At 61.1% G+C, this 111,687-nt stretch carries 107 protein-coding genes, 6 tRNA genes and 1 pseudogene (1 of these 114 only partly in view); 81 read left to right on the top strand and 33 right to left on the bottom strand.

Translation table 11 applies throughout. The features are described 5' to 3' along the window. A protein-coding gene (locus AC3WRD_RS16990) for a ribonucleoside-diphosphate reductase subunit alpha (protein WP_102621012.1) crosses the window boundary here: on the bottom strand, window positions 1-657 show its 5' portion. Its footprint begins 2,238 nt before the window's first position; 657 of the gene's 2,895 nt are visible here — the first part of the coding sequence; its start codon is at window positions 655-657; the stop codon falls past the left edge of the window. A 734-nt stretch (window positions 658-1,391) separates the two neighbouring features. Here AC3WRD_RS16990 and AC3WRD_RS16985 point away from each other — a divergent pair. Together AC3WRD_RS16985 and AC3WRD_RS16980 are read left to right on the top strand one after the other, a co-directional pair. Then, entirely contained in the window at window positions 1,392-2,114 is a 723-nt protein-coding gene (locus AC3WRD_RS16985) for a response regulator (protein ID WP_096818051.1), read from the top strand. Beyond that, on the top strand, window positions 2,111-3,721 hold the full coding sequence (locus tag AC3WRD_RS16980) for an ATP-binding protein (protein WP_102621011.1): 1,611 nt from the start codon (window positions 2,111-2,113) through the stop codon (window positions 3,719-3,721). Before AC3WRD_RS16985 ends, AC3WRD_RS16980 begins: the two co-directional genes overlap by 4 nt. 6 nt (window positions 3,722-3,727) lie before the next feature. Here AC3WRD_RS16980 and AC3WRD_RS16975 read toward each other — a convergent pair whose 3' ends face one another. Then, window positions 3,728-4,453: a 4'-phosphopantetheinyl transferase family protein gene (locus tag AC3WRD_RS16975; protein ID WP_102621063.1), complete on the bottom strand. Its 726-nt coding sequence runs from the start codon at window positions 4,451-4,453 to the stop codon at window positions 3,728-3,730. Between the two features lie 93 nt (window positions 4,454-4,546). Next, a complete protein-coding gene (locus tag AC3WRD_RS16970) occupies window positions 4,547-5,338 on the bottom strand; it encodes a dienelactone hydrolase family protein (protein WP_096818048.1) in 792 nt (263 codons plus the stop codon). Between the two features lie 206 nt (window positions 5,339-5,544). Here AC3WRD_RS16970 and AC3WRD_RS16965 point away from each other — a divergent pair, with 206 nt between their 5' ends. Together AC3WRD_RS16965 and AC3WRD_RS16960 are read left to right on the top strand one after the other, a co-directional pair. Further along, the gene (locus tag AC3WRD_RS16965; RefSeq protein ID WP_096818046.1) at window positions 5,545-6,222 is read left to right on the top strand and encodes a response regulator transcription factor; all 678 of its coding nucleotides are present in this window, start codon (window positions 5,545-5,547) and stop codon (window positions 6,220-6,222) included. Further along, window positions 6,219-7,565: an ATP-binding protein gene (locus AC3WRD_RS16960; RefSeq protein ID WP_102621010.1), complete on the top strand. Its 1,347-nt coding sequence runs from the start codon at window positions 6,219-6,221 to the stop codon at window positions 7,563-7,565. Before AC3WRD_RS16965 ends, AC3WRD_RS16960 begins: the two co-directional genes overlap by 4 nt. A 4-nt stretch (window positions 7,566-7,569) precedes the next feature. Here AC3WRD_RS16960 and AC3WRD_RS16955 read toward each other — a convergent pair whose 3' ends face one another. After that, window positions 7,570-8,568, bottom strand: a complete 999-nt coding sequence (locus AC3WRD_RS16955) for an AraC family transcriptional regulator (RefSeq protein WP_102621009.1) — start codon at window positions 8,566-8,568, stop codon at window positions 7,570-7,572. A 352-nt stretch (window positions 8,569-8,920) separates the two neighbouring features. Between AC3WRD_RS16955 and AC3WRD_RS16950 the strand changes: the two genes are divergently transcribed. Beyond that, complete coding sequence (locus AC3WRD_RS16950; protein WP_096818039.1) at window positions 8,921-10,255, top strand: dicarboxylate/amino acid:cation symporter; 1,335 nt, start codon at window positions 8,921-8,923, stop codon at window positions 10,253-10,255. A gap of 158 nt (window positions 10,256-10,413) precedes the next feature. Beyond that, a complete protein-coding gene (locus AC3WRD_RS16945; RefSeq protein ID WP_102621008.1) occupies window positions 10,414-11,595 on the top strand; it encodes a CaiB/BaiF CoA transferase family protein in 1,182 nt (393 codons plus the stop codon). A 131-nt stretch (window positions 11,596-11,726) separates the two neighbouring features. Here AC3WRD_RS16945 and AC3WRD_RS16940 read toward each other — a convergent pair whose 3' ends face one another. Continuing rightward, entirely contained in the window at window positions 11,727-12,221 is a 495-nt protein-coding gene (locus AC3WRD_RS16940) for a SprT family zinc-dependent metalloprotease (protein WP_096818035.1), read from the bottom strand. Window positions 12,222-12,381: 160 nt separating this feature from the next. After that, entirely contained in the window at window positions 12,382-12,984 is a 603-nt protein-coding gene (locus tag AC3WRD_RS16935; protein ID WP_053122787.1) for a Yip1 family protein, read from the bottom strand. Between the two features lie 289 nt (window positions 12,985-13,273). Between AC3WRD_RS16935 and ttcA the strand changes: the two genes are divergently transcribed. After that, window positions 13,274-14,098 carry a tRNA 2-thiocytidine(32) synthetase TtcA gene (gene ttcA, locus AC3WRD_RS16930; RefSeq protein WP_096818033.1) on the top strand — a complete coding sequence of 275 codons (825 nt, stop codon included), beginning with the start codon at window positions 13,274-13,276 and terminating at the stop codon, window positions 14,096-14,098. 68 nt (window positions 14,099-14,166) lie between these two features. Beyond that, complete coding sequence (locus tag AC3WRD_RS16925) at window positions 14,167-14,841, top strand: DNA-3-methyladenine glycosylase I (protein WP_102621007.1); 675 nt, start codon at window positions 14,167-14,169, stop codon at window positions 14,839-14,841. A gap of 51 nt (window positions 14,842-14,892) precedes the next feature. Here AC3WRD_RS16925 and AC3WRD_RS16920 read toward each other — a convergent pair whose 3' ends face one another. The 3 genes from AC3WRD_RS16920 to arsC are packed head-to-tail and all read right to left on the bottom strand — an operon-like array spanning window position 14,893 to window position 16,266. Next, complete coding sequence (locus AC3WRD_RS16920; RefSeq protein ID WP_102621006.1) at window positions 14,893-15,318, bottom strand: DUF2069 domain-containing protein; 426 nt, start codon at window positions 15,316-15,318, stop codon at window positions 14,893-14,895. A 1-nt stretch (window position 15,319) separates the two neighbouring features. After that, window positions 15,320-15,916, bottom strand: coding sequence for an NAD(P)H:quinone oxidoreductase (wrbA, locus tag AC3WRD_RS16915; RefSeq protein ID WP_096818028.1), 597 nt, complete (start codon window positions 15,914-15,916; stop codon window positions 15,320-15,322). Next, window positions 15,913-16,266, bottom strand: coding sequence for an arsenate reductase (glutaredoxin) (gene arsC / locus AC3WRD_RS16910; RefSeq protein WP_011335489.1), 354 nt, complete (start codon window positions 16,264-16,266; stop codon window positions 15,913-15,915). The genes wrbA and arsC overlap by 4 nt, the downstream gene beginning before the upstream one ends. A gap of 114 nt (window positions 16,267-16,380) precedes the next feature. Between arsC and AC3WRD_RS16905 the strand changes: the two genes are divergently transcribed. Beyond that, window positions 16,381-16,848 carry a TlpA disulfide reductase family protein gene (locus tag AC3WRD_RS16905; RefSeq protein WP_096818026.1) on the top strand — a complete coding sequence of 156 codons (468 nt, stop codon included), beginning with the start codon at window positions 16,381-16,383 and terminating at the stop codon, window positions 16,846-16,848. A gap of 39 nt (window positions 16,849-16,887) precedes the next feature. Here AC3WRD_RS16905 and AC3WRD_RS16900 read toward each other — a convergent pair whose 3' ends face one another. Beyond that, the gene (locus AC3WRD_RS16900) at window positions 16,888-17,292 is read right to left on the bottom strand and encodes an META domain-containing protein (protein ID WP_096818024.1); all 405 of its coding nucleotides are present in this window, start codon (window positions 17,290-17,292) and stop codon (window positions 16,888-16,890) included. Next, window positions 17,292-17,726 (bottom strand): hypothetical protein, encoded by a 435-nt coding sequence (locus AC3WRD_RS16895; RefSeq protein WP_096818023.1) that lies wholly within the window; start codon window positions 17,724-17,726, stop codon window positions 17,292-17,294. The genes AC3WRD_RS16900 and AC3WRD_RS16895 overlap by 1 nt, the downstream gene beginning before the upstream one ends. A gap of 133 nt (window positions 17,727-17,859) precedes the next feature. Between AC3WRD_RS16895 and AC3WRD_RS16890 the strand changes: the two genes are divergently transcribed. Further along, window positions 17,860-18,330: a hypothetical protein gene (locus AC3WRD_RS16890; protein ID WP_102621005.1), complete on the top strand. Its 471-nt coding sequence runs from the start codon at window positions 17,860-17,862 to the stop codon at window positions 18,328-18,330. 10 nt (window positions 18,331-18,340) lie between these two features. Here the strand turns inward: AC3WRD_RS16890 and AC3WRD_RS16885 are convergent, their stop codons facing one another. After that, window positions 18,341-19,330, bottom strand: coding sequence for a 2-hydroxyacid dehydrogenase (locus tag AC3WRD_RS16885; protein WP_102621004.1), 990 nt, complete (start codon window positions 19,328-19,330; stop codon window positions 18,341-18,343). An 83-nt stretch (window positions 19,331-19,413) separates the two neighbouring features. Continuing rightward, entirely contained in the window at window positions 19,414-22,167 is a 2,754-nt protein-coding gene (locus AC3WRD_RS16880) for a response regulator (protein WP_102650856.1), read from the bottom strand. Between the two features lie 216 nt (window positions 22,168-22,383). Here AC3WRD_RS16880 and AC3WRD_RS16875 point away from each other — a divergent pair, with 216 nt between their 5' ends. The 7 genes from AC3WRD_RS16875 to AC3WRD_RS16845 all read left to right on the top strand — a co-directional run bounded on the left by AC3WRD_RS16875 (window position 22,384) and on the right by AC3WRD_RS16845 (window position 30,718). After that, window positions 22,384-23,106, top strand: coding sequence for a response regulator transcription factor (locus tag AC3WRD_RS16875; protein WP_096818016.1), 723 nt, complete (start codon window positions 22,384-22,386; stop codon window positions 23,104-23,106). Continuing rightward, the gene (locus tag AC3WRD_RS16870; RefSeq protein WP_102621003.1) at window positions 23,093-24,517 is read left to right on the top strand and encodes a sensor histidine kinase; all 1,425 of its coding nucleotides are present in this window, start codon (window positions 23,093-23,095) and stop codon (window positions 24,515-24,517) included. Before AC3WRD_RS16875 ends, AC3WRD_RS16870 begins: the two co-directional genes overlap by 14 nt. Window positions 24,518-24,687: 170 nt before the next feature. Beyond that, a complete protein-coding gene (cysM, locus tag AC3WRD_RS16865) occupies window positions 24,688-25,590 on the top strand; it encodes a cysteine synthase CysM (protein ID WP_102621002.1) in 903 nt (300 codons plus the stop codon). Beyond that, entirely contained in the window at window positions 25,590-26,942 is a 1,353-nt protein-coding gene (rlmD, locus tag AC3WRD_RS16860) for a 23S rRNA (uracil(1939)-C(5))-methyltransferase RlmD (protein ID WP_102621001.1), read from the top strand. Before cysM ends, rlmD begins: the two co-directional genes overlap by 1 nt. A gap of 124 nt (window positions 26,943-27,066) precedes the next feature. After that, window positions 27,067-29,310 (top strand): GTP diphosphokinase, encoded by a 2,244-nt coding sequence (relA, locus tag AC3WRD_RS16855; RefSeq protein ID WP_096818008.1) that lies wholly within the window; start codon window positions 27,067-27,069, stop codon window positions 29,308-29,310. After that, window positions 29,307-30,149 carry a nucleoside triphosphate pyrophosphohydrolase gene (mazG, locus tag AC3WRD_RS16850; protein ID WP_102621000.1) on the top strand — a complete coding sequence of 281 codons (843 nt, stop codon included), beginning with the start codon at window positions 29,307-29,309 and terminating at the stop codon, window positions 30,147-30,149. The genes relA and mazG overlap by 4 nt, the downstream gene beginning before the upstream one ends. Before the next feature lie 26 nt (window positions 30,150-30,175). Then, window positions 30,176-30,718: a DUF2058 domain-containing protein gene (locus AC3WRD_RS16845; protein WP_007957793.1), complete on the top strand. Its 543-nt coding sequence runs from the start codon at window positions 30,176-30,178 to the stop codon at window positions 30,716-30,718. Between the two features lie 96 nt (window positions 30,719-30,814). Here the strand turns inward: AC3WRD_RS16845 and AC3WRD_RS16840 are convergent, their stop codons facing one another. From AC3WRD_RS16840 to AC3WRD_RS16815, 6 genes are all read right to left on the bottom strand, one after another. After that, window positions 30,815-31,003: a hypothetical protein gene (locus AC3WRD_RS16840; protein ID WP_096818006.1), complete on the bottom strand. Its 189-nt coding sequence runs from the start codon at window positions 31,001-31,003 to the stop codon at window positions 30,815-30,817. 277 nt (window positions 31,004-31,280) lie between these two features. Further along, the gene (gene fabB / locus AC3WRD_RS16835) at window positions 31,281-32,501 is read right to left on the bottom strand and encodes a beta-ketoacyl-ACP synthase I (protein ID WP_096818004.1); all 1,221 of its coding nucleotides are present in this window, start codon (window positions 32,499-32,501) and stop codon (window positions 31,281-31,283) included. Window positions 32,502-32,512: 11 nt separating this feature from the next. After that, window positions 32,513-33,028 carry a 3-hydroxyacyl-[acyl-carrier-protein] dehydratase FabA gene (gene fabA, locus AC3WRD_RS16830; RefSeq protein ID WP_003227150.1) on the bottom strand — a complete coding sequence of 172 codons (516 nt, stop codon included), beginning with the start codon at window positions 33,026-33,028 and terminating at the stop codon, window positions 32,513-32,515. A gap of 247 nt (window positions 33,029-33,275) precedes the next feature. Further along, window positions 33,276-35,177: an ATP-binding protein gene (locus AC3WRD_RS16825; protein ID WP_102620998.1), complete on the bottom strand. Its 1,902-nt coding sequence runs from the start codon at window positions 35,175-35,177 to the stop codon at window positions 33,276-33,278. Beyond that, window positions 35,174-36,106, bottom strand: a complete 933-nt coding sequence (locus AC3WRD_RS16820; RefSeq protein ID WP_102620997.1) for an ABC transporter substrate-binding protein — start codon at window positions 36,104-36,106, stop codon at window positions 35,174-35,176. Before AC3WRD_RS16820 ends, AC3WRD_RS16825 begins: the two co-directional genes overlap by 4 nt. Then, on the bottom strand, window positions 36,107-38,170 hold the full coding sequence (locus tag AC3WRD_RS16815; RefSeq protein WP_219737131.1) for a TonB-dependent receptor plug domain-containing protein: 2,064 nt from the start codon (window positions 38,168-38,170) through the stop codon (window positions 36,107-36,109). It lies immediately after the preceding gene. Between the two features lie 256 nt (window positions 38,171-38,426). Between AC3WRD_RS16815 and AC3WRD_RS16810 the strand changes: the two genes are divergently transcribed. The 9 genes from AC3WRD_RS16810 (at window position 38,427) to AC3WRD_RS16770 (ending at window position 46,323) form a co-directional block, all read left to right on the top strand. Further along, entirely contained in the window at window positions 38,427-39,452 is a 1,026-nt protein-coding gene (locus AC3WRD_RS16810; RefSeq protein ID WP_096817996.1) for an NAD(P)H-dependent glycerol-3-phosphate dehydrogenase, read from the top strand. 32 nt (window positions 39,453-39,484) lie between these two features. Then, window positions 39,485-39,832, top strand: coding sequence for a DUF4389 domain-containing protein (locus tag AC3WRD_RS16805; RefSeq protein WP_096817994.1), 348 nt, complete (start codon window positions 39,485-39,487; stop codon window positions 39,830-39,832). Continuing rightward, window positions 39,829-40,281: a phosphohistidine phosphatase SixA gene (sixA, locus tag AC3WRD_RS16800; RefSeq protein ID WP_085710970.1), complete on the top strand. Its 453-nt coding sequence runs from the start codon at window positions 39,829-39,831 to the stop codon at window positions 40,279-40,281. Before AC3WRD_RS16805 ends, sixA begins: the two co-directional genes overlap by 4 nt. A gap of 82 nt (window positions 40,282-40,363) precedes the next feature. Next, window positions 40,364-42,019, top strand: a complete 1,656-nt coding sequence (locus tag AC3WRD_RS16795) for an AMP-binding protein (protein WP_102620995.1) — start codon at window positions 40,364-40,366, stop codon at window positions 42,017-42,019. 31 nt (window positions 42,020-42,050) lie between these two features. Then, window positions 42,051-42,494, top strand: coding sequence for a hotdog fold thioesterase (locus AC3WRD_RS16790; protein ID WP_007957810.1), 444 nt, complete (start codon window positions 42,051-42,053; stop codon window positions 42,492-42,494). Window positions 42,495-42,609: 115 nt separating this feature from the next. Further along, window positions 42,610-43,416, top strand: coding sequence for an alpha/beta fold hydrolase (locus AC3WRD_RS16785; protein ID WP_102620994.1), 807 nt, complete (start codon window positions 42,610-42,612; stop codon window positions 43,414-43,416). Further along, the gene (locus tag AC3WRD_RS16780) at window positions 43,413-44,267 is read left to right on the top strand and encodes an alpha/beta hydrolase (protein ID WP_102620993.1); all 855 of its coding nucleotides are present in this window, start codon (window positions 43,413-43,415) and stop codon (window positions 44,265-44,267) included. Before AC3WRD_RS16785 ends, AC3WRD_RS16780 begins: the two co-directional genes overlap by 4 nt. A gap of 127 nt (window positions 44,268-44,394) precedes the next feature. Next, on the top strand, window positions 44,395-45,201 hold the full coding sequence (locus tag AC3WRD_RS16775) for a DUF4892 domain-containing protein (protein ID WP_096817986.1): 807 nt from the start codon (window positions 44,395-44,397) through the stop codon (window positions 45,199-45,201). Window positions 45,202-45,270: 69 nt separating this feature from the next. After that, window positions 45,271-46,323: an AI-2E family transporter gene (locus tag AC3WRD_RS16770; protein WP_096817984.1), complete on the top strand. Its 1,053-nt coding sequence runs from the start codon at window positions 45,271-45,273 to the stop codon at window positions 46,321-46,323. A gap of 351 nt (window positions 46,324-46,674) precedes the next feature. On the opposite strand, the gene xopAW is transcribed toward AC3WRD_RS16770, so the two are convergent. The 3 genes from xopAW to AC3WRD_RS16755 all read right to left on the bottom strand — a co-directional run bounded on the left by xopAW (window position 46,675) and on the right by AC3WRD_RS16755 (window position 49,441). Then, window positions 46,675-47,532, bottom strand: a complete 858-nt coding sequence (gene xopAW, locus AC3WRD_RS16765; protein WP_102620992.1) for an EF-hand domain-containing protein — start codon at window positions 47,530-47,532, stop codon at window positions 46,675-46,677. A 110-nt stretch (window positions 47,533-47,642) separates the two neighbouring features. After that, window positions 47,643-48,692 (bottom strand): sensor histidine kinase, encoded by a 1,050-nt coding sequence (locus AC3WRD_RS16760; RefSeq protein ID WP_102620991.1) that lies wholly within the window; start codon window positions 48,690-48,692, stop codon window positions 47,643-47,645. Further along, entirely contained in the window at window positions 48,692-49,441 is a 750-nt protein-coding gene (locus AC3WRD_RS16755; protein WP_085710962.1) for a response regulator, read from the bottom strand. Before AC3WRD_RS16755 ends, AC3WRD_RS16760 begins: the two co-directional genes overlap by 1 nt. A 295-nt stretch (window positions 49,442-49,736) precedes the next feature. Here AC3WRD_RS16755 and pyrF point away from each other — a divergent pair, with 295 nt between their 5' ends. Further along, the gene (gene pyrF / locus AC3WRD_RS16750; protein WP_007960372.1) at window positions 49,737-50,435 is read left to right on the top strand and encodes an orotidine-5'-phosphate decarboxylase; all 699 of its coding nucleotides are present in this window, start codon (window positions 49,737-49,739) and stop codon (window positions 50,433-50,435) included. A gap of 52 nt (window positions 50,436-50,487) precedes the next feature. Here the strand turns inward: pyrF and AC3WRD_RS16745 are convergent, their stop codons facing one another. Next, on the bottom strand, window positions 50,488-51,492 hold the full coding sequence (locus AC3WRD_RS16745) for an NADP-dependent oxidoreductase (RefSeq protein ID WP_102620990.1): 1,005 nt from the start codon (window positions 51,490-51,492) through the stop codon (window positions 50,488-50,490). Between the two features lie 225 nt (window positions 51,493-51,717). On the opposite strand from AC3WRD_RS16745, the gene AC3WRD_RS16740 reads away from it, so the two are divergent. From AC3WRD_RS16740 to AC3WRD_RS16725, 4 genes and pseudogenes are all read left to right on the top strand, one after another. After that, on the top strand, window positions 51,718-52,479 hold the full coding sequence (locus AC3WRD_RS16740; protein ID WP_102620989.1) for an SDR family oxidoreductase: 762 nt from the start codon (window positions 51,718-51,720) through the stop codon (window positions 52,477-52,479). A gap of 193 nt (window positions 52,480-52,672) precedes the next feature. Continuing rightward, entirely contained in the window at window positions 52,673-54,073 is a 1,401-nt protein-coding gene (locus AC3WRD_RS16735; RefSeq protein WP_096817975.1) for an aminotransferase-like domain-containing protein, read from the top strand. Between the two features lie 108 nt (window positions 54,074-54,181). Further along, window positions 54,182-55,282 (top strand): annotated as a pseudogene (locus AC3WRD_RS16730) (HAMP domain-containing protein); the annotation flags it as partial. Beyond that, window positions 55,262-56,143 carry a methyl-accepting chemotaxis protein gene (locus AC3WRD_RS16725; protein WP_371858316.1) on the top strand — a complete coding sequence of 294 codons (882 nt, stop codon included), beginning with the start codon at window positions 55,262-55,264 and terminating at the stop codon, window positions 56,141-56,143. The pseudogene AC3WRD_RS16730 and the gene AC3WRD_RS16725, both read left to right, overlap by 21 nt. A gap of 687 nt (window positions 56,144-56,830) precedes the next feature. Here the strand turns inward: AC3WRD_RS16725 and AC3WRD_RS16720 are convergent. Then, window positions 56,831-57,589, bottom strand: coding sequence for a hypothetical protein (locus AC3WRD_RS16720; RefSeq protein ID WP_065261849.1), 759 nt, complete (start codon window positions 57,587-57,589; stop codon window positions 56,831-56,833). A gap of 387 nt (window positions 57,590-57,976) precedes the next feature. Here AC3WRD_RS16720 and AC3WRD_RS16715 point away from each other — a divergent pair. The 7 genes from AC3WRD_RS16715 (at window position 57,977) to AC3WRD_RS16685 (ending at window position 60,214) form a co-directional block, all read left to right on the top strand. Then, window positions 57,977-58,052, top strand: a tRNA-Glu gene (locus AC3WRD_RS16715). Between the two features lie 2 nt (window positions 58,053-58,054). Then, window positions 58,055-58,130: transfer RNA gene (locus AC3WRD_RS16710), tRNA-Gly, on the top strand. A 104-nt stretch (window positions 58,131-58,234) separates the two neighbouring features. Next, window positions 58,235-58,310 (top strand) — tRNA-Glu (locus AC3WRD_RS16705). Window positions 58,311-58,312: 2 nt separating this feature from the next. Further along, window positions 58,313-58,388: transfer RNA gene (locus AC3WRD_RS16700), tRNA-Gly, on the top strand. 104 nt (window positions 58,389-58,492) lie between these two features. Further along, window positions 58,493-58,568 (top strand) — tRNA-Glu (locus AC3WRD_RS16695). 2 nt (window positions 58,569-58,570) lie between these two features. Then, a tRNA-Gly gene (locus AC3WRD_RS16690) sits at window positions 58,571-58,646 on the top strand. 206 nt (window positions 58,647-58,852) lie between these two features. Next, complete coding sequence (locus AC3WRD_RS16685) at window positions 58,853-60,214, top strand: MATE family efflux transporter (protein ID WP_102622549.1); 1,362 nt, start codon at window positions 58,853-58,855, stop codon at window positions 60,212-60,214. A gap of 63 nt (window positions 60,215-60,277) precedes the next feature. Here the strand turns inward: AC3WRD_RS16685 and AC3WRD_RS16680 are convergent, their stop codons facing one another. From AC3WRD_RS16680 to AC3WRD_RS16665, 4 genes are all read right to left on the bottom strand, one after another. Next, complete coding sequence (locus AC3WRD_RS16680; protein ID WP_102622518.1) at window positions 60,278-62,017, bottom strand: dipeptidase; 1,740 nt, start codon at window positions 62,015-62,017, stop codon at window positions 60,278-60,280. Between the two features lie 195 nt (window positions 62,018-62,212). Beyond that, window positions 62,213-62,851, bottom strand: coding sequence for a LysE family translocator (locus AC3WRD_RS16675; protein ID WP_102622519.1), 639 nt, complete (start codon window positions 62,849-62,851; stop codon window positions 62,213-62,215). 1 nt (window position 62,852) lies between these two features. Beyond that, complete coding sequence (locus AC3WRD_RS16670; protein ID WP_102622520.1) at window positions 62,853-63,623, bottom strand: 2OG-Fe(II) oxygenase; 771 nt, start codon at window positions 63,621-63,623, stop codon at window positions 62,853-62,855. Window positions 63,624-63,713: 90 nt separating this feature from the next. Continuing rightward, a complete protein-coding gene (locus AC3WRD_RS16665; RefSeq protein ID WP_102622521.1) occupies window positions 63,714-64,340 on the bottom strand; it encodes an alanyl-tRNA editing protein in 627 nt (208 codons plus the stop codon). A gap of 90 nt (window positions 64,341-64,430) precedes the next feature. Between AC3WRD_RS16665 and AC3WRD_RS16660 the strand changes: the two genes are divergently transcribed. Further along, window positions 64,431-65,426 carry a LysR family transcriptional regulator gene (locus AC3WRD_RS16660; protein WP_102622522.1) on the top strand — a complete coding sequence of 332 codons (996 nt, stop codon included), beginning with the start codon at window positions 64,431-64,433 and terminating at the stop codon, window positions 65,424-65,426. A gap of 59 nt (window positions 65,427-65,485) precedes the next feature. On the opposite strand, the gene AC3WRD_RS16655 is transcribed toward AC3WRD_RS16660, so the two are convergent. Both AC3WRD_RS16655 and AC3WRD_RS16650 read right to left on the bottom strand, forming a co-directional pair. Further along, window positions 65,486-65,893, bottom strand: a complete 408-nt coding sequence (locus AC3WRD_RS16655) for a PA2817 family protein (RefSeq protein ID WP_007950758.1) — start codon at window positions 65,891-65,893, stop codon at window positions 65,486-65,488. 74 nt (window positions 65,894-65,967) lie between these two features. Next, on the bottom strand, window positions 65,968-68,415 hold the full coding sequence (locus tag AC3WRD_RS16650) for an acyl-CoA dehydrogenase (protein WP_102622523.1): 2,448 nt from the start codon (window positions 68,413-68,415) through the stop codon (window positions 65,968-65,970). A 247-nt stretch (window positions 68,416-68,662) separates the two neighbouring features. Here AC3WRD_RS16650 and AC3WRD_RS16645 point away from each other — a divergent pair, with 247 nt between their 5' ends. The 4 genes from AC3WRD_RS16645 to AC3WRD_RS16630 all read left to right on the top strand — a co-directional run bounded on the left by AC3WRD_RS16645 (window position 68,663) and on the right by AC3WRD_RS16630 (window position 71,829). Continuing rightward, complete coding sequence (locus AC3WRD_RS16645; protein ID WP_102622524.1) at window positions 68,663-69,322, top strand: transglutaminase-like domain-containing protein; 660 nt, start codon at window positions 68,663-68,665, stop codon at window positions 69,320-69,322. Between the two features lie 43 nt (window positions 69,323-69,365). Continuing rightward, a complete protein-coding gene (locus AC3WRD_RS16640) occupies window positions 69,366-69,989 on the top strand; it encodes a glutathione S-transferase family protein (protein ID WP_102622525.1) in 624 nt (207 codons plus the stop codon). Between the two features lie 131 nt (window positions 69,990-70,120). Beyond that, the gene (locus AC3WRD_RS16635) at window positions 70,121-71,053 is read left to right on the top strand and encodes an ABC transporter ATP-binding protein (RefSeq protein ID WP_085612257.1); all 933 of its coding nucleotides are present in this window, start codon (window positions 70,121-70,123) and stop codon (window positions 71,051-71,053) included. Next, a complete protein-coding gene (locus AC3WRD_RS16630; RefSeq protein ID WP_102622526.1) occupies window positions 71,050-71,829 on the top strand; it encodes an ABC transporter permease in 780 nt (259 codons plus the stop codon). The genes AC3WRD_RS16635 and AC3WRD_RS16630 overlap by 4 nt, the downstream gene beginning before the upstream one ends. Window positions 71,830-71,884: 55 nt before the next feature. On the opposite strand, the gene AC3WRD_RS16625 is transcribed toward AC3WRD_RS16630, so the two are convergent. Further along, on the bottom strand, window positions 71,885-72,403 hold the full coding sequence (locus AC3WRD_RS16625) for a DUF2062 domain-containing protein (protein ID WP_096820943.1): 519 nt from the start codon (window positions 72,401-72,403) through the stop codon (window positions 71,885-71,887). 154 nt (window positions 72,404-72,557) lie between these two features. Here AC3WRD_RS16625 and AC3WRD_RS16620 point away from each other — a divergent pair, with 154 nt between their 5' ends. The 12 genes from AC3WRD_RS16620 (at window position 72,558) to AC3WRD_RS16565 (ending at window position 84,006) form a co-directional block, all read left to right on the top strand. Then, complete coding sequence (locus tag AC3WRD_RS16620; RefSeq protein ID WP_102622527.1) at window positions 72,558-74,801, top strand: DNA internalization-related competence protein ComEC/Rec2; 2,244 nt, start codon at window positions 72,558-72,560, stop codon at window positions 74,799-74,801. Between the two features lie 78 nt (window positions 74,802-74,879). Beyond that, window positions 74,880-75,515 carry a MotA/TolQ/ExbB proton channel family protein gene (locus tag AC3WRD_RS16615; protein ID WP_162803506.1) on the top strand — a complete coding sequence of 212 codons (636 nt, stop codon included), beginning with the start codon at window positions 74,880-74,882 and terminating at the stop codon, window positions 75,513-75,515. Then, on the top strand, window positions 75,512-75,940 hold the full coding sequence (locus tag AC3WRD_RS16610) for an ExbD/TolR family protein (protein ID WP_007950767.1): 429 nt from the start codon (window positions 75,512-75,514) through the stop codon (window positions 75,938-75,940). Before AC3WRD_RS16615 ends, AC3WRD_RS16610 begins: the two co-directional genes overlap by 4 nt. Further along, window positions 75,940-76,950 carry a tetraacyldisaccharide 4'-kinase gene (lpxK, locus tag AC3WRD_RS16605; RefSeq protein WP_096820945.1) on the top strand — a complete coding sequence of 337 codons (1,011 nt, stop codon included), beginning with the start codon at window positions 75,940-75,942 and terminating at the stop codon, window positions 76,948-76,950. Before AC3WRD_RS16610 ends, lpxK begins: the two co-directional genes overlap by 1 nt. Before the next feature lie 24 nt (window positions 76,951-76,974). Next, entirely contained in the window at window positions 76,975-77,160 is a 186-nt protein-coding gene (locus AC3WRD_RS16600; protein ID WP_003174668.1) for a Trm112 family protein, read from the top strand. After that, window positions 77,157-77,921, top strand: coding sequence for a 3-deoxy-manno-octulosonate cytidylyltransferase (gene kdsB, locus AC3WRD_RS16595; protein ID WP_096820946.1), 765 nt, complete (start codon window positions 77,157-77,159; stop codon window positions 77,919-77,921). Before AC3WRD_RS16600 ends, kdsB begins: the two co-directional genes overlap by 4 nt. Next, entirely contained in the window at window positions 77,921-78,385 is a 465-nt protein-coding gene (locus tag AC3WRD_RS16590) for a low molecular weight protein-tyrosine-phosphatase (protein ID WP_102622528.1), read from the top strand. The genes kdsB and AC3WRD_RS16590 overlap by 1 nt, the downstream gene beginning before the upstream one ends. Then, window positions 78,382-79,401 carry a UDP-N-acetylmuramate dehydrogenase gene (murB, locus tag AC3WRD_RS16585; RefSeq protein ID WP_102622529.1) on the top strand — a complete coding sequence of 340 codons (1,020 nt, stop codon included), beginning with the start codon at window positions 78,382-78,384 and terminating at the stop codon, window positions 79,399-79,401. The genes AC3WRD_RS16590 and murB overlap by 4 nt, the downstream gene beginning before the upstream one ends. Before the next feature lie 246 nt (window positions 79,402-79,647). Then, window positions 79,648-80,118 carry a (2Fe-2S)-binding protein gene (locus AC3WRD_RS16580; protein ID WP_096820949.1) on the top strand — a complete coding sequence of 157 codons (471 nt, stop codon included), beginning with the start codon at window positions 79,648-79,650 and terminating at the stop codon, window positions 80,116-80,118. Continuing rightward, a complete protein-coding gene (locus AC3WRD_RS16575; protein WP_102622530.1) occupies window positions 80,115-82,436 on the top strand; it encodes a xanthine dehydrogenase family protein molybdopterin-binding subunit in 2,322 nt (773 codons plus the stop codon). The genes AC3WRD_RS16580 and AC3WRD_RS16575 overlap by 4 nt, the downstream gene beginning before the upstream one ends. After that, window positions 82,436-83,413 carry an XdhC family protein gene (locus AC3WRD_RS16570; protein WP_102622531.1) on the top strand — a complete coding sequence of 326 codons (978 nt, stop codon included), beginning with the start codon at window positions 82,436-82,438 and terminating at the stop codon, window positions 83,411-83,413. Before AC3WRD_RS16575 ends, AC3WRD_RS16570 begins: the two co-directional genes overlap by 1 nt. Further along, window positions 83,410-84,006, top strand: coding sequence for a nucleotidyltransferase family protein (locus AC3WRD_RS16565; RefSeq protein WP_102622532.1), 597 nt, complete (start codon window positions 83,410-83,412; stop codon window positions 84,004-84,006). Before AC3WRD_RS16570 ends, AC3WRD_RS16565 begins: the two co-directional genes overlap by 4 nt. A gap of 68 nt (window positions 84,007-84,074) precedes the next feature. On the opposite strand, the gene rne is transcribed toward AC3WRD_RS16565, so the two are convergent. Then, window positions 84,075-87,302, bottom strand: a complete 3,228-nt coding sequence (rne, locus tag AC3WRD_RS16560) for a ribonuclease E (protein WP_102622533.1) — start codon at window positions 87,300-87,302, stop codon at window positions 84,075-84,077. 697 nt (window positions 87,303-87,999) lie between these two features. Here rne and rluC point away from each other — a divergent pair. Genes rluC through sppA form a run of 3 tightly spaced genes read left to right on the top strand, consistent with a single transcriptional unit; the run spans window position 88,000 to window position 90,625 of the window. Further along, the gene (gene rluC, locus AC3WRD_RS16555; protein ID WP_102622534.1) at window positions 88,000-88,962 is read left to right on the top strand and encodes a 23S rRNA pseudouridine(955/2504/2580) synthase RluC; all 963 of its coding nucleotides are present in this window, start codon (window positions 88,000-88,002) and stop codon (window positions 88,960-88,962) included. Further along, window positions 88,949-89,611 carry an HAD-IA family hydrolase gene (locus tag AC3WRD_RS16550; RefSeq protein ID WP_096820954.1) on the top strand — a complete coding sequence of 221 codons (663 nt, stop codon included), beginning with the start codon at window positions 88,949-88,951 and terminating at the stop codon, window positions 89,609-89,611. Before rluC ends, AC3WRD_RS16550 begins: the two co-directional genes overlap by 14 nt. Before the next feature lie 24 nt (window positions 89,612-89,635). Continuing rightward, window positions 89,636-90,625: a signal peptide peptidase SppA gene (gene sppA / locus AC3WRD_RS16545; protein WP_102622535.1), complete on the top strand. Its 990-nt coding sequence runs from the start codon at window positions 89,636-89,638 to the stop codon at window positions 90,623-90,625. Window positions 90,626-90,673: 48 nt separating this feature from the next. Here sppA and AC3WRD_RS16540 read toward each other — a convergent pair whose 3' ends face one another. Further along, window positions 90,674-91,252 carry a Maf family protein gene (locus tag AC3WRD_RS16540; protein ID WP_102622536.1) on the bottom strand — a complete coding sequence of 193 codons (579 nt, stop codon included), beginning with the start codon at window positions 91,250-91,252 and terminating at the stop codon, window positions 90,674-90,676. A 106-nt stretch (window positions 91,253-91,358) separates the two neighbouring features. Here AC3WRD_RS16540 and AC3WRD_RS16535 point away from each other — a divergent pair, with 106 nt between their 5' ends. From AC3WRD_RS16535 to araH, 23 genes are all read left to right on the top strand, one after another. Continuing rightward, window positions 91,359-91,886, top strand: coding sequence for a YceD family protein (locus tag AC3WRD_RS16535; protein ID WP_003204262.1), 528 nt, complete (start codon window positions 91,359-91,361; stop codon window positions 91,884-91,886). Window positions 91,887-91,899: 13 nt separating this feature from the next. Beyond that, window positions 91,900-92,082 carry a 50S ribosomal protein L32 gene (gene rpmF / locus AC3WRD_RS16530; protein WP_003179396.1) on the top strand — a complete coding sequence of 61 codons (183 nt, stop codon included), beginning with the start codon at window positions 91,900-91,902 and terminating at the stop codon, window positions 92,080-92,082. A gap of 4 nt (window positions 92,083-92,086) precedes the next feature. After that, complete coding sequence (plsX, locus tag AC3WRD_RS16525; protein WP_074688106.1) at window positions 92,087-93,097, top strand: phosphate acyltransferase PlsX; 1,011 nt, start codon at window positions 92,087-92,089, stop codon at window positions 93,095-93,097. A 125-nt stretch (window positions 93,098-93,222) separates the two neighbouring features. Further along, a complete protein-coding gene (fabD, locus tag AC3WRD_RS16520; RefSeq protein WP_096820958.1) occupies window positions 93,223-94,161 on the top strand; it encodes an ACP S-malonyltransferase in 939 nt (312 codons plus the stop codon). Between the two features lie 16 nt (window positions 94,162-94,177). Then, window positions 94,178-94,921, top strand: a complete 744-nt coding sequence (fabG, locus tag AC3WRD_RS16515; protein WP_007950790.1) for a 3-oxoacyl-ACP reductase FabG — start codon at window positions 94,178-94,180, stop codon at window positions 94,919-94,921. A 196-nt stretch (window positions 94,922-95,117) separates the two neighbouring features. Beyond that, window positions 95,118-95,354 carry an acyl carrier protein gene (gene acpP / locus AC3WRD_RS16510; RefSeq protein WP_003175607.1) on the top strand — a complete coding sequence of 79 codons (237 nt, stop codon included), beginning with the start codon at window positions 95,118-95,120 and terminating at the stop codon, window positions 95,352-95,354. A 108-nt stretch (window positions 95,355-95,462) separates the two neighbouring features. Beyond that, window positions 95,463-96,707: a beta-ketoacyl-ACP synthase II gene (fabF, locus tag AC3WRD_RS16505; protein ID WP_007908259.1), complete on the top strand. Its 1,245-nt coding sequence runs from the start codon at window positions 95,463-95,465 to the stop codon at window positions 96,705-96,707. Beyond that, window positions 96,707-97,522, top strand: coding sequence for an aminodeoxychorismate lyase (gene pabC / locus AC3WRD_RS16500; RefSeq protein ID WP_102622537.1), 816 nt, complete (start codon window positions 96,707-96,709; stop codon window positions 97,520-97,522). The genes fabF and pabC overlap by 1 nt, the downstream gene beginning before the upstream one ends. A gap of 3 nt (window positions 97,523-97,525) precedes the next feature. Next, a complete protein-coding gene (gene mltG, locus AC3WRD_RS16495; RefSeq protein ID WP_102622538.1) occupies window positions 97,526-98,707 on the top strand; it encodes an endolytic transglycosylase MltG in 1,182 nt (393 codons plus the stop codon). A 19-nt stretch (window positions 98,708-98,726) separates the two neighbouring features. Then, window positions 98,727-99,359 (top strand): dTMP kinase, encoded by a 633-nt coding sequence (tmk, locus tag AC3WRD_RS16490; protein WP_102622539.1) that lies wholly within the window; start codon window positions 98,727-98,729, stop codon window positions 99,357-99,359. Continuing rightward, the gene (locus AC3WRD_RS16485; RefSeq protein WP_102622540.1) at window positions 99,352-100,335 is read left to right on the top strand and encodes a DNA polymerase III subunit delta'; all 984 of its coding nucleotides are present in this window, start codon (window positions 99,352-99,354) and stop codon (window positions 100,333-100,335) included. The genes tmk and AC3WRD_RS16485 overlap by 8 nt, the downstream gene beginning before the upstream one ends. 42 nt (window positions 100,336-100,377) lie before the next feature. Beyond that, complete coding sequence (locus AC3WRD_RS16480; RefSeq protein ID WP_085704734.1) at window positions 100,378-100,734, top strand: PilZ domain-containing protein; 357 nt, start codon at window positions 100,378-100,380, stop codon at window positions 100,732-100,734. A gap of 15 nt (window positions 100,735-100,749) precedes the next feature. Beyond that, on the top strand, window positions 100,750-101,535 hold the full coding sequence (locus tag AC3WRD_RS16475; RefSeq protein ID WP_102622541.1) for a TatD family hydrolase: 786 nt from the start codon (window positions 100,750-100,752) through the stop codon (window positions 101,533-101,535). A 341-nt stretch (window positions 101,536-101,876) separates the two neighbouring features. Next, the gene (locus AC3WRD_RS16470) at window positions 101,877-102,515 is read left to right on the top strand and encodes a TetR/AcrR family transcriptional regulator (protein ID WP_007950805.1); all 639 of its coding nucleotides are present in this window, start codon (window positions 101,877-101,879) and stop codon (window positions 102,513-102,515) included. A 138-nt stretch (window positions 102,516-102,653) separates the two neighbouring features. Further along, complete coding sequence (locus AC3WRD_RS16465; protein ID WP_102622542.1) at window positions 102,654-103,622, top strand: GTP 3',8-cyclase MoaA; 969 nt, start codon at window positions 102,654-102,656, stop codon at window positions 103,620-103,622. A gap of 120 nt (window positions 103,623-103,742) precedes the next feature. Beyond that, window positions 103,743-104,348 (top strand): DUF4823 domain-containing protein, encoded by a 606-nt coding sequence (locus tag AC3WRD_RS16460; protein ID WP_007950810.1) that lies wholly within the window; start codon window positions 103,743-103,745, stop codon window positions 104,346-104,348. A 15-nt stretch (window positions 104,349-104,363) separates the two neighbouring features. Further along, window positions 104,364-104,924: a DUF1285 domain-containing protein gene (locus AC3WRD_RS16455; protein WP_102622543.1), complete on the top strand. Its 561-nt coding sequence runs from the start codon at window positions 104,364-104,366 to the stop codon at window positions 104,922-104,924. Window positions 104,925-105,025: 101 nt separating this feature from the next. Next, a complete protein-coding gene (locus AC3WRD_RS16450; RefSeq protein WP_102622544.1) occupies window positions 105,026-105,742 on the top strand; it encodes a FadR/GntR family transcriptional regulator in 717 nt (238 codons plus the stop codon). 25 nt (window positions 105,743-105,767) lie between these two features. Next, complete coding sequence (locus AC3WRD_RS16445) at window positions 105,768-106,643, top strand: SMP-30/gluconolactonase/LRE family protein (protein ID WP_102622545.1); 876 nt, start codon at window positions 105,768-105,770, stop codon at window positions 106,641-106,643. Window positions 106,644-106,913: 270 nt separating this feature from the next. Then, window positions 106,914-107,732, top strand: a complete 819-nt coding sequence (locus tag AC3WRD_RS16440) for an SDR family oxidoreductase (RefSeq protein WP_102622546.1) — start codon at window positions 106,914-106,916, stop codon at window positions 107,730-107,732. Between the two features lie 144 nt (window positions 107,733-107,876). Beyond that, window positions 107,877-108,881 (top strand): substrate-binding domain-containing protein, encoded by a 1,005-nt coding sequence (locus tag AC3WRD_RS16435; RefSeq protein ID WP_102622547.1) that lies wholly within the window; start codon window positions 107,877-107,879, stop codon window positions 108,879-108,881. A 54-nt stretch (window positions 108,882-108,935) separates the two neighbouring features. Further along, the gene (araG, locus tag AC3WRD_RS16430; protein ID WP_102622548.1) at window positions 108,936-110,477 is read left to right on the top strand and encodes an L-arabinose ABC transporter ATP-binding protein AraG; all 1,542 of its coding nucleotides are present in this window, start codon (window positions 108,936-108,938) and stop codon (window positions 110,475-110,477) included. A 12-nt stretch (window positions 110,478-110,489) separates the two neighbouring features. Next, entirely contained in the window at window positions 110,490-111,458 is a 969-nt protein-coding gene (araH, locus tag AC3WRD_RS16425) for an L-arabinose ABC transporter permease AraH (protein WP_085697229.1), read from the top strand. Window positions 111,459-111,687: the final 229 nt, after the last annotated feature.

The raw sequence follows: 111,687 nt of genomic DNA, 5'->3' as shown, positions 1-111,687 counted from the left end.
GTAGTTCGGCTCGCGCTCGACCAGGGTGCGGGCGGTCATTACCAGCGCGGTGTTGACGTCGTTCAGGGCAACGCCGTCGTACAGGTTCTTCAGGGTTTCGCGCTGGATCAGGTCGCCGTCGACTTCAGCCAGACCTTCGCAGGCTTCGGTGACGATGGTGTTCAGGCGACCCATGTCCAGCGGCGCGAGGCTGCCGTCGGCGCGGGTGATGCGGATCGACGGGTGAGCGTTGACTGCGGCTTCGGCCGGAGCGTGGGCAGCGCGTTCTTTCGAACGGCCGTCACGGTAGATCACGTAGTCGCGAGCCACTTTCTGCTCGCCGGCACGCATCAGGGCCAGTTCGACCTGGTCCTGGATTTCTTCGATGTGGATGGTGCCGCCCGAAGGCATGCGACGCTTGAAGGTCGCGGTGACCTGTTCGGTCAGGCGGGCAACGGTGTCGTGGATTCGCGACGAAGCGGCAGCGGTGCCGCCCTCAACTGCGAGAAACGCTTTGGTGATAGCGACGGTGATCTTGTCATCGGTGTAAGGAACGACAGTGCCATTACGCTTGATCACACGCAGTTGACCAGGCGCGGTGGCAGCCAGATCCGAATTCGAATCGGCGGCCTGCGGCAAGGTGCCCTGCGGGTTCTCGCGAGTTGTGTCGGTTTGCATGGGTGTCTCCACGTTCTCTATGTTTGTTTGGGCACCATCACGGTGCCCACCGTTCCGTCCTGAAGCACTACGACCGGCCAGCGCCGGGTAACGACTTCGGGACAGTTCAGGAAGTGGGCCTTGTGGGCGCCGCTTCCATGCCGAAGTCTTCGGTTCGCGCGATACGCGTGAAACCGCATTCCTTTCGGGGAGCAGTTTTGAACTGCAACACCCGTACCGTTTACGCCGTGATCGGCTGAAAAACGGTAGCCATCCGCAGGCGCGGTTTGGGCTTCTGAAAATACGTTTGGTTCAACCCGACAATGGCAATAAAAAGCCTTGAATTCACTGTCCGGTTTGTGTTTGGTTTTTAGCGTCAAACCCTATATGTAGGGTTTTTTTGAGCGCGGGCTACAAGATAATGCGTTTTGGGGGGCGATTGCAACGGACAGCCTGTGGATAACCCTGTGCGTAAATTGTGTGCGAAACAGGGAATTCCTTTGTAGGCCGCGAACCTGCTGAGTTAGACCGTTTGTCACTGTTTTCTCTTCGGGAAAAACGCTTCAGCGGATTTTTAAGGGCGCGAACCCTATCACAAAAAACGGCCTTGTCCGAACGCATTTACCGACTTGTGTTCTCGCTGTACGCCGTTTATACAATCGGCCCGTGTACACGCATTCTTATCCTCCTTAAAGATGACAAAAAGACGGGAGGATCCTTCCTTTATTCGCAACATCGGCAAGCAGAGGTCATCCGTGGAGCAAGAAGCCTGGCAGGTATTGATAGTCGAGGACGACCAGCGTCTGGCCGAACTGACCCGCGAATACCTGCAAGCCAATGGATTGCGCGTGGAGATCGAAGGCAACGGAGCCCTGGCGGCGGCGCGGATCATCAAGGAGCAACCGGACCTGGTGATCCTCGACCTGATGCTCCCCGGTGAAGACGGCCTGAGCATCTGCCGCAAGGTGCGCGACCAGTACGACGGGCCGATCCTGATGCTGACCGCGCGCACCGACGATGCCGACCAGATCCTCGGCCTCGACATCGGCGCCGATGACTACGTGTGCAAACCGGTTCGCCCACGGCTGTTGCTGGCGCGCATCCAGGCGTTGTTGCGACGCAGTGACGCACCGGAGCCGGCGTCGGGCAAGCCACGCCGTCTGCAATTCGGCCCGTTGGTGGTGGACAACGCCTTGCGCGAAGCCTGGCTGAGCGACAGCGGCATCGAACTGACCAGCGCCGAATTCGATCTGCTGTGGCTGCTGGTGTCCAACGCCGGAAGGATTCTGTCGCGGGAAGAAATCTTCACCGCGCTGCGCGGCATCGGCTACGACGGCCAGGACCGTTCGATCGATGTGCGCATATCGCGCATCCGTCCGAAGATCGGCGACGACCCCGATCACCCGCGCCTGATCAAGACCGTGCGCAGCAAAGGCTATCTGTTCGTGCCTGAAGCTTGCGTAGAACTGCCGCTGTGAACTCGATCTTCCTGCGCATCTACGGCGGCATGTGCGCGGCGCTGATTCTGGTGGCGGTGCTCGGCGTTCTCGCGCTGCACCTGCTCAACCAGGTACGCAGCGAGCAGTACCGAGAGCGTCTGGCCCACGGCACGTTTTCGCTGATGGCCGACAACCTGCAACCGATGAACGAGACCGAGCGCCACCGCGCCTTGTTGGTGTGGGAACGACTGCTGGGGATTCCGCTGGCACTGAAAACCTTCGCCCAGACCGATCTCGACCTCACCCAGCGCACCCGCGTGCAACGCGGGCAGGCACTGGTCGAACAGACCGGGCCGCACGCGGCCAAGGTCTATCGACTGGTCAGCGACAAGGAGCAGCTTGTGCTGGTGGGCGAGGTGCAGCAGATCAGTGAACAACTGGCCCGGGCGACCATCTACCTGCTGGCCGATGAACTGGTGCGGGTGCCGGTGGGCGAGCAGCCCAAACGACTGGCGCAATTGAAGGAAGAGAAGGGCTTCGGTTTCGACCTGCGGCTGGTCACCGTGAACGAGGCCGACATGGATGAAGACCAGAGTCGTCGTGTGTCGGAAGGCGATACGGTGATGGCGCTGGGCAAGGGCGGGGACTCGATCCGGGTGTTCGCCGGGATGGTCGGTACGCCGTGGGTGCTGGAAATCGGCCCGCTCTATCAGATGAATCCGTACCCGCCGCAATGGCTGGTGCTGATCGCCGCGCTGGGGCTGAGCCTGATCGGTCTCATTGTCTATTTATTGGTGCGCCAGCTCGAACGGCGTTTGCGTGGTCTTGAAGCGGCGGCCACGCGTATCGCCAAGGGCAGTCTGGAAACCCGGGTGCCGGCCCGCGGCGCCGACTCGGTGGGGAAACTGGCGGCGGCGTTCAACGGCATGGCTGAGCACCTGCAACAGCTGCTGGCGATCCAGCGTGAGCTGGTGCGCGCGGTGTCCCATGAGTTGCGCACACCAGTGGCGCGCCTGCGCTTCGGTCTGGAAATGATCGGTTCGGCCACCACCCCGCAAGCGCTGGAAAAGTACCGCGAAGGCATGGACCACGACATCGAGGACCTCGACAAGCTGGTGGACGAAATGCTCACTTATGCGAGGCTTGAGCAGGGCTCGCCGGCGCTGACGTTCCAGCGCATCGACCTCGATGCACTGGTCAATCAGGTGATCGAAGAACTGGCGCCACTGCGTGCCGACGTCACGGTGCAACGTGGTTTGTGCCTGTCGGCCGCCGACTGCGACGATGCCTGGGTCGAGGCCGAGCCACGTTACCTGCATCGCGCCTTGCAGAATCTGGTGGGCAACGCCATGCGTCATGCGCGCTCAAGGGTCACGGTCAGTTATCAGGTCGGGCAGATGCGTTGCCGGGTGGACGTCGAGGACGACGGCCCCGGTGTGCCGGAAAGTGCCTGGGAGAAAATCTTCACGCCATTCCTGCGGCTGGACGACAGCCGTACCCGGGCATCCGGTGGGCACGGGTTGGGGCTGTCGATCGTACGGCGGATCATCCACTGGCATGACGGCCGGGCGTTGATCGGGAAGAGCAAGAGCCTGGGCGGGGCGTGTTTCAGCCTGAGCTGGCCGCGGAATCAGGAGCGGCGCTGAAGCCGCTCAAGCCTGGATGCTGACCAGGCTCAATAACTGCCCGTCGTGCACCCCGAACTGTGCGTCCAGTTCGGTCCCGTTGCGCCATTCGCTGGAGAGGTCCGTCAGCAGGCGCAGCCGCACATGACCCTGTTCGGTCCAGTCGAGCACCTCGGCGTGCTCGAAATAGAAACGCTTCTGGACGATCGGGTACAGCGCCTTGAACAGGCTTTCCTTCACCGAAAACGTCAGCGTCACCCACAACGCCAGTTGATCGCGGGCGCCGGCAGCCATGCGCTGCAACTCTGCCGGCGTCAGAATCTCCCCGGCCAGCCGCTCGGCCCGTTCGGCGTTGAGCAGGTTTTCCAGGTCCATGCCCAGTCCGCGCCAGTGCTGCTTGTTGGCGACAATCGCTGCGGCCCGGCCGGTGCTGTGGGTGATCGAGCCGCAAATATGTGCCGGCCACACGGGTGCGCGATCCTCGCCAATGGCCGGGACGCTGCTTTTGCCTTCCAGTTGTTGCAGCGCGGCCCGGGCGCAAATCCGCCCGGCCAGAAATTCCGCCTGACGCTTGGCCACCGAGCGCTGGATGCTCGGCGGCGGCTCGATGGCGCTGCGGCGGAAGTCATCGCCGAGCAGTTGCGCCGGGTCGAAGTGGGTGCTCAGCAGCACGGTGTCCGGCAGCACGGTCGGTAGCGGCCAGTGGGCATCGAGCGGGGTGCAGCAGGCGGGGAGGAGGGGGCTGGCATTCATGGCGGCCATTTTGCCGGGTTGCCTTCAGGCTGAATAGTGCGCTGGTGCAGATCGCTCTCGCGCAGAACGTGGGAGCGATCAGCATACTCCGGCTCAGCCAAAGATTTTCTTGAAGAATGCCTGCATGTCCGCCCAGGATTTTTCATCCGCTGCCTTGTTGTAGCCGATGTCCGGGCCACCGTGATCGCCATGGCTCAAGCGATCCGCGTCGGGGTTGGTGAAGCCATGCTTGGCGCCGTCTAGGCTGACGAACTTGTAGTCGGCGCCGGCCTTGTCCATTTCAGATTTGAACGCCGTGACGTTGTCGGCGGTGACCATGCTGTCCAGCGCGCCGTGCTCGACGAGGACTTTGGCTTTGACACTGCCAGGTGTCGCCGGGGTGTTGGTGGCCAGTGCGCCGTGGAAACTCACGACACCCGCCAGCGGTACGCCCTGGCGAGCGGCATTCAACACCACGCCACCGCCGAAGCAATAACCGATGGCGGCCAGTTTGCCGGTGTCGGTCTGCGGTTGTTTCTTCAGCAGATCAAGACCGGCCTGGAAGCGTTTGCTGGCCGCATCGGCATTCTGGGTGGCCGCTTGCATGAATGCCATGGCATCTTTCGGGTGCTCGGTGTTCTTGCCTTCACCGTACATGTCGATGGCCAGCGCGCTGTAGCCAAGCCCGGCGAGATCCCGGGCGCGGCGCTTGGCATAGTCGTTGAGGCCCCACCATTCATGCACCACTACAACGCCCGGGCGCGGGCCTTTTATGGCATCGTCGAAAGCGTAGTAGCCGATCAGTTTCGTGCCGTCGGCGCTCTGGTAAGGGATTTCCTCGGTCTTGATGGCTGCCGCGCTGAGGCTGCTGAAGGCGAGCAGGGTGAGGGCTAGGAACAGGCGCATGATCGGGTCTCCTGACAATAAAAGGTCAAAACAGCCTAGTTCATTTGATTGCGCTCGGGTTCAGGGTGTGTTCAGGGCAGGTACAGGCCCGGTTCAGTAAGCTTGAATCATGTCAGAGGGGAGAAATGAACAGAACCCTCAAAAGCGGCAGTACACCGTTGTCGCAGGTATGCTGTTGGAGATTCTGATTTGCCCGGGAGAGCGTCATGAAACTGTTGGTCGTCGAAGATGAAGCGCTGTTGCGCCATCACCTGCAAACCCGCCTGACGGAAAGCGGTCATGTGGTCGAGTCCGTGGCCAATGCCGAAGAGGCGCTGTACCAGACCGGGCAATTCAACTTTGACCTGGCGGTGATCGACCTCGGCCTGCCGGGCATGGGCGGGCTCGACCTGATCCGTCAGTTGCGCTCGGACGGCAAGAGCTTCCCGATCCTGATCCTCACCGCCCGTGGCAACTGGCAGGACAAGGTCGAAGGCCTGGCCGCCGGCGCCGACGACTATCTGGTCAAACCGTTCCAGTTCGAAGAACTCGAAGCGCGACTCAATGCGCTGCTGCGTCGTTCCAGCGGTTTCACCCAGTCTTCCATCGTCGCCGGGCCGCTGCTGCTCGACCTCAATCGCAAGCAGGCGACCCTCGATGAGCAGCCGCTGGCGCTGACCGCGTACGAATACCGGATCCTCGAATACCTGATGCGCCACCACCAGCAAGTGGTGCCCAAGGATCGCCTGATGGAGCAGTTGTACCCGGATGACGACGAGCGTGATCCGAACGTGATCGAAGTGCTGGTCGGGCGCCTGCGTCGCAAGCTGGAAGGCCCGGCCGGGTTCAAGCCGATCGACACGGTGCGCGGCCTCGGCTACCTGTTCAATGAGCGCTGCACTTGATCCGTTCGCTTCGCGTTCGCTTGATGTTGGCCGCCACCACGTTGGCGGTGTTGTTCATGCTCGCCTTGCTCCCGGCGATGCAAGGTGCGTTCAGCCTGGCGCTGCAGGATTCGATCGAGCAGCGCCTGGCCTCGGACGTCACCACACTGATTTCTGCCGCGCGGATTGAAAACGGCCGGCTGGTGATGCCGATGCAGTTGCCGGACGAGCGTTTCAACCTCGCCGATTTCCGTCTGCTGGGTTACATCTACGACCGCGAAGGTCATCTGGTCTGGCGCTCCAAAGCGACCCAGGAAGAACAGATCAACTACAAGCCGCGCTACGACGGGATGGGCAACGAATTCGCGCGGATTCGCGAGGCCAGCGGACAGGAGTTCTTCGTCTACGACGTCGAAGTCAAACTGCTCGGTGGCAAGAATGCGGCGTTCAGCATCGTCGCGCTGCAACCGGTACGCGAATACGAAACCACCCTCGAAGGCCTGCGGGAAAACCTCTACCTCGGTTTCGGCGCCGCGTTGCTGGTGCTGCTCTCGCTGCTGTGGATCGGTCTGACCTGGGGCCTGAAAGCCTTGCGCCGGCTCAGTCAGGAGCTGGACGAAATCGAAGGCGGCACCCTCGAAAGCCTCAGCGAACAGCACCCCCGTGAATTGCTGCGCCTGACCGGCTCGCTCAACCGCTTGCTGCACAGTGAACGCCAGCAGCGCAGCCGTTATCGCGACTCTCTCGACGATCTGGCCCACAGCCTGAAAACCCCGCTGGCGGTGTTGCAGGGCGTCAGCGAAGACATGGCCCAGCGCCCCGAAGATCGCGATCAGGCCTGGGTGCTGCAAACCCAGATCGAACGCATGAGCCAGCAGATCAGCTACCAATTGCAGCGCGCCAGCCTGCGCAAAAGCGGTCTGGTACGCCATCAGGTGCGCCTGCGGCCGGTGCTCAAAAGCCTGTGCGACACGCTGGACAAGGTCTACCGCGACAAACGTGTGCGCGTGGCGTTCGACCTGCCGGAACACTGCTACGTGCCGATCGAGCAGGGCGCCTTGCTGGAAATGATGGGCAACCTGCTGGAAAACGCCTATCGCCTGTGCCTCGGCGAAGTACGCATCAGCGTGCGCGAAAGCCTGGCCGGGATCGAGTTGTGCATCGAAGACGACGGCCCGGGTGTTCCGCAGCATCAGCGTGCGCGGATACTTGAGCGTGGTGAGCGTTTGGATCGCCAGCATCCGGGACAGGGGATCGGGCTGGCGGTGGTCAAGGACATCATCGAGAGCTACAACGCGAAACTGACGCTGGGTGATTCACCAATGGGCGGGGCGGCGTTCAGGATTCATTTTCCGGCGTTGTGACCGCCTACTGTTCCTGCGCCCGATAAGCCCCCGGCGTCAGCCCCGTCCACTTCTTGAACGCCCTATGAAACGCCGACGGCTCGGAAAACCCGAGCTGTTCGGCGATCTGTTGCAACGACAGATCCGCACGCCCCAGGTGATAAATCGCGATGTCCCGCCGCAACTGGTCCTTCAACTCCTGAAAACTGGTGCCTTCCTCGCGCAAATGCCGGCGCAGGGTTTGTGGGCTGATGTGCAGGTGCGCGGCCACGGCTTCCAGGTCCGGCCAGCGCGCGCTGTCATGGCTGAGCAGGCGACGCAATCGACTGCTGAGGCTGTTGCCGTCATCCGGGCGTGACAGCAGGTCGGCGGGGGAGCGTTCAAGAAAATGCTTGAGCGTGCGTTCGTCCTGCAACAGCGGCATGTGCAGATAGCGATTGTGAAATACCAGGCTGCTCTGGGGTGCGGAAAACTCCAGCGGGCAGGAGAACAGCAAATCGTATTCGGCCCCGTGCACCGGTTTCGGGTAGCTGAAAGTGGCCTGTTCCAGGCGAATCCGCTGGCCGATCAGCCAGCTGCCGAGGCGATGCCAGATCACCAGCAGGCTCTCGCTGAGAAAGTGATCCGGATCCCACCATTGCGCATCGTCGAGGCTCAGGCGCACCCATTCGTCTTCATGGGTCAGGGTCAGGCGCGGAGCGTCGGGGAATAGGCTATAAAACAATAAGCCGCGTTGCAGAGCCTTTTCCAGGCTGCGGCAATGAATGATGGCGTGGCACATCATGGCGAAGCTGCCGGGTTTGCTCTGCGCGTTGCCGAAGCCCAGGCATTCGTCGTCCAGGGCCAGCCACAGGTTCTGGATCAGTTGGGTGAATTGTTCCGGGGCGATCCGCGCACGCGGCTCGTCGAGCAGTTCGGGACTGATACCCAGTTGCAGCAGCAGGCCCGAATAATCGAACCCGCGACGGCGTGCGCCACCGAGGGCGGCACGGGCGAAATGACTGGCGATGGTGCGTTCGCGCATAAGCGGCAAATCCTTCCTCTGGCGACCGATGGTAGCCGGCGGCCTTGATCGGCAACAAGGCGGATTTCCGCCAAATTGTAGGACGAGACCCGGTGCGTTGGCGGAAATCCGCCATACTTGGGTAACCGAATGGTGACACAGAAAAACCTGCATCCCCTGATATCAAAAGGCTTGCAGCGAATTGCACCAAAGTGGCACGAGGTTTGCGATAAGAGCGACAGAAGCGTGCGCCGAGCCGGTCCGGAAAGCGTCGTTCGACACAACAAATCCCTCCAGTGCAGGAGGGTTCGCAATTCAAGTGTCGCGTTCAACAGATGGATGTTGCTACGCGGGACTCTTGAGGAACTTTGCAATGACGACTCGTCAGCCACTGTACAAATCCCTGTATTTCCAGGTGATCGTCGCAATCTGTATCGGTATTGCGCTCGGCCACTACTACCCGCAGTTCGGCGTGGCCGTAAAGCCGCTGGGTGACGGGTTCATCAAACTGATCAAAATGATCATCGCGCCAATCATCTTCTGCACCGTGGTCAGCGGCATCGCCGGCATGCAGAGCATGAAATCGGTCGGCAAGACCGGTGGCTATGCACTTCTGTACTTCGAAATCGTTTCGACCATCGCACTGCTGGTCGGTCTGGTTGTGGTCAACATCGTGCAGCCGGGCAACGGCATGCACATCGATGTCGCCACCCTCGACGCCTCGAAAGTCGCCACCTACGTGGCACAGGGCGCTGACCAGAGCGTTGTCGGCTTCCTGCTCAACGTGATTCCGACCACTATCGTCGGCGCGTTCGCCACCGGTGACATCCTGCAAGTGCTGATGTTCTCGGTGATCTTCGGTTTCGCCCTGCATCGCCTGGGTGCCTACGGCAAGCCGATCCTGGACTTCATCGATCGCTTCGCCCACGTGATGTTCAACATCATCAACATGATCATGAAGCTCGCGCCAATCGGTGCCTTCGGTGCGATGGCGTTCACCATCGGTGCCTACGGTGTCGGCTCGCTGGTGCAACTGGGTCAACTGATGATCTGCTTCTACATCACGTGCCTGGCGTTCATCCTGATCGTGCTCGGCGGTATCGCCCGCATGCACGGCTTCAGCGTGCTGAAGATGATCCGTTACATCCGTGAAGAGCTGCTGATCGTGCTGGGTACTTCCTCGTCGGAATCGGTACTGCCACGCATGCTGATCAAGATGGAGCGTCTGGGCGCGAAGAAATCGGTAGTGGGTCTGGTGATCCCGACCGGTTACTCGTTCAACCTCGACGGTACCGCGATCTACCTGACCATGGCGGCCGTGTTCATCGCCCAGGCGACCGACACCCACATGGACATCACTCACCAGATCACTCTGCTGGTGGTGCTGCTGCTGTCCTCCAAAGGCGCAGCCGGTGTGACCGGTTCGGGCTTCATCGTGCTGGCCGCCACCCTGTCGGCGGTAGGTCACCTGCCGGTGGCCGGTCTGGCGCTGATCCTGGGTATCGACCGCTTCATGTCCGAAGCCCGCGCCCTGACCAACCTGGTCGGCAACGCCGTTGCCACCATCGTTGTGGCCAAGTGGGTCAAGGAACTGGACACCGACGTGCTGCAAACCGAGCTGGCCTCGGGCGGTCGCGGTATCGTTGACCAGCGTCACGAAGACGACCTGGGTGTGGCCGAAGGCCCAACCCCGAGCAATGTGAAGTAAGCATCGCTTGATTGGAAAAACCCGCTTCGGCGGGTTTTTTCATGTCTGTGATTTGAGCGGGCGATTTGAGCGCAACGGTCAGTGCAACTGATGCATCCGGTAATTGCCCCATCGCCGACGGCTGCCTAGGCTGCAAGCATCGTTGATGGAGATCGCCCATGTCTGCACCGTTGGCCTCACTGAAGATTCTGGATTTCTCGACCCTGCTGCCGGGACCGTTCGCCTCGCTGCTGCTGGCGGACATGGGCGCCGAGGTGTTGCGCATCGAATCGCCGACCCGCCTCGACCTGTTGCGGGTTTTGCCGCCCCACGATCACGGAATCTCGGCCAGCCACGCCTACCTGAACCGCAACAAGCGCAGCCTGGCGCTGGATCTCAAACAGCCCGAGGCGCTGGAGCTGGTCAAGCAGTTGCTGGCGGACTACGACATCGTGCTGGAACAGTTCCGCCCCGGTGTGATGGAGCGGCTGGGGCTGGGTTACGAGGCACTGAAGGCGATCAATCCGAAGCTGATTTACGTGTCGATCACCGGTTACGGCCAGACCGGCCCGTACAAGGATCGCGCCGGACACGACATCAACTATCTGGCACTGGCCGGGCTCTCCAGCTACACCGGGCGCGCCGACAGTGGGCCGTTGCCGTTGGGCATGCAGGTGGCGGATATCGCGGGTGGCTCGCTGCACGGGGTGATCGGTTTGCTGGCGGCGGTGATTTCCCGCCAACAGACCGGGCAGGGCACGCACCTGGATGTGAGCATGACTGACTGTGCGTTCAGCCTGAACGCCATGGCTGGCGCCGGGTATCTGGCCTGCGGTGAAGAACCGGGCTGGGAGGATCAGATGCTCAATGGCGGCAGTTTTTACGATTACTACCGCTCCCGCGACGGGCGCTGGATGTCGGTGGGCAGTCTGGAGCCGGCCTTCATGCAGCAATTGTGCGCAGCGTTGGGCCAGCCGGAACTGGCGGCCCAGGGTTTGTCACCCAAGCCTGAGCAGCAGCGGGCGCTCAAGGAGGCGTTGAAGGTCGAGTTCGAGAAGCATGACTTTGCTGAACTGCGCGAGCTGTTCGCCGGGATCGATGCCTGTGTCGAGCCGGTGTTGAATCTGGGCGAGGCGGTGCAGCATCCACAGTTGCAGGCGCGGGAACTGGTGACACAGGTGCCCCGTGGGGATGGCTCTTCGCAGTCGCAGATCGCTTGTCCGCTGAAGTTCTCCGAGGCATTGCCGGCGCCGCGACATGTCGGGGCGGCGCTGGGGCAGCATACGGATCAGGTGTTGGGGGAGTTGGGCTTGAGCCCGGAGCGAATTGCCGAATTACGTGCCGCGAAAGTCGTCGCGTAGCTCGCAGCTCCCAGTTAGCAGATCGTTCCCACGCTCTGCGTGGGAATGCCGCCATGGACGCTCCGCGTCCACTGTGACGCAGAGCGTCACGGGATACATTCCCACGCAGAGCGTGGGAACGAGGTGGGGACTTACTCGACCCGCATCTCGCCACTGAATACCAGGGTGTTGCGACAGCGACGGCACAAATAGCGCCGACCTTGCCTGACCAGGCTATGGCGCTGGGCTGAAAACGGAAAATCACTGTCGGCGCACGGGCATTTGTAAATGTAGCGGGTCACGCTGCGGCGTTTGACGGCGTAGGTATGGCAGCGGTCCGGCGGCAATTCGTAGACGCCGCGCATGATCAGTTGCCACTCCTCGCCGTGGGGCTGGATGCGGTCACCGAACAGTTGATGGGCGATCAGGTGCGCGACTTCGTGGGCCACGGTCTGCTTGAGGAAGTGTTCGGCGTTCTCCCGATACAGCTGCGGGTTGAAGCGCAGCAGGTTCTCGTGCAGATGCGCGACCCCGGCTTTTTGCCCGCGCAGCTTGAGGCTCACCACGGGGCGTTTGAAAGGACGTTTGAAAAAGGATTCAGCGAGTTGGAAACAGTCTTCGACGCGGGTATTGAGTTGCTCGGGCATGCTTGATGGATCTCCAGAGGCGTCGAGTATGCCGCAACCCCGGGGCGTTGCGAATCGCCGAACTGCCGAATGGTCGTCGCTCTTTTTCAACCGGCACGAGAAGGCCGCCTTGCGGCGGCCTGTGTTGGCGGATCTTGTTCTTCTCGGGTTGGATCGGTCGTCAGTTGGTGTAGACGGGCCCCACGCCCAGTCCCCAGACAATCACGGTAAACGCCATGATGGCGACCAGCACCACCAGACCCACCGCCAGCACCGAGCTGGAAAACAGGAACCCCTCGTCGGACGGAATGTTCATGAAGGTCGGCAGACCCACATACAGCAGGTACACCGTGTAGCAGATGGCCGCCGTGCCGACGATCATCCCCAGCCACATATGCGGATACAACGCCGCCAGCCCGCCGACGAACAACGGTGTCGCGGTGTAGGTGGCAAACGCGACGCAACGGGCCAGGCTCGGATTGGCGTCATAGGTACGGGCCATCCAGTGCACGAAGGCCCCCATGACCGCGACCCCGCCGAGCATCGCCAGGTACGACATGACGGTCATCCAGATCGCGCTTTCGACGGTGAGCATCACCGGCGCGCGGTTACCGATTACCCAGCCGACCTGAGTCGTGCCGATAAAAGCCGAAATAGCGGGGATCGCCGCCAGAATCAGCGTGTGCGTCAGGTACATGTGGCTGATGCTTTCCTCTTGGTCGCCACGGATTTCCTTCCATTCCTGATCGGGGTGGGTAAAAAGTCCCACTACGTGATGGATCATGCCAGTCACTCCTCTCGTTATTGCCATCGCCCCCCAGCGGAGCGCCTACGGGCCAATGTGGCCGAGCAAATACAGGTCTTCAGATTGTGTGCGACCTTATGTCGCAGTATAGGAAGGTCTTAACCGCACAGGTATTAGGGTCTTAGAGCAAATCGCGCTGTAAACCGGCGGGGTAATCGCGTCGGGGTCTGTGCAAACGGGCAATCGAAGGGGCGACAACCTGTGGCCACAACCCTGGTGTTTTTGCGTAAAATGCCCGCCTTTCGTCACACCTCACGGATTTCGCGTCATGGGCACTCTTACGGTCAACCAGAACAAACTGCAAAAGCGCCTGCGCCGCCTGGCCGGCGAAGCGGTCGCCGACTTCAACATGATCGAAGACGGCGACAAGGTCATGGTCTGCCTGTCCGGGGGCAAGGACAGCTACACCATGCTCGACGTGCTGATGCACCTGCAGAAGGTTGCACCGATCAAGTTCGAGATCGTCGCCGTGAACATGGACCAGAAGCAGCCAGGCTTCCCCGAGCACGTGCTGCCGGCCTACCTGAAAGAGCTGGGCATCGAGTACCACATCGTCGAGAAAGACACGTACTCGGTGGTCAAGGAGCTGATTCCTGAAGGCAAGACCACCTGCTCGCTGTGCTCGCGCCTGCGTCGCGGCACGCTGTACACCTTCGCCGACGAAATCGGCGCGACCAAAATGGCCCTCGGTCATCACCGCGACGACATCGTCGAGACGTTTTTCCTCAACATGTTCTTCAACGGCTCCCTCAAGGCGATGCCGCCGAAGCTGCGCGCCGACGACGGGCGCAACGTGGTGATCCGTCCGCTGGCCTACTGCAACGAGAAAGACATCCAGGCCTACTCGGACTTCAAGCAATTCCCGATCATTCCGTGCAACCTCTGTGGTTCCCAGGAAAACCTGCAACGTCAGGTGGTCAAGGAAATGCTTCAGGACTGGGAACGCAAGACCCCGGGTCGTACCGAAAGCATCTTCCGCAGCCTGCAGAACGTGATCCCGTCGCAGCTGGCTGACCGTAATCTGTTCGACTTCACCAGCCTGAAGATTGATGAAACCGCCGCTTCGCGTTTCGTCAACGTGGTGAACCTGTAAGCGATCCGATCGCTTGAAAAAAACGGCGCTCGCGGGCGCCGTTTTCAATTCGTTTTCTAGGAGAGGGCATGCGCGATTACAAGTGGCTGCACGAATACTGTCTGAACCGCTTCGGTTCGGCGGCTGAACTGGAAGCCCATCTGCCCGTTCCCAAGACCCCGACGCAACTGCGCCAGATCAGCGACGACCGTTATCTCTCGACCATGGCCCTGCGGGTATTTCGCGCCGGGCTCAAGCACAGTCTGGTGGACGCCAAGTGGCCGGCCTTCGAGGAAGTATTCTTCAAGTTCGACCCGGAAAAAGTCGTGCTGATGAGCGCCGAACACCTTGAGCGGCTGATGCAGGATGCGCGGATCATCCGTCACCTGGGCAAACTCAAAAGCGTGCCGCGCAATGCGCAGTTCATTCTGGACGTCGAGAAAGAGAAGGGCAGTTTCGGCGCGTTGCTCGCCGACTGGCCGGTGACCGATATCGTTGGCCTGTGGACCTACCTGAAAAAGCACGGCCACCAATTGGGCGGGCTGTCGGCGCCACGCTTTCTGCGGATGGTTGGCAAGGACACCTTCGTGCCGAGCTACGACGTGGTCGCGGCGTTGAATGCACAGAAGATCGTCGACAAGGTGCCGAGCAGTCTGCGGGATCTGGCGACGGTGCAGAGCGCGTTCAACCAGTGGCATGAAGAAAGCGGCGGGCGACCGATGAGCCAGATATCGATGATGCTGGCGTATACCGTCAATCATTGAGACCGAGTGATCGTTCCCACGCTAAACGTGGGAACGATCTCGGGACAGCTGTCAGGCGACGGAGACTTCGCCTTCGCCGGCCAGTTTGCGGTTCAGCTGATACCGCCACCGCACATACAGCAGCGCCGAGCAGAACACCGCCAGACTGGCGATCATCTCCAGCACGCCGAACAGCTGCCGGCTCGGGTCATACGCCGCCAGTGCGCCCTTGATGAAATACAGGTTCACCACGAAGCACATCCACGAATGCCCGCGGGCGCTGCCCATGATCATGCCCGGTGCGAGCACGATCCACGGGATCAGCTCGATCAGCAGAATCACCCACGGCCGCGCACCATGCAAGTCGGCGAACAGCAGGTAATAAGCGGCGAGCAGTCCGGCCAATCCAAAGAAACACAGCAGACTGACGACCCGCATTGCCCTTACCCGTGGCTCCAGCCATTCGACGGCGGGCAGGATTTTCGGCTTTTTCGCCATCTCAGTTCCCCAGCTTCAAAGCCGTTTTGGCCAGGCGTGCGCCCAGTGCGCGGCACAGCGCCACTTCGTGCTGATCGAGACCGCTTTTGCCATCGGCCCCGGCGTGATGGCTGGCACCGTAAGGCGTGCCGCCGCCCTGGGTTTCCAGCAGCGCCGACTCGCTGTAGGGCAGACCGGTGATCAGCATGCCGTGGTGCAGCAGCGGCAGCATCATCGACAGCAGCGTGGTTTCCTGACCGCCGTGCAGGCTGGCGGTGGAGGTGAACACGCCAGCCGGTTTGCCGACCAGCGCGCCGGTCAGCCACAGGTTGCTGGTGCCGTCGAGGAAGTACTTGAGCGGCGCGGCCATGTTGCCGAAACGGGTCGGGCTGCCAAGGGCCAGGCCGGCACAGTTCTTCAGGTCATCCAGCGTGGCGTACAGCGCGCCTTCATCAGGAATGTCCGGCGACACGGCTTCGCACTCGGTGGAGATCGCCGGCACGGTGCGCAGGCGCGCTTCGAGGCCCGCCTGTTCAACGCCACGGGCAATCTGCCGGGCCATCTCGTTGGTCGAGCCGCTGCGGCTGTAATACAGAACCAGAATGTACGGCGCACTCACGGCAACAGCTCCAGGATCTGCTCCGGTGGACGGCCGATCACGGCTTTGTCGCCGGCTTCGAGAATCGGGCGCTCCATCAACTTGGGATGCGCCGCGATGGCCTCGATCAATTGTTTCTCGGTGAGACTGGCATCGGCCAGGTTCAGGGTCTTGTATTCGTCTTCGCCGGTGCGCAGCAGTTGCCGTGCGCTGATCCCCAGCTTGCCGAGCAGGGCCTTGATCTGCGCGGCGTCCAGCGGCGTTTCCAGGTAGCGCACCACGTTCGGTGTCAGGCCACGGGCTTCGAGCAGTTCGAGCGCACCGCGGGATTTCGAGCAGCGCGGGTTGTGATAAAGCGTCAGATCGGTCATGGGCGGGTCGCTTCTTGCGTAGAGTGGCGGCTATTCTAACTGTGCAGCGCGCAATCCAGAACCTTGGGAGGCGATGGGTCGCAGGCGCATTCAATTTTTGACAAGGAACATGACATGACACGGCGACTGGCAGCGGCATTGACGATCATCGGGGCGTTGATGCTGGGGGGCTGCGGTAACGACTACGGCATTGACCAGAACGGGCAGAAGGTGGCGTCCGAACGTCTGGACAAACAATGGGTCGTGCTCAACTACTGGGCCGAATGGTGCGGTCCGTGCCGCACGGAAATCCCGGAACTCAATCATCTGGCGGACGAGCTCAAGAGCAAGAAGATCGGTGTGTTCGGGGTCAACTTCGACAACGTGCAGGGCGAAGAACTGAAAGGTGCCAGCGAGAAACTCGGCATCAAGTTCACCGTGCTGGCGCAGGATCCGGCGGACTTGTTCGAACTGCCGCGCAGCGAAGCCTTGCCGGTGACCTACATCATCGACAACAAGGGCAAGGTGCGGGAACAGTTGATGGGCGAGCAGACGGCGGCGGGGGTGATGGCGAAGCTTGAGGCGTTGAAGGCGGCCAACTGAGGATCGTTCCCACGCTGTGCGTGGGAACGATTGGAAGGCTCAGCCTTCTTCCAGCCACCAGCGTAATGGCTTGCCCTCGGCAGGCCAGAAACGCATCTGCTCGATTGGCGAGATATCCCAGCGCTCCACACGCTCCAGCGCCTGGAGGAAGCGTTGCTCCTGCTCCATCAGCGCCGGGGCACACAGTTTGCGGGTCTTGCCGATCTTGCCGAAGCTGAGCTTGTCGCCTTCCAGGGTGTAAGGCGCGAACCAATGGTTGCAGCCGCCGTTGCCATACGCCCGGCCATCATCGCCGAGGGTCACGGTCAGGTGGCTGTAGTCCATCAGTGGCCGCTCGCCGATCCACTCCAGAATGTAGCTGCGGTTCTGTTGCAGTTGCACAGGCTCCGCGGCGCAACCCATCAGGCCGGCGCCGACAGCGGCGGTCAGGGCCAGGTGTTTCATCACACCGGCTCCTGGCATTTCGGGCACAGGTGCTTGTCATCGACGGCTTTCCAGCCCAGTTCGGCGATACGCGCCGTGGCGGCCGGTTTTTCTGCCGGTTTGCCGAGCTTGGCGTCCACCGCGAATTCGAAGCTCAGTTCCTTGGCGCAGCTGTCGCAGTTGACCTGCCAGGTGTGGATCGCCAGTTCGCCGAACACCGGGCCGGTGGTCATCGCGGTCCATTGACCCGGCGGGTTGATCAGGTGGCGGACGGTGTCGACGGTCAGGCGCATGGACAAGTCCTTGCTGCCTTTGAGGGTCACGACCAGCACGTCGCCGATACGGATCGAGCCACCGTTGCCGGTAACCTGATAACGGCCCGGTACGAGGGCGCGGCATTCGGTGAGGGTGTGTTGCGGGTTCATCAGGGTGTAGCGGAAATCGTGTTCGACCATGGGTCCTCCAAATATGCGCGACATGCTAGCACGGGCTTGATTGCAGAATAACGCGCGCTTGCGACCTTCGATCCGGTTCAAATCGACACTACAGTCGTGGCACACTGCCGCCTTCATCTCTAAGGAACGGAACATGGCGCTGATCGAATGTTATGAATGCAAGCGGAGCATCAGCCCCGAAGCGAAGACCTGCATTCATTGCGGGGCTCCGATGACGGGGAAACATGCACCGCTGCAGGCGACCCGACCGGCCACCGCGACATCAACGATTTCCTTTGGCAGTCTGCCCCGGAACAAGGCGGTTGCCGACGCTTTCGTCGCAGAATCCGCTTCCACTCCAGCCCCGGCGCCGAAAGTAATGCCCGCCGCCGCTGGACGCCGGCGCCGGCAACAGGCCGAACAAGCGGTCGAACTTCAGTTGAATGCCGATGGCTCTCGCCCGGTGGAGGGCTGGCTGAAGGTCATGGCGTTCCTGATGCCGATCATCTTTGTCTGGTTCCTGCTGCGCCGGGGCCACTCCCTCAAGCAGCGACTGATTGGCTTCGGCTGGCTGGCGCTGCTGATTTTATGCGTGGCGATTACCCCGACTCCGCCTCCGGCCTGACGATCGATTGTCAGCCCTCGACCTGGTTCTGCGGCGTTCCTGCCGCCCAGGTCGCGATGTTGTGCAGGGTGGTGGCGGCAATCGCGCCCAGCGCCTCGCGGGTCAGGAACGCCTGATGCGCGGTGATGATCACGTTGGGAAAAGTCAGCAGCCGCGCCAGCACATCGTCCTGTAATGGCAGGTCGGAGCGGTCTTCGAAAAACAGCTGCGCTTCCTCCTCATAAACGTCCAGTCCCAGATAACCCAGTTGACCGTCCTTCAGGGCGTCGATCAGCGCCGGGGTGTCTACCAGACCACCGCGGCCGGTGTTGATCAACATCGCGCCCGGCTGCATGTGCGCCAGCGAATCACGGTTGATCAGGTGCTTGCTCTGCTCGTTGAGCGGGCAGTGCAGGCTGATGATCTGCGATTGTTCGAGCAGTTGCGGCAGGCTCAGGTAGCGCGCCCCCAGAGCTTCGACGGCCGGGTTCGGATACGGATCGAAGGCCAGCAGCTCGCAGCCGAAACCGTGCATGATTTTCGCGAACGTCGCGCCGATCTGACCGGTGCCGACAATGCCGACGGTCTTGCCCACCAGATCGAAACCGGTCAGGCCGTGCAGGCTGAAATCGCCTTCGCGGGTGCGGTTGTAGGCTCGGTGCAGTCGGCGATTGAGCGCAAGAATCAGCGCCACCGCATGCTCGGCCACCGCGTGGGGCGAGTAGGCCGGTACGCGCGTGACGACCAGTCCCAGGCGTTTGGCGGCGCTCAGGTCGACATGGTTGTAACCCGCCGAGCGCAGGGCGATCAGCCGGGTTCCGCCGGCCGCCAGACGTTCCAGCACGGGCGCGCTGAGGTCATCGTTGATGAAGGCACAGACCACTTCATGCCGGTCGGCCAGCGGTGCCGTGTCGAGACTCAGTCGGGCCGGTTGAAAGTGCAGCTCGATGCCGGCCGGGCAGTCGGCGGCGAGAAAACTGTCGCGGTCGTAGGTCTGGCTGCTGAAAACGATCGTGCGCATGCAATCCTCCTGAAGCATCGACGCGGGCGCGAATCACCCGCGACCACTTTAGCCGCGTCGGCGTTGATCGGCATTGCCGTGGATCAGGCGCTGATCTTCGCCTGCGCCGCCAGACGATTGATCGCCCGCTCCAGTTCATCCAGAGCGCTGGAAGCCTTGGGGTCTTCCTGTTTGAGCAGGGTCTCGCTGCGCTGGCAGGCCGCGCGCAATTGCGGAACGCCGCAGTAGCGGGTGGCGCCGTGCAGGCGATGCACCCGCTCGATCAGGCCGGTCTGGTCGTGGCTGTCGCGGGCGCTGCGGATCGCTTCGCGGTCGGCCTCAAGGGACGCCAGCAACATGGCCAGCATGTCCGCTGCCAGATCCGCCTTGCCGGCGGCCAGACGCAGGCCTTCTTCCTGGTCGAGTACCGGCAGGTCCTGATGGCCCGCCAGGCTTTCGCTGTTGCGGTCCGGTGCCTGATTGCGCAATGCCAGTCCTGTCCACTTCAGCACCACTTGGGTCAGTTGCCGTTCGCTGATCGGCTTGGTCAGGTAGTCGTCCATGCCGCTTTGCAGCAGTGCGCGTTTTTCGTTGGCCATGGCGTGGGCGGTGAGGGCGACGATCGGCAGTGGTGTGCAATGGCGTTCGCTTTCCCACTGACGGATCGTCTCGGTGCTCTGACGCCCGTCCATGCCTGGCATCTGCACGTCCATCAAGACCAGATCGAAGGTTTCGCTCTGCACAGCCTTGACCGCCGCGTAGCCGCTTTCGACGGCCAGCACCTTGGCGCCCATGTCTTCGAGCAGGGTCTGCACCAGCAACAGGTTGGCCGGGTTGTCGTCGACACACAGCACTTTCGGTGCACGGCTCGACAGCGGTTCGCCGGGTTCGCTGCGCGTCTGGCGCGGGTTGACCATGTCCGACAGTGCCCGGCGCAGTTTGCGCGTGCAGGCCGGTTTGGACTGGAGCTGGCTGTGCGGGTTGGGTACCGACAGATGGAACAGCGTCAGTTCGGTGGTCGGGCACAACACCAGTACCCGGCAGCCGAGGTGTTCGAGGTCCCAGATGTGCTGGTTGAGTCGTTCCGGCGGCATGTCGTTGCTGGTGATGCCGAGCACGGCGAGGTCGATGGCCTGATCGGTCTGGTGGGCGCCAGTGACGCCATTGGTCAGGCTTTCCAGGGTATTGAACGGCGTGACGTCGAGCCCGCAGTCTTCCAGTTGATGCTGCAACGCCTGACGCGCCAGTTCGTGGTTTTCCAGTACCGCTACCCGGCGGCCGAGCAGCGGTGCGGCGGGCAGGTCTTCGGCATCGTCGCGGGTCTTGGGCAGGCTCAGGCTGATCCAGAACTCCGAGCCTTCGCCCGGGGTGCTGTCGACGCCGATCTCGCCGCCCATCTGTTCGATCAGGCGCTTGGAAATCACCAGCCCCAGACCGGTGCCGCCGGGCTGACGCGACAGCGAGTTGTCAGCCTGGCTGAAGGCCTGGAACAAGGCGCGCACGTCCTGGTTCGACAGGCCGATGCCGGTGTCCTGAATGCTGATGCGCAGTTGCACGCTGTCTTCGTGTTCTTCTTCGAGCATCGCGCGGGCGACGATGGTGCCTTCGCGGGTGAACTTGATCGCGTTGCTCACAAGGTTGGTGAGGATCTGCTTGAGCCGCAGCGGATCGCCGACCAGCGACAGCGGCGTGTCGCGATAGACCAGACTCACCAGTTCCAGCTGCTTGGCGTGGGCCGCGGGGGCGAGGATGGTCAGGGTGTCCTGCAACAGATCGCGCAGGTTGAACGGAATATGATCGAGCACCAGTTTGCCGGCCTCGATCTTCGAGAAGTCGAGAATCTCGTTGATGATCCCCAGCAGGCTGTCGGCGGACTTTTCGATGGTGCCCAGATAGTCGAGCTGGCGCGGGGTCAGCTCGCTTTTCTGCAACAGATGAGTGAAACCGAGAATGCCGTTGAGCGGTGTGCGGATTTCGTGGCTCATGTTGGCGAGGAACTCGGACTTGATCCGGCTCGCTTCCAGCGCTTCCTTGCGGGCCAGGTCCAGTTCGATGTTCTGGATCTCGATGGTCTCCAGGTTCTGGCGCACGTCTTCGGTGGCCTGATCGACGCTGTGCTGCAATTCTTCCCGGGCGTTTTGCAGGGTGCCGGCCATGCGGTTGATGCCGGACGCCAGTTCATCCAGTTCCTGACTGCCGAGGGGCGGCAGGCGGGTTTCCAGATGACCGTCCTTGAGTTGCGCGACCGCCTGTTTGATCTGGCTGATCGGGCGATTGATCGTGCGGCCCATGCGCAGGGCCAGCAGTGCGGCGCCGGCCAGTCCCGCCGCAATCAGCAGCAGACTGGCGAACAGGCTGCGGTAGCCGCGCAGCAACATGCCGTTGTGCGAGAGTTCCAGTTCGACCCAGCCGAGCAGGCGGTCGGACTCTTCAGGGATCAGTTCGCCAGCGAGGTTGCGATGCTTGCCGAACACCGGCAGCAGATAACGGGTGGCGTCATTGCCGCTGCGCCGCAGCAGTTGTGTGCTGTCGCCGCTGGGGGCCTGGTTGAGCATGGTCGGGCCGGCGTGGGCCAGTGGTGAGCGGTCGGGTGCGAGGAAGGTCACCGCGCGCACGTCCGGCTGTTCAAGGGACTGGGTGGCGATGCGCTCGAGCAGATCGGAATCGCCGTGACCCATGGCCGGTGCCACCAGCGGCGCGAGTTGCTCGGCGATCATTTCGCCGCGCTGCATCAATTGGGCCTGCAGGTCGGACTGCTGCGTCCAGGTGAAATAGCCGCCCAGCACCAGTGCCATCAGGCTGGTCGGCAACAGGGTCAGCAACAACACGCGACCTTTGATTCCCAGTTTCTTGAGCACGCCTATCTCCTGCATCCCGCTGATCATTGACTCTTGCGTGCTTCCGGCACGCGGCATGGGCGCAGTGTAGCGATTTGCTTGCGGGCATTCCCGGGAAAAATCATGTCGTGATCCGTCGTTTCAGCACCGGTCATTTGTCCGACAGGTCAACCTTGGGTTGCCGGGCGGCGGGCAATCTTGAATAATCGCCCAACTGAGAATTATTTGCAGATAGTCATGACTCCTGTCTCTGTTGGCCAGCCACGCATTCTTTCCATCGAGGACGATCCCGTGCTCGGTGCCTATGTTCACGAGCAATTGGGGCGCAGCGGCTTCCAGGTCACCTGGTGCCAGAACGGCAGCGAGGGCCTGAGCATCGCCCGGCGCCAGCCATTCGATGTGGTGTTGATGGACATTCTGTTGCCGGGCCTCGATGGTCTGAATGTGCTGACGCAACTGCGCCAGAGTCATTCCACGCCAGTGTTGCTGATGTCGGCGCTGGGGGCCGAGGCCGATCGCATCAGCGGTTTTCGCCTGGGGGCTGACGACTATCTGCCCAAGCCGTTCAGCATGGCGGAGCTGCACGTGCGGATCGAAGCGATCTTGCGTCGGGTCGCTCTCGATCGGCGCCCGGCCGTCAGCGTTGAGCCGGTGGCGGCGGGCGGTCTGCACTTCGACGACGAGCAGTGCGAAGTGTCTTACTGCAATCAACCGGCCGGCCTGACCCGCAGCGAATACCGCCTGCTGGAAACCCTCAATCGCAATGATGAGGAGGTGCTGAGCAAGGCCTTCCTTTATCAGCATGTACTTCAGCGCGGTTACGCGGCCCACGACCGCAGCCTCGACATGCACATCAGCCAGATCCGCCGCAAACTCAAATCGATCGGCTACACCGAGCGGGAAGTGCGCACGGTGTGGGGCAAGGGCTATGTTCTGAGCGCCGTCGATGAGGGTGTCTGAACTTCCGGGTCGGCATTCGCTGTTCTGGAAACTGGCCTGTCTGCTGGTGGCGTTCTGTCTGTTGATGATCTGGCTGAGCTGGTCCTGGGGCCGTTATATGGAGGAGCGCAATCAGTTCCTCTCCGACGAGGCTCGCGGCACGCTCACGCGTTATGCCGCCGAAGCCGAAGCGGCTTGGCGGCGCGATCAGCGTGACGGCGTCGACCGCTGGTTACAGAGCATGGAATTGCGCGAAGCTGGTTGGGTCGGTGTGATCGACGGCAACTTGCAGTCGCTGAGCCGTGATCCATTGAACGAAAAGGAAATCCAGCACCTGACCTTTCTGCGGGGGCTCGACTGGCCGATTCACAAGAAAGGCCGGCCGTGGCTGCGTGTTCCCTTTCCCGCAGAACCCTCCGCCGGCAGCCTGGTCATCGAGTTGCCTGAGCGATTCCTGCCGGGCAAATACCGAGTGTTCTGGCGGGTGATTACCAACGGCGTGATTCCCGGCCTGTTCACCCTGTTGCTGTGCGTGGGCCTGTATCGCTTGCTGGTGGTGCCGCTGAACAACCTGCGCGAGCAGGCCAACGCGTGGCGTGCCGATCAATTGAATGTGCGCCTGTCGAGCGGCATCACCCAGCGCCCGGACGAACTCGGCGAACTGGCCCGGGCTTTTGACTCGATGTCCGAACGCCTGCAATCGACCGTTGCCCTGCAACAGCAATTGTTGCGCGACTTGTCCCACGAATTGCGCACGCCTCTGAGTCGCCTGCGGGTGGCCAGCGAAAGCGAGCAGGGTTTGTTGCCGTTGCGCGAACGCATTGGCCGCGAAGTCGATGGCATGCAGCGGTTGGTCGAAGACACCCTGCAACTGGCCTGGCTCGAAACCGAACGCGCACCGCTGCCGGACGAGGCGATCCAGATCCAGGCGTTGTGGGAAATGCTCACGGAAAACGCCTGTTACGAAAGTTGCTGTCCGGTGGGCCAGTTGCAATGTGCGGTGGATGCATCGTGCTGGGTGCGCGGCAATCTCAATACCCTGGCCCAGGCGCTGGAAAACATCCTGCGCAACGCGATCCGGCATTCGCCAGCGGGCGGCATCGTGCGGCTGGATGGCCGGCGTGACGGGGACTACTGGCATCTATGGCTGGAGGACGAGGGCGGCGGTGTGGCCGAGGCGGATCTGGAGCGGATCTTCTCGCCGTTCACCCGACTCGACGGCTCGCGGCCGGGGGACGGTGGATTTGGTCTGGGGCTGAGCATTGCGAGGAATGCGGTGCAGCGGCAGGGCGGGAGCCTTTGGGCTGAGAACGGCGAGTCAGGGTTGCGATTGAATTTGCGGTTGGTGGCGGATGATAGTGCCCTCAGTCCTGATGCCTTCGCTGGCAAGCCAGCTCCCACAGTGGACATGAATCGCCCGCAGATTGTGTGAGCGGTACAAGAAAGTGTCAGCACTGCTGACACTCTTTAAAAAGTCGCACCACCGGCGCGACTTTTACTGCTTATTCCAAGAAACCATAAGCACCACACTTTGCGTGATATGGGCCGCGCAGGTTTGCCGGTATGATAGGCGCCCCCGCTGTCCGGATTGCGAAAAACGCCATGACCTTGCAGTACCCAACCATCGCCGATTGCGTCGGCAACACGCCGCTGGTGCGTTTGCAGCGCCTGCCCGGTGTCACCAGCAACACCCTATTGCTCAAGCTCGAAGGGAACAACCCTGCGGGTTCGGTCAAGGATCGTCCGGCGCTGTCGATGATCACCCGTGCCGAGTTGCGCGGGCAGATCCACGCCGGCGATACGCTGATCGAAGCGACCTCGGGCAACACCGGGATCGCCCTGGCGATGGCTGCCGCGATCAAGGGTTACAAGATGATCCTGATCATGCCGGACAACTCCAGCGCCGAGCGTAAAGCGGCGATGACCGCTTATGGCGCGGAGCTGATTCTGGTCAGCCAGGAAGAGGGCATGGAAGGCGCTCGCGATCTCGCCCAGCGGATGGAAGCCGAAGGTCGTGGCAAGGTGCTGGATCAGTTCGCCAACGGCGACAACCCCGAAGCGCACTACACCACCACCGGCCCGGAAATCTGGCGCCAGACCCAGGGCACCATTACTCATTTCGTCAGTTCCATGGGGACCACCGGGACCATCATGGGCGTGTCGCGCTACCTCAAAGAGCAGAGTGACAGCGTGCAGATCATCGGCCTGCAACCGATGGAAGGCTCGGCCATTCCCGGCATTCGCCGCTGGCCGCAGGAATACCTGCCGAAGATCTATCAGGCCTATCGGGTCGATCGCATTGTCGACATGGCGCAAAGCGAAGCCGAAGACGTCACCCGTCGTCTGGCCCGCGAAGAAGGCATCTTCTGCGGCGTGTCCTCGGGCGGTGCGGTGGCAGCGATGCTGCGCCTGTCCAAAGAAGTTGAAAACGCGGTGATCGTCGCGATCATCTGTGACCGTGGCGACCGATACCTGTCGACCGGCATTTTCGACGCGCCCAACTGATGGCCAAGCACGAGAGAGGCCTGCGCTTCCAGCCCACCGGCGGCAGCAAGGCCCCGCAAATCCCGACCGGCAAAAAGCAGCGCTTGAAGATCGAGCGCCTGGCCAATGACGGTCGCGGCATCGCGTTTTTTGAAGGCAAAACCTGGTTCGTCCTCGGCGCTTTGGCGGGTGAAGAAGTCGAGGCGCGGGTGCTCGGCGCCCACGGCAAAGTGGTCGAGTCGCGTACCGAACGTGTGTTCACCGCCAGCGAATTGCGCCGCCCGGCAGCTTGTCAGCACGCCGGTCGTTGCGGCGGTTGCAGCGTTCAGCATTTGCCCCACGACGAACAGCTTGCCCTGAAACAGCGCATGCTCGCCGAACAGCTTTCACGCGTCGCCGGTGTCGAGCCTGAAGAGTGGGCTGCACCGTTGACCGGTCCGGAATTCGGCTACCGTCGCCGCGCCCGGGTGGCCGTGCGCTGGGACAGCAAGGCCAAAACGCTTGAAGTCGGTTTCCGCGCCGCCGGCAGCCAGGACATCGTGGCGATCAGCGAATGTCCGGTGCTGGTACAGCCCTTGCAACCGATCATGACCCGATTGCCGGAGATGCTCCGTCGCCTGAGCAAACCTCAGGCGCTGGGTCATGTGGAATTGTTCAGTGGCTCGTCCCTGGCCGTTCTGCTGCGCCACATGGCGCCGCTGTCCGAGGCTGACCTGACGATCCTCAAGGAATTCTGCGCGTTCCATGAAGCGCAGTTGTGGCTGCATGGCGAAGACGGGCCGCAACCGGTCGATGTCACGCAATCGCTGGGTTATCGCCTGGAACCGTGGGATCTGGAACTGGCCTGGCGGCCGGGAGATTTCATCCAGGTCAATGCCGGGGTCAACGAAGCCATGGTTGCCCAGGCCCTGGAGTGGTTGAAACCGACCGCCGATGAGCGCGTGCTCGACCTGTTCTGCGGTCTCGGCAACTTTGCCTTGCCGCTGGCCAAAGCTGTGCGCGAAGTAGTAGCGGTCGAAGGCGTGCAGACCATGGTCGATCGCGCCGCGGCCAATGCCGCTAGCAACAATTTGCATAACACAAAGTTTTTTCAGGCCGATTTATCCCAGCCTTTGACCGATGCCGAGTGGATCGGAAACGGCTTTTCTGCGGTACTCTTGGACCCACCGCGTGACGGTGCTTTCGAGGTGGTGCGCAAGCTCGCGACCCTGGGTGCCGAGCGGTTGGTTTATGTGTCGTGCAACCCTGCAACTCTGGCGCGCGATACGGTCGAATTGATCAAGCAGGGCTACCGGTTAAAACGTGCCGGGATTCTCGATATGTTTCCTCAGACGGCACATGTCGAGGCCATGGCGTTATTTGAAGCGAGCTAGGATGGCTCGTCTGATCCGACTGGTCCGCCCGTGCAGCGCTCGTCTTAGCCCCGCGAGTGCGAACGGGCAATACAGGTCAGTGATTTGACGCATTGAATCTGCGTCGTAGGGAAGGTAAAGCAAGATGGTACAGGTGAGAGCACACCAGCCGATCAACACCGACGGCAGTATCAATCTCGAGGCTTGGCTCGATCATGCGGTCAGTGTCGATCTGGCACTGGATCGCGAAGCCTTGAAAGAGGCCTGTGAGTTCGCTCGACAGGCCGAGCAACAGTCCAACGCAGCGAAGAATCTCTGGACCGAGGGCAGCGGCAGTTTCAGCACCGGCCTCGAAATCGCGGAGATTCTTGCCGACCTCAAGCTGGATCAGGATTCGCTGGTCGCGGCGGTGCTTTACCGTGGCGTGCGCGAAGGCCAGATCGAACTGGCAGCGGTCAGCCAGCGCTTCGGTCCGGTGGTCGCCAAACTGATTGACGGCGTGCAACGCATGGCCGCGATCAGCGCCAGCCTCAGTCCTCGCCAATCGATGGTGATGGGCACTCAGGGCCAGGTGGAAAACCTGCGCAAGATGCTGGTGGCGATGGTCGACGACGTACGCGTCGCACTGATCAAACTTGCCGAACGCACCTGTGCGATCCGCGCGGTGAAAACCGCCGACGACGAAAAGCGCAACCGGGTCGCCCGGGAAGTCTTCGACATCTATGCGCCGCTCGCCCACCGACTCGGCATCGGTCATATCAAATGGGAACTGGAGGACTTGTCCTTCCGTTACCTGGAACCCGACCAATACAAACAGATCGCCAAGTTGCTGCATGAGCGGCGGCTCGACCGCGAGCGTTTCATCGCCGACGTGATGACCCAGCTCAAGGACGAATTGCAGGCCACCGGCGTCGATGCCGACATCAGCGGCCGGGCCAAGCACATCTATTCGATCTGGCGCAAAATGCAGCGCAAGGGTCTGGAGTTCAGCCAGATCTACGACGTGCGTGCAGTGCGCGTGCTGGTGCCGGAAATGCGCGATTGCTACACCGCGCTCGGCATCGTCCACACCCTGTGGCGGCACATTCCGAAAGAGTTCGACGACTACATCGCCAACCCGAAAGAGAACGGCTACCGCTCGCTGCACACCGCGGTGATCGGTCCGGAAGGCAAGGTGCTGGAAGTCCAGATCCGTACCCATTCGATGCACGAAGAGGCCGAGCTCGGCGTCTGCGCGCACTGGCGCTACAAGGGCACCGACGTCAAGTCCGGCTCGAACCACTACGAAGAGAAAATCTCCTGGCTGCGTCAGGTGCTCGAGTGGCACGAAGAGCTGGGCGACATCGGTGGTCTGGCCGAACAGTTGCGGGTCGATATCGAACCGGACCGGGTCTACATCTTCACCCCGGACGGCCACGCCATCGATTTGCCGAAGGGCGCGACGCCGCTGGACTTCGCTTACCGCGTGCACACTGAAATCGGTCACAACTGCCGCGGCGCCAAGATCAACGGGCGGATCGTCCCGCTCAACTACAGCCTGCAGACCGGCGAGCAGGTCGAGATCATCACCAGCAAGCACGGTACGCCGAGCCGCGACTGGCTGAACTCGAACCTCGGTTACGTCACCACGTCCCGGGCGCGGGCGAAGATCGTTCACTGGTTCAAGTTGCAGGCTCGCGATCAGAACGTCGCAGCCGGCAAGACCCTGATCGAGCGCGAACTCAATCGCCTCGGTCTGCCGGCGGTGGATTTCGACAAGCTGGCCGACAAGGCCAACATGAAAACCGCCGAAGACATGTTCGCCGCCCTCGGGGCCGGCGACCTGCGTCTGGCGCAACTGGTCAACCTGGCGCAACAACTGGTCGAGCCGGAACGCGGCAACGAACAGCTGGAACTGATTCCACGCAAGGCCACCGGCTACAAGCCGGGCAAACGCGGCGACATTCAGATCCAGGGCGTCGGCAACCTGATGACCCAGATGGCCGGCTGCTGCCAGCCGTTGCCGGGCGATGCGATCGTCGGTTACATCACCCAGGGCCGCGGCGTGAGCATTCACCGTCAGGACTGCGCCTCGGTGCTGCAACTGTCCGGGCGCGAGCCGGAGCGGATCATTCAGGTCAGCTGGGGCCCGGTGCCGGTGCTCACCTATCCGGTGGACATCGTCATCCGCGCGTACGACCGTTCGGGTCTGCTGCGTGACGTCTCGCAGGTGCTGCTCAACGAGCGGATCAACGTGCTGGCGGTCAATACCCGCTCGAACAAGGAGGACAACACGGCGCTGATGTCCCTGACCATCGAGATTCCGGGGCTGGACGCACTGGGGCGGTTGCTGGGGCGGATTTCCCAGTTGCCGAACATCATCGAGACGCGGCGTAACCGGACTCCATGAAACCGACCTACAGCCTTGAAGACCTGTTGCACCTGATGAACCGTCTGCGTGACCCGCAGTTCGGTTGCCCGTGGGACATCAAGCAGACTTACGCGACCATCGTCCCGCACACCCTCGAGGAAGCCTACGAAGTCGCCGACGCCATCGAGCGCGGCGACTTCGATCACTTGCAGGGCGAGTTGGGCGATCTGCTGTTTCAGGTGGTGTATTACAGTCAGTTGGCGCGGGAAGAAGGGCGGTTCGAGTTTGCCGGGGTGGTCGACAGCATCACCCGCAAACTGATCCGTCGTCATCCGCACGTGTTTCCCACCGGTGATCTGTATGCGCCGCTGGACGTGCCGCGCCTGAACGAAGAGCAGGTCAAGCAGCGCTGGGAGGAGATCAAGGCCGAAGAACGCGCCGAGAAATCCGCCGCGCCGCAGCAACTGTCATTGCTCGACGATGTGCCCGCCGCGTTGCCGGCATTGTCCCGCTCGGCCAAGTTGCAGAAGCGGGCAGGGCAGGTCGGTTTCGACTGGCCGGACGCGTTACCGGTGCTGGACAAGGTGCGCGAAGAGCTCGATGAAGTGCTCGAAGCCATGTCCGAGAATGACCCGCAAGCGGTGGCCGACGAGATCGGCGACCTGCTGTTTTCCGTGGTCAATCTGGCCCGGCATCTGAAGGTCGATCCGGAAACCGCACTGCGTGGCGCCAATGGCAAGTTCGAAAGACGTTTCCGATTTATCGAACAGGCATTGCGCGACACCCACCGACCCATAGAAGATTGCACCCTCGAAGAGTTGGACGCCCTGTGGGGTGAAGCCAAACGTCAGGAAAAGAATTTGCCCAGCTGCGGCTGAGCCGTTGCCCAAGTGAGTAAGCATCAATGAGCCTTTCCCTTCGCGACCAGTTGCTCAAGGCAGGACTGGTCAACCAAAAGCAGGCCAAACAGGTCAGCAAAGACAAGCAGAAACAACAACGTCTGGCCCACAAAGGCCAGATCGAACTGGACGACTCCCAGCAGCGCGCTGCCCAGGAAGCTCAGGCCGAGAAGGTCAAGCGCGACCAGGAGCTGAACCGTCAGCAGCAGGAGAAGGCCGAGGCCAAGGCCCGCGCCGCGCAGGTCAAGCAGTTGATCGAAGTCTCGCGTCTGCCGAAGCTGACCACCGAGGACTACTACAACTTCGTCGACGACAAGAAGGTCAAGCGCATCTCGGTCAACACGCTGATGCGCAACAAGCTCAGCAGCGGTTCGCTGGCGATCGTGCACCATGCTGGCGGCTACGAAGTGATTCCTCGTGAGGCGGCCCTGAAGATTCAGGAGCGCGATCCACAGCGCATCGTGCAGCTCAACGAGAAGGTTGAAGAGGTCAATGCCGAGGACGATCCGTACGCGGCTTATGTGATCCCTGATGATCTGATGTGGTAAACGGGTCCCGCCGGGCTGTGAAGCTGCGCTGAAACGCCCAATAACGACAAACCCCGCTCATGGCGGGGTTTGTCGTTTTCAATGCTGTGGTTTGATTCAGGCAGAGCGTTGGTCACGTTGCCGTTCGAGCAGTTCCAGTTCGGCCTTGTAGTTGTGGGCGTCGATCTCGTTGTGGAACATGCCGACCAGCAAGTCTTGTTGATGCACATCCCAGATCCGTACACCGGCGGCTACGCCTTCATGGGACATGTGTGAATCGTCGCGTTCAGTTACTTTTACAGTCATCTGCTAGCTCCAATCTCTGTTATCTGCAGCAAGGCGTGTGCAGGCCTCTGTTATAGAATTTGTTAGCCTGCTAAGTAAACGCTCGATTCGTGCAATGTATCCTTGCGAAATCTGCAACAGTGCTGGAGCCCGCCAAATACGCGACATTCGGTCGCAGGGCAGTAAGTTGCATGACAGAAGTTTCATCTTGGCGCTGCTGAAAAACGCTTTTCTCCAGGCGAAAAAAAACGCCCCGAACCAGTCGGGGCGTTTTCATGTGCGGCTCAGCGGAAGGGAATTACTTGCCTTCCCAACGCTTCAGCACGAGGGTGGCGTTGGTGCCACCGAAGCCGAAGCTGTTGCTCATCACGGTGTTGATGGTGGCGTTTTCGCGGGTCTTGGTCAGCACCGGCAGATCGGCCACTTCAGGGTCCAGTTCGTCGATGTTGGCGGAACCGGCGATGAAGTTGCCTTCCATCATCAGCATGCAGTAGATCGCTTCGTGAACGCCGGCGGCGCCCAGGGAGTGACCCGACAGGCTCTTGGTGGAGCTGATGGCCGGGGCCTTGTCGCCGAACACTTCACGCACACCTTTCATTTCCGCGACGTCGCCGACCGGAGTCGAAGTGCCGTGGGTGTTCAGGTAGTCGATCGGGGTGTCGACAGTGGACATTGCCATCTGCATGCAGCGGATAGCGCCTTCGCCGCTTGGAGCCACCATGTCGTAGCCGTCGGACGTCGCGCCGTAGCCAACGATTTCCGCGTAGATCTTCGCGCCACGGGCCAGAGCGTGCTCCAGCTCCTCGACCACGACCATGCCGCCACCGCCAGCGATGACGAAACCGTCACGGTCGGCGTCGTAGGCACGGGAGGCTTTTTCCGGGGTGTCGTTGCGCTTGCTGGACAGGGCGCCCATTGCGTCGAACAGGAACGACTGGCTCCAGTGCTCCTCTTCACCGCCACCGGCGAACACGATGTCCTGCTTGCCCATCTGGATCTGTTCCATGGCGGTACCGATGCAGTGAGCACTGGTGGCGCAGGCAGAAGCAATGGAGTAGTTCAGGCCCTTGATCTTGAACGGAGTGGCCAGGCACGCCGAAACGGTGCTGCTCATGGTCCGCGTTACACGGTATGGGCCGACGCGCTTGACGCCTTTCTCGCGCAGGATGTCCAGCGCTTCCATCTGGTTCAGGGTCGACGCACCACCGGAACCTGCGATCAGGCCGGTACGCGGGTTGGACACCTGCTCTTCGGTCAGGCCGGAGTCGGTGATGGCGTCTTTCATGGCCAGGTAGGCGTAAGCCGCAGCGTGACCGACGAAGCGATAGATCTTGCGATCGATCAGTTCTTCAAGGTTGAGGTCGATGGAGCCGGAAACCTGGCTACGCAGACCCATTTCGGCATATTCCGGGTTGAACCGGATGCCAGGGCGGCTTGCACGCAGGTTAGCGGAGACGGTCTCTTTGTCATTGCCCAGGCACGAAACAATGCCCAGACCAGTGATAACGACGCGGCGCATGCGAATAACCCTTAGAAGTTGTCAGTGGAGGTGAACACGCCGACGCGAAGGCCTTCGGCGGTGTAGATTTCGCGACCGTCGACAGTCACCGAACCGTCGGCGATGGCCAGGTTCAGCTTGCCTTTGAGGACGCGCTTGATATGAATGTTGTAGGTGACTTTCTTGGCGGTCGGCAGGACCTGGCCGAAGAATTTCACTTCGCCCGAACCCAGCGCACGGCCGCGGCCCGGCAGACCTTGCCAGCCCAGGAAGAAGCCGACCAGTTGCCACATGGCGTCCAGACCCAGGCAGCCCGGCATCACCGGATCACCCTCGAAGTGGCAAGCGAAGAACCACAGGTCAGGGTTGATATCCAGCTCGGCGACCAATTCACCTTTGCCGTACTTGCCGCCTTCTTCGCTGATCAGGGTGATGCGATCCACCATCAGCATGTTCGGGGCGGGCAGTTGCGCGTTACCTGGGCCGAACAGCTCACCGCGACTGCAGCGCAGCAGGTCTTCCCGAGTAAAGGCGTTTTGTTTGGTCATGCGAGCTCCTCAATAATCCCATGCGGCAGGTGGGGCAAATCTTCCCGACCGATCGACGCGTTCATGCCTCGAACCGGCAGCCTACTCATAGACTATTGCGTTGTGGTGAAAGTCACAGCACCAAGGACATGAATGTACACTTGTGCACTGAAATTTTTATTCAAGCCCCTTTTGAGGCTCGTTCGGGTGCCTAAGACTGCCGCACTTTCGCTTTTCACGCCAGTCGCAGATGCTCGAAAGGGCCTCCCTACTGCACCCAGCGCTGCAGAATCTGCTGCAGGTCATTACGTTTGAACGGCTTGGCCAGGTAATCATTCATCCCCGCCGACAGGCAGTTTTCGCGGTCGCCCTGCAACGCGTTGGCGGTCAGGGCGATGATCGGTACATGACCGCAGCCGGGCAGGCGGCGGATCTGTCGGGTCGCCTCGTAACCGTCGATGATCGGCAAGCGGCAATCCATCAGGATAGCTTCATAACGACTGCCCCCGGCACTGCGCACGGCCTGCATACCGTCGGTGGCGACGCTCACAGTGAAGCCCAGACTGCGCAACATTGCCTCGATCACGGTCTGGTTGACCGGATTGTCTTCCACCAGCAAGACATTGCGACCTTCGCCGTGCGCATTGCCATCGATTGCACGCGGCGCCGCCAGTGCAGGCAATGCCTGCTTATATAGAGCCAACGGAATTTCCAGGGTAAACACCGAGCCGCGACCTTCTTCGCTTTGCGCGCGCAAGGTGCCGCCCATTCGCTCGGCCAGGGTACGGGCGATCGGCAAGCCCAGACCGGTTCCGCCATAACGACGCGAAATCGAGCTGTCGGCTTGCTGGAACGCGTTGAACATCAATTCCAGGCTTTCCGAAGAAATCCCGATGCCGCTGTCGCGCACCGAGCAGGTGAACCACAGCAATTCGTGATCCAGCGACTGCCACTGGGCCTCGATGCTGACGCGCCCCTGCTCGGTGAACTTCAGCGCATTGCCCACCAGATTGACCAGAATCTGCCGGATCCGCGTCGGGTCGCCCTGCACCTGCAAGCCGCGCAGGTCTTCGGGGATCCGCAGTTGCAACTCCAGGCCTCGCTGCGCCGCACTGTGCTGGAACGACTGCGCGCACGCACCGATCAGGTCGGCGAGGTTGAATGGAATGTGCTCCAGCTCCAGTTCCGAACGCTCGATGCGCGAGAAATCCAGAATGTCGTTGATCACCTTGAGCAAATGCTCGGTGGACTCGGAGGCCAGCGCCGCGTATTCGATCTGCTCCTCAGTCATTTCGGTGGTTTCGAGTAGTTGCAGCATGCCCAGTACACCGTTCATCGGGGTGCGCAGTTCATGGCTCATCATTGCCAGGAAATCCGATTTGGCGTTGTTGGCCTTTTCCGCCTCTTCGCGGGTCTGGATCAGTTGCGCCATCGCTTGATGCTGTTCGCGGCTGGCCTGTTCCAGGGCCTGGGCCAGATTGTTGATGTGTTGCGAAAGGGCGCCCAACTCGGTGTCATCGACAATCGGCAGCGGGGTCTTGTAGTCACCGTCCTGAATCGCCTTGACCGCATCGCCGATATCGCGGATCGGCTGCGACAGGCTGCCGGCCAGTCGCCGCGCCAGGACAAAGGTGAAGAGCAGGGCGAACAGCGCCAGAATCCCGGCCTTGAGCAGGATTTCCTGTTGGCGCTGACTGAAGGCATCGTTGGACAGGCCGACGATCACCCGCCCCAGATAATCTTCGCTGGCGCCGCCGTTGCTGCTTTTGCCGTCCTGAAAGAAATCATTGTGCAAGGCAATCCGCTGCAGCCGCACCGGCGACTGGAACACTTCGACCTGATGCGGGCGTTTGTGCGTGTCCGACGGTTGTTCGACATACGCCAGAATGCGGTTGGCGCTGTCCTGTACTTCAAGAAAGCGTACGTTCGGCGTGGCCAGTGTGGCTTTGAGCAGGCTTTCCAGCACTTCGTTGTTGCCGGAAATCACCCCGTATTCGGTGGCGGGTGCGAGCTGGTTGGCGATCAGTTGGCCGGTGTGGTTCAGCTCCTGACGCAAATCCTGGATGCGCACGAAGGTGAAAAAGCTGATCAGCAGCAAGGTCAGCAACAGCGCAGGACCCAGGCTGATCAACTGGGTGCGGGTATTGATGTCCCAACGGCGGAAAATCATGGGCGGCGCTCTCCTTGGGCCAGCTCTTCGGCAACAGACGCTTCATTCATCGGTTCTATCCCTAATGAACGAGCCACCTGCGCATTGCTTGATACTTTAAAACGCTCGGGATAGAGCGCTCTCGGCCAGGTGGCCGGCGGGCGGTCGAGCAATTCGTCGAGCACCGCCAGCCAATCGCTCTGGTCGCTGTAAGTACTGGCGAGGCTGCCGGCACGTACGAACGAGACATTCGGGCCGATCAGCGCCAGTTGCCGCGAATAGCTGCTGAGCAGCAGGTTTTTCGCGGTTTTCGGGTTGTACAGGTCGGGATCGTCGAGGCCCAGCAACACATCGCTGTTTTTCAGCACGGTCTGCAACGGGCGACTGTCGTGGGTGTTGTCCCAGCGCTGCGGGACGATTTGCAGATTCAGCGGCTGGGCGGCCGATTGCAGCTCCTTGAGCAGGAACTCACTGTGCTGATCGAACAGCACGCCGACTCGCTGAGCCTGGGGCAGGATCCGTCGGATCAACTGCAACTGGCGACTCAGCGGCGGATCGCTCCACAGCAGACTCAAGTGGGGCGGTTGCGCAGTGCCGAAGCGTTGTCGGGCCTGCAAGCGGCTGATGCGCAGGACCAGCGTCGCCGGCCCCTGGGGTTCCTGCATGCGCCAGTCGAGGCTCGGCAGGTCCAGCAGAATCAGGCGCAGGCTGGACGGCAGCTTGCCCGGCGTCGGCAGGCTCGCCAATGGCTGGAAATGTACGCGGTCGGTGGGGCGCAGTTCGCTCAGGGCCTGGACGAACGATTGCACGCCGGGGCTTTCCTCGGCGCCGGTCAGCAGAATGTCGGCCGCCTGCACCGCCACACCGTGCAGCCAGGCTGTCAGGAACAGGCACAGCCCGGCCAGCCATTGGGCAGCCGTTGGCATCTTCCGCGACAGGGCGTAGCGCATCTAGAACTCCAGCTCGGCGCTGAAATACATCACCCGGCGTTCGTCGTAGTTGTTGTCGACGAAGGTGGTCGGCTCATTGTCCAGACGCTGTTGCAGCACCCCGGCCAGTTGCAGTTGGGCCTTGCCCAGCGGGATGCGTTTGGCGATGCGCGTGTCGACCCGCTCGAAGCGATAGCCGTTGAGGGCGTTGTCACCGTAATAGAAGAGGGCGCTGTTCCAGCCCTGACCCCAGTCGCGCAGCCAACCGGCCGAGCCGCTGTTGCGCGCGGTGAACTGCTGGTCCAGCGGGTTGCTCGCCTCGGCGTCGACGTAGGCGTAGGTCAGGCGCAGCCGATCGGCCGCACTCAGGCGCCAGTCCACCTGGGTCTCGGTGCCGCGAAAGCGCGAGTCGTTGGCGTTGCTGGCGATGTACTGATTGTTACGCAGCGGCTCGCTGATCATCCCGGTGATTTCGTCGTAGAACAGCTTCACGTCCAGCGCCAGGCCCCATTCAGGGAAAAAGCCGTTGTAGCCCAATTCACGCGAGCGCATGTGCTCCTGGTCCAGATCGCCGGGGCCCCGGGTCTTGACGAAGTAGCGGGCCGAAGACTGGCCGAAGGCGGACGGGCGCAGGTTGGTCACCTGATAACTCCAGTTGACGTTGTTCTCGAACATGTCCGGTGAACGGATCGCTTCCGAGTACACCGCACGCAGGCTGTGGCGCGGGTTGATCAGGTAATTGACGGCAAACCTGGGTGTCAGCGAACTGCCGATCAACTGGGTGTTTTCAAACATGGCGCCACCCTGCAACAGCCAGTGTTCGCTGGCGCGCCATTCCAGTTGGCCGAACGCACGCCACGTGGTGTCGTCCAGCGTTCCGTTGAAATAGGTCTCGGAATCGGCCCGGTCGTAACGATAGTTCAGGCCGCTGACCAGACGCAGACTGTCGGACAGGCTGAGGGTGTCCTGTAATTCCAGGTCATAGCGCGATTCCCGGGCGCTCTGGTCGATGTCGCCGCACAAAGTCCGGCTGGCGCCATTGCGCCATTGATCGAGCACTTGATTGGCCAAGGCCATTTCCGTGGGTGTGCCGGGCGCCGCACCGGGCCCGATGAAGCGGGTGATGTTGCGCGCCAGTTGTTCGGTGTAATTCGGGTTGAGTTGCCACAACTCCGTCAGCTGCGGGCTGAACGATACCTCGGCGTCGCAGGCGCGCCAGGTCTGCTGGCGGTCCCAGTGTTGCGCCGAGCCTTGTACATAAAGGCTGTGATCGGGGTTGATGTCCAGATTCCAGCGCACCGAACCGGCGTAATCCTTGGCGATCACGTCGGAATTGTTCCCGGCAGCGGTAATCCCGGAGAACACCGGGCGGTAGGTATAGGGCCGCTGGTTGGTCCCGTCCTTGGCGTTGAGCTGCCAGTCCACGCTCTGGTTGTCGCTGAGGGTCTGGCTGACCGCAAGGCTGAAGCGGTTCAAGCGGCGGCTGTCGCGGTAATCGGCGCCGGTGCGGTCGCTGTCGAAGCCGTCATCTTCCTGGCCGGACAGCGACAGACGCAGGTCGCCGCCATTCCAGCCTGTTCCCTGACTGGCATAGAAATCGTTGATGCCGCGTTGGCCACGGGTGATTTTCAACCGTGTGCCGTGGCTGTCGGCCGGGTTGCGAGTGATGATGTTGACCACCGCCATCAGCGCGTTGGCGCCATAGCTGACAGTGTTCGGGCCGCGAAAGACTTCGATGCGCTCGATGTCTTCCATGGCTACCGGGATGTCGCTCCAGTCCACCGTGGCCAGGCCGGCGCGGTACACCGAGCGGCCGTCGATCAGTACCTGCATGCGCCGTGCTTCGGTGGCGTTGGTGCCGTGATAGTTCACCACCGCCTGATTGCCGCTGATGTTGCCGACCATCATCCCCGGCACCAGGCGCAGCAGCTCGCTGATGTCCCGGGCGCCGCTGGCGTTGATCAGTTCGCTGTCGAGCACGGTCATGCTGCCGGGGACTTCCGCCGGGGACTGTTTCAGGCGCGTGGCCGTGAGGATCTGGGGCAAGGCCTCGCTGTCGAGAAACAGGTCGTCCGCCAGCAACATCGGGCTGAACAGCAGCGCCAACAGCAGGGACGAACGCGGGGAGGGAGTGCCAGAAAACACGACGCAGCCTTGATAGCAAAGAATTGGCGCGCATGTTAACCGAGGACAGTGACTTTTCCAGTCACGTTGTGGGCATTTTCCTCGGTTTTATTGGTCTTCTTCCTACAAGTGCCGGTAATTGACGCCGGGGCTGTCCGAGAAGGGGCCGCTCCGTATAATGCCCGCATCGCCACTGGTATGGATTAACGGATTACATATGACTGAACAGCGCCCGATTGCGGTCCTGGGAGGCGGAAGTTTCGGTACCGCCGTGGCCAATCTGTTGGCCGAGAACGGCCATCAAGTCCGGCAGTGGATGCGTGACCCCGAACAGGCCGAGGCCATCCGGGTCAATCGCGAGAACCCGCGTTACCTCAAAGGCATCAAGATTCTGCCCGGCGTGACGGCGGTCACCGACCTGCAGGCAACCCTCGATGCCTGCGAATTGTGTTTCGTGGCGTTGCCGTCCAGCGCGCTGCGCACGGTATTGGCGGCTCATGCCGAGCGCCTGAGCGGCAAGATGCTGGTCAGCCTGACCAAAGGCATCGAAGCTCACACCTTCAAACTGATGAGCCAGATTCTCGAAGAGATCGCCCCGCAGGCGCGCATCGGCGTGCTGTCCGGGCCGAACCTGGCACGGGAAATCGCCGAACACGCGCTGACCGCCACGGTAGTCGCCAGCGAAGACGAAGAACTGTGCAAAGAAGTGCAGGCCGCGCTGCATGGCCGCACCTTTCGCGTCTACGCCAGTGCCGACCGTTTCGGCGTGGAACTGGGCGGCGCACTGAAAAACGTCTATGCGATCATCGCCGGCATGGCGGTGGCGCTGGAGATGGGCGAGAACACCAAGAGCATGCTGATCACTCGCGCCCTGGCCGAGATGACCCGGTTTGCGGTGAATCAGGGGGCTAACCCGATGACCTTCCTCGGTCTGGCCGGGGTCGGCGACCTGATCGTCACCTGCTCGTCGCCGAAAAGCCGCAACTATCAGGTCGGTTTCGCCCTCGGTCAGGGCTTGAGCCTCGACGAAGCGGTGTCGCGCCTCGGTGAAGTCGCTGAAGGGGTCAACACCCTGAAAGTGCTCAAGGCCAAGGCCCAGGAGGTCGGCGTGTACATGCCGCTGGTCGCCGGGCTCCACGCGATCCTGTTCGAAGGGCGCACGCTGGATCAGGTGATCGGCCTGTTGATGCGCGCTGAGCCGAAGACCGACGTCGACTTCATTTCCACCAGTGGTTTCAACTGATTGCTTTTTATTTCAGGGCAGGGGAGCTAGACATGAACGATCCGAAAACCGAAGCCAAGTACGAATCCATCCTGCTGCGGGTGTTGTGGATGATCGTTTACATCGTGGTCTGGCAGGTGGCGCAGTTCATCCTCGGCGCGGTGGTGCTGGTGCAGCTTGTGTATAGACTGATCTATGGCGCTCCAAGCGCCGGTCTGATGAATTTCGGCGACAGCCTGAGCCAGTTCCTGGCCCAGATCGGCCGGTTCGGCAGTTTCCACAGCGACCAGAAACCCTGGCCGTTCGCCGACTGGCCGGCGCCGCGTACTCCGGAAGGTGAGGCGCCACACGTTGTTGCGCCAGCACCGCATCCGGCCCGGGATGAGGAACCCAAGCTATGAAACTCTGGGTATTGCGTCACGGTGAGGCCGAGCCCTATGGCTCGCGCCCCGATTCGGAGCGGGAACTGACCGCTCACGGTCGCAAGGAAGTGCTCAGCAGCGCCGCCCGATTGATGGGCCAGCCACTGACGGCCATCTACGCCAGCCCGTACTTGCGGGCGCAGCAGACCGCGCAACTGGTGCGCGAGGCGTTGGGTTTCGAGCCGGAGATCCGTACGGTCGAATGGCTGACGCCAGAGGTCGATCCGGATCGCGTCGCCGAGCAACTGGTGTCGGTGAGCAATGTGCTGCTGGTCAGCCACAACCCGCTGGTCGGGCATCTGCTCAGCTACCTGCAACACGGCGCCGGCTATCCGCCGGAAAAGGTCAGCACCGCCGGGCTCGCCGAGCTCGAACACAGCGAGTTGCTGATAGGCTCTATGACGCTGAACAGCCTCAAGCATCCGTGAAATTTTTTGTATGAAATAGTCAACCAAGCACTTGCTTGGTTGACTACGCTTGCTCCATCCCAAAAAGAAAGGAGCGAGTCGCATGTCTGCTGCTTTTCGATTGCCGCTGGACGTGTTCTACGAGCGCGAGGCCCGGCACCCGCGCCAACGCTTCCTGGTGCAGCCCATCGGCGGTGGGCAGGTCGAAACGCTGACCTGGGCCGACGTCGGCCATCAGGCCCGCTGCGCCGCGCACTGGCTGCGCTCCCGGGAGTTGCCCCAAGGCAGCCACATCGCGCTGATCTCGAAAAACTGCGCCCACTGGATCATCGCCGACCTGGCGATCTGGATGGCCGGACACGTTTCGGTGCCGCTCTATCCCAATCTCACTGCCGACTCGGTCAATCAGGTCCTCACCCATTCCGAAAGCGTGCTGGCGTTCATCGGCAAACTGGATGACTGGCCGGGGATGTCGACCGGTGTGCCGGCGGGTTTGCCGACCATCAGCCTGCCGCTGCACCCGCCGGGCACGTTCGATTTCAACTGGGACGACCTGCAACGCAGCTCACCGATCCAGGACGATCCGCGACCTGCTGCCGATCAACTGGCGACCATCATCTACACCTCCGGCACCACTGGCCTGCCCAAAGGCGTGATGCACAGCTTTGCCAATCTCGGTTTCGCCACCACCCGTGGCACGCAGTTGTTCGGCCTCAATGAAAATGATCGTCTGCTGTCCTATCTGCCGCTGTGTCATGTGGCCGAACGGATGTTCGTCGAACTGGCGTCGATCTATACCGGGCAGACGGTTTTCTTTGCCGAGAGCCTCGATACCTTTCTCACCGATCTGAAACGCGCGCGGCCCACGGCGATGTTCGGTGTGCCCAGAATCTGGACCAAATTCCAGATGGGCGTGTACGCGAAGATCCCCGCCAAACGCCTGGATTTCCTGCTCGGTCTGCCTTTCATCGGCAAACGGGTCGGGCACAAAGTCCTGGCCGGCCTGGGGCTGGATGCCTTGCGCGTGGCCTTGTCCGGTGCCGCACCCGTGCCGCAGGCCTTGCTCGACTGGTACCAGAAACTCGGGCTGGATGTGCTGGAGGTCTACGGCATGACCGAGAGCTGCGGCTATTCGCACATCTGCCTGCCGGGTCAGTACAAGCAGGGTTGGATCGGCCAGCCTTGCCCTGACGTCGAAGTGCGGATCGATGAATCCGGCGAAGTGCAGGTGCGCAGCCAGGCCAACATGCTCGGCTATTTCAAGGAACCGCAGAAAACCGCCGAGACGCTGACCGCCGATGGTTTCCTGCGTACCGGTGACAAGGGCGAACAGGACGCCGAAGGCCGTTTGCGCCTGACCGGGCGGCTCAAGGAAATCTTCAAGACCAGCAAAGGCAAGTACGTCGCCCCGGCCCCGATCGAAAACCGCCTCGCCGTGCATACGCGGATCGAGCAGGTCTGCGTGGTCGGCGATGGTTTGAGTGCACCGCTGGGGCTGTGTGTGCTTTCGGCCGCCGGACACGAGGAAGCGCGACCGCAAATGCATTCGAGCCTGGAAAAGTTGCTGGAGGAGGTCAACGGTGCCCTCGACAAGCACGAGCGCCTGCGGCGTCTGGTGGTGGTCAAGGACAGCTGGGCGGTGGAAAACGGCTTTCTCACGCCGACCCTGAAGATCAAGCGCAACGTCATCGAAGACACCTACGGCGCACGCTTCGAAGAATGGAACGAGCGCAGCGAGGCGGTGCTGTGGCAGGATTGAGTGACGATCAAAACAACAAAGGAAGCCTGCGATGACCTTGTGGCGCACCACTCCCAACATCGAGCAGTTGAACGCAATCCAGAAAAACACCATCGGCGAAGTGCTGGACATCCGTTTCGAGTCCTTCGACGAAGAGTCCCTGACCGCCAGCATGGTGATCGACCATCGCACCCACCAGCCTTATGGCCTGTTGCATGGCGGTGCGTCGGTGGTGCTCGCCGAAACCGTCGGCTCGATGGCCAGTTACCTGTGCATCGATGCCAGCAAGTTCTATTGCGTGGGTCTGGAGATCAACGCCAACCATCTGCGTGGATTGCGCAGCGGACGGGTGACGGCGGTGGCCAAGCCGATTCACATCGGCCGCACGACCCACGTCTGGGACATCCGTCTGACCAGCGATGAAGGCAAGGCCAGTTGCGTGTCGCGTCTGACCATGGCGGTGGTGCCGCTGGGTGAGCAGCCGCCGGCGCGCTGACCGATCCGTCATAGCCCTGACCGGACTGTCATCATTCCTGGCAGTTACGGTCATTGCTGTGAAGCGCGGTCTTACGGACAATCAACGCCTGTTTACCGCTCATGGATCTACCGGTATGTCGCAACCGATCTTTTTCGCCCACGCCAACGGGTTCCCGTCGGGCACCTACGGCAAGCTGTTCTCGGCGCTGGCGCCGGAGTTCCGGGTGACGCATCTGGAGCAGCATGCCCACGACCCGCGTTTTCCGGCGGGTGACAACTGGTACCACCTGGTCGACGAGCTGATTCATCACCTGCAACAACAGGACGAGCCGGTGTGGGGCGTTGGCCATTCCTTCGGCGGAATGCTGCATCTGCACGCCGCTCTGCGTTGCCCGGAGCTATATCGCGGGGTGGTGATGCTCGACTCTCCGGTGCTGACCCGCACCGATCGCTGGGTGATCCGTGCTGCCAAGCGTTTTGGCTTTATCGACAGACTAACCCCGGCCGGGCGTACGCTGGGACGACGCGAAGAGTTCGCCGATCTCGACAGTGCCCGCAGCTACTTTGCCGGCAAGACCCTGTTCCGTGGATTCGATCCCGAGTGCTTCGACGCCTACCTGCAACACGGTCTGCACAAGGTTGGCGACAAATTGCGCCTGCGTTTCGATCCGGCCACCGAGATCAGTATTTATCGCGGTGTGCCGCACACCAGTCCCGGGCGTACCCGCCAGCTCCAGGTGCCGCTGGCAGTGGTGCGCGGGCACAAGAGCCGCGTGGTGATGAACCATCACACCCGCTTCGTCGGCCGTCTGCCTCAGGGCGAGTCGTTGACCGTGCCCGGCGGCCACATGTTTCCGCTCGAACGCCCGCAGGACACCGCGCAACTGCTGAAAAACCTGTTCACTCGCTGGGAAAACCGCCAGCACAAGGATTGCGCATGAGCCCGGCGGTCGAAGAGGTGCGTCTGAGCCTGCCGCATATCGAACTGGCGGCGCATCTTTTCGGCCCGGAAGACGGGTTGCCGGTGATTGCCCTGCATGGCTGGCTGGATAACGCCAACAGCTTCGCTCGCCTGGCGCCGAAGCTCAAAGGCTTGCGCATTGTTGCGCTGGACATGGCCGGCCACGGTCACTCGGCGCATCGTCCGGTCGGCGCAGGTTACGCGCTGTGGGACTACGCCCATGACGTGCTGCAAGTCGCCGAGCAACTGGGCTGGAAGCGCTTCGGCCTGCTCGGGCATTCGCTGGGCGCGATCGTTTCGCTGGTGCTGGCAGGCTCGTTGCCGGAGCGCATCACCCACCTGGCATTGATCGACGGGGTGATTCCTCCGACGGACAAAGGCGAAAATGCTGCCGAACGCATGGGCATGGCCCTGCAGGCGCAGCTCGATCTTCGGGAAAAACGCAAACCGGTCTACAACACCCTCGACCGGGCCATCGAAGCACGCATGAAAGGTCTGGTGGCGGTCAGTCGTGAAGCCGCCGAACTGCTGGCGCAACGAGGCCTGATGCCAGTGCCCGGCGGTTACACCTGGCGCAGCGACAATCGTCTGACCCTGCCATCGCCATTGCGTCTGACTCAGGAACAGGCGATGGCCTTCATCCAGCGCATTGCCTGTCCTACGCAATTGGTGGTGGCGGCCGACGGCATGCTGGCCAAACATCCCGAGCTGCTGGAGCGTCTACCCTTTAACCGGGAACAGTTGCCGGGCGGGCACCATCTGCACCTGAGTGACGAGTCGGGTGCGGTTCTTGTCGCAGACTGTTTCAATCGGTTCTTCGCCATTCCTTGACTTGCCCCGGGCAACTGTCGAGGCTGGGCGGGTTGAAATGGGAGACAACTACAATGGATTTCTACACCGCTGCGAACCCGAATAGCCAGAAAGGCGCCCCGGCCATGCCGATCCGATGAGCCTGTCCATGCGATCTTTCAGTCTGCTGGCGCTGTGCTGTTTCAGTCCCGTGTTGCTCGCTGCCGACCTGCCGGGCAGTCAGGATCTGCCGATCGTGCCGCGTCTGGCCGATGCGCAGATCGTCGACTATCGCCCTCCCGTGGAACTGGAGCGGATTTACCCGATGGGCTCGATCCGCAAGATCAGCGGCCAGTTGCGTTTCGACGGCCAGGTCGGCGCCCGTGGGCAAACCACCTCGGTCACCTACGAGTTACCGCCCGAACATTCCGCCAATGAAGCGTTCACCGTCGCCCGTGAGGCCCTGCAAAAACAGGACGCCGAGCTGTTGTTCTGGTGTCAGGCCAGGGATTGCGGCGAAAGCAGCCTGTGGGCCAATGAAGTGTTCGGCAACGCCAAGCTGTACGGCGCCGACGAGCAGCAGGCCTATCTGCTGCTGAGGCTGGCGGCGCCTCGTGACAACACGCTGGTGGCGCTGTACAGCATCACTCGCGGCAATCGCAAAGCGTATCTGCACGTCGAACAGTTTGAAGCCGCCACGCCATTGGGTGATCTGCTGCCGACGTCTGCGACCCTGTTGCGACAGTTGAAAGACACCGGTGAGCTGAAGTTGCCGAAACTGACCGGCGATCCCGACGACACCTGGCTGCGTCTGCTGTCCCGTGGCCTGAACCTCGACACCACGTTGCGGGTCACGGTCTCCGGGCCCAAGGCCGAGGCCTGGCGTCAGGCGTTGATCGTCCAGGGTGTGCGTGCGGCACGCATGGAGACCGCTAATGTCGAAGGTACCGGCCTGCGCATCGATCTGTTGCGATAAGGTGTCTCTGGCGGGCACGTTTGGCGTGTTCGCCTACTCTTTGCCTGACTGACTTTTTCGAGATTTCACATGCCCAATAATGATCGTCTGCTGGTGCAGATCCTGTTGCTGGTGTTGTTCGGCGCCAGTTTCTGGGTGATGGCGCCGTTCTGGTCGGCGCTGTTCTGGGGCGCGGTGCTGGCGTTCGCCAGTTGGCCGCTGATGCGCCTGCTGACCCGTTGGCTCGGCGGCCGCGAATCTCTGGCGGCAAGTATCCTGACCCTGGGCTGGATGGTGCTGGTGGCGGCACCGCTGGTATGGCTGGGGTTCAACCTGGCCGATCACGTGCGCGATGCCACGGTGTTCATCAAGGATGTGCAGGTCGATGGTCTGCCGGAAGCGCCGGCCTGGCTCGGCACGATTCCGCTGGTAGGGGAGCGGCTGGTCGGGTTCTGGAACAGTGTCGATCAGCAGGGTGCGGCGCTGATGGTGTCGATCAAGCCTTACCTGGGGCAGGTCGGCAACTGGCTGCTGGCGCGCAGTGCGCAGATCGGCGGCGGGATTCTCGAGCTGACCCTGAGCATTGTCTTCGTGTTCTTTTTCTACCGTGACGGGCCGCGGCTGGCGGCGTTCGTGCACAGTCTGCTGGAGCGGTTGATCGGTGATCGTGCCGGGTACTACATCGAGCTGGTGGCCGGCACCGTGCAGCGGGTGGTGAACGGGGTGATCGGTACGGCGGCGGCGCAGGCCATTCTGGCGCTGATCGGCTTCCTGATTGCCGGGGTGCCGGGGGCTCTGGTGCTGGGGATCGTGACGTTCCTGCTCAGTCTGATTCCGATGGGGCCGCCGCTGGTGTGGATTCCGGCCACGGCGTGGCTGGCCTGGAAGGGGGAGTACGGGATGGCGGTGTTTCTCGGGATCTGGGGGACGTTCATCATCAGCGGCGTGGACAACGTGCTCAAGCCGTATCTGATCAGCCGTGGCGGGAATCTGCCGCTGGTGATTGTGTTGCTCGGGGTGTTTGGCGGGTTGATTGCGTTTGGGTTTATCGGGTTGTTTATCGGGCCTACGCTGTTGGCTGTTGCTTATAGTTTGTTGACGGATTGGAGCAAGAGTCAGGGGCGGGTTGAGGATCGGCGTTGACGGTGGGCCTTGGCGGCCTTTGGGCCGGCCAGGCTCTGGGTTGTTTTGGGTGAATATCCGTTTCTTCGGTAACGGCGGCTTATGGTTTCGCCCTTACGGCGACTCACTTTTTTACAAGCGCCTAAAAAAGTAAGCAAAAAACGCTCGCCCCGGCGTTCGGCCCTCGCAGGCTCGGGTTCCTTCGCTCCGGTGTCCCTCCGGGGGCATCGACTTCGTCGATGAGTTCGGCTTCGCCGCACGGCACTACGTGCCAATCCCCGGATGAACACCTCCACTCAGCCTTCCGAAGGGGCGGGTGGATCAAGATCAAAAGCGTTGTCGAGCTAACGCTCATCCTGTTTTTGGATTACCTCACGTCGCCACATTCAAATACTTGCCCACCGACGCCGCACTATCGAGCGAATACTGCTTGCTCAGATTGGCAATCATCCGGTTCAACGCTTCAGTCGTGGTTTGAGTAGTACTGGCAGTCTGTTCATCGCTCGGACGCTGGTGTCCCGCCTGCAACGCGGCCTTCAATTCATCACTGCTCACGCCACCGCTGCTGTCGCTATCCAGCACCTTGAGCAACGCCGCGCTGGTGTCGCTGCTGTTCGACGAGGTGCTGTCGCTGGCCTGCAACGCGCTGCTCAATTCGGTCGCCGTCACATTTCCATCACCGTCCGCATCAAGCTGGCTGAACAGTTCGTCACTGGAAACCCAGGGTGGTGGCGGTGGTGGCGGGGTGAGGCTGGCGGTGAGTTCGTCCTGGCTGACGACGCCGTCCTTGTTCTTGTCCAGAGCGGAGAAGATTTTGCTGCTGTCGGCGGTGCTGCCGGCGCTGGTCAGGCCGCTGCTCAGTTCGTCGCCGCTGATGGCGCCGTCACCATCGGTGTCCAGGGCTTTGATCAGGGCGTCGGCCAGGTCGGTGTTGGGGGCCTGGTTGTGGTCGGGTGGCGGTGGTGGCGCCATGGCGGCCATTTCGTCGGCGCTGAGGCTGCCGCTGCTGTCGCTGTCCAGGTCGCCGAATTGTTTGCTCAGGTTGACCAGCAAACCGTCGTTGGATTTTTGCGACAGGGCGCTGTTCAGTTCGTCCTGATCCACCGCGCCGTCGCCGTTGCTGTCGAGTTTGGCGAACAGTTCTTTTTGCAGTTGCTGGCTGCGGGCGTTTTGCGTGGTGGTGCTGCTGGTGCTGGTGTAGCTCGTGTAGTTGCTCACGCTACCGATCATCGGGCTCTCTCCTTGGGCTGGAAAGCCGGTTTGTGTACCGGCTTATGCAGCGTCAAGGCGGGAGGTGTCGTGGGTATGTGGATTTTGTACCGGGCGGTACACAGTCGGCTTCAGTGGCGGGGCAGGCGAATCACGGCGGTGAGGCCGCCGCCGGGGGTTTCTTCGAGGTTGAGTTGTCCGCCCTGGCGTTGCGCGGCTTCCCGGGCGATGGTCATACCCAGGCCGACGCCGCCGGAGTTGCGGTTGCGCGAGCCTTCCAGGCGGAAGAACGGTTCGAACACCGCTTCACGCTTGTCCGCAGCGATGCCCGGGCCGTGGTCGATGACGCGGATCAGCAGTTGCTCGCGCTGATCCTGCAGTTCGATGTGCGCTTGCCCGGCGTAGCGCAAGGCGTTGTCCATCAGGTTGTTGATGCACGAACGCAAGGCCATCGGCTGCACCTGCAAGGGCGCGCAGTGGCCGCTGACCTGCACGTCGGCGCCCTGGTCCTGGGCGTTCTCGCACAGGGACTCGACCAGCGCCTGCACGTCCATCAGTTGCAGCGCTTCGCTGGTGCGTTGTTCGTGCAGATAGGTGAGGGTGGCGTCGAGCATGCCGATCATGTCGTTGAGATCCTGACGCATCTGGCCCTGAAGTTTGTCGTCGTCGATCTTTTCCAGGCGCAGTTTCAGCCGCGACAGCGGTGTGCGCAGGTCGTGGGAGACGGCGCCGAGCATGCGCGCGCGTTGCTGCACCTGTTCGCGAATCCGCTGCTGCATCAGGTTGAAAGTGTGCGCCGCCTGGCGTGCTTCGCGGGGGCCGGATTCGTCCAGCGGCGGACTGTCGAGGTTTTCACTGAGGCGTTCGGCAGCGTCGCTCAGGCGCTGGATCGGGCGGCTCAGCAGTTTGGCGCCGTACCACGCGGCGATCATCAATGAGATGAACTGAAAGGTCAGCGGCACCAACGGCCCACCAAACCACGGGCGTGGGGGGCGCCGTGGGAAGCGTGGGTCCGGCGGCGGCTGTTGGCCGTCGATACCCTCCGAAAACGCCGGTGGTGGAGGCGGTGGTGGCGGGCCGTAATGGTGGAACCAGGCGAAGGCCAACAGGTGCGCCAGGACGATCGCCACGAACAGCATGCCAAACAGGCGGCCGAACAGCGTGTCGAAGCGCGCCCGCATCAGCCGATATCCCGTGCGTCGAACAGGTAACCCTCACCGCGTACGGTTTTGATCAGCTGTGGGGCTTTCGGGTCGTCGCCGAGTTTTTGCCGCAGGCGCGAGACCAGCAGGTCGATGCTGCGGTCGAAGGCTTCGATCGAGCGGCCACGGGCGGCGTCCAGCAATTGTTCGCGGCTGAGCACACGGCGCGGACGTTCGATGAACACCCAGAGCAGGCGGAATTCGGCGTTGGACAGCGGCACGACCAGGCCATCGTCGGCGATCAACTGGCGCAGGACGCTGTTCAGGCGCCAGTTGTCGAAGCGAATGTTCGCACGCTGTTCGGTGCGGTCGTCGCGCACCCGGCGAAGAATCGTCTGGATCCGCGCCACCAGTTCCCGGGGTTCGAACGGTTTGGCCATGTAGTCATCGGCACCCAGTTCCAGGCCGATGATGCGGTCGGTGGGTTCGCAACGGGCGGTGAGCATCAGGATCGGGATGTCCGATTCGGCGCGCAGCCAGCGGCACAGCGACAGACCGTCTTCGCCGGGCAGCATCAGGTCGAGCACCACCACGTCGAAATGCTCGGCCTGCATCGCCTGGCGCATGGCCGCGCCATCGGTGACACCGCTGGCGTGAATGTTGAAGCGGGCCAGGTAGTCGATCATCAGTTCGCGGATCGGCACGTCATCGTCGACGATCAGGGCCCGGATGCTCCAGCGCTTGTCGTCTTTCTGCTCTTCATTCACGGAGACTTGGGAGTTGTGCATGAGGCTGTTCATCTGCCAGTAGGCCGCCAACCACAAAGATAGGCTGCGAGGTTGTGGTTTCAGCATAGGCGTCCGGCCGTGAGGCGGGAAGGGCTGCTGTAAGGACATGTTGCGGCTGGCGAGGCTAGCGCGGACGCATGTTGTCGGCGTGTCGGTTGTGTATCGGCTTCGACACAATACCCTGCAAGGCTATGCTGATCACGTCCGGCGCGACGATTTACCGATCATCGGGTGCCGCGCCGCCGCCGGTTCCGCTACAATGCGCGCCGATTTCGACTTGCCTGAGAGCCCATCCATGTCCGCCTGCCAGACTCCTATCATCGTCGCCCTGGATTTCCCCACCCGTGACGCCGCACTGAAGCTGGCCGACCAGTTGGACCCGAAACTGTGCCGGGTCAAAGTGGGCAAGGAACTGTTCACCAGCTGTGCCGCGGAAATCGTCGGCACCCTGCGTGACAAGGGTTTTGAAGTATTCCTCGACCTGAAATTCCACGACATTCCCAACACCACGGCGATGGCGGTCAAGGCCGCTGCCGAGATGGGCGTGTGGATGGTCAACGTTCACTGCTCCGGCGGCCTGCGCATGATGGCGGCCTGCCGTGAAGAGCTGGACAAGCGCAGCGGCCCGCAACCGCTGCTGATCGGCGTGACCGTGCTGACCAGCATGGAGCGCGAGGATCTGGCGGGTATCGGTCTGGACATCGAGCCGCAGGAGCAGGTGCTGCGCCTGGCTGCACTGGCCGAGAAGGCCGGGATGGACGGTCTGGTGTGCTCGGCGCTGGAAGCGACGGCGCTGAAAACCGCGCACCCGTCGCTGCAACTGGTGACGCCGGGGATTCGTCCGGCCGGCAGCGCCCAGGACGACCAGCGTCGCATCCTGACCCCGCGTCAGGCGCTGGATGCCGGTTCCGACTATCTGGTGATCGGCCGTCCGATCAGCCAGGCGGCGGATCCGGCCAAGGCACTGGCCTCGGTGGTCGCCGAACTGGCCTGATCGAACAGCTGAAGATGCAATGAAGGGAGCCCGATGGCTCCCTTCATTGTTTTCAGACCTTCAACACCAGCTTGCCGAAGTTCTCGCCGCTGAACAGTTTGCCCAGAGTCTCCGGGAATGTTTCCAGACCTTCGACAATGTCTTCCTTGCTCTTGAGCTGACCCTTGGCCATCCAGCCGGCCATTTCCTGGGCGGCAGTGGCGTACTGCGCGGCGTAATCCATCACCACGAAGCCTTCCATCCGCGCGCGGTTGACCAGCAGCGACAGGTAGTTGGCCGGGCCTTTGACTGCTTCCTTGTTGTTGTACTGGCTGATGGCACCGCAGATCACTACGCGCGCCTTGACGTTCAGACGGCTCAGCACGGCGTCGAGGATGTCGCCGCCGACGTTGTCGAAATACACGTCCACGCCTTTCGGGCATTCGCGTTTAAGGCCGGCCAACACGTCTTCGTTCTTGTAGTCGATGGCGCCGTCGAAGCCGAGTTCGTCGATCAGGAACTTGCATTTGTCGGCGCCGCCAGCGATGCCGACCACCCGGCAACCTTTGATCTTGGCGATCTGCCCGGCAATGCTGCCGACCGCACCCGCTGCCCCGGACAACACCACGGTGTCGCCGGCCTTCGGTGCGCCGACATCGAGCAGGGCGAAGTAGGCGGTCATGCCGGTCATGCCCAATGCGGATAGATAAACCGGCAGCGGTGCCAGTTTCGGATCGACCTTGTAGAAACCTCTTGGCTCGCCAAGGAAATAATCCTGCACGCCAATGGCACCGTTGACGTAGTCGCCGACCGCAAACCCCGGGTTGTTCGACGCGATGACTTTGCCTACACCCAGCGCGCGCATGACTTCACCCAGACCCACCGGCGGGATGTAGGACTTGCCCTCGTTCATCCAGCCGCGCATGGCCGGGTCGAGGGACAGGTATTCGTTCTTGACCAGGATCTGTCCCGCCGTCGGTTCACCCACCGGTACTTGCTGATACGTGAAGGTCTCGCGGGTGGCGGCGCCCACCGGGCGTTTGGCGAGCAGGAACTGACGATTGGTCTGGTTAGTCATGACAGGCACTCAACGGGATGAAGCCTTGTTGATAGACCCTCCTTGGTGATGCCGCAAGGTTGGCTGACGAGGCGAATGCAGGTCGATCAAACAGGGTGATAGTGGCTGTCACCGTTTTATCACTGCGATTCATGGGCGGTTAAACGGCCTTCTGATAGTGCTGCCGCTGTCGGGGTGGCTGTGGCTATGCTGCCCTCATCAATCCCCGCATTCGAGGACATAACAATGAGCATGACGTTTTCCGGTCAGGTCGCCGTCGTCACGGGCGCCGCCAACGGTATTGGCCGCGCGACCGCCCAGGCGTTCGCCGCTGAAGGTCTGAAAGTGGTGGTGGCCGACCTGGATGCCACCGGGGGCGAGGGGACGGTGGCGCTGATTCGTACCGCTGGTGGTGAAGCGACTTTCGTGCGGTGCAACGTTACCGTCGAAAGCGAAGTGAAAAATCTGATGGACGAGGTGATCAAGACCTACGGCCGTCTCGACTACGCCTTCAACAACGCCGGGATCGAAATCGAGAAAGGCAAACTGGCCGAAGGCTCGATGGATGAATTCGACGCAATCATGGGCGTCAACGTCAAAGGCGTCTGGCTGTGCATGAAGTACCAGTTGCCGTTGCTGCTGGCTCAGGGCGGCGGGGCGATCGTCAACACCGCGTCGGTGGCCGGGCTGGGCGCCGCGCCGAAGATGAGTATCTACGCCGCCTCCAAGCACGCGGTGATCGGCCTGACCAAGTCGGCCGCCATCGAGTACGCCAAGAAGAAAATCCGCGTCAACGCCGTTTGCCCGGCGGTGATCGACACCGATATGTTCCGTCGCGCCTATGAGGCCGACCCGAAGAAAGGCGAATTCGCCAACGCCATGCACCCGGTGGGTCGCATCGGCAAGGTCGAGGAAATTGCCAGCGCCGTGCTGTACCTGTGCAGCGATGGTGCAGCGTTCACCACCGGCCATTCGCTGGCCGTGGACGGTGGCGTGACCGCGTTCTGAAACGCGTCCATTGATGCAGGAAAAGACCCGCCCGCCGGCGGGTTTTTTTTCGTCTGCCGTCAGTTACATGTCGTTGATAAACAATGTGTATCAAATAGTTAGAACGGTGGCTTTTGACGGCGTTGTCGCACAGCCTGACCGGCGCGGCTGTGATTTACTGCCGCGGGCAAAACGGACAGGAGTTTGGGTACTCATGGAATTGAGAATTGACCGACAGGCAATGGTGCCGGTTGTGCAGCAGATTGTTGATGGATTGATCGAATGGGTCGTGCAGGGAGAGGTGCCGCCAGCCACGCGCCTGCCTTCCGTGCGACAAATCGCGCGGTTGAACCTGCTCAGCCAGTCGAGCGTCATGGAAGCTTGCGAGCGTCTGGTGGCGCAGGGTGTCCTGGCCTCGCGGCAAGGCTCGGGGTTCATGGTCGCGGCCACATTGCCGAAGTGTTGCAAGGCCTTCGACAGTCCTGCGTTCGAGGGTGAGCGTCACGGCTGTGATACGGATCCGGAATGGCAAAGAGGGCTGAAACTGGGCGACGGCGTTTTGCCGCAGAGCTGGCGAGAGCCCGATGATCTCAGCTACGCGATCCGTCAGGTGGCCCGCACCGACATGACCAGCCTGTTCAACTACAACACGCCCCTCGGGCTCCCCGCGCTGCGCGAGCAAATCGTCAAACGACTCGGGTTGCTCGATATCAAGGCTGACGACGAACGGGTGCTGACCACTGCCGGCGCCAGCCACGGGCTGGATCTGATCGTGCGTACCCTGTTCCGGGCCGGTGACTGTGTGGTGGTGGAAACACCGGGTTATGCGCCGCTGTTCGACCTCCTGCGGCTGCACGGTGTGCGCATGCTGGAGGTTCGCCGTACGCCTGGCGGGCCGGACCTTGAGGCGCTTGAGGCGTTGTTGCAGCAGTTCCGGCCGGCGGCGCTGTTCATCAACAGTCATCACCACAACCCCACGGGGAGCTGTCTGGCGCCGGCCGTGGCGCGGGGTATTCTGCAATTGAGCAAAACCTACGACCTGCGGCTGATCGAAGACGACGTCTACGCCGATCTGCACAATGGCAGCGGCACGCGTCTGGCGGCACTGGATGAAGACGGGCGGGTGATTTACGTCGGCAGTTTTTCCAAGACGCTGAGCAGCTCGTTACGGGCAGGTTTCGTAATGGCCAGTGTTGAGGTGATCGAGCAACTGGCGCGGGTCAAAATGATCAGTTGCATGGGCACTTCAAGGTTCAGCGAGGCGGTTCTGGCGGCGCTGCTGGCCAGTGGCGCCTATCGCAAACTGGTGCAGCGCCAGCGTCAGCGGCTCAATACCGATCGGGCAGCAGCCTTGCAGGCGCTGGAGGATGCCGATTGGGAAGTGTTCGGCAAACCCACTGGCGGGCTGTTCATCTGGGCCCGTTCGCCCCTGGCGAATGACGAGCACCTGCGCAGGCAGGCCTTGCGTCATGGTGTGCAACTGTCCTGCGCGACATCATTCAGCCCCAGTGGCGAAGCCAGTGACTGGCAGAGGATCAATGTGGCCTACGCTTGTGATCCGAGGGCGCGGCAGTTCTTTCGCAGTACAGCCGTGGATCGACCTCAAGTGTTCTGAAAACGACGCACACCTAGCTTTTTGCCATTATTCCGACGCCAGAGTCTTGTGCTGGTTCATGGCCGTTGCGACTCTTCGGCAACAGACTTTGGCAGGGGACTACGCGCAATGATTTCGGCCGTGCAAGGACGTTTTGCCAACCTCGGTATGGCAAAAAAACTGGGTATCGGGTTTGTGCTGGTTTTGCTCTTGACCGCGCTGGTGGCGGCCATTGGCGTCTGGTCCCTGCAAACCATCAGTCAGCGCTTCGACGGGCTCAAGAAGATGTCCTCGCTCAACAGCGGCCTGCTCAAGGTGCGTCTGCTGGAACAGGACTACGCCTTGCACGGCAATCCGAAAACCGCCGATGCCTTGCACGAGGGCGTGGATGGTCTGATCGCCATGGCCGATCAGCTCAAGGCTCTGTCGCCGGGCAATGAGTCGGTCATGAACGACGTCCAGCAGTCGCTGGGCGCTTACCGTAAAGCCTTCGATGAGTTCGTTTCGCTGACCCAGGCCAAGGACCTGGCGCTGGAAATGGCCAGTTGGTCGGTGTCCAGCGTCGCCAACAACCTCGACGTCCTGCAGGCCGGGCTTGCCGATGACGGTGCCTATACGCTGAAAGACAGCGAGGGCAAGGATGGGGCCCAGTTCATCGAGCAGGCCAGTCAGGTCAGCCAGGTCTCGCGCCTGATGTTGCAGGCCATGAACGAAGCGCGGGTGCGGCTGGATCAGAGTCGCAAGGGCGACGACAGCGCCAAGGGCAACATCGAACAGGCCGCGCAGGCCCAGGCGCAAGCCGAACAACTGAAATCCACGGTCAAGGACGAAGGTTATCTGACGGTCCTCAACGAGGTCTCAGGCCACATCGCCGGTTTTAATGACAAGCTCGCCGAGTACACCGGGCTTCTGGCTCAGGAAAAAACCGTCTATGAGCAACTGCATCAGCGTGCCGCCCAGGTGGTGGAGCGGGTCGATCAGGCCTATGTCGCCCAGGACGTCGCGATGCAGGGTGAGTTGAAGAAGAACTCGGTGCTGATTATCGGCTCGTCGGCGCTGGCGCTGCTGGTCGGTCTGATTGCGGCGTGGGTGATCACCCGGTTGATCGTCGCCCCGTTGCGCAGTGTGATGCATGTCGCGCAGCGGATCGCCGCCGGTGACTTGAGTGCAACGGTAGAGGTGACCCGTCGTGACGAAATCGGCCAGTTGATGCAGTCCATGCAGCAGATGGGCGCGGGCCTCAGCACCATCGTCAGCGGGTTGCAGGCGGGTATTGAACAGTTGGCCAGTTCCGCGCAATCGCTGTCGGCGGTGACCGAGCAGACCAACCTTGAGGTCAGCAGCCAGAAAGAGGAAACCGAGCAGGTCGCCACGGCCATGAATCAGATGACCGCCACCGTTCACGACGTGGCGCGCAATGCCGAAGAAGCGGCGCTCGCAGCGCAGACTGCCGACGACAAGGTCGAGAGTGGCCAGCAGGTGGTGCGCCAGAGCATGGCGCGGATCGAGCAACTGGCGGATTCGGCGACGTCGGCCAGTTCGAGCATCGAAAGCCTGAGCGCAGAAATCCAGAACATCGGCACGGTGCTCGGAGTGATCAAGAGTGTTGCCGAACAGACCAACTTGCTGGCGCTCAACGCCGCGATTGAAGCGGCGCGGGCGGGCGAGCAGGGCAGGGGGTTTGCGGTGGTCGCCGATGAGGTACGGGCGCTGGCCCGGCGCACCCAGCAGTCGACCGAAGAGATCGAGCGGCTGGTCAGTGCCTTGCGCTCGGCGGCGCATTCGTCGGTGCAGCAGATTCAGAGCAGTGGCGAGCTGGTGAAGCTGGCGGTGAGTGATGCGTTGCAGACGGAAAGTGCGCTGGGGAGTATTGCGGCGGCGGTTTCGTTGATTCAGCAGATGAATCAGCAGATTGCGGCGGCGGCCGAGGAGCAGAGTTCGGTGGCCGAGGAGATCAATCGCAGTGTGACCAGTATTCGGGCGAGTGCGGATCAGTCGTCGATTGCGATGCGCGGGAATGCGGCTTCGAGTGTTGAGCTGGCGCAGTTGGGGAGTGAGCTCAAGGGGATGGTGGGGCACTTTCGGCTTTGATTTGGATTTGACCTTGGCGGCCTTTGGGCCGACCAGGTTGCTGGTTGTTTGGTGTGAATATCCGTTTCTTTGGGTGCTGCCGCTGGCGGTTTCGCCCTTACGGCGAGTCCCTTTTTCAAACGCCAAAAAGGAACCAAAAGGCTGGGCCCCGGCGTTCGGCCCCTCGCTGAGGCTCGGTGTTCCTTCGTTCCGGGATTCATCCGGGGGCATCGCCTACGGTTTGCTTCGCTGCACCTCCTCTCGATGCATGCGGCTTCGCCGCACGGCGCTACGCGCCCACCCCCGGATGAATCCCTCCACTCAGCCTGCCGAAGGGGCCGGCACGTCAAAAGCGGTACTCGAGCTAACGCTCATCGTGTTGAGTGGTGGGAAGCAAAAGCCAAAGCCAAAGCAGAAGCAAGAGTAAAAGCAGAAGAAGCAGAAGAAGCAGAAGAAGCAGAAGAAGCAGAAGAAGCAGAAGAAGCAGAAGAAGCAGAAGAAGCAGAAGGTGTAGCAGCAGGAGTCGAGTTGCATGCGTTTCAAAACCCGAGTTCGACTCGGTATTTCACGTCGGCGTATCTCTCCCAATCATCTCGGTCAGTCCCCTCTCCCTCCGGGAGAGGGTTAGGGTGAGGGCGCTTTTGATTTTGATCTTTGCCGCGCCCAATAAAAAAGCCACCTCTCGGTGGCTTCTCTCAACATCTGCACTCAGTCGTAAATCACTTTCTTCTTCCAGTCCGCATCAGCCTCGACATCCTTGAGGCCTGCAGTCAGTTGGTTTTCTTCGCCTTCGACCGGGGCAATCTTGTCCATGACCTGAGCGTTGGCGCGGGCCAGGAGTTTTTCCAGGTATTGGAGTTGTTCGGCGTAGATCTGCGGGTCCTGCTGTTTGCGCAGGTATTGCACGCCGCGTTCGAACGCGAGGCGGGCCTGGCCTGGCTGGTTTTGTTGCAGGGCGTGCTGGCCGAGGTTGTTGAAGAACTCGATGTGCAGCAGCACCAGGATATGGCGTACTTCGCGAATCCAGTGCTTGGCTTCGTTTGGTGGCAGGAAACCGTCCTGAGCGGCGCGGGTGATCTGGCCGTGCAGGGCTTCGAGCAGGAAGCGGACGTCCTTGGCCTTGGCTTCGGTCTGGATCGGGGCCGGCGGGTTGTTGACCGGGATCGATTCGCCCTGGGCGACAAGGGCGCTCAGTTCGGTGATGCGGGCCTTGGTCGTGGCGCTGGTCTTTTCCAGGTTCAGCAGGCGCTGGCAGACGTTCAGTTCCAGGCGGGTCATCAATAGCTTGAGGGCCGGGGTCATGAACTGGCCGGGGAAGGTTTCGGTCAGTTCGCCACAACGGCGCAGGCGGTCGTTGAGTTCGACCTTGGTGCGGGCCTTCTCCAGTTTGGTGTTTTCCACCACATGGTTCATGTAGCCAATGGCGATCAAGATTGCAATCCCGGCTATGACTAGCAGGGTGATCATGAGTGGTGTCACCGGTAAGACCTCTTTATAGGGTTCGCGTGCGAGTGTAGTGGCTTGGCATATAGGAGCCTAGCGCCGCTCGACGGGTTGGATCGGCTAAGCTCAATCTGTATCGGCCGCAGGGCTGCTTATATAAATGCTGGCCCTTGGGGTGCAGATTGCCATCACCTGTGCCGTGGACTATAGCGCCTTGGCGAGTGGCGGAATATAGGCGTCAATCGTCGGGCGACGGAAAAGTCCGAATCGGCTCGTAAAGCAGGGCGAAGTCATTGATTTAAATAAATTTATATCAGGGGGTTGACGACCTTCCAATCCATCCATAGAATGCGCGCCACTTGCAGCGTAAAGCACACAGCGATACGAAGCAGGGAGTGAATGTTGTAGTGTGTCCCCTTCGTCTAGTGGCCTAGGACACCGCCCTTTCACGGCGGTAACAGGGGTTCGAGTCCCCTAGGGGACGCCAAAGCGGGAATAGCTCAGTTGGTAGAGCACGACCTTGCCAAGGTCGGGGTCGCGAGTTCGAGTCTCGTTTCCCGCTCCAATTTTAAACGGTATTGCTTTCGGGCGGTGCCGAGTGAAACCAGAACCAAGTCTTCGGATACGGATCTGGACACCGAAACACACACCATGTGTTCCGGGTAGCGTGTCCCCTTCGTCTAGTGGCCTAGGACACCGCCCTTTCACGGCGGTAACAGGGGTTCGAGTCCCCTAGGGGACGCCAAAGCGGGAATAGCTCAGTTGGTAGAGCACGACCTTGCCAAGGTCGGGGTCGCGAGTTCGAGTCTCGTTTCCCGCTCCAATTTTAAACGGTATTGCTTTCGGGCGGTGCCGAGTGAAACCAGAACCAAGTCTTCGGATACGGATCTGGACACCGAAACACACACCATGTGTTCCGGGTAGCGTGTCCCCTTCGTCTAGTGGCCTAGGACACCGCCCTTTCACGGCGGTAACAGGGGTTCGAGTCCCCTAGGGGACGCCATTGCGGGAATAGCTCAGTTGGTAGAGCACGACCTTGCCAAGGTCGGGGTCGCGAGTTCGAGTCTCGTTTCCCGCTCCATATTCAACAAAAACGCCGCTCAGTGATGAGCGGCGTTTTTGTATGCGCGTTTTTTGTGTTTGGCGTTCTCTGTTACAAGATTCCTACAGCGAATCCGTGATTCACAGAAGCGTCTGACAGCCAGCCCACGACTGATTCTGAGATAACGACCAACCTGTCGGCCTTGCGGCCGGATCGTCTTGGTTGATTTCGAGGATCTCACCTTCATGTCACGAACCATCACATCTCCTGGTGCCCTGCACGAGATACGTGCAACCGCACTGCTGTCGCTCCCGTTGGTCATCGGGCACCTGTGCGCCGGGCTGATCGCTTTCGTGGACAACCTCATCGCGGGCAATCATGGCACCGAGACTCTTGCAGCCGTCACGCTCGGCACTGCGCTGTTATGGCTGCCGATGCTGGTGCCGATCGGGACATTGATTGCGCTGACCGCTTCAGTTGCCCGTTTACACGGCGCGGAGCGAACAGGCGAGATCGGCCCGATCTTTCGCCAGGCCATGTGGTTGGCACTGTTCATGGGAGGGCTGATGTTCGGCTTTCTCAGTCTTGCGCCTCTTCTGCTCGCGCCCGCCGGGATTGCACCGGACATCATTCCCGGTGCACAGGCCTTTCTGCAGGCTGTGCGTTGGGGAAGTCCGGCGCTGACCCTGTTTTTCTGCATGCGCTATCTGTGCGAAGGGATGCACTGGATGCGTCCGACCATGGTCTTCGGTTTCGGCGGTCTCCTGTTGCTGGCACCGTTGGGCTATGTGCTGACCAATGGCAAGTTGGGTTTCGCAGAAAGGGGGGCTGAGGGACTGGGCATCGCTTCGGCCGTGATGATGTGGTTGCAGGCGCTGCTGTTCGCTGTGTACCTCTGGCGTGGCAAGCGTCTGGCGCATTTGCAACTGTTTGCCCGTTTTGATCCGCCGCGTCTTGCCGGCATCGTTGATTTGTTGAAGGTCGGGCTGCCGATCGGCATCGCAATCCTGACCCAGGGCAGTCTTTTCATTGTCACCTCGTTGTTGATCGGCCGGCTCGGTTCGACTTTCCTGGCGGCGCATCAGATCGCGGTGAATCTGGCGCAGTTGTGTTTCATGGTCCCGGTGGCCGTGGCGGAGGCCACCACCGTTCGGGTTGGCCATGCGCTGGGGCGCGGGGACCTCAAGGGTGTCCGGCAGGCTGCATGGGCGGGCTGTGTCATCGTCCTGATCACGCAAAGCGCGTCGGTGTTGGTCATGCTGCTGGGCAATGAAGCGATCGCAGGCTGGTATAGCGCGGATGTTGCTGTCACCGCACTCGCGTCGACGCTTCTGCTGTATGCCGCCGCTTTGCAGTTTCCCGATGGATTGCAGATGTTGTGCGCCGGCGCATTGCGAGGCCTGCAAGACACCCGTGTCCCCATGTGGCTGGCGATTTTCTGTTACTGGGGTGTCGGTTTGCCGCTGGGTTGTCTGATGGCATTTGGATTGGGCTTGGGGCCGCAAGGTATCTGGATGGGGCTGATCACCGCGTTGACGCTGGCGATGGTTTTGATGGGGTGGCGTTTTATTCGATGCAGCAGGGTGGAGAGGTCAGTCGTTGACTGAAATGAAAAGGCCCGTCGGTGAAAACCGACGGGCCTTTAATTTATCGAGGCAGTGAACAGCTGATCACAGCTTCGGCAGTTGCCCGATCCGTCCCATCATTTCGGTAACGATCTGCAGGTCCAGCAGGAACTGGTCAACCGTCTTGAACTCGCCGTCGGTGTGACCGGTGTACTTGACCTCAGGTCGAGCCAGGCCAAATTGCACGCCGTTAGGCAGTTCATGCACCGAGGTGGCGCCGGCAGAGGTGCCGAATTCGTGTTTCATGCCCAGGTTTTCGGTGGACACGGCCAGCAGCGCCTTGACCCACTCGCCCTCTGGATTGCGGTACATCGGCTCGGCGATCGAGTAATCGAAGTTGACCGCGACGTGGGTCTTCTTGCTCCAGGCCGCCAGTTTGTCGGCGATTTCGGACTTGAGCACTTCCGGCGACTTGCCCTTCGGCACGCGCAGGTTGACCGCGAGTTTGAAGGTTTTGTCGTCCATCCCGACATAGGTCAGCGAGGTGGTCAGCGGGCCCATGAAGTCATCGGCGAAACCGACACCCAACTTGCCACCCTTGTAGTCCAGGCCCCAGTTGTCGGCGGCGTAGCGGGCGGCGTCGGTGATGTGGTTGTGTTTGAGCGCGATTTTGCCATCCACACTGTGGATGAAGTCCAGCATGCGGGCGACCGGGTTGACGCCGGATTCCGGTTCGGAAGAGTGCGCGGAAACGCCGGTAACGCTGAGTTTCACGTCTTTGCCATCGACCTTGGCATTCACTTCGAAATCGCCGCCATGTTGTTTGGCGTATTCGTTACCGGCCTTTTGCAGGCTGGCGGCCAGTTCGGCAGGCTTATCGCTCAGTAGCGTGACGAGCGAAACCGATGGAATCTGGTTGGTCGCCATACCGCCGGTCATAGAGATGATTTCCGCGCCTTTGCCCTCGGCCTTGCGCTTGGCAAATTTGGCCATGACCGTGCCGTAGCCTTTCTCGGCGATCACCACCGGGTAGCCGCCATCCAGCGCCAGGTTGTACTCCGGCGTCGGGTTGCGCTCGAAGTAGTAAGGAATCGCGTCGCCGGTGGTTTCTTCGGTGGTGTCCACCAGCAATTTGAAGTTGCGTGCCAGCGGCAGCTTTTCTTCCTTGATGACCTTCATGGCATACAGTGTCACCACGATGCCGTTCTTGTCGTCTTCGGTGCCGCGGCCGTACATGCGGTCACCGATCAGTGTGACTTTGAACGGGTCGAGTTTAGTGCCGTCCTTCAGCACCCAGTTTTCCGGAGTCACTGGGACCACGTCGGCGTGAGCATGAATGCCCACGACTTCCTTGCCGCTGCCGTCGAGGGAGATCTCGTAGACGCGGTTGTCGACGTTTCGGTAGTTCAGGCCAAAGGATTCGGCCAGGCTCTTGATCTTGGCGGCAATCTTGATGAATTCAGGGTTCTCGTGCTGGGCAACACCTTCCTTGCGATCGGTCGGGATCTCGACCAGTTCGCGCAGGGTTTCGAGAGCGGCCTTGCCGTATTTTGCCCGAGTGTAGAGGCCGAGCAGGCGATAGATTTCGTTTTGCTGCTCAGCGGTCAGTGTCTTGTTGTCGAGAAACGCGCTGATGGACGGGCGCAGGTCGTCGGTCTTGCTCAGGTCGCTCTTGGCCAGCTCGCCGAGGAACTGGCGGAAGTCACTGACCTTTGCATCGCTGAATGTCTTGAGGATGGTCGCGCTTTGCTGCGGTGTGATGTTGGCGTGTGCGGGCAGTGTCACGGACGAAAGGCTGGCCAGAATCAGGGTCGACGCGGCCAGTTGCTTGAGTGAAAAGTCCATTGCTAAGGGCATTCCTTTGCAGGCAGTGAGTAGGAAGTGTCTGATCGATGCGTCAGACGGTTTCGCAAACTAACACCACAAGCAAGCGATAGGGGAGCCCCCGAAGTGGGACGCGTCGCACAGAAATGCAAAAGCGGCGCAGAATCGAAAAAGCCCGTCCAATCTGTCTGGGCCGGGCTTCTCCGATCAGTGTGCTTACATCGACAACACCAGTCGCCCGGCAAACAAGATCAGAATCACCCCCATGCTGCGCTCGAACCAGTGCCCCATGCGCATGAACAGCACGCGCACTTTGCTGCTTGAAAAGAACAGCGCAACGATCACAAACCACAACGCATTCACGCTGCACATCCACAGTCCGTACAGGGCCTGGATTTCCAGCGGCGTGCTGGCGCTGATGATCGTGGTGAAGATCGCCAGGAAAAACAGCGTGGCCTTGGGATTGGTGGCGTTGGTCAGGAAACCGGTGGAAAACGCCTTGAACAACGATTGCTCGACCAGCGGTTCGTCGCTGGTCTTTTCGCCTTCCAGTGTTGTCTTGGGTTTGCTGCGGATCAGGCTGATACCGAGGTAAAAGATGTAAGCGCCGCCCACGACCTTGGCCACCGTCAGCAGCCAGGGCGTGGTGTGCATCAAGGCGCCGACGCCCAGCAGGGTGTACAGCACGTGTACGGAAATCCCCGCGCCGATGCCCAGTGCCGTGCAGATGCCGACCAGTCGACCGAATCGCACACTCTGGCGAATGGTCACGGCGAAGTCCGGGCCGGGAGCGACTACGGCGAGAAAGTGGATGGTGGCCAGCGCCAGAAACTCGCCCAGGTAATTCGATGTCATTTCAGCTCCAGAAAGTCAGGGGTGAAGCATTGCCGCGATAGCCGACAAAAAACGAAAGGCTCAAGCGCGGATCTGCCACGCCCGGCGTCACCGAGTGCATGCGACGCGAATTGAACATGATGAAATCCCCCGGATCCGGGCGTACTTCGAGGGCTGGCGGGCCGAGCAGCGCCGGGTCGATGCCGTAGCTGTCGCCGCGCATTTCGTCGAACCGGTCCGGTGAAATGTCGTCTTCCCACATCTGCAATGCGCCGCCTTCGGTCGGCATGTTCAGGTAGACGTTGCAGGCGAATTGCGCCTCCAGGCTGTGAGCCTGGAAGCTCTCCGGCGCGTCCTTGGCGAAGATGTCGTGGTGGGCCAGGAAGCAGACGCCGGGTTTGACCACCCGTGACAGACCGACATACATCTTGCGTCCGTACAGGTTCTCCAGATGGGCGCCTGCCGGCCAGGATTCGTCGAGCATGCAGCGCAGGGTGTCGATCGGCGAGGAGTAGGGCGCGCAGCGGTTACGCAGTTCGGCAATGTTGCTGGTGGCGCGTTCGAAGTAATCCTCGATCAGCAACGGCTGGTTTTCCGCCTCGTAGAACGCCATGCCGATGCGGCCGATGCTGGGGGCGTTGATGTAACCCTCGAAGCCGGGGGCGAGGATCTTGTCGCCAATCCGGATCGCCTGGTCTTCAGGCAAAAAGCCTTTGACGCGGATGGCGAGGACTTCTTCGTTGGCCAGTTTTTTTATGCACGTCTCATCGAGACGCTCGACGTCAAGCATCATGGTTTCAGGTCCATCTAACGAGTAGTCAACGGAACCAGCGAACGCGGTTCCCCCGGCGACGGACGCTGCGCCTGGCAGCGTCCGAAATCCTCAATCCACGTTGTAGTGGACGGACAACGTGCCCTTCTTCTGCGAAAGGGACGCGATCGTGACTGTGCCCAGATCCTTCAGGCTGCGTACATGGGTGCCGCCACAGCCGTAGGCCGGCAGTTCACCGAAGCCGATTTCCCGCGCACCTTCGCGCAGGGACGTCAGGCGGGGCAGATCGTGTTCGATCCATTGCCCGATGCCGTATTGAACGGTTTGCGCATCGACTTCCTGAGCCGAATCCCCGGGCTTGAATTGCACCCGGCCTTCGTCCGGCCAGTGGTGTGCCTTGATCGGCATCCAGCCCATGGCCTGGACAAAGTGGCCGATCAAATGCCCGGCAGAGTGCATGCGGGTGTTGAAGCGACGGCGGTCTTCATCGATACGAATCTGGGTCATGCCGAGCGGGACGGGCTGATCGACGAAATGGATGATTCGATCCGGCTCCTGCACGACGCGCAGGACCTGACTGTCGCCGATCCAGCCGGTATCGCAAGGCTGTCCGCCACCTTGCGGGTGAAACAGAGTGGCGCGCAGCACCACGGCGAACTCGTTCTCGTGGGGCGTGCAGTCGAGGACTTCCACATTAGCCTTGAGGTCATCACTATGGAAAAAGAGGCGAAGCGTCATATTCCATGCCCTTATTAAAGTTTCTTTTTTAATTATATGAATCGTGCAATAACGTGATAATCCGTTCAAACATCAAAGGACTGTTGCGCTGTGAGCATAAATCTCCCTCTGCCGCTGCTCGGTGAAATGGCGATTTTCGTCAAGGTCGTGGAGACCGGCAGCTTCTCCGAAGCCGCGCGCCAACTGGGTTCGTCGCCCTCGGCGGTCAGCCGCAGTATTTCCCGGCTGGAGAAGGCTTTGGCCACGCGGCTGCTGCAACGCACCACGCGCAAATTGCGCTTGAGCGATGGCGGGGAAGAGGTATTCAAGCGCTGTCAGGAGATGGTCAGCGCGGCCCGGTCAGTGATGGAGATCAGCGGCCAGTTCACCCACGAAGCCGAGGGACTGGTGCGGGTCAGCGTGCCGAAAGCGGTCGGGCGCTTCGTAATTCATCCGCATATGCCGGAGTTTCTGCGCCGCTATCCGAAGGTTGATGTGGAGTTGCTGCTGGAAGATCGGCAGGTAGATTTGATCGACGATCATGTCGACCTGGCGATTCGCATCACGGAGCGGCCGCCGGCGGGGTTGGTTGGGCGGCAGTTGTTGACTATCGACCATTTGCTCTGCGCCACACCGCAGTATCTGGCCGAACATGGCACACCGACTCATCCCCACGACTTGCTCAATCACAGCTGCATCTACCTGGGCGAAACCCCGAGCGATGCGCGCTGGAAATTCAAGAAAGGCAGCAAAGCGGTGACGGTCGGCGTTCGAGGGCGGTATGCCGCCAATCACACGGGCGTGCGTCTGGGCGCGGTGTTGCAGCACATCGGTATTGGCAGCCTGCCGTATTTCACCGCGCGCTATGCCCTGGAACAAGGTTTGATTGTGCAGGTCCTGCCGGACTGGACATTCCTGGCGTCCTACCACGGTGGACTATGGTTGTTGCACTCGCCGACGCGCTATCTGCCGCCGAAGCTGCGGGTGTTCATCGACTATCTGGTGGAGTGCCTGGAGAAAGAACCGACATTGAGCAAACCCGGAAAAGCCGGCGGTTCAAAAGCCTTGGCCGAGTACGAATTGCCCGAGAGTGAAGGGCTGCTTTAATCGATCAAAAAAAGGCCCGCATGGATCACCATGCGGGCCTTTTCTTTACCGGGCGAAAATCAGTGCTTGCTGTCCTGGGCGGACATCGCCAGCAGTTGTTTTTCCTGATTCCAGTCGAACGGTTCGTCGTTCTGTTCAGCTTCGTAACGGCGCTCTTCCAGTGCCTGATACATGTCGATTTCTTCATCGGACAGGTAGTGCAGGCAGTCGCCAGCGAAGAACCACAGCAGATCCCGCGGGATCAGGTGGGCAATTTGCGGATAGCGGGTAATCACTTGAGTCAGGATGTCCTGGCCCAGGTATTGGCTTTCGATCGGCTCGATCGGCAGTGACGCCAGCAGTTCGTCGAAACGCTCCAGGAACAGGGCATGGCTTTCTTCGGGAACCTGATCGGCCTCACCTACGGCGACCAGGATACTGCGCAGGTGGTCGAGCAAAACCAGATGATCGGCAACGACGTTGGACACGAGATAAGTCCTCAAGAGCAAAACGGGCGCGGGAGTATAAAGCGCCTGCGCCCGTTTTTCACTGATTGAAGGGATCAGCGGACTTTCCCTTCCGCCAGCTTCAGCTCCTCCTTGTCGAAATCATCGACATCGATCACCTTGCGCCGCGCCGCTTCGGTATCACGCAGGGTCTGGGCTTCCACGGCTTGCAGCACTCCGGCCTCCAGTGCTGCATCGATGGCGTGTTCCCCTGCGACCGGTTTGACCTGACCGCTTTTGAGCGAGGTGTGCAGTTTCTTGTGCAGCGGTTGCGCAGCGTTCAGCTGATCGCAGGCATGTTGCAGTGCGCCGACCGCATCGTCCGCCGCTTGTGGGCGATAGCAGCCGGCAAGCAGTTCTTCCAGTGCCGGATCGCCCTTGGCCCGACCGATGACACCGGCCACTTCGGCACCGAGCTTGTCCGACGGGCCTTTGTGGCGACGACCGAACGGGAACACGATCACTCGCAACAGGCAGCCGAAGACCCGGTTCGGGAAGTTGGTCAGCAGTTCATCCAGCGCTTTTTCCGACTGGCCGAGGCTTTCCTCCATGGCCCATCTGAACAACGGTTCCATGTACGCCGGGGAATCGAGATCGTGATAACGCTTGAGCGCCGCCGAGGCGAGATACAGGTTGCTCAGCACATCGCCCAGGCGCGCCGACAGACGCTCACGGCGTTTCAGTTCGCCGCCCAGCAGCATCATGCTCAGGTCGGCGAGCATCGCAAACGCGGCAGCCTGACGGTTGAGCGCGCGGAAATAACCCTGGCTGAGCTTGTCTCCCGGTGCATGTTCGAAATGGCCGAAACCAAGATTCAACACCAGCGTGCTGGCGGCGTTGCTCACGGCAAATCCGATGTGCTTGAGCAGCAGGCCATCGAACTCCTTGAGGGCCTGATCCTTGTCTTCACGTCCGGCGAGAGCCATTTCCTTGAGCACGAATGGATGGCAGCGAATCGCGCCCTGGCCGAAGATCATCAGGTTGCGCGAAAGAATGTTGGCGCCTTCCACGGTGATGAAGATCGGCGCGCCGTTCCAGCTGCGACCCAGGTAGTTGTTCGGGCCCATGATGATCGCCTTGCCGCCATGCACGTCCATGGCGTGGCTGATGCACTCGCGACCGCGTTCGGTGAGGTGATACTTGAGAATCGCCGACAGCACCGAGGGCTTCTCGCCCAGATCCACCGCGTTGGCGGTGAGCATCCGCGCAGCGTCCATCATCCACGCGTTGCCGCCGATGCGCGCCATGGCTTCCTGAATGCCTTCGAACGCTGACAGCGGGACGTTGAACTGTTCGCGAATCTGCGCGTACTGCCCGGTCACCAGACTGGTGAACTTGGCCGCGCCAGTGCCCACTGCCGGCAAGGAAATCGAACGCCCGACCGACAGGCAGTTCATCAGCATCATCCAGCCCTTGCCGAGCATGTCCTGGCCGCCGATCAGGAAGTCCAGCGGGATGAACACGTCCTTGCCGGAGTTGGGGCCGTTCATGAAAGCAGCGCCCAATGGCAAGTGGCGACGGCCAATCTCAACGCCGGCGGTATCGGTCGGAATCAGCGCGAGGCTGATGCCCAGGTCTTCTTTATCGCCGAGCAGGTGATCCGGGTCATAGGCCTTGAAGGCCAGGCCGAGCAAGGTCGCGACCGGGCCGAGGGTGATGTAGCGTTTTTCCCAGTTCAGGCGCAGGCCGAGGGTTTCCTGGCCTTCCCACTGGCCTTTGCAGATGATCCCGGTGTCGGGCATCGCACCGGCATCGGAACCGGCGAGCGGGCCGGTCAGCGCGAAACACGGAATGTCGTCGCCCCGGGCCAGTCGTGGCAGGTAATGGTTGCGCTGTTCGTCGGTGCCGTAATGCAGCAGCAGTTCGGCCGGGCCGAGGGAGTTGGGCACCATCACGGTGGAGGCGAGGTCGCCGCTGCGGGTTGCCAGTTTCATCGCCACTTGAGAGTGGGCGTAGGCAGAGAAGCCTTTACCGCCGAATTCCTTGGGAATGATCAGGGCGAAGAAGCCGTGTTCCTTGATGTGGGTCCAGGCTTCGGGTGGAAGGTCCATCGACTGGCCGATCTGCCAGTCGGTGACCATCGCGCAGAGTTCTTCGGTCGGGCCGTCGATGAATGCCTGTTCCTCGTCGCTCAGTTGCGCTTTGGGATAGGACAGCAGTTTTTCCCAGTCCGGACGACCGCTGAACAGTTCACCGTCCCACCACACCGTGCCGGCATCGATCGCATCGCGCTCGGTCTGTGACATGGGCGGCAGGGTTTTCTGGAACCAGTTGAACAGCGGCGCGCTGAAGTGTTTGCGGCGCAGATCCGGCAACAGCAGCGGAGCCGCAACGGTGGCCAGTACGACCCAGAAGATCAGCAGCAACCAGCCTGGCGCGTGGCTGAAAATCCCCATCGCCAGCAGGTAAGCCGCGACGATGCCCAGTGCAGGCAGCGGGGCGATGCGTCGGTGGGCCAGATACGCCACGCCGACGATCAGAACCAGTATCCACAACAACAGCATATTCAATCCTCCGTGAACCAGGGCGAACGACCCTCCAGAGCTTAGACGGCATCTGCAAAACGGGGCGGTCAGAGCAAGCTGATCTGAATCGTGGGAATCCCTGGATGTCTTTTGTAGGTTCGGTGGGCAACACCCGTGGGAAATCGTTCGCTGACTCCGCGGCTTTGCGTCCATGTTTGGCCGAAACGTCGTTATCTCTGTGCTGATCCTCTCGCTAGACTCCGGGTTCACCCAGGAGAATGTCGTCATGCGCGAGTATCTGAGCCCCGGCCGCTTCATCGATAGTGACCACCCCTCGGTGGTGGAGTTCGCAGAACAGCACCGTGGTGCCAGCCGCGACCCGCGCGCGCAGGCGATCAGTCTTTATTACGCCGTGCGCGAGGCGGTGCGTTACAACATGTACACCTTCAGCCGCGACCCGCAGACCTTGCGCGGCAGCTACGCGCTGGCGGCGGGTGAAAGTTATTGCGTGCCCAAGGCCACGTTGCTCGCCGGTTGCGCGCGCCATTGCGGGATCCCCGCACGCATCGGTCTGGCGGATGTGAAAAATCATCTGTCGACGCCGCGTCTGCTTGAACTGCTGAGAAGCGAAGTGTTCGCCATGCATGGTTATACCGAGCTGTTTCTCAATGATCGCTGGGTGAAAGCCACACCCGCGTTCAACCAGAAGCTCTGCGAAATGTTCAACGTTGCGCCGCTGGAATTCGACGGCATAAACGACAGCGTTTTCCACCCGTATAACAGCGATGGCGCGCTGCTGATGGAGTACCTGGTCGATCACGGCCAGTTCGCCGATGTACCGGAATCTTTTTTCTTCGAACATCTGCAGAAATGTTATCCGCACCTGTTCAACGACCAGCAGACGCCACTGTCCAGTGACATGCACGGTAATGTCGGCAGCCGCTGATCCGGCGTATGCTGCTCGCCCACTCAATGGAAAAGAGGCGGTCATGCTGAAGATCTGGGGTCGCAAGAATTCGTCGAATGTCAGAAAACCGTTGTGGGCTGCCGAAGAACTCGGGCTGGCCTACGAGGCGATCGATGCCGGTGGCGCGTTCGGTGTGGTCGACACGCCTGAGTACCGGGCGATGAACCCGAACGGTCGAGTGCCGGTGATCGAAGACGACGGTTTCGTGTTGTGGGAATCCAACGCCATCGTTCGCTACCTGTTGGCCAGGCATGCGGCCAATACCTCGTGGTTTCCGGCAGATCTGCAAACCCGTGCTGTCGCCGACAAGTGGATGGACTGGACCACGTCCAGTTTCGCAGGCCCTTTCCGTACGGTGTTCTGGGGCGTTCTGCGCACCCCGGCGGACAAGCAGGACTGGCCGGCGATTCATGCCGCGATCAAGGAATGCGAAGGGTTGCTGGCGATGGCCGATCAGGCCCTGAAAAACCAGCCTTACCTGTCCGGCGGTGAAATCGGCATGGGCGATATTCCGCTCGGCAGTTTCATTTATGCCTGGTTCGAGATGCCGATCGAGCGTGCGCCGATGCCTCATCTGGAGGCCTGGTATGCGCGACTGAAGCAGCGTCCGGCGTATCAAAAAGCCGTCATGACCGCGTTGACTTAATACCTACTATCGACACACTTGACTGTACTTGTGCGGCGGCGGCAAGCACCATTGCGCTTGTGCGCCGCGGTTGTCTCCCTCGCCGCCCGCCGTCATTCAGTCCTTTTCTCTTCTTGGTGCGTAAATCCGATATGAGTTCCGCTCTGTCCATCCGGCAGCTAACCAAAACCTACGGCAACGGGTTCCAGGCCTTGAGTGGTATCGATCTGGACGTCGCCGAAGGTGACTTCTTTGCCTTGCTCGGCCCTAACGGCGCAGGCAAATCCACGACCATCGGCATTCTCTCGACCCTGGTGAACAAGACCAGCGGCACGGTGAATATCTTCGGTCACGACCTGGACAAGAACCCCGCGGCGCTCAAGCGCTCGATTGGCGTGGTGCCCCAGGAATTCAACTTCAACCAGTTCGAAAAGACGTTCGACATCGTCGTGACCCAGGCGGGTTACTACGGCATTCCGGCGAAGATCGCCAAGGAACGCGCCGAACAGTACCTGACCCAGCTTGGCCTTTGGGACAAGCGCGATGTGCCGTCGCGTTCGTTGTCCGGCGGCATGAAGCGGCGCTTGATGATCGCCCGCGCATTGGTGCATGAGCCGCGCCTGCTGATCCTCGACGAACCGACAGCCGGGGTGGATATCGAGTTGCGTCGTTCGATGTGGACCTTCCTCACCGAGCTGAACCAGAAAGGCATCACCATCATCCTCACCACGCATTACCTGGAAGAGGCTGAGCAGTTGTGCCGCAACATCGGCATCATCGACCACGGCACCATCGTCGAGAACACCAGCATGCGTCAGTTGCTCGGGCAACTGCATGTGGAAACCTTCCTGCTCGATCTGAAGAGCGATCTGGCGGTTGCGCCGCAACTGGTCGGCTATCCGGCCCGTCTGGTGGACGCGCATACACTGGAAGTCCAGGTCGACAAGTCCATGGGCATCACTGCGCTGTTCGGTCAACTGGCCCTGCAGAACATCGAAGTGCTGAGCCTGCGCAATAAAACCAATCGCCTCGAGGAGCTGTTCGTGTCCCTGGTGGAGAAAAATCTGTCGAAGGTGGCGGTATGAGTTCCGAGCTGCGCCCCAATCTCGTCGCCCTCAACACCATCGTTTACCGCGAGGTCAAACGCTTCACCCGGATCTGGCCGCAGACTCTGCTGCCGCCGGCGATCACCATGGTTCTGTACTTCGTGATCTTCGGCAACCTGATCGGCAAGCAGATTGGCGCCATGGGTGGATTCACCTACATGGAGTACATCGTGCCGGGGCTGATCATGATGTCGGTGATCACCAACTCCTACGGCAACGTGGTGTCGAGTTTCTTCGGCAGCAAGTTCCAGCGCTCCATCGAAGAACTGATGGTGTCGCCGGTGTCGCCGCACACGATTCTGATCGGCTACACCCTTGGCGGCGTGCTGCGCGGCCTGATGGTGGGGGTTATCGTGACGATCCTGTCGATGTTCTTCACCAGCCTGCAGGTGCATCACCTGGGCGTCACCGTTCTGGTGGTGGTGCTGACGGCGACGATCTTCTCGCTGCTGGGCTTCATCAACGCCGTGTTCGCACGTAACTTCGATGACATCTCGATCATCCCGACCTTCGTGCTGACCCCGCTGACTTACCTCGGTGGCGTGTTCTACTCGATCACCTTGCTGCCGCCGTTCTGGCAGACCGTGTCGCTGGCCAACCCGGTGCTGCACATGGTCAATGCCTTCCGTTACGGCATCCTGGGCGTTTCGGACATTCGCATCGGTATCGCGATCACCTTCATGCTGGTCGCCACTGTGGTGCTGTATGTCGGTTGCGCACGGTTGCTGGTAAGCGGACGCGGCATGCGTACCTGATTCACCCGGTGTCGCAATAAAAAAACGGCCTCCCACATTGGAGGCCGTTTTGCATTCACGATTGGCGACTTTTCTTGCGCCGCGCCCATTGCCGGGCCACCCACCAGCGCCAGTACATCATCACCACGCAGTAGGCGAGGGCGCCCAGCGCCAGCCCGACCACCACCGAGCCCAGCAGGAAGGGTTGCCACAGGGTCGAGAGTTCTCCGCTGATCCATTCCCAGGTCAATTCGTCGGGGAGAGTGCGGGCGGGAACATCCATCAACCAGGCACCCGCCTGATAGGTGCAGAAGAACACGGCTGGCATGGTGATCGGGTTGGTCAGCCAGACCAGGCTGACGGCAATCGGCATGTTGCCGCGCACCGTGATGGCCAGTGCCGCCGCCACCAGCATCTGCGCGGGAATCGGCAGAAACGCCGCGAACAAGCCAACGGCCATGGCTCGGGCCACCGAGTGACGATTGAGGTGCCAGAGGTTCGGGTCATGCAGCAACGTGCCGAGAAAGCGTAAGGATTTGTGTTCCCTGATGCTCGTCGGATCGGGCATGTAACGTTTGAATAAGCGCCGGGGCATAAGGCTTCTCGGTCGGTTAAGGCGGCAAGTATGTCTGGATTCTACGAACCGCCCATTCAGACTTTGTGACAATTGATAACGACGACTGTGACCAACACCCGCTATGCCTTGTGAGGGGAGACTTTTCTGGAAAGTCGCAATCAAGGACGAGCGTATGCGCACAGGGATGATGGCGCTGGCGGTCGGTCTGCTGGTTCCGGTTTTTTTACCGGCGTTGCCGCCGGTCGGGTGGATGGTTTTGCTGCCGGTCGTGGCGCTGATGCTGCTGCCGTTTCGCAGCTATCCGCTGGCTTTTTTGCTGTTTGGATTCACGTGGTCGTGCATCGGTGCGCAGTGGGCGCTGGATGATCGACTGCCATCGAAGCTTGACGGCGAGACGCGCTGGGTCGAAGGGCGGGTAGTCGGCCTGCCACAGAATGGTGATGGAGTGGTGCGCTTCGAACTGGCCGATGCCCGTTCGAGACACGAGAAACTGCCGTCGCTGATGCGCCTCGCCTGGTACGACGGGCCATCGGTCAACAGCGGTGAGCGCTGGCGGCTGGCGGTCAAACTCAAACGTCCCGGCGGATTGCTCAATCCCGATGCCTTCGATTACGAGGCGTGGCTGTTGGCGCAACGCATCGGCGCCACCGGCACGGTAAAGGACGGCAGTCGGCTGGCGGCGGCGCATTGGGCCTGGCGGGACAGCATTCGTCGGCGTCTGCTGGAAGTGGACACCCAGGGTCGAGGCGCAGCGCTGGCGGCGTTGGTGCTGGGTGATGGCTCGGGACTCAGTCGCGAGGACTGGCAGATTCTGCAGGACACCGGCACCGTGCACCTGCTGGTGATTTCCGGGCAGCACATCGGTCTGTTGGCGGCGGTGATGTATGGGCTGGTCGCCGGGCTGGCGCGATTCGGTGTGTGGCCATTGCGTTGGCCATGGCTGCCGTGGGCGTGCGGTCTGGCGTTCGCGGCAGCGTTGGGTTACGGGCTGTTGGCCGGGTTCGATGTGCCGGTGCGACGGGCCTGCGTGATGGTTGCGCTGGTGTTGCTGTGGCGATTGCGATTTCGCCATCTCGGTGCCTGGTGGCCGTTGTTGCTGGCCTTCAATGGGGTGTTGTTGATGGACCCGCTGGCCAGTCTGCGTCCGGGATTGTGGTTGTCCTTCGCGGCGGTGGCGGTGCTGATTTTCACCTTCGGCGGTCGACTGGGACCCTGGCGCTGGTGGCAGACCTGGACGCGAGCGCAATGGCTGATCGCTATCGGCCTGTGCCCGGTGTTGCTGACCCTGGGCTTGCCGATCAGCCTCAGCGGGCCATTGGCCAATCTGCTGGCGGTGCCGTGGATCAGTTTTGCGGTGCTGCCGCCGGCATTGCTGGGCACTTTGTTGTTGCCGATTCCCTATGTCGGCGAAGGGCTGTTGTGGCTGGCCGGCGGGCTGGTTGATGGATTGTTCCGGGCGCTGGCCCTGATTGCCGGGCACTGGCCAGCGTGGGTTGCGGCATCGATGCCGGGTTGGGTACTGACGCTGGGCTGCCTCGGTGCCGTGCTGTTATTGCTGCCCCGAGGCGTTCCGTTGCGCCCCTTGGGTTGGCCGTTACTGCTGGTGCTGGCATTACCGCCCCGGGAGCGGCTGGCCGAAGGCCTGGCGGAAGTCTGGCAGCTCGACGTCGGCCAGGGTCTGGCGATTCTGATCCGCACCCGTCACCACACATTGCTGTACGACAGCGGCCCGCGTTTCGGCGATTTTGACGTCGGTGAACGGGTGGTGCTGCCGGCCTTGCACAAGCTGGGCGTGGAGCGGCTCGACCTGATGCTGCTCAGCCATGCCGACGCCGACCATGCCGGTGGGGCGTTGGCGGTGGCAAGAGGATTACCGGTCGGCCGGGTGATCAGCGGCGATCCGCCGGGCCTGCCCGAAGCGCTGAATGCTGAGTCTTGTGACAGCGGTCGGCAATGGCAGTGGGACGGCGTCGCCTTTCATCTGTGGCAGTGGGCCGACGCCCATGACAGCAACCAGCGTTCCTGCGTCCTGCAGATCGAAGCCAACGGCGAGCGGTTGCTGCTGACCGGCGATATCGACACCGCTGCCGAACGGGATTTGCTCAACAGCGCACTGGCGGTTCCGACCCGGTGGTTGCAAGCCCCGCACCATGGCAGTCGCAGCTCCTCATCAATGGCGTTGCTCAAGGTTTTGCAGCCTCGGGACGTGCTCATCTCCCGGGGGCAGGGCAACTCGTTCGGGCATCCGCATCCGACGGTCATCGCCCGTTACCGCAAGCTGGGCTTGCGCATCCATGATAGCGCCGAGCAGGGTGCCATTCATCTGCAACTGGGCAGATTCCAGCCGGCCCGGTCGATGCGTCAGCAGCGCCGCTTCTGGCGCGACCCGCCACTGCCGGGGGCGGCGTACCGTTGAGCACGGTCGTCGGGGCGACGGGTCTTTATCGCGAACCGGTATGGTAAAGTGGCGCACTTTTTCGAGGGGGCTGTCACTGTGTGGGAATTGGTCAAATCCGGCGGCTGGATGATGTTGCCGATCATTCTGAGTTCCATCGCCGCCATGGCGATCGTCGCCGAGCGTCTGTGGACGCTGCGCGCCAGTCGCGTCACCCCTGAGCATCTGCTGGGTCAGGTCTGGGTCTGGATCAAGGACAAGCAGCTCAACAAGGAAAAACTCAAGGAATTGCGCGCCAACTCGCCGCTGGGTGAAATCCTCGCTGCGGGCCTGGCCAACTCCAAGCATGGTCGCGAGATCATGAAAGAGTGCATCGAAGAGGCCGCCGCCCGGGTCATCCACGAGCTGGAGCGCTACGTCAACGCGCTGGGCACCATCGCCGCCATGTCGCCGCTGCTCGGTCTGCTGGGTACGGTGCTGGGCATGATCGACATCTTCAGTGCCTTCACCGGTTCTGGCATGACCACCAACGCTTCGGTATTGGCCGGTGGTATCTCCAAGGCGCTGATCACCACGGCAGCGGGCCTGATGGTCGGTATTCCGTCGGTGTTCTTCCACCGTTTCCTGCAACGCCGCATCGATGAGCTGGTGGTGGGCATGGAGCAGGAAGCGATCAAACTGGTGGAAGTGGTGCAGGGCGACCGTGACGTCGATCTGGCCGGGGGCAAAGCGTGAAATTCCGTCGCAAACCCCGGGAAACGATCGACATCAACCTCGCGTCGCTGATCGACGTGGTGTTCATTCTGTTGCTGTTTTTCGTCGTGACCACCACCTTCACCCGCGAAACCCAGTTGCGTGTCGACCTGCCGGAAGCGGTCAGCGGCTCGCCGGCCGAAGATCAGCAGGTCAAGCAACTGGACGTCGCCATCAGCGCTGAAGGCGTGTTTTCGGTGAACAACAAGATTCTGCCGAAGAACGACCTGGCGACCCTGATGGAAGCCATGCAGAAAGAAGCCAACGGTGACACCAACATGCCGTTGTCGATCAGTGCCGATGGCAAGACTCAGCATCAATCCGTGATCACCGCCATGGACGCGGCCGGCAAGCTCGGTTTCAGTCATTTGCGCATGACCACGGTCGAGGCGGCGCCCAAATCCTGATGGCCATGTCCGATCGTCTGCTCGCCGCGTGGTATCAGGGGCATCCGGCCCTGACGCTGTTGCGGCCGCTGGAGTGGCTGTACCGCCGCGTCGTGGCCGGCAAGCGTCAGCGTTTTCTCGATGGTGAAGGCGAGATCTATCAGTCGCCGGTGCCGGTGATCGTGGTCGGCAACATCACGGTTGGTGGCACCGGCAAGACGCCGATGATTCTGTGGCTGATCGAACACTGCCGGCGCAGCGGGCTGCGGGTCGGTGTGGTCAGTCGCGGTTACGGCGCCAAGCCACCGCAGCTGCCATGGCGGGTCGAAGCCGATCAAGGCGCCGAAATCGCTGGTGACGAGCCATTGCTGATCGTGCAGCGCACCGGTGTGCCGCTGATGATCGACCCGAACCGCGGCGCCGCCGTCAAAGCCTTGCTGGCCAGCGAGCCGCTGGACCTGATCCTGTCCGATGACGGCATGCAGCATTATCGTCTGGCGCGGGACCTTGAGCTGGTGCTGATTGACGCTGCCCGAGGGCTGGGCAACAAACGCTGCCTGCCCGCCGGCCCGTTGCGTGAACCGATCGAGCGCCTGCAAAGCGTCGATGGCGTGCTGTTCAACGGCGCGGCGTCGGACCGCGAGGACGGTTTCGCTTTCCGTCTGCAACCCACCGCACTGGTCAATCTACTCAGCGGCGAACGCCGGCCCCTCGATCACTTTTCGCCCGGTCAGGCACTGCATGCAGTCGCCGGGATCGGCAATCCGCAACGTTTCTTCAATACCCTCGAAGCGCTAGACTGGCGGCCAGTGCCCCACGCGTTTGCCGACCACGCCGAATACAGCGTGCAGGCCTTGAGTTTCACGCCGTCATTGCCAGTGGTGATGACTGAAAAGGACGCGGTGAAGTGCCGTGCCTTCGCTGCCGCCGACTGGTGGTACCTGGCGGTCGATGCCGTGCCGTCGCCGGCCTTCGTGGCCTGGTTCGACACGCAACTGATGCGCCTGTTGCCGGATCGGCTTTTGCCTTAAACCGTTTTTATCCAGGGAATGTTCATGGACACCAAATTGCTCGACATCCTCGCCTGCCCGATCTGCAAAGGCCCGCTCAAGCTCAGCGCCGACAAGACCGAACTGATCAGCAAGGGCGCCGGCCTGGCGTACCCGATCCGTGATGGCATCCCGGTCATGCTGGAAAGCGAAGCCCGCACCCTGACCACCGACGAGCGTCTGGATAAATGACCACAGCCTTCACCGTTGTCATCCCGTCGCGCTACGCCTCGACCCGTCTGCCGGGCAAACCGCTGCTGGATATCGCCGGCAAGCCGATGATCCAGCACGTCTGGGAACAGGCGAGTAAAAGCAGCGCCAGTCGCGTGGTCGTGGCCACCGACGATGCGCGCATCGTCGAGGCCTGCAAGGCTTTCGGCGCCGAAGTGGTGCTGACCCGTGAAGATCACAACTCCGGCACCGACCGCCTGGCCGAAGTGGCTGCGAAACTGGGCCTTGAGCCGGATGCCATCGTGGTCAACGTGCAGGGTGACGAACCGCTGATCCCGCCAAGCGTGATCGACCAGGTTGCCGCCAACCTTGCGGCTCACACCGAAGCGCGCATGGCCACCCTGGCCGAGCCGATCGAGGACGTGGAAACCCTGTTCAATCCGAACGTGGTCAAGGTCGTCAGCGACCTCAACGGTCTGGCGCTGACGTTCAGTCGTGCGACGTTGCCGTGGGCCCGCGATGCGTTCGCCAAGAACCGCGACGTGCTGCCGGAAGGCGTGCCGTATCGCCGCCACATCGGCATCTATGCCTACCGTGCAGGCTTCCTCCAGGACTTCGTGAGCTGGGGCCCGTGCTGGCTGGAAAACACCGAATCCCTCGAACAGTTGCGTGCCCTGTGGCACGGCGTGCGGATTCACGTGGCTGACGCATTGATCGCGCCGCCAACCGGAGTCGACACCGCCGAAGACCTCGAGCGCGTCCGTCGCCTGCTGGAGGCCTGATGCGCGTTCTGTTCGTGTGCCTGGGCAACATCTGCCGCTCGCCCACCGCCGAAGGCGTGATGCGCGCCAAACTGCGTGAGGCCGGATTGGCGGCTCAGGTCGAAGTGGCCTCCGCCGGCACCGGCGACTGGCACGTCGGCAATCCACCGGACAAGCGCAGTCAGGCAGCGGCCAAACTGCGTGGTTACGACTTGTCGGCGCAACGCGCTCAGCAGGTCAGCCGCGCCGATTTCGCCAGCTACGACCTGATCCTCGCCATGGACAACAGCAACCTGCGCAACCTCAAGGCCTTGCAACCGTCTACCGGCAAGGCTGAGCTGGACTTGTTCCTGCGCCGTTATGAAGGCGAAGTCGATGAAGTGCCGGATCCGTATTACGACGGCGATCAGGGTTTCGAGCAGGTATTGGATTTGATCGAGCGCGCCTGCGACCGGTTGCTGATCGAAGTGAAGGGCCGGTTATGAGTTTGCAGGTACACCCTCAGGTTTCCATGAAGCCGTTCAACACGTTTGGTGTGGACGTTCGTGCGCAATTGTTCGCCGAGGCCCACAGTGACGCCGATGTGCGCGAAGCCCTGGCTTATGCGACCGCCCACGATGTGCCGTTGCTGGTCATCGGTGGCGGCAGCAATCTGCTGCTGACGGCGGACATTCCGGCACTGGTGCTGCGCATGGCCAGCCGTGGCATTCGCGTCATCAGTGATGACGGCAACCGCGTGGTGATTGAGGCCGAGGCTGGCGAGCCGTGGCATCCATTTGTCCAGCACACGCTGGCGCAGGGTTTTTCGGGGCTGGAAAACCTCAGCCTGATCCCCGGCACCGTCGGCGCTGCGCCGATGCAGAACATTGGTGCCTACGGTGTCGAGATCAAGGACGTGTTCGCCGGCCTGACAGCGCTGGATCGCCAGACCGGCGAGTTGCGCGACTTCTGTCTGGAAGAGTGCAACTTCGCCTACCGCGACAGCGTGTTCAAGCAGCAACCGGGTCGTTGGTTGATCCTGCGGGTGCGCTTCGCATTGGATCGAGTCGCCCATCTGCACCTGGAATACGGCCCGGTGCGTCAGCGCCTGACCGAGCAGGGCATCGAGCAGCCGACGCCGACGGATGTCAGCCGCGCCATTTGCAGCATCCGCAGCGAGAAACTGCCGGACCCGGCGGTGCTCGGCAATGCCGGCAGCTTCTTCAAAAACCCGTTGGTGTCAGCGGCGGTGGTCGCGCAGATCAAGGGGCAGCACCCGGATCTGGTGGCCTACGCGCAACCGGACGGGCAGATGAAGCTGGCGGCGGGCTGGCTGATCGAGCGGGCGGGCTGGAAAGGTTTCCGTGAGGCCGATGCCGGCGTGCATAAATTGCAGGCGCTGGTGCTGGTCAACTACGGCGCGGCGACCGGGCTGCAACTGCTCGATCTGGCGCAACGTATCCAGAAAGACATTGCAGAACGTTTCAATGTCGAGCTGGAAATGGAGCCCAACCGTTATTGAGGCTACGCTTTCAAGGCTGAATCCAAAGCCCTGCACTATTTAAAAAGTGCAGGGCTTTTTTGTTAATCCCGGGTTAACTTAGCGAGCTAACGATACAACCCTTTGCTCCACCAAAGGCCCGGTGCAGACGTTCCTGTCGGCACAAGAGAGCCTCATTAGCCTGAGTCGATCTGCGTGAACCCACCGCTGATTTTCCGGCGGCAGATTGCTCGACCCCATAACCTCCACGAATATGCGGGCGTGCCCATGATTACCCTGAAACTCAATGGTCAAGATCATCCACTCGATGTCACCGAGGACATGCCCCTGTTGTGGGCGATCCGTGACGTCGCCGGTTACAACGGCACCAAGTTCGGCTGCGGCATGGGCCTGTGTGGCGCCTGCACCATTCATATCGACGGCTCGCCGGCGCGCAGTTGCATCACGCCGATCGGCTCGGTGGCCGGGCAGAATGTAACGACCATCGACAACCTGCACGCCGATCCGATTGGCCAGATCGTCCAGCAGGCCTGGCTGGACACCGCCGTGGCCCAGTGCGGTTTCTGTCAGGGTGGGCAGATCATGTCCGCCACCGCGTTGCTCAAGACCAACCCGAACCCGAGCGACGAGCAGATCGAAGAGGCGATGGTCGGCAACATTTGCCGCTGCGGCACCTACAACCGGATCAAGACCGCCATTCGTCAGGCTTCCACTCACTTGAAGGAGGCCAAGGCATGAGCCGTTTACCGAACGATTTCGCCCTGAGCAACCTGAGTCGTCGGGGCTTCCTCAAGGGTGTGGGCGCTACCGGTGCGCTGGTGCTGGCCGCGAGTTGGGGCTGGCAGGATGCGCTGGCCGAAGACAAACCGAAGAAATTCGGTGCCGATGGCATGCCCAACGGCTGGATCGACGATCCGAAGGTTTACGTCAGCATTGCCGCCGACGGTACGGTGACCGTGGTCTGCAACCGCTCGGAAATGGGCCAGGGCGTGCGCACGAGCCTGACCATGGTGGTCGCCGATGAACTGGAAGCCGACTGGGCCCACGTCAAGGTTCAACAGGCGCCGGGCGACGAAGTGCGTTTCGGCAACCAGGACACCGACGGCTCGCGCAGCATGCGCCATTGGTACGAACCGATGCGTCGTTGCGGCGCCGCTGCCCGGACCATGCTTGAGCAGGCTGCGGCCGCGCAGTGGAAGGTGCCGGTCGGCGAGTGCCACGCGCAACTGCACAAAGTCATTCACACACCGTCCGGGCGCGAGTTGGGCTACGGCGAGCTGGCTGCAGCGGCCAGTGCGTTGCCGGTCCCGGGCCGTGACAGCCTGCGGCTCAAGCAGCCGTCGGAATTCCGCTACATCGGCAAGGAAGGCACCAAGGCCATCGATGGCGATGACATCGTCAACGGTCGCGCCGTGTACGGAGCCGATGTGCATTTCGACGGCATGCTGTACGCCGTGATCGCCCGCCCTGCGGTGTACGGCGGCAAGGTCAAGTCGGTGGATGACAGCGCCGCGCTGAAAGTACCGGGTGTATTGAAAGTCATCCAGATCGAACCGCGGCCGCTGCCTTCGGAATTCCAGCCATTGGGTGGCGTGGCCGTGGTGGCCAGCAACACCTGGGCGGCGCTCAAGGGCCGCGAGGCGCTGAAGATCGAATGGGACGACGGCCCGAACGCCAGTTACGACTCGGTTGCCTATCGCAAAGAGATCGAAGCCGCTTCGCTGAAGCCGGGCAAGGTAGTGCGCAACACCGGCGACATCGAAAAGGCCATCGGCAGCGCTGCCAGCACTCTGGAAGCTTCTTACTACTTGCCACATCTGGCACAGGCGCCGATGGAGCCGATGGTGGCCATCGCTCGCTATAAAGAAGGCGTGTGCGAGGCCTGGGCGCCGAGTCAGGCACCGCAGGTCACCCGTGAACGAATCGCCGAACGCCTTGGCCTGCCGTTCGATAACGTGACCTTCAACGTGACACTGCTCGGCGGTGGTTTTGGCCGCAAGTCCAAACCGGACTTCGTTGTCGAAGCCGCGATCCTCGCCAAGGAATTCCCCGGCAAGGCTGTGCGCGTGCAGTGGACCCGGGAAGATGACATCCACAACTCGTATTTCCACACCGTTTCGGCCGAGTACCTGAAGGCCGGTGTGGGCAAGGACGGCTTGCCGTCCGCCTGGCTGCACCGCACGGTGGCGCCGAGCATCACGGCGCTGTTCGCACCGGGCATGAATCACGAAGCCGCGTTCGAGCTGGGCATGGGTTTCACTAACATGGCTTATGCGATTCCCAACGTACGTCTGGAAAACCCTGAAGCCACGGTTCATACGCGTGTGGGTTGGTATCGCTCGGTGTCGAACATTCCCCATGGCTTCGCGATCCAGAGCTTCGTCGACGAACTGGCGCACAAGGCCAAGGAAGATCCGCTCAAGTACCAGATCAAATTGCTCGGCCCGGATCGGCAGATCGACCCGCGCACGCTCAGTGAAGAATGGAACTACGGCGAATCCCCCGAGCGTTATCCGATCGACACCGGGCGTATGCGCACCGTGCTGGAAACCGCGGCCAAGGCCGCCGGTTGGGGGCGGAAATTGCCCAAGGGCCGTGGTCTCGGATTAGCCGTGCATTACAGCTTCGTGACTTATGTGGCAGCGGTGATCGAAGTCGAGGTCAAGGACGACGGCACGCTGATCGTGCACAAGGCTGATATCGCGGTGGATTGCGGGCCGCAGATCAACCCCGAGCGAATCCGATCGCAATTCGAAGGCGCCTGTGTGATGGGCCTGGGCAATGCCGTGTGGGGTGAAATCAGCTTCAAGGACGGCAAGGTGCAGCAAGACAACTTCCATATGTATGAAGTGGCGCGCATGTCGCTGGCACCGAAGGAAGTCGCGGTGCATCTGGTGACGCCGCCGGGCGAAGTGCCGCTGGGCGGTGTCGGTGAGCCGGGCGTGCCGCCGATTGCGCCGGCGCTGTGCAATGCGATCTTCGCCGCGACCGGCCAGCGCATCCGTAACCTGCCGGTGCGTTACCAGTTGCAGGGCTGGCAAAAGGCGCAAGCGTGATGGACAGCGCCGATCTCAATGTCCTGCGCAGCGTGCTCGAATGGCGCCGCGCCGGGCAGCGGGTGGTGTTGTTTTCGGTGGTGCAGACCTGGGGCACTGCGCCCCGGGCGCCCGGCGCGATGCTGGCATTGCGCGAGGATGGCGTGGTCATCGGTTCGGTGTCTGGCGGTTGTGTCGAGGACGATCTGATTGCCCGGTTGCATGACGGGCGGATTCCCGCCGACGGGCCGCCGGTGCAGTTGATCACCTATGGCGTGACGCGGGAGGAGGCGGCGCGGTTCGGCCTGCCTTGTGGCGGCACCTTGCGTCTGACCGAAGAGCGAGTCGGCGATCCGGCATGGGTCGCCGAGTTGTTGGCTCGTTGTGAGGCTCACGAAATCGTTGCCCGCGAGCTGAATCTTGAAAGCGGTGAAGTGATTCTTTCGCCGGCGAGCAAAGCGGATGCATTGGCTTTCGACGGCAAGACCTTGCGCGCCATCTATGGCCCGCGTTGGCGTCTGCTGCTGATCGGTGCCGGACAGTTGTCGCGTTATGTGGCAGAAATGGCGCGGCTGCTGGATTTCGAAGTGCTGATCTGCGATCCCCGCACCGAATTCGTTTATGACTGGGAAGAGCAGCATGGCCGCTTTGTCCCGGGCATGCCGGATGAGGCGGTGCTGAATATTCAGACCGACGAACGCACTGCCATCGTTGCCCTGACCCACGATCCGCGCCTGGACGACATGGCGCTGCTGACGGCGCTCGATTCCAAGGCGTTTTACGTTGGTGCCCTGGGCTCGCGCGTCAACAGCCTCAAGCGCCGGGAATATCTGGCTGAGCTAGGTTTGTCGCCAGCGGCCATTGCAAGATTGCACGGGCCGATCGGTCTGCCGATCGGCAGTCATTCCCCGGCGGAAATCGCGTTGTCGTTGCTGGCGGAAATCGTCGCGATCAAGAATGGTGTCGAGTTGACGCAGAAGAGGGCAGAGCACGCATGAGTCGATCCATCGGAGTGATTGTGCTGGCGGCGGGCGAGGGCAGCCGTTTCCGCGAGGTGGCGGGTGCCGAAAAAGACAAGCTTCTGGCCGATTGCACGGGGCGCGACGGGGCTGTGCGTTCGGTGATCGAGCAGACGCTGGTGAACCTGCCGGCGAGTCTCGACAAGCGAGTGCTGGTGACGACCGAAGCGCGGCCGCAGGCGATGCGCATGGCGCAGGCTTACGGGTGTGATGTTGTCTCGATCGAGTCCACGGGGATGGGTGACAGCATTGCGGCGGGTGTCGCGGCTTGCCCGGATCTGGATGGCTGGCTGATTGTGCTGGGCGATATGCCGTTCATCCTGCCGTCGAGCATTGAGCGGGTGGTGGCGGCGATTGCCGACGATGCGGTCAGTGTGCCGGTGCTCAACGGTGAATACGGGCATCCAGTTGGATTTGGTCGAACATTTGGGTCCGGGTTGATGGCGTTGTCCGGTGATCGTGGGGCCAGGCCTTTGTTCAAGCAGGGGCGGGTGGTTGAGGTAGTCGTGGATGATCCTGGCGTCCTGTGGGATATCGATGTGCCCCAGGCGTTGGTTTTTCCGCCGGCCTGATACAAATCGCAAGGCATAAAAAAGCCCCGCCTGGATCACCAGGCGGGGCTTTTCATTGGCGGTCGGAATCAGACGAGAGGTTTAGGCTCGTGTTCTTTTTCCTGGGCCTGTTCGTGATGCTCGACCGCGTCCTGAACGGAACGTGGTGCTTCGGCAATCACGGCTTCAACGGCAACTTCTTCAGCGACCGGGGCAGGGGCTGCCTCGACCACTTCGGCAGCTGGAGTAGCAGCGGCGGCAGCGGCAGCCAGTTCGGCTTCCTTCTGCAGACGCTCTTCTTCGCGCTTGCGGCGACGCACTTCACGTGGGTCGTTCGGCGCGCGGCCACTTGGCGTCAGGGCGCTGACTGGAGCCGCTTCAACCACAGGGGCTGGTGCTTCGGCTACGACTGGCGCTTCTACGACCGGTGCCGGTTCAGCAACAACCACTGGCTCGGCAGCCTTGGCTTCTTCAACAACAGGCGCTTCAACCACTGGCGCTGGTGTTTCAGCGACAACCGGCTCGGCCACCCAGTTGAAAGCGGTCTGTTCTTCGCGAACTTCACGCACGGTTTCGGTCACGGTTTCAGCGACGGTTTCGACAACCGATGCTTCAACAACGACCGGTGCTTCGAAGGCCACGGCAGGTTCGGCAGCGACTTCAACCTGTGGCTGAGCTTCGCGAACCGGAGCCACTTCGACTTCCGGAGCAGCAGCCACTTCTACTGGAGTGGTTGCTTCAACAACCGGCGCTTCTACTGGAGCGGTTTCCAGCGTTGCAGCGGTGGCGCGTTCAGCTTGCTCGTGGGCCTGAGCTTCGGCCGGAGCGCTGATCACGGTGCTGGCAACAGCGGCAGTCACAGCCAGGCCAGCAGCCAGGTCGGCAGTGCTTGGTGCTTCGGCGTTTTCGCCGGTTTCGGATTCTTCCGAACCTTCGATCACGTTACCGTTGGCATCACGCTGACGCTCACGACGGTTGCTGCGACGACGCTGACCACGGGAGCGGCGGCGTGGACGATCGCCTTCGGCGTTCTCCGAACCGTCTTCCGGCAGTTGCTCTTCGTTGGTGTTCACTTCTTCTTCAGCTACGGCAGCAGTGGCTTGTTCGGCACGCGGTTGACGCTCTTCACGCGGTGGACGTGGTGCACGCTCTTCACGCGGCTGACGAGCTGGACGCTCTTCAGTGGCGGCTACAGCAACAGCGGCAGCAGCTGCGGCTGGTGCGGCATCCAGAGGTTCACGCAGTTCACGTACGCGCTCTTCGCGCTCGCCACGCGGCTTGCGATCTTCGCGCGGAGCACGTGGTGCACGTTCTTCACGAGGGGCGCGTGGTGCGCGTTCTTCACGGGCTACCGGTGCTTCGTCACGGGACTCGCGTGGCTCGCGGACTTCGCGGGCTTCACGAGGCTGACGCTCCTCACGCGGCTCGCGCGGTGCGCGCTCTTCACGTGGGGCACGTTCTTCGCGCGGCTTGCGTTCTTCATCGCGGCGACCGTTACGGTTGCGGCTCTGCTGACGACCGTTGCGACGTTCTTCATTGCGGGCCGGGCGCTCGGCGGCAGGTTTTTCAACCACGACCGGAGCAACTGGCTCTTCTTTGGTAGCGAACAGGCTGACCAGCGACTTCACCAGGCCTTTGAACAGGCTTGGCTCTGGTGCGGCAACCGGAGCAGGGGCTGGAGCCGGAGCGGCGACTTCGGTCGGAACCGGAGCGTTGGCGCGGGCCGGAGCGGTCTTGACCGCAGCTTCCTGGCGAACCAGGGTGCGGGTCGCGGCGGCTGGCTGAACGTCTTCGACGTCGGCGGCAGCGGCAGCGATTTCGTAGCTGGACTGGTTGGTCGCGGCTTCCGGGCTGTCGTCACGCAGACGCTGAACTTCGAAATGCGGGGTTTCGAGGTGGTCGTTCGGCAGGATGACGATACGGGCGCGGGTGCGCAGTTCGATCTTGGTGATCGAGTTGCGTTTTTCGTTGAGCAGGAACGCAGCCACCGGGATCGGCACTTGAGCGCGAACTTCGGCGGTGCGGTCTTTCAGGGCTTCTTCTTCGATCAGGCGCAGGATCGCCAGGGACAGCGATTCGACGTCGCGGATGATGCCGGTGCCGCTGCAACGCGGGCAGACGATGCCGCTGCTTTCGCCGAGCGAAGGACGCAGGCGCTGACGGGACATTTCCAGCAGGCCGAAGCGCGAGATGCGGCCGATCTGCACACGGGCGCGGTCGGCTTCCAGGCATTCGCGGACTTTCTCTTCCACGGCGCGCTGGTTCTTGGCAGGGGTCATGTCGATGAAGTCGATGACGATCAGGCCGCCGATGTCGCGCAGGCGCAACTGACGGGCGATTTCTTCAGCCGCTTCAAGGTTGGTCTGCAGGGCGGTTTCTTCGATGTCGCTGCCTTTGGTGGCGCGCGCCGAGTTGATGTCGATGGACACCAGGGCTTCGGTCGGATCGATGACGATGGAGCCGCCGGAAGGCAGTTCGACGACGCGCTGGAAAGCGGTTTCGATCTGGCTTTCGATCTGGAAACGGTTGAACAGCGGAACGCTGTCTTCGTACAGCTTGATCTTGCTGGCGTACTGCGGCATCACCTGGCGGATGAAGGTCAGGGCTTCGTCCTGGGCTTCAACGCTGTCGATCAGCACTTCGCCGATGTCCTGGCGCAGGTAATCGCGGATGGCGCGGATGATGACGTTGCTTTCCTGGTAGATCAGGAACGGCGCGGAACGATCCAGCGACGCTTCCTTGATAGCGGTCCAGAGTTGCAGCAGGTAATCGAGGTCCCACTGCATTTCTTCGCTGCTGCGGCCAAGGCCGGCAGTGCGCACGATCAGACCCATGTCGGCTGGAGCAACCAGGCCGTTCAGCGCTTCACGCAGCTCGTTGCGCTCTTCGCCTTCGATGCGACGGGAGATGCCGCCGGCACGCGGGTTGTTCGGCATCAGAACGAGGTAACGACCGGCCAGGCTGATGAAGGTGGTCAGGGCTGCGCCCTTGTTGCCACGTTCTTCTTTTTCGACCTGAACGATGACTTCCTGGCCTTCGCTCAGGACGTCCTTGATGTTGACGCGGCCTTCGGGGGCTTTCTTGAAGTATTCGCGGGAGATTTCTTTGAGGGGCAGGAAGCCGTGGCGCTCGGAGCCGAAATCGACAAAGGCAGCCTCAAGGCTTGGTTCGATGCGAGTGATACGGCCTTTATAGATGTTGGCCTTTTTCTGCTCGCGTGCACCGGATTCGATGTCCAGGTCGTAGAGGCGCTGGCCATCTACCAGTGCAACACGCAACTCTTCGGGTTGAGTTGCGTTAATCAGCATTCTTTTCATGTAGTACCGTCGGTTTCCGGGCTGCCGGAAACGGCGTTCGGCACACACGACTTCTCACGGTCGGTGTCAGGTGCGTCGGGAGTGGTTGGCCATTCCCGTGTCCAGCGATGTCCGGCCAATTGGGCCGTTATCGCGACGTACGCGTCCTGCTTGCTGTGGCTACTTAAGCACTCAGTCAGGAGGAGGAATCAACCGCGGCTGTGGACGAGATGAAGCGTCTTGATAAAGCCTGTTGCTACACAGTCCAGCGGTTGTGCATCTCCACCCTACACGTATCCCTGATAATTCGGGTGCTGCCGCGCGCAGAATCCGCAGCGGGTTGGCATTTACCGTGAGCTCCGAAAGGGGAGGTCACGCATCATGGCTAATTCAGGCGGTGTTTCCGGCGCTTTCGCTCGGGGTCATCCGCGGCTGACTGCACTTTGTGAACTGGCCGTGAATATGGCTCGCGTGGCGAGTCAAAACTCTGCTTTGCGGCGTGATTCAGGCCTCATGTCACCTGCGCTTGTTACAGCTGCAAACTCCACCGTTACGTAGCGAAAGCCCCGTAGGACGGCCTCGCGTCCTGGTGAATTGCGTTGGTCAGGGCCGGTTTTTGACCGTGGTTCCGCTGTCCAGGCCGCTTTTGGCGGCGTTCGCGACTATAGCAGCAATGATTAAGTGCTTCAATTCCATAAAAATTGTTATCATCCGCGCCATGACGACTACTGCCTCTTCGACTCCAGGCGTTCAATTGCTTGAGGTCTCGCCGGAATATGCCGGCCAACGAATCGACAATTTCCTCCTCGCCCGGCTCAAAGGCGTGCCCAAGACCTTGATTTACCGCATTTTGCGCAAAGGCGAAGTGCGTGTTAACAAAGGTCGGATCAAGCCCGAATACAAGCTGCAGGCCGGTGATATCGTGCGCGTGCCGCCGGTTCGCGTGCCTGAGCGTGACGAACCGGTGCCTTTGGCCCAAGGTCTGTTGCAGCGCCTGGAAGCCTCGATTGTCTACGAAGACAAAGCCCTGATCGTGATCAACAAGCCCGCCGGCATTGCGGTTCACGGTGGCAGCGGCTTGAATTACGGCGTTATCGAAGCCTTTCGTCAGTTGCGCCCCGATGCCAAGGAGCTCGAGCTGGTTCACCGTCTCGATCGTGATACCTCCGGCCTGCTGATGATCGCCAAGAAGCGCAGCATGTTGCGTCACTTGCATGCCGCGTTGCGCGGTGACGGTGTCGACAAGCGCTACATGGCACTGGTTCGCGGCAATTGGGCGACCTCGATCAAGCAAGTCCGTGCGGCGCTCGGCAAGAGCAATCTGCGCTCCGGTGAGCGCATGGTCGAGGTCGACGAGGAGGAGGGCAAGGAGTCTGTGACCGTGTTCAAGGTCCTGCGTCGCTTTGGCGATTTTGCCACTCTGATCGAAGCCAAGCCGATCACTGGTCGTACGCACCAGATCCGCGTCCACACATTGCACGCCGGGCACTGCATTGCGGGTGACACCAAATACGGCGATGACAGTTTCAGCAAGGAAATCCGTGATCTGGGCGGCAAGCGCCTGTTCCTGCACGCCTACATGCTGACCGTGCCGCTGCCTGATGGCGGTGAGCTCAAGTTGCAGGCACCGGTCGATGAAATGTGGGCCAAGACTGTGGAGCGATTGAGTGCGCCCATCTGATTACAAGCTGCTGATTTTTGATTGGGACGGTACGCTGGCCGATTCCATTCATCGGATTGTCGAGGCAATGCACTCGGCATCCGGGCGTTCAGGTTTCGAGTTGCGTGATGATTTTGCCGTCAAAGGCATCATCGGTCTGGGCTTGCCCGAGGCGATCCGCACCTTGTATCCGGACATCAGCGATGCCGAAATGACCTTGTTTCGCGAGTATTACGCGGATCACTACATCGCCGCGGAGGCCGTGCCTTCGCCGTTGTTCGAGGGCGTAGTCGAGTCGATGGCGTCCTTTCGCGAGCAGGGCTATCACCTGGCAGTCGCGACCGGCAAGAATCGTCGCGGGCTGGATCGGGTGCTCAAGGCCAATGGCTGGGAAGATTATTTCGATATCACCCGTGCCGCCGATGAAACGGCGAGCAAGCCGCATCCGCTGATGCTGGAGCAGATCCTTGCGCATTGCGGTGTGCGTGCCGAGCAAGCGCTGATGGTCGGTGATTCGTCCTTCGATCTGTTGATGGCACGCAATGCGGGGATGGATTCGGTGGCGGTCAGTTATGGCGCGCAATCGATCGAATCGCTGCAGCAGTTCGAGCCGCGTCTGTCAATTGACCGATTTTGTGAATTGCATGCCTGGCTCGCGCAGCAGGCTTAATACGTTTTTGCTGGGGTGGATGGCATGACCGACGAATGGAAAGCACCGGCCAAGGCAACTGCCGACGACGGTGATGCGAAAAGCTGGAAGCTGCTGGAAAAGACTCTGCTGGCCGGTGTGCAAGAGCAGCGTCGTTCCAGGCGTTGGGGGATCTTCTTCAAGCTGCTGACGTTTGTTTATCTATTTGTTGCGCTGATCCTGTTCACGCCGTTGATGGACATGGAAAAAAGCGCCACTCGTGGCCCGAACTACACCGCGCTGATCGACGTCACCGGCATGATTGCCGACAAAGAGCCGGCCAGTGCCGATAATATCGTCGGCAGTCTGCGGGCAGCGTTCGAGGACAAGAAGGTCAAGGGCGTGATCCTGCGCATCAACAGCCCTGGCGGCAGTCCGGTGCAGTCGGGTTATGTGTATGACGAGATCAAGCGCCTGCGTGGTCTGCATCCGGATACCAAGTTGTATGCGGTGATTTCCGATCTTGGTGCCTCCGGGGCCTATTACATTGCCAGCGCCGCAGATCAGATCTACGCCGACAAGGCGAGCCTGGTGGGCTCTATCGGTGTGACTGCGGCCGGTTATGGCTTTGTCGGCACCATGGAGAAGCTGGGCGTCGAGCGTCGCACCTACACTTCCGGCGAGCACAAGTCGTTCCTCGACCCGTTCCAGCCGCAGAAGCCGGAAGAGACGGCGTTCTGGCAAAGTGTGCTGGATACCACGCACAAGCAGTTCATCAACAGCGTGAAGCAGGGGCGTGGTGATCGCCTGAAAGACAAGGAGCATCCGGAGCTGTTCTCCGGGCTGGTCTGGTCTGGCGAGCAGGCGTTGCCGCTGGGGTTGATCGATGGTCTGGGCAATGCAAGTTCGGTGGCGCGTGACGTGATTGGCGAAAAGGAGCTGGTGGATTTCACTGTTCAGGAATCGCCGTTCGATCGCTTCTCGAAAAAACTGGGCGCCAGTGTGGCCGAGCAGTTGGCAATGTGGATGGGTTTCCACGGGCCATCGTTGCGTTGATCGCTTGATGCATAAAAAAACCGGCCTTCGTGGCCGGTTTTTTATGGGTCAGGGAATTTGTACGCCTTCCGCCAGCAGCATGTCGATCAGGCGAATCAGCGGCAGGCCGATCAGGCTGGTGGCGTCGGGGCCTTCGGTGGACTGGAACAGGCTCACGCCCAGTCCTTCGGCCTTGAAGCTGCCGGCACAGTCGTAGGGCTGCTCAGCGTGCAGGTAGCGCTCGACGCGGGCCTGATCCAGTGCGCGCATGTGCACGGTGAAAGGCACGCAGTCGACCTGGCAGTGGCCTGTCTGGCTGTTGAGCAGGGCCAGGCCGGTGAGGAAGGTCACGCTGGCGCCGCTGGCGGCCATCAGTTGTTCGCGGGCGTTTTCAAAGGTGTGTGGTTTGCCGATGATGCGTTCGCCGAGTACGGCAACCTGGTCGGAGCCGATGATCAAATGGGCAGGGTGGCTGTCGGCCAGTGCCCGGGCTTTCTGTTCGGCGAGGCGTTTGACCAGGTCGATTGCCGACTCGTCCGGGCGATGGCTTTCGTCGATATCCGGTGAGCTGCAGACGAACGGTAAGCGCAGGCGATTGAGCAATTCCCGACGATAGGTCGAGCTTGAAGCGAGTAATAAAGGCAGCATTCGCATCTCCAGAGGCAGGTGGCAGATTCTAGCGGAGCCGCGTAAGTGACGGACAGGGCGCAATTTCCTTTGACATGGGCGGGTGCATCCCTATAATGCTGCGCCTATGTTGAATGACCCGATTCCACCTCACGTTGACCCGCGCAAATTGGCTGACCGTGGCACCACCCTTCAAGGTGAACTGCTGCTGGCCGATTTGAAGAGACTTTGCGACCCGCTTTCCGACGATGTCGGTACGGTGCAGGCTAAATTCGTTTTTGAACGAGATGAACGTAAATCTGTGGTGATCCACAGCTTTATCGACACCGAAGTCAAAATGGTTTGCCAGCGTTGTCTTGAGCTGGTCACCCTGCCGATCCACAGCGAATGCAGTTACGCTGTAGTGAAGGAGGGTGCGAATACCCAGTCGTTACCGAAAGGTTATGACGTGCTGGAACTGGGCGAAGATCCATTGGATCTGCAGTCACTGATCGAGGAGGAGCTTCTGCTCGCCTTGCCCATTGTGCCTGCTCATCATCCGGAAGAATGCCAGCAGCCGGCGGGAGCAGATGAGCCCGAACCGAGCGAGGACGAGGTAACGCGGTCCAACCCGTTCAGTGTATTGGCGCAGTTAAAGCGTGACCCAAACGTTTAGGAGTTAATCAATTATGGCTGTTCAGCAGAACAAAAAATCCCGCTCTGCCCGTGACATGCGCCGTTCGCACGACGCTCTCGAGGCTAGCACCCTGTCTGTAGAAAAAACCACTGGTGAAGTTCACCTGCGTCACCACGTATCGCCAGAAGGCGTATACCGTGGCCGTAAAGTGATCGACAAGGGCGCTGACGAGTAATCACTTGTCCGCTCAAGTCATCGCGATTGACGCAATGGGCGGGGACTTCGGTCCCCGCAGCATTGTTCAGGCCAGCCTTGCTTGCCTTTCTGCTACACCCTCGCTGCACCTGACCCTCGTCGGTCAACCCTCCCTTCTTGAAGAATTGATCACCGGCCAATCGGCTGCCGATCGCGCGCGCCTGACGATTGTTCCGGCGTCCGAAGTCATCACCATGGACGAAAAACCTGCCCAGGCTCTGCGTGGCAAGCCGGACTCGTCGATGCGTGTCGCCCTCGAATTGCTGCGTGATGGCAAGGTTCAGGCCTGTGTCAGTGCCGGCAATACCGGTGCGCTGATGGCGCTGTCGCGATTTGTGCTCAAGACACTGCCGGGGATTGATCGTCCGGCCATGGTCGCGGCGATCCCTACGCAGAAGGGCTATTGCCAGTTGCTCGATCTGGGCGCCAACGTCGATTGCAGCGCCGAGCATCTGTTGCAGTTCGCTGTGATGGGGTCTGTGGCCGCACAAACGCTGGGCATTGCCCGCCCGCGTGTCGCGTTGCTGAACATTGGCACCGAGGACATCAAGGGCAATCAGCAGGTCAAACTGGCTGCGACGTTGTTGCAGGCGGCCCGGGGCATTAACTACATCGGTTTTATCGAAGGCGACGGCTTGTATCGCGGCGAGGCGGATGTGGTGGTTTGCGACGGTTTTGTCGGCAACATTCTGCTCAAGTCCAGCGAAGGCCTGGCGACGATGATCGCTGCGCGCATTGAGGCCTTGTTCAAGAAAAACCTCGCCTCCCGCGCTGTCGGCGCTCTGGCGCTACCCCTGATGAAGCGTCTGCAGGCTGATCTGGCGCCTGCGCGGCATAACGGTGCAAGCTTCCTTGGCCTGCAGGGGATTGTGGTGAAAAGTCACGGTTCCGCCGGGGTTCAGGGGTTTCAGAGCGCCATTCAGCGGGCGTTGATCGAGATTCAGGAGAACCTTCCCGAGCGCCTGCACGGCCGTCTGGAGGATTTGTTGTCTTAGGCGTTTTCGTCGGACAATGCTTAAATGTGACCGCCCGGTTCAAAGGGCCATCCAACTGTCAGTTTCTTGCGTCCCTCTAGCGGGATGCCATTTTTCCGACGACAAGATCATTAGGGGCTTGTTACATGTCTGCTTCCCTCGCATTCGTCTTTCCAGGACAGGGTTCGCAGTCCCTCGGCATGCTGGCCGAGCTGGGCGCGCAACATCCGCTGATCCTCGAAACTTTCAAAGAAGCATCCGATGCTCTGGGCTACGACCTGTGGGCGCTGACCCAGCAGGGTCCGGAAGAGCTGCTCAATCAAACCGACAAAACCCAACCGGCCATTCTGACCGCTTCGATCGCCCTGTGGCGTCTGTGGCTGGCGGAAGGCGGTGCGCGCCCGGCGTTTGTTGCCGGTCACAGCCTGGGTGAGTACAGCGCGCTGGTCGCTGCGGGCAGCCTGAGCCTGGCGGACGCGGTGAAGCTCGTCGAGCGCCGTGGCCAGCTGATGCAGGAAGCCGTTCCGGCCGGGCAGGGCGGCATGGCTGCCATCCTCGGTCTGGAAGACGCCGACGTGCTGGCAGCCTGTGCCGAAGCGGCGCAAGGCGACGTGGTCAGCGCGGTGAACTTCAACTCCCCGGGCCAGGTGGTGATCGCCGGTGCCAAGGCTGCCGTCGAGCGCGCCATCGAAGGCTGCAAGGCCCGTGGCGCCAAGCGTGCCATGCCGCTGCCGGTCAGCGTGCCATCGCACTGCGAACTGATGCGTCCGGCTGCCGAGCGCTTTGCCGAATCCATCGCTGCCATCGACTGGCAGGCGCCGCAGATCCCTGTGGTGCAGAACGTCAGCGCTCAGGTGCCGGCGGATCTGGAAACCCTCAAGCGTGATCTGCTGGAACAGCTCTACAAGCCGGTTCGCTGGGTCGAGTCCGTACAGACTCTGGCAGCGAAAGGCGCGACCAATCTGGTCGAGTGCGGCCCTGGCAAAGTGCTTGCCGGTCTGAACAAACGTTGCGCCGAAGGCGTTTCGACTTCCAACCTCAATACCCCAGACGCTTTCGCTGCCGCTCGTGCAGCGATTGTCTGAATCAGGAGAAACTTGCATGAGTCTGCAAGGTAAAGTTGCACTGGTCACCGGCGCAAGCCGTGGTATCGGCCAGGCTATCGCACTGGAACTGGGTCGTCAGGGCGCCATCGTTGTTGGCACCGCGACTTCCGCTTCCGGCGCCGAGCGCATTGCTGCGACCCTGAAGGAAAACGGCATTCAGGGCGCAGGTTTCGAACTGAACGTCACCAGCGACGAATCGGTCACCAAGGTGCTTGCAAGCATCCAGGAGCAGTTCGGTGCTCCGGTCGCGATCCTGGTCAACAATGCCGGCATCACCCGCGATAACCTGATGATGCGCATGAAAGACGACGAGTGGTACGACGTGATCGATACCAACCTGAACAGTCTGTATCGCCTGTCCAAGGGCGTTCTGCGCGGCATGACCAAGGCGCGTTGGGGTCGAATTATCAGTATTGGCTCGGTGGTGGGTGCCATGGGCAACGCAGGCCAAGTAAACTATGCAGCCGCCAAGGCCGGTCTGGAAGGTTTCAGCCGTGCCATGGCGCGTGAAGTCGGTTCGCGTTCGATTACGGTCAACTCGGTGACCCCAGGGTTCATCGACACCGATATGACCCGCGAGCTGCCTGAAGCACAGCGTGAAGCCTTGCAGACGCAGATTCCGCTGGGCCGTCTGGGACAAGCTCAAGAGATCGCGTCCGTGGTCGCTTTTCTTGCATCCGACGGTGCGGCATACGTGACCGGGGCTACAATCCCGGTTAACGGCGGGATGTACATGTAATTCAAATGTGACGGATTGCTTCAAAAAAATGTCATACGAGCTGTCTAAAATCCGTTATAAAGCTGCAATCTATTTATAGGCAGAGGGTCGCAGGGTTTGAGGAGTGAAGCTTTCAGTTGAAAAGCTGAAAAGTCTTTCTATACACTTACCCACTGGCCAGCTGCCTGAATTTGTCCATTAGGAGTGAAAACAAGGTATGAGCACCATCGAAGAGCGCGTCAAGAAAATCGTTGCCGAGCAACTGGGTGTTAAAGAAGAAGAAGTGGTAAACACCGCTTCCTTCGTAGAAGACCTGGGTGCCGACTCCCTTGACACCGTTGAGCTGGTGATGGCTCTGGAAGAGGAATTCGAGACCGAAATCCCTGACGAAGAAGCTGAGAAGATCACTACTGTACAAGCTGCAATCGACTACGTTACTAGCCACCAGGCGTAATAGTTTGTAATCGTTGCTTGCTGTCATGGAAAAACCGCACTGCCATCATGGCGTGCGGTTTTTTCTTTAGGCCTGATGCAAAGTCGTCATTTGAAAAAGGAGAGTGCTGTGTCGCGTAGACGCGTCGTAGTCACCGGTATGGGTATGTTGTCGCCACTGGGCACGGATGTGCCGAGCAGTTGGCAGGGCATTCTGGCTGGCCGCAGTGGCATTGGTCTGATCGAACACACCGACCTTTCTGCCTATTCCACCCGCTTTGGCGGCTCGGTAAAGGGCTTCAATGTCGAGGAATACCTGTCGGTCAAGGAAGCGCGCAAGCTCGACCTGTTCATTCAGTACGGTCTGGCGGCCGGCTTTCAAGCCGTACGCAATGCTGGCCTGGAAGTCACCGATGCCAACCGTGAACGCATTGGCGTGGCCATGGGTTCGGGTATCGGCGGTCTGACCAACATCGAAGAAACCAGTCGCACCCTGCACGAAACCGGCCCGCGCCGGATTTCTCCGTTCTTTGTGCCTGGCTCGATCATCAATATGATTTCCGGTTTCCTGTCCATCCACCTGGGTGCACAGGGGCCTAACTACGCCATCGCCACAGCGTGTACCACCGGTACGCACTGCATCGGCATGGCGGCCCGCAACATCATGTACGACGAAGCCGACGTGATGATTGCCGGCGGTGCCGAGATGGCCGCGTGCGGTCTGGGCATGGGCGGCTTTGGCGCCTCCCGCGCACTGTCGACCCGCAACGACGAACCGACCCGTGCCAGCCGTCCGTGGGACAAGGGCCGTGATGGCTTCGTCCTGTCCGACGGCGCCGGCGCCCTGGTGCTCGAAGAACTCGAGCACGCCAAGGCCCGTGGCGCGACCATCTACGCCGAGCTGATCGGTTTCGGCACCAGTGGCGATGCGTTCCACATGACGTCGCCACCTGCCGATGGCGCCGGTGCTGCGCGTTGCATCACCAATGCGCTGCGTGACGCGAAGATCAACGTCGATCAAGTGCAATACATCAACGCTCACGGTACTTCGACGCCGGCCGGCGACCTCGCCGAAGCCAACGCGATCAAGTCGGTGTTCGGTGATCACGCCTACAAACTGGCGGTCAGCTCCACCAAGTCCATGACCGGCCACCTGTTGGGTGCTGCGGGCGCGGTTGAGGCGATCTTCAGCGTGCTGGCGATCAACAGCCAGGTGGCGCCGCCGACCATCAACCTCGATGAGCCGGATGAAGGCTGCGATCTCGACTTCGTGCCGCACACTGCGCGCAACATGGACATCGATGTCGTGTTGTCCAACTCGTTCGGGTTTGGCGGCACCAACGGCACGTTGGCGTTCCGTCGGTTCGCCGGCTGATGGACTGCTGGGTCGACGGTCAACCGGCTGACACTCTGTCGCTGAAAGATCGCGGCCTGGCTTACGGCGACGGTCTGTTCGAGACCATCGCCGTGCGTAACGGCCAGCCTTTGCTGCTGGAGCGTCACGTGGCGCGACTGGCCGAAGGCTGTTCACGCCTGGCCATCGCGGCCGACATCGAGCTGATCCGTAGCGAGCTGCAAGCCTATGCGGCGGCCATGGGCGAGGGTGTGCTCAAGCTCATCCTCACCCGTGGCGACGGTTTGCGCGGTTATGCGCCGGATCCTTCGGCGCCGGGCCGACGCATTCTGCAATGCAATCCTCCTGCTGCTTATCCTGCCGTCCATGGCGAGCAAGGCGTTCGCCTGTTTCCGTGTACGACGCGTTTATCTGTCCAGCCCTTGCTGGCAGGTCTCAAGCACCTCAATCGTCTGGAACAAGTCCTCGCTCGCGCCGAATGGCAAGACAGCGAGCACGCCGAAGGCTTGATGCTCGACCAGGCGGGTCGTGTGATCGAGGGCGTGTTCAGCAACCTGTTTCTGGTGCGCGATGGCGTGCTGGTCACGGCGGATCTGAAACGCTGCGGGGTGGCCGGTGTGATGCGCGCCGAACTATTGTTTCAGGCAGCGTCATCGGGTATCCCCGTGCAAATCACCGATATCAGCCTTGATCAGCTGCAATGGGCTGATGAAGTCTTTGTCTGCAACAGCGTGTATGGCGTCTGGCCGGTACGCGCGTACGCTGCACTGAGCTGGCCGGTTGGGCCGCTCACCCGTAAACTGCAAACCATTGCCCGCACGCTACTGGATGCCTGATTCGTGAGACGTAAACTTTTGCTGCTGCTGGAAACCGGACTGGTTCTGGCAGGGCTGCTGCTGGGCGCCAGCGCCTGGAAGATTCATTCGGCACTGGAACAGCCTCTGAATATCACGCAGGAAGAACTGCTGGATGTGCCCAAGGGTTCCACGCCGACCCGCACCCTTCTCGGACTTGAAGCCGATGGCGTGATCAAGGACGCTTTCTGGCTACGCATATATTGGCGTTTCAATCTGACGGGCACCCCGATTCACACGGGCGAGTACCGCATGCAGCCGGGCATGACCGTCAAAGGTCTGATCGAGCTGTGGAAGCGTGGCGAAGTGGTTCAGTACAGCCTGACCCTCGTCGAAGGCTGGAACTTCCATCAGGTGCGCGCCGCTTTGTCGAAAGACGAAAAGATCGAGCAGACCCTGACCGGTCTGAGCGACAGTGATGTGATGGCCAGAATCGGCCACAAGGGCTTGTTTCCTGAAGGTCGGTTCTTCCCTGATACCTACCGATTCGTGCGCGGGGTCTCCGATACCGAGCTGCTGAAAAAGGCGTTCGACCGCCTCGACGAAGTACTGGCCAAGGAATGGGAAAACCGCTCCACTGATGCCCCCTACACCGAGCCTTACCAGGCGCTGATCATGGCGTCACTGGTGGAGAAGGAAACCGGCGTTCCGCAGGAGCGTGGCCAGATTGCCGGCGTGTTCGTACGTCGCATGGCGCTGGGTATGCAGTTGCAGACCGACCCGACGGTGATCTACGGCCTGGGTGATCGCTACAACGGCAAGCTGACTCGTGCGCATCTCAAGGAAGCCACGCCGTACAACACTTATGTGATTCCGGGGCTGCCGCCGACGCCGATTGCGATGGTTGGCCGCGAGGCGATTCACGCCGCGTTGAACCCGGTGGAAGGCACCAGCCTCTACTTTGTAGCTCGTGGCGATGGCAGCCATGTGTTCTCCGACGACCTCGATGCGCACAACAGTGCGGTGCGTGAGTTCCAGCTCAAACGGCGCTCGGATTACCGTTCGAGCCCGGCGCCGGCTTCGACACCGGAAGCCGCTCCGACAACCGGGGAAGCCGCTCCTGCCGCATCACCCGACACTGCGCCAGAATCGTTGCCGCAGGTTCCTGCCCAGGAGCCCGCGCCGACTCCGGAAACCGAAGCGGCCGCACCGCAAACCGCGCAATGACTTTGATTAAGGACTGCCTGTGACTGGCTTGTTTATTACCCTGGAAGGCCCGGAAGGCGCCGGCAAGAGCACCAACCGCGAATACCTCGCCGAGCGCCTGCGCGCCGCCGGTATCGAAGTGGTGCTGACCCGCGAGCCCGGCGGTACGCCGCTGGCCGAGCGTATTCGTGAGGTGTTGCTGGCCCCGGTCGACGAAGTGATGAACCCGGACACCGAGCTGCTGCTGGTGTTTGCCGCCCGTGCCCAGCATCTGGCTGAAGTCATTCGTCCGGCGCTGGCCCGTGGTGCCGTCGTCTTGTGCGACCGGTTCACCGATTCGACTTACGCTTATCAGGGTGGCGGTCGCGGTCTGTCGCTGGAGCGTATCGCTGCGCTGGAGACTTTCGTTCAGGGCGACCTGCGTCCCAACCTGACGCTGATTTTCGATCTGCCGGTGGAAATCGGCCTGGCCCGTGCCAGCGCTCGCGGTCGTCTGGATCGCTTCGAACTGGAAGGCCGGGCGTTTTTCGAGGCGGTGCGCAGTGCTTTCCTCAAACGTGCCGAGGCCGATCCGGCGCGTTACGTGCGGATCGACGCCGGTCAGCCGTTGGCCAAGGTTCAACAATCGCTGGATACCCTGATTCCGAACTTGCTGGAGCTGTGCCGTGGCTGAGGCCTATCCGTGGCAGGACAGTCTCTGGCAGCAACTGGCCGGTCGCACTCAGCACGCCCACGCGTATCTGCTGCACGGTCCCGCCGGGATCGGCAAGCGCGCGTTGGCCGAGCGGCTGATGGCCAGTCTGCTGTGCCAGCGTCCGACGCCTGAAGCCTGCGGCGAGTGCAAATCCTGCCTGCTGCTCAAGGCCGGCAGCCACCCGGACAATTACATCCTCGAACCGGAAGAAGCGGACAAGGCGATCAAGGTCGACCAGGTGCGTGATCTGGTCAGTTTCGTGGTGCAGACCGCGCAACTGGGCGGTCGCAAGGTGGTGCTGATCGAGCCGGTGGAGTCGATGAACATCAACGCCGCCAACGCCTTGCTCAAGAGTCTCGAAGAGCCGTCGGGCAATACCGTGTTGTTGCTGGTCAGTCACCAGCCGAGCCGTCTATTGCCGACCATCAAGAGCCGCTGCGTGCAACAGGCCTGTCCGCTGCCGAGCGAGGCCATGAGCCTGCAATGGCTGGCTCAGGCATTGCCGGAATGCTCCGAAGAGGAACGGGTCGAGCTGCTGACTCTGGCGGCTGGCTCACCATTGGCCGCTGTCACGTTGCAGGGGCAGGGCGTACGTGAGCAGCGTGCGCAGGTTGTGGAAGGCGTGAAGAAGCTGCTCAAACAGCAGCAATCGCCGACGCAACTGGCCGAGGAGTGGAAAAACATTCCGATGCTGCGCCTGTTCGACTGGTTCTGCGACTGGTCGAGCCTGATCCTGCGCTATCAATTGACCCAGGATGAAGCGGGCCTCGGCCTGACCGACATGCGCAAGGTCGTGCAGTACCTGGCGCAGAAAAGCGCCCAGCGTAAAGTCCTCGATATCCAGGACTGGATTCTCGCCCAGCGCCAGAAAGTCCTGAGCAAGGCCAACCTCAATGCCGCGTTGCTGCTGGAAGCGTTGTTGGTGCAATGGGCGAGTCTGCCTGGCCAAAGATAAGAATGTGTACCTAGACTCTGAACATCAGCAGTGGAGGTCAACATGAATGAACCCGTCAGCCCGGGGCCGCGCAACGGCATCTTGTCCCTGACCATCAAGGACAAGTCCGTCCTTTACGCCGCTTACATGCCGTTCATCAGGAACGGTGGCTTGTTCATCCCGACCAACAAGAGCTACAAGTTGGGCGACGAGGTGTTCATGTTGCTGAACCTGATGGATGAGGCGGAAAAGATACCGGTGGCCGGCAAAGTCGCCTGGATCACTCCCAAAGGCGCCCAAGGCAATCGCGCTGCCGGCGTCGGCGTGCAATTCAACGATGGCGACAACACCGCGCGCAGTCGCATCGAAACTCATCTGGCCGGAGCCCTGAAGTCCGACCGTCCCACTCATACGATGTAAGTTGCAGTCCTTTTTATGCTCGTAGATTCCCATTGTCACCTTGATCGCCTCGACCTCGCCGTTCACGACGGTTCCCTGGATGCCGCACTGGATGCGGCCCGCCAGCGCGGCGTCGGGCATTTCCTGTGCATTGGCGTCAGCGCCGATAACGCCGCCGACGTCAAAGCCCTGGCTGAGCGTTACGACGACGTCGATTGTTCGGTCGGCGTGCATCCGCTGGATGTGCAGCCGGGCGCGGCGCCGGCGCTGGATTGGCTGCTGCATGAACTGAATCACCCGAAAGTGGTGGCGATCGGCGAAACCGGTCTGGACTACCACTACGAGCCGGAAACCGCCGAATTGCAGCAGGAGTCTTTCCGTCTGCACCTGCAAGCCGCACAGCAGACCGGCAAACCGGTGATCATCCACACCCGTGGCGCCCGCGCCGACACGCTTGAATTGTTGCGCGAAGCTGCGCTGCCCCAGGCCGGTGTGCTGCATTGCTTCACCGAAGACTGGGACATGGCCAAGGCGGCGCTGGACATGGGTTATTACATTTCCCTGTCGGGCATCGTCACCTTCCGCAATGCCGATGCGCTGCGCGATGTGGCAAGCAAGGTCCCGGCGGATCGCCTGCTGGTGGAAACCGATTCGCCGTACCTGGCGCCGATCCCTTATCGCGGCAAGCCGAACCTGCCGCAATACGTGCGGGAAGTGGCAGAGTTTCTGGCGATGCTGCGGGGCGAGAACTATGAGCGCTTTGCCGAGCAGACCACGGAGAACTTCAAGCGACTGTTTCCGCTGGCGCACGTAAAAGCCTGAATCGCAGGCAAAAAAAACCCGGGTTCTGGGGGGTGAATCCGGGTTAAGACCATTAGGAGTAAAACAAAGGCACGCGGTCCTTTGGTACCTTTACCGGCGCGACACTTGGGGGAGATGTCGCCCGACAGTTCAAGTATTGATCAGTCTGGCGTTCAGTCCAGTTGGCCGGTCGGGGTTTTTAAACAAATTTGGAATACGTTCGCTTCGGTTATGTTCTCATTCCTCCCGAAACGTTCGTGAAATGAACAAGAAACACAGATATGGTCGGATGATCCGTGCATTTTTGCGCAAGTTAGGCATAATACGCGGCTTCGAATTTTGACCCCTACAGACCTTTTCTTATGCACAAAGAACCTCGTAAGGTCCGTGAGTTTCGTCGCCGCGAGCAAGAAATTCTCGATACCGCGCTCAAGCTGTTCCTCGAACAAGGTGAAGACAGTGTCACCGTCGAGATGATTGCTGATGCCGTGGGTATCGGCAAAGGCACGATCTACAAGCACTTCAAGTCCAAGGCGGAAATCTATCTGCGCCTGATGCTCGATTACGAGCGCGACTTGAACGAGCTGTTGCATTCGGCCGATGTCGACAAGGACAAGGAAGCCCTGTCCCGTGCCTACTTTGAATTCCGCATGCGCGACCCGCAGCGCTATCGCCTGTTCGATCGCCTGGAAGAGAAGGTGGTCAAGGGCAATCAGGTCCCGGAGATGGTCGAGGAGCTGCACAAGATCCGTGCCTCGAACTTCGAACGTCTGACCCTGCTCATCAAGGGCCGCATCAGCGAAGGCAAGCTCGAAGACGTGCCGCCGTACTTCCATTACTGCGCATCCTGGGCGCTGGTGCACGGCGCTGTGGCGCTGTATCACTCGCCGTTCTGGAGCAACGTGCTGGAAGATCAGGAAGGTTTCTTCCAGTTCCTGATGGACATCGGCGTGCGCATGGGCAACAAGCGCAAGCGCGACCCTGAAACGCCAAGCAGCTGAATCATTCAGTCGCCTTATGCGCCGTGTTTTTCGCTACATGGCGCAGTACCGCAGGAATATACTCAGGCATAGGGCTTGCTAAAACTTGAATTGTGAGTCAAGTTTTAGCCGCTCGATTTTCCATCGCCGGAGTGCTTCATGATCGTTGACCGTCAAGGCAGGCGTTTTCGCAATTTGCGGATCAGTCTGACCTCCGCCTGCAATTACGCCTGTACCTACTGCGTGCCCAACGGCAAGCGGCTGGTGGCTGCGCAGGATGAACTGTCGGCCGAGGCCATGGCACGCGGCGTTGCCTATCTGATCGAAGCCGCCGGCATCGAGCGCCTGCGCATCACTGGCGGCGAGCCGCTGGTCAGTCCCAAACTCGAATCCTTCATGACCGCCGTCGGCAAGATGGGCCTGGAAGACATCAGTCTGACCACCAACGGCCAGCTCCTGGCGAAAAAACTCCCGCTGCTGGTCGATGCCGGCCTGCGACGGATCAACGTTTCCCTCGATACCCTGGACGCCGGCGCGTTCCGCAGCATTGCCCGTGGCGGCGATCTGGCCACCGTGCTCGACGGCATGGATCAGGCTGCAGCGGCGGGAATGAAGATCAAGGTCAACATGGTGCCGTTGCGCGGGCAGAACCTCGACCAGGTGATGCCGCTGCTCGATTACTGCCTTGAGCGCGGCTTTGAACTGCGCTTCATCGAGCTGATGCGCATGGGCCACCTGGCCACCGATTCCAATGCCTTCCTGCAACAGTTCGTCAGCCTGCAACAGTTGCTGAGCCTGATCGGCGAACATTACGAGTACGCGCAAACCGACGCGCCGGTGGACGCCACGGCCGTTCGCTATGCAATTCCCGGTCTCGGCAACTTTGGTGTGATCGCCAACGAAAGCGTTCCGTTCTGCCGAACCTGCTCGCGACTGCGACTGTCATCCACCGGATGGCTGCATGGTTGCCTGTCATCGAGTAATCGTCACTACGTCGGTGACCTGCTCGACAAGCCGCGCCACGAGGCGCTGCCAGCGTTGCAACGATTGCTGGTCAAGGCCTTGGGCGACAAGCAGGAAGTCGCATTCTCCGGCGGCGCCACCGTCATGAAGATCATCGGCGGCTAAGCCCCTCGCCACAAAAGCTTTATTTCAAACCGGATACCTGCACATTTCCAAGGACTGGCGCAAAAGCTGCATCCTACGGCCATTCGCCGGTTTTCCGTCACCGGCTTCTGGAGGATTAGGATGCGTAGCCTGGTTTTGCTGCTGGCCGTTTTGGCGCTGGGCGGCTGTATGACTGTCAGTGACATGGCCGAAGGGACTCGCTACCAGATGAGCGACGCAGGTCTGCTGGATCACAGCGACAGCCGCCGCGTAAACAATTTCCGCATTCAGCCGGATTCGTTCATCTACATCGCGCAGGGTTCGTTCGCGCCGCCGGGTGGTTCCTACCCGCGTCCCAACGTAGTGGCCGAGGAGGCCTTCAAAGGTTTCGTCGAATACTTCCCGATGGTCCGTCGCGCCCGTGCGCCGGAAGGCCTCGACCAGGCGATGGGCGAAGCCCGTGATGCCGGTGCTCACTACCTGCTGTACACCCGTTTCGCCAAGGCTGACGACCGCATCGGCAACTCCGATGAATGGCTGGATCAGGAAGCCGTGGATCGCCTCGGTATCGACGGCGGCGTGATTCAGATCATGTTGATCGAGACCAGCACCCAGTATTTGATTGATACTGCACGGATCAAGAGTCGTGGCGGTTTACTGACGTTCCACGATAACAAGCCCGAAGACCTGATCGGCCCACCGCTGGCGCAGTACGCGCGCAGCCTGCTGGGCGTCGGGGACCAGTAATTCAAGGAGTACGCCATGAGTGGCCCGCAAAAAGCCAATGACCTGTTGGGACAAATCCCCAAAACCAAAGGCTTGCCGCCGGTGCACTTGTGGAACCCGGATTTCTGCGGCGACATCGACATGCGCATCGCCCGTGATGGCACCTGGTATTACCTGGGTACGCCGATCGGGCGCAAGCCGATGGTCAAGTTGTTCTCCACGATCATCCGCCGCGATGGTGATGACTATTTCCTGATTACTCCGGTGGAGAAAGTCGGGATCAAGGTCGATGACGCGCCATTCGTGGCGATTGCCGTGGAAGTGGAAGGCGAGGGGGAGGCGCAAGTACTGCGCTTTACCACCAACGTCGATGTAACCACCGAGGCCGGCCCGGAGCATCCGATCCGGGTGGAGATCGATCCGACGACGCAAGAACCTGCGCCCTACGTGCATGTACGCACCAATCTCGAAGCGCTGATCCACCGCAACGTGTTCTACCAATTGGTCGAACTGGCGGTCAGCCGAGAAATCGATGGCCAGCGCTGGCTCGGCGTCTGGAGTGGCGGCGAGTTCTTCCGCATCGGCCTCGAACCCTAAGAAACCGCAGTCTGTGAAAGCAGGCTGCGGTTTTTTGTCGTTGACTCTCAATCGTATGATGATTAGCTTGGGCAACCACAGCGAACGGCTTCGGGGTATCCATGTCGAGCAGTTTTCACGCATCAACGGTTGACTGGCTGGGCGCCTGGATTGCCGCCGGCCAGGTAAAACCGGGGCAGGCGATCAAAGTCGAGGCCGATCTGGGCGAACAGCTCGGTGTCAGCCGCACCGTGATCCGCGAAGCGATCAAGACCCTCGTCGCCAAAGGCATGCTCGAAGTCGGGCCCAAAGTCGGCACGCGGGTCTTGCCGATCAAGCGCTGGAACCTGTTCGACCCGCAAGTCGTGGGTTGGCTGTCGCGCAGCGGCCTGCCGGAAAACTTCGTCGATGACCTGCTCGACCTGCGCCGCACCATCGAACCGATGGCGGTGCGCTGGGCCTGCGAGCGGGCGACCGTCGAACAGGTGCAAGCCGTGCAGCAGGCCTACAACGCCCTGGAGAAGGCGGTGGACAGCGGGATCGATTACAACCGTGCCGACCAGTTCTTCCACGAGTGCATTCTGGCCGCCAGCCACAATCAATTCATCGAGCAAATGGTGCCGGCCCTCGGCGCGCTGCTCGCCGTGTCCTTCGAAGTGTCCGCGGCAGACCCCGACGAATTACGCCGCACACTGCCCATCCATAAAGACATGGCCGACGCCATCGCCGCCCGGGATGCCGCGCGCGGGGTATGGGCCTGCATGACCCTGATCGACAATGCCGACCTGGCCATCAAGCGGTTCTACCCGCAGGTGATGGCCGACAAAAAAGCCAGCTGACAAAAACAACAAGACAGGAGGTTGCATGACGTGGACTGCGGTGACAGAGCATCGGGCGCAACTGGGCGAAGGCCCGTTCTGGGACGCACCGACCCAGGCGCTGTACTGGGTCGACATCGCCGGCAAGCAGGCGCTGCGCCTGATCGGGCAGAACGTGCAGATCTGGCAGATGCCGGAACACGTCTCGGCGTTCATCCCCTGCGCCAGCGGCGACGCGCTGGTGACCCTGAGCAGCGGCGTCTACCGACTCGACCTGGATTCCCCCGGACTTGAGCCGCGGCTGACGCTGTTCTGCGTCGCCGACCCGCAACCGGGTAACCGCGCCAACGAAGCGCGTTGCGATGGCCAGGGCCGCTTGTGGCTCGGCACCATGCAAAACAACATCGGCGAGCAGGGCGAAGATCTGCCGATCACCCGTCGTTCCGGTGGGTTGTTCCGGATTGATCCGGATAAACGAGTCACGCCATTGCTGCGTGGCTTGGGGATTCCCAACACACTGCTCTGGAGTGACGACGGCACCACGCTGTTGTTCGGCGATAGCCTCGACAGCACCTTGTATCGCTATTTCATCCACACCGACGGCAACCTCGACACGGCCCGGTCTTGGTACAGCGCCGATCAGAACGGTGGCCCGGACGGTTCGGCGATGGACGCCGAAGGCTACATCTGGAACGCCCGCTGGGACGGCAGCTGCCTGCTGCGCCTGACACCGGATGGCCAGATCGACCGCAAGATCGACCTGCCGATCAGCCGCCCGACCAGTTGCGTATTCGGCGGCGCCGACCTGAAAACCCTGTACATCACCAGCGCCAAAAGTCCGCTGAACCACTCGCTGGATGGCGCCGTGCTGTCGCTACGAGTGGACGTCGCAGGAAAGCTCTGTACGCGATTCGCCAGTTAAATCCCAAAATATGGGATGCAAAATTATATATTGAGATTATTTGGTGGTCGGGTTTATAGTCGGCTCCAGCAGTAACACGCACTCACACTTAAAAAGAACAAAACAGGTGAAGTGATGCAGCGAATCTCTATCGCACTCCCCAGCGGAGTCAGCGTCCCGCAACGGCCCGATGCCGTCAGCGGCGCTCGCCTGTTGTGTTCCAGAAGCCTTCCAGACCGGACATCGTCAGATGCCCGGTTTTTTTATGCTTTCCAACAGGAGTCCTGATTCATGGCTGAACCTCTGTCCCTGCCACCGGTACCCGAGCCACCGAAAGGCGAGCGCCTGAAAAACAAGGTTGTGTTGCTGACCGGCGCCGCCCAAGGCATCGGCGAAGCGATCGTCGCGACTTTCGCCTCGCAGCAGGCGAAACTGGTGATCAGCGATATCCAGGCTGAAAAAGTCGAGAAAGTCGCTGCGCACTGGCGCGAGCAGGGCGCCGATGTGCAAGCGATCAAGGCCGACGTATCGCGCCAGCAGGATCTGCACGCCATGGCCAAACTGGCTATCGAGTTGCACGGTCGTATCGACGTGCTGGTCAATTGCGCCGGGGTCAACGTGTTCCGCGATCCGCTGGAAATGACTGAAGAAGACTGGCGCCGCTGCTTTGCCATCGATCTCGACGGCGCCTGGTATGGCTGCAAGGCCGTGTTGCCGCAGATGATCGAGCAAGGCATCGGCAGCATCATCAACATTGCCTCGACCCATTCCACGAACATCATTCCCGGCTGCTTCCCGTACCCGGTGGCCAAGCATGGCCTGCTCGGGCTGACCCGCGCGCTGGGCATCGAGTACGCGCCGAAGGGTATTCGCGTCAACGCCATCGCCCCGGGATACATCGAAACCCAGCTCAACGTCGATTACTGGAATGGCTTCGCCGACCCGCACGCTGAACGCCAGCGCGCCTTTGACCTGCATCCGCCAAAACGCATCGGCCAACCGATCGAAGTGGCGATGACGGCCGTGTTCCTGGCCAGCGACGAAGCGCCGTTCATCAACGCCTCGTGCATCACCATCGATGGTGGTCGTTCGGTGATGTACCACGACTGAAAAACCGGATTCCAGGTGGAAAGGTCCGCCTGAAATCCAATCATCATACGATATGACTATTGTCCTGATGATTGACAGAAACATGCTTCGACCGCTTCAACGCTTTTCAAATAACGCTCAAGAAAAATAACAAGGAGTCTGCTTATGAAACGTCGTTTCGGGATTCGTACCCTGTGCAGTGCCGCGCTGGCGGCCACTGCGTTCAGCCTGAGCGGTTCGCTGCTGGCCGCCGATCCGGTGAAGATCGGTTTTCTGGTCAAGCAGGCCGAAGAGCCGTGGTTCCAGACCGAATGGGCCTTCGCCGAGAAAGCGGCCAAGGACAAAGGCTTCGAGCTGATCAAGATCGCCGTGCCGGACGGCGAGAAAACCCTCTCGGCCATCGACAGCCTCGCGGCCAACGGTGCCAAGGGCTTTGTGATCTGCCCGCCGGATGTATCCCTCGGCCCTGCGATCATGGCCAAGGCCAAACTCAATGACCTGAAAGTGATTGCCGTGGACGACCGTTTCGTCGACGCCAACGGCAAGTTCATGGAAGAGGTGCCGTACCTCGGCATGGCCGCGTTCGAAGTCGGCCAGAAGCAGGGCGCCGCCATGGCCGCCGAAGCGAAAAAGCGTAACTGGGACTGGAAAGACACCTACGCCGTTGTGAACACCTACAACGAACTCGACACCGGCAAGAAGCGCACCGACGGCTCGATGAAAGCGCTTGAAGATGCCGGCCTGCCGAAAGAGCACATCCTGACCGCCGCCCTGAAAACCCTCGACGTACCGGGCAGCATGGACGCCACCAACTCGGCGCTGGTCAAGCTGCCGGGCGCGGCGAAGAACCTGATCATCGGCGGCATGAACGACAACACCGTGCTCGGCGGCGTGCGCGCCACCGAAGCCGCCGGGTTTGCCGCCGCCAACGTGATCGGCATCGGCATCAACGGCACCGACGCGATCGGCGAGCTGAAAAAGCCCAACAGCGGCTTCTACGGTTCGATGCTGCCGAGCCCGCACATCGAGGGCTACAACACCGCGAGCATGATGTACGAGTGGGTCACCACCGGCAAAGAACCGCCGAAATACACCGCGATGGACGACGTCACCCTGATCACCCGCGAGAACTTCAAGCAAGAGCTGGAAAAGATCGGCCTGTGGAACTGACGGAAGCGGCGGCCCGGGCAACCGGGCTGTCATCGGTGTGAAGAGGTGGCTTAAATGCACGCGCAAGTACAAACACAACAACACAGTGCTGGCAGCCTGCGCTTCAACGGGATCGGCAAGACCTTTCCCGGGGTGAAGGCGCTGGACGGCATCAGCTTCGTCGCCCATCCCGGGCAGGTGCACGCCTTGATGGGCGAGAACGGCGCCGGCAAATCGACGCTGCTGAAAATCCTCGGTGGCGCCTACATTCCCAGCAGCGGCCAGCTGCAGATCGGCGAACGGACGATGGCCTTCAAGTCCACCGCCGACAGCATCGGCAGCGGCGTGGCGGTGATTCACCAGGAGCTGCATCTGGTGCCGGAAATGACCGTGGCCGAGAACCTGTTCCTCGGCCACCTGCCGGCCAGTTTCGGTCTGATCAATCGCGGTGCGCTGCGTCAGCAAGCCTTGGCTTGTCTCAAAGGTCTGGCCGATGAAATCGACCCGCAGACCAAGGTCGGGCGCCTGTCCCTCGGTCAGCGGCAACTGGTGGAAATCGCCAAGGCGTTGTCCCGTGGCGCCCATGTGATCGCTTTCGACGAACCGACCAGCAGCCTCTCGGCACGGGAAATCGACCGGTTGATGGCGATCATCGGCCGGCTGCGCGACGAGGGCAAAGTGGTGCTCTACGTCTCCCATCGCATGGAAGAAGTGTTCCGCATCTGCGACGCGGTGACGGTGTTCAAGGACGGTCGCTACGTGCGCACTTTCGATGACATGAGCCAGTTGACCCACGATCAACTGGTGACCTGCATGGTCGGGCGCGACATTCAGGACATCTACGATTATCGCGGTCGCCCGCGCGGTGCGGTGGCGCTGAGAGTCGATGGATTGCTCGGCCCGGGCCTGCGTGAGCCGATCAGTTTCGATGCGCACAAAGGCGAAATTCTGGGTCTGTTCGGACTGGTCGGGGCAGGGCGCACCGAGCTGTTCCGGTTGCTTAGCGGTCTGGAACGCAACACCGCCGGGCGCCTGGAATTGCGCGGCCATGAACTGAAGCTGCGTTCGCCCCGCGATGCGATTGCCGCCGGGATTCTGCTGTGCCCGGAGGACCGCAAGAAGGAAGGCATCATCCCGCTCGCCAGCGTCGCCGAGAACATTAACATCAGTGCGCGCGGCGCGAACTCAGGGCTCGGTTGCCTGCTGCGCGGGATCTGGGAAAAGGGCAACGCCGACAAACAGATCAAGGCCCTGAAAGTGAAAACGCCCCACGCCGGGCAACAGATCAAGTTCCTCTCCGGCGGCAACCAGCAGAAGGCGATTCTCGGCCGCTGGCTGTCGATGCCGATGAAAGTCCTGCTGCTCGACGAGCCGACCCGGGGCATCGACATCGGCGCCAAGGCCGAGATCTACCAGATCATCCATAACCTGGCCGCCGACGGCATTTCGGTGATCGTGGTGTCCAGTGATCTGATGGAAGTGATGGGCATTTCCGACCGCATTCTGGTGCTGTGCGAGGGCGCCCTGCGTGGCGAAGTCAGCCGCGACCAGGCCAACGAATCCAACCTGCTGCAACTGGCTTTGCCGCGCCACCGCACTGACGGCGTGGCGAACTGAGAGGTGACTATGATGACAACCCAAAACGAAACCCTGCCGACCGCGCGCAAACCGCTGGATATGCGGCGCTTCCTCGATGACTGGGTGATGTTGCTGGCGGCGGTCGGGATCTTCCTCGCCTGCACCTTGCTGATCGACAACTTCCTCTCGCCGCTGAACATGCGTGGCCTGGGCCTGGCGATTTCCACCACCGGTATCGCCGCGTGCACCATGTTGTATTGCCTGGCGTCGGGGCATTTCGATTTGTCGGTGGGTTCGGTGATTGCCTGCGCCGGGGTGGTTGCGGCGGTGGTGATGCGCGATACCAACAGCGTGTTTCTCGGCGTCAGCGCCGCGCTGGTGATGGGGCTGATCGTCGGTTTGATCAACGGCATCGTGATCGCCAAGTTGCGGGTCAACGCGTTGATCACGACGCTGGCGACCATGCAGATCGTCCGTGGCCTGGCCTACATTTTTGCCAACGGCAAAGCGGTGGGCGTGTCCCAGGAATCGTTCTTCGTGTTCGGCAACGGCCAGTTGTTCGGCGTGCCGGTGCCGATCCTGATCACTATCGTCTGCTTCCTGTTTTTCGGCTGGCTGCTGAATTACACGACCTACGGGCGCAACACCATGGCCATCGGTGGCAACCAGGAAGCGGCGTTGCTGGCGGGGGTGAATGTCGATCGCACGAAGATCATCATCTTCGCGGTGCATGGGGTGATTGGTGCGCTGGCGGGGGTGATTCTGGCTTCGCGGATGACTTCGGGTCAGCCGATGATCGGGCAGGGGTTTGAGCTGACGGTTATTTCGGCTTGCGTGCTGGGCGGGGTGTCGCTGAGTGGCGGGATCGGGATGATCCGGCATGTGATTGCCGGGGTGTTGATTCTGGCGATTATCGAGAATGCGATGAACCTGAAGAATATCGACACGTTTTATCAGTATGTGATTCGGGGTTCGATTCTGCTGTTGGCTGTGGTTATCGATCGTCTCAAGCAACGCTAAGATCAAGAGCTCCCTCACCCCAGCCCTCTCCCGGAGGGAGAGGGAGCTGACCGAGGTGTCTTGCGCTGTACATCGACCTGAAACATCCGGTCGATTATGGATTCGGCAAAGCCTTTTCAGGTCGACGTACCTCCCGAATATCCCCCATTCAGTTCCCTCTCCCTCCGGGAGAGGGCTAGGGTGAGGGAAAGCTTTTGATCTCCCGCCTTCCGTCACCCCACCCAAAATT

The organism is Pseudomonas sp. FW215-R2 (assembly GCF_058789255.1).
The sequence above is the reverse complement of the archived record's forward strand: the minus strand, read 5'-3'. Positions and strand labels throughout refer to the sequence as shown.

What these genes read in the sequence shown, in the direction of transcription:
- AC3WRD_RS16645 (WP_102622524.1), top strand. Translation starts at nt 68,663, where the DNA reads ATGCGCGAGTATCTGAGCCCCGGCCGCTTCATCGATAGTGACCACCCC.
- relA (WP_096818008.1), top strand. Translation starts at nt 27,067, where the DNA reads ATGGTACAGGTGAGAGCACACCAGCCGATCAACACCGACGGCAGTATC.
- AC3WRD_RS16925 (WP_102621007.1), top strand. Translation starts at nt 14,167, where the DNA reads ATGCGCGATTACAAGTGGCTGCACGAATACTGTCTGAACCGCTTCGGT.
- rne (WP_102622533.1), bottom strand. Translation starts at nt 87,302, where the DNA reads ATGAAAAGAATGCTGATTAACGCAACTCAACCCGAAGAGTTGCGTGTT.
- AC3WRD_RS16810 (WP_096817996.1), top strand. Translation starts at nt 38,427, where the DNA reads ATGACTGAACAGCGCCCGATTGCGGTCCTGGGAGGCGGAAGTTTCGGT.
- AC3WRD_RS16825 (WP_102620998.1), bottom strand. Translation starts at nt 35,177, where the DNA reads ATGATTTTCCGCCGTTGGGACATCAATACCCGCACCCAGTTGATCAGC.
- AC3WRD_RS16845 (WP_007957793.1), top strand. Translation starts at nt 30,176, where the DNA reads ATGAGCCTTTCCCTTCGCGACCAGTTGCTCAAGGCAGGACTGGTCAAC.
- AC3WRD_RS16600 (WP_003174668.1), top strand. Translation starts at nt 76,975, where the DNA reads ATGGACACCAAATTGCTCGACATCCTCGCCTGCCCGATCTGCAAAGGC.
- AC3WRD_RS16460 (WP_007950810.1), top strand. Translation starts at nt 103,743, where the DNA reads ATGCGTAGCCTGGTTTTGCTGCTGGCCGTTTTGGCGCTGGGCGGCTGT.
- AC3WRD_RS16580 (WP_096820949.1), top strand. Translation starts at nt 79,648, where the DNA reads ATGATTACCCTGAAACTCAATGGTCAAGATCATCCACTCGATGTCACC.
- AC3WRD_RS16795 (WP_102620995.1), top strand. Translation starts at nt 40,364, where the DNA reads ATGTCTGCTGCTTTTCGATTGCCGCTGGACGTGTTCTACGAGCGCGAG.
- AC3WRD_RS16465 (WP_102622542.1), top strand. Translation starts at nt 102,654, where the DNA reads ATGATCGTTGACCGTCAAGGCAGGCGTTTTCGCAATTTGCGGATCAGT.
- AC3WRD_RS16770 (WP_096817984.1), top strand. Translation starts at nt 45,271, where the DNA reads ATGCCCAATAATGATCGTCTGCTGGTGCAGATCCTGTTGCTGGTGTTG.
- AC3WRD_RS16935 (WP_053122787.1), bottom strand. Translation starts at nt 12,984, where the DNA reads ATGATCCATCACGTAGTGGGACTTTTTACCCACCCCGATCAGGAATGG.
- sppA (WP_102622535.1), top strand. Translation starts at nt 89,636, where the DNA reads ATGACCGACGAATGGAAAGCACCGGCCAAGGCAACTGCCGACGACGGT.
- AC3WRD_RS16725 (WP_371858316.1), top strand. Translation starts at nt 55,262, where the DNA reads ATGCAGTCCATGCAGCAGATGGGCGCGGGCCTCAGCACCATCGTCAGC.
- AC3WRD_RS16885 (WP_102621004.1), bottom strand. Translation starts at nt 19,330, where the DNA reads ATGCGCACGATCGTTTTCAGCAGCCAGACCTACGACCGCGACAGTTTT.
- AC3WRD_RS16975 (WP_102621063.1), bottom strand. Translation starts at nt 4,453, where the DNA reads ATGAATGCCAGCCCCCTCCTCCCCGCCTGCTGCACCCCGCTCGATGCC.
- AC3WRD_RS16440 (WP_102622546.1), top strand. Translation starts at nt 106,914, where the DNA reads ATGGCTGAACCTCTGTCCCTGCCACCGGTACCCGAGCCACCGAAAGGC.
- AC3WRD_RS16775 (WP_096817986.1), top strand. Translation starts at nt 44,395, where the DNA reads ATGCGATCTTTCAGTCTGCTGGCGCTGTGCTGTTTCAGTCCCGTGTTG.
- AC3WRD_RS16785 (WP_102620994.1), top strand. Translation starts at nt 42,610, where the DNA reads ATGTCGCAACCGATCTTTTTCGCCCACGCCAACGGGTTCCCGTCGGGC.
- rpmF (WP_003179396.1), top strand. Translation starts at nt 91,900, where the DNA reads ATGGCTGTTCAGCAGAACAAAAAATCCCGCTCTGCCCGTGACATGCGC.
- cysM (WP_102621002.1), top strand. Translation starts at nt 24,688, where the DNA reads ATGACCTTGCAGTACCCAACCATCGCCGATTGCGTCGGCAACACGCCG.
- fabD (WP_096820958.1), top strand. Translation starts at nt 93,223, where the DNA reads ATGTCTGCTTCCCTCGCATTCGTCTTTCCAGGACAGGGTTCGCAGTCC.
- AC3WRD_RS16945 (WP_102621008.1), top strand. Translation starts at nt 10,414, where the DNA reads ATGTCTGCACCGTTGGCCTCACTGAAGATTCTGGATTTCTCGACCCTG.
- rluC (WP_102622534.1), top strand. Translation starts at nt 88,000, where the DNA reads ATGACGACTACTGCCTCTTCGACTCCAGGCGTTCAATTGCTTGAGGTC.
- pabC (WP_102622537.1), top strand. Translation starts at nt 96,707, where the DNA reads ATGGACTGCTGGGTCGACGGTCAACCGGCTGACACTCTGTCGCTGAAA.
- AC3WRD_RS16665 (WP_102622521.1), bottom strand. Translation starts at nt 64,340, where the DNA reads ATGACGCTTCGCCTCTTTTTCCATAGTGATGACCTCAAGGCTAATGTG.
- fabG (WP_007950790.1), top strand. Translation starts at nt 94,178, where the DNA reads ATGAGTCTGCAAGGTAAAGTTGCACTGGTCACCGGCGCAAGCCGTGGT.
- AC3WRD_RS16745 (WP_102620990.1), bottom strand. Translation starts at nt 51,492, where the DNA reads ATGACTAACCAGACCAATCGTCAGTTCCTGCTCGCCAAACGCCCGGTG.
- AC3WRD_RS16625 (WP_096820943.1), bottom strand. Translation starts at nt 72,403, where the DNA reads ATGCCCCGGCGCTTATTCAAACGTTACATGCCCGATCCGACGAGCATC.
- AC3WRD_RS16455 (WP_102622543.1), top strand. Translation starts at nt 104,364, where the DNA reads ATGAGTGGCCCGCAAAAAGCCAATGACCTGTTGGGACAAATCCCCAAA.
- AC3WRD_RS16450 (WP_102622544.1), top strand. Translation starts at nt 105,026, where the DNA reads ATGTCGAGCAGTTTTCACGCATCAACGGTTGACTGGCTGGGCGCCTGG.
- AC3WRD_RS16685 (WP_102622549.1), top strand. Translation starts at nt 58,853, where the DNA reads ATGTCACGAACCATCACATCTCCTGGTGCCCTGCACGAGATACGTGCA.
- mazG (WP_102621000.1), top strand. Translation starts at nt 29,307, where the DNA reads ATGAAACCGACCTACAGCCTTGAAGACCTGTTGCACCTGATGAACCGT.
- AC3WRD_RS16760 (WP_102620991.1), bottom strand. Translation starts at nt 48,692, where the DNA reads ATGCGGGCGCGCTTCGACACGCTGTTCGGCCGCCTGTTTGGCATGCTG.
- AC3WRD_RS16650 (WP_102622523.1), bottom strand. Translation starts at nt 68,415, where the DNA reads ATGCTGTTGTTGTGGATACTGGTTCTGATCGTCGGCGTGGCGTATCTG.
- xopAW (WP_102620992.1), bottom strand. Translation starts at nt 47,532, where the DNA reads ATGATCGGTAGCGTGAGCAACTACACGAGCTACACCAGCACCAGCAGC.
- fabB (WP_096818004.1), bottom strand. Translation starts at nt 32,501, where the DNA reads ATGCGCCGCGTCGTTATCACTGGTCTGGGCATTGTTTCGTGCCTGGGC.
- AC3WRD_RS16480 (WP_085704734.1), top strand. Translation starts at nt 100,378, where the DNA reads ATGAATGAACCCGTCAGCCCGGGGCCGCGCAACGGCATCTTGTCCCTG.
- AC3WRD_RS16740 (WP_102620989.1), top strand. Translation starts at nt 51,718, where the DNA reads ATGAGCATGACGTTTTCCGGTCAGGTCGCCGTCGTCACGGGCGCCGCC.
- AC3WRD_RS16900 (WP_096818024.1), bottom strand. Translation starts at nt 17,292, where the DNA reads ATGAAACACCTGGCCCTGACCGCCGCTGTCGGCGCCGGCCTGATGGGT.
- AC3WRD_RS16590 (WP_102622528.1), top strand. Translation starts at nt 77,921, where the DNA reads ATGCGCGTTCTGTTCGTGTGCCTGGGCAACATCTGCCGCTCGCCCACC.
- AC3WRD_RS16630 (WP_102622526.1), top strand. Translation starts at nt 71,050, where the DNA reads ATGAGTTCCGAGCTGCGCCCCAATCTCGTCGCCCTCAACACCATCGTT.
- murB (WP_102622529.1), top strand. Translation starts at nt 78,382, where the DNA reads ATGAGTTTGCAGGTACACCCTCAGGTTTCCATGAAGCCGTTCAACACG.
- AC3WRD_RS16720 (WP_065261849.1), bottom strand. Translation starts at nt 57,589, where the DNA reads ATGATCACCCTGCTAGTCATAGCCGGGATTGCAATCTTGATCGCCATT.
- AC3WRD_RS16820 (WP_102620997.1), bottom strand. Translation starts at nt 36,106, where the DNA reads ATGCGCTACGCCCTGTCGCGGAAGATGCCAACGGCTGCCCAATGGCTG.
- AC3WRD_RS16475 (WP_102622541.1), top strand. Translation starts at nt 100,750, where the DNA reads ATGCTCGTAGATTCCCATTGTCACCTTGATCGCCTCGACCTCGCCGTT.
- AC3WRD_RS16870 (WP_102621003.1), top strand. Translation starts at nt 23,093, where the DNA reads ATGAGGGTGTCTGAACTTCCGGGTCGGCATTCGCTGTTCTGGAAACTG.
- AC3WRD_RS16905 (WP_096818026.1), top strand. Translation starts at nt 16,381, where the DNA reads ATGACACGGCGACTGGCAGCGGCATTGACGATCATCGGGGCGTTGATG.
- AC3WRD_RS16780 (WP_102620993.1), top strand. Translation starts at nt 43,413, where the DNA reads ATGAGCCCGGCGGTCGAAGAGGTGCGTCTGAGCCTGCCGCATATCGAA.
- araG (WP_102622548.1), top strand. Translation starts at nt 108,936, where the DNA reads ATGCACGCGCAAGTACAAACACAACAACACAGTGCTGGCAGCCTGCGC.
- AC3WRD_RS16575 (WP_102622530.1), top strand. Translation starts at nt 80,115, where the DNA reads ATGAGCCGTTTACCGAACGATTTCGCCCTGAGCAACCTGAGTCGTCGG.
- AC3WRD_RS16620 (WP_102622527.1), top strand. Translation starts at nt 72,558, where the DNA reads ATGCGCACAGGGATGATGGCGCTGGCGGTCGGTCTGCTGGTTCCGGTT.
- araH (WP_085697229.1), top strand. Translation starts at nt 110,490, where the DNA reads ATGACAACCCAAAACGAAACCCTGCCGACCGCGCGCAAACCGCTGGAT.
- AC3WRD_RS16735 (WP_096817975.1), top strand. Translation starts at nt 52,673, where the DNA reads ATGGAATTGAGAATTGACCGACAGGCAATGGTGCCGGTTGTGCAGCAG.
- AC3WRD_RS16965 (WP_096818046.1), top strand. Translation starts at nt 5,545, where the DNA reads ATGAAACTGTTGGTCGTCGAAGATGAAGCGCTGTTGCGCCATCACCTG.
- fabA (WP_003227150.1), bottom strand. Translation starts at nt 33,028, where the DNA reads ATGACCAAACAAAACGCCTTTACTCGGGAAGACCTGCTGCGCTGCAGT.
- AC3WRD_RS16635 (WP_085612257.1), top strand. Translation starts at nt 70,121, where the DNA reads ATGAGTTCCGCTCTGTCCATCCGGCAGCTAACCAAAACCTACGGCAAC.
- arsC (WP_011335489.1), bottom strand. Translation starts at nt 16,266, where the DNA reads ATGACCGATCTGACGCTTTATCACAACCCGCGCTGCTCGAAATCCCGC.
- AC3WRD_RS16815 (WP_219737131.1), bottom strand. Translation starts at nt 38,170, where the DNA reads ATGTTGCTGGCGGACGACCTGTTTCTCGACAGCGAGGCCTTGCCCCAG.
- AC3WRD_RS16790 (WP_007957810.1), top strand. Translation starts at nt 42,051, where the DNA reads ATGACCTTGTGGCGCACCACTCCCAACATCGAGCAGTTGAACGCAATC.
- AC3WRD_RS16955 (WP_102621009.1), bottom strand. Translation starts at nt 8,568, where the DNA reads ATGCGCGAACGCACCATCGCCAGTCATTTCGCCCGTGCCGCCCTCGGT.
- AC3WRD_RS16890 (WP_102621005.1), top strand. Translation starts at nt 17,860, where the DNA reads ATGGCGCTGATCGAATGTTATGAATGCAAGCGGAGCATCAGCCCCGAA.
- kdsB (WP_096820946.1), top strand. Translation starts at nt 77,157, where the DNA reads ATGACCACAGCCTTCACCGTTGTCATCCCGTCGCGCTACGCCTCGACC.
- AC3WRD_RS16920 (WP_102621006.1), bottom strand. Translation starts at nt 15,318, where the DNA reads ATGGCGAAAAAGCCGAAAATCCTGCCCGCCGTCGAATGGCTGGAGCCA.
- AC3WRD_RS16680 (WP_102622518.1), bottom strand. Translation starts at nt 62,017, where the DNA reads ATGGACTTTTCACTCAAGCAACTGGCCGCGTCGACCCTGATTCTGGCC.
- AC3WRD_RS16565 (WP_102622532.1), top strand. Translation starts at nt 83,410, where the DNA reads ATGAGTCGATCCATCGGAGTGATTGTGCTGGCGGCGGGCGAGGGCAGC.
- acpP (WP_003175607.1), top strand. Translation starts at nt 95,118, where the DNA reads ATGAGCACCATCGAAGAGCGCGTCAAGAAAATCGTTGCCGAGCAACTG.
- AC3WRD_RS16435 (WP_102622547.1), top strand. Translation starts at nt 107,877, where the DNA reads ATGAAACGTCGTTTCGGGATTCGTACCCTGTGCAGTGCCGCGCTGGCG.
- AC3WRD_RS16640 (WP_102622525.1), top strand. Translation starts at nt 69,366, where the DNA reads ATGCTGAAGATCTGGGGTCGCAAGAATTCGTCGAATGTCAGAAAACCG.
- rlmD (WP_102621001.1), top strand. Translation starts at nt 25,590, where the DNA reads ATGGCCAAGCACGAGAGAGGCCTGCGCTTCCAGCCCACCGGCGGCAGC.
- AC3WRD_RS16840 (WP_096818006.1), bottom strand. Translation starts at nt 31,003, where the DNA reads ATGACTGTAAAAGTAACTGAACGCGACGATTCACACATGTCCCATGAA.
- AC3WRD_RS16445 (WP_102622545.1), top strand. Translation starts at nt 105,768, where the DNA reads ATGACGTGGACTGCGGTGACAGAGCATCGGGCGCAACTGGGCGAAGGC.
- lpxK (WP_096820945.1), top strand. Translation starts at nt 75,940, where the DNA reads ATGGCCATGTCCGATCGTCTGCTCGCCGCGTGGTATCAGGGGCATCCG.
- AC3WRD_RS16670 (WP_102622520.1), bottom strand. Translation starts at nt 63,623, where the DNA reads ATGATGCTTGACGTCGAGCGTCTCGATGAGACGTGCATAAAAAAACTG.
- sixA (WP_085710970.1), top strand. Translation starts at nt 39,829, where the DNA reads ATGAAACTCTGGGTATTGCGTCACGGTGAGGCCGAGCCCTATGGCTCG.
- AC3WRD_RS16470 (WP_007950805.1), top strand. Translation starts at nt 101,877, where the DNA reads ATGCACAAAGAACCTCGTAAGGTCCGTGAGTTTCGTCGCCGCGAGCAA.
- pyrF (WP_007960372.1), top strand. Translation starts at nt 49,737, where the DNA reads ATGTCCGCCTGCCAGACTCCTATCATCGTCGCCCTGGATTTCCCCACC.
- AC3WRD_RS16970 (WP_096818048.1), bottom strand. Translation starts at nt 5,338, where the DNA reads ATGCGCCTGTTCCTAGCCCTCACCCTGCTCGCCTTCAGCAGCCTCAGC.
- AC3WRD_RS16895 (WP_096818023.1), bottom strand. Translation starts at nt 17,726, where the DNA reads ATGGTCGAACACGATTTCCGCTACACCCTGATGAACCCGCAACACACC.
- AC3WRD_RS16675 (WP_102622519.1), bottom strand. Translation starts at nt 62,851, where the DNA reads ATGACATCGAATTACCTGGGCGAGTTTCTGGCGCTGGCCACCATCCAC.
- AC3WRD_RS16940 (WP_096818035.1), bottom strand. Translation starts at nt 12,221, where the DNA reads ATGCCCGAGCAACTCAATACCCGCGTCGAAGACTGTTTCCAACTCGCT.
- AC3WRD_RS16755 (WP_085710962.1), bottom strand. Translation starts at nt 49,441, where the DNA reads ATGCACAACTCCCAAGTCTCCGTGAATGAAGAGCAGAAAGACGACAAG.
- AC3WRD_RS16950 (WP_096818039.1), top strand. Translation starts at nt 8,921, where the DNA reads ATGACGACTCGTCAGCCACTGTACAAATCCCTGTATTTCCAGGTGATC.
- AC3WRD_RS16875 (WP_096818016.1), top strand. Translation starts at nt 22,384, where the DNA reads ATGACTCCTGTCTCTGTTGGCCAGCCACGCATTCTTTCCATCGAGGAC.
- AC3WRD_RS16540 (WP_102622536.1), bottom strand. Translation starts at nt 91,252, where the DNA reads ATGCTGCCTTTATTACTCGCTTCAAGCTCGACCTATCGTCGGGAATTG.
- AC3WRD_RS16535 (WP_003204262.1), top strand. Translation starts at nt 91,359, where the DNA reads ATGTTGAATGACCCGATTCCACCTCACGTTGACCCGCGCAAATTGGCT.
- AC3WRD_RS16570 (WP_102622531.1), top strand. Translation starts at nt 82,436, where the DNA reads ATGGACAGCGCCGATCTCAATGTCCTGCGCAGCGTGCTCGAATGGCGC.
- ttcA (WP_096818033.1), top strand. Translation starts at nt 13,274, where the DNA reads ATGGGCACTCTTACGGTCAACCAGAACAAACTGCAAAAGCGCCTGCGC.
- AC3WRD_RS16805 (WP_096817994.1), top strand. Translation starts at nt 39,485, where the DNA reads ATGAACGATCCGAAAACCGAAGCCAAGTACGAATCCATCCTGCTGCGG.